This window comes from Sphingopyxis sp. GW821-FHT12C06, assembly GCF_058807415.1.
In genome coordinates this window covers 207,380-316,753 of the sequence record NZ_JBXAQR010000007.1, presented here as the reverse complement: position 1 = coordinate 316,753, position 109,374 = coordinate 207,380, and the positions used below count along the sequence as shown (strand labels likewise).

Here is a 109,374-nt window from a genome sequence, read left to right as displayed (position 1 = left end):
TACCGCCATGAACGCTGCAAGCGCCTCCGCCAGCGCCCCCGTCAGACCACACGCCGGCGATATCACGCAGGAACCGCAATCGACGAGGTCGAAGCCGTCCTCCGTGTGGCGCACCACCTCACCAATGTTGATGTCGGAACAGACCCGCGCCAGACGTATCCCTCCGAAACGGCCTCGCACGCTTTCCACATAGCCCGCCTGCACCAGATCACTCACCACCTTCATCAGATGATTTTGTGAAATATCATAGTCCCGAGCAATCGCCGCAATCGAACTCAGACGATCGATGGGCTGGGCGCCCAGATAGAGCAGTACACGCATCGCATAGTCGGTGTAGCGCGTCAGGCGCATCGTAAATTCCCCAATCCCGTTTGACGGATTAATATGCATTTTTGTTGCATGTATCAACCGCTCGGTATAGATGCATTGCATATGCATGATTGGATCGAAGCGTGAATGGCAGCAGCGAAATCGATGAAGCCGGCCTAGCGCGGCTGATCCCTATCTTTTATGATCGTGTGCGTTCCGACGCCGAACTTGGCCCGCTTTTCAATGCCGCAGTGGACGACTGGCCTGAGCATCTGGATCGCCTCGCCGCTTTCTGGTCATCGGTGATGCTGACGACCGGCCGCTACAAGGGCAGCCCGATGGCCGCTCACCTGAAGCACAAGGCGCATATCAGCCCGGCGCTGTTCGAGCGCTGGCTTACACTTTGGTCGGAGGTAACTGATGAGGCGATGTCCCGCGCCGCAGCGGTAGCGCTTCAGGCGAAGGCAGCGCGTATCGCCGAAAGCCTGCAACTTGCGCTGTTTTTCCGTCTTGATGATCCCGTCGGCGACGCGACCCGCCGGGCGGGTTGAAGCCGTGCGCCGATCGGGTGGAAATGGCCTATTTCCTGTCCAGCCGGGAAGCCGCTTGTCGCAATCGGTTCTCGCGCAGCGCCAATTCCTCGTAACGGCACAGCGGCACCGGCGTCGCTGCGCCGGTTTTATGGCTGCGGGCGTGATCGGTGGCCTTGTCCTTGAGCTTTGTCCCGTCGTTCATGGCGTTTCTCTTAGCCCTATCCAAAGGGGCGTGGGCATTTCATCGTATCGCGATTGGCATCATTGCGCCACAATGCGATGCCAAGCGCGTTGGTTTCGATCATGGATCGCTGCCGGGACAAGTTTACCCCGGCGTGGCGGCCCCATTTTGTAGAGAGCGAGTGTGACCGATTGTTCCTCCTGCGTCGTGCGAAACCGCGCGATTTGTGCCAGCCTTGACGCTGATGAACTCGTTCTGCTCGGTAAGATGGGGCGCCGCCAGCGCGTGAAGGCGGGGCATACTTTGCTTTGGGAGGGGGATGATGCGCCGGTAGTGGCGAACGTTCTCGATGGCGTGTTGAAGCTGGTGGTCGCGACCGCCGACGGGCGCGAGCAGATTGTCGGGGTTGTGTTCCCGTCGGATTTCATCGGCCGCCCGTTCGGCAAGACCAGCCCGTATAGCGTCACCGCGATGACCGACGCCGAAGTATGTATCTTCAACCGCAACAGTTTCGACAGCTTCGCGAGTTCGCACCCCGACCTTCAACAGAAATTGCTCCGCCGCACGCTCGACGAGCTCGACCGCGCGCGGCACTGGATGATGCTGCTCGGGCGCAAGTCGGCGTCGGAGAAGGTGGCGTCCTTCCTGCTCGAAATGTCCGAACGCCTGTCGGGGCAGGGATGCGATGCGGGTGCGCTCGACACGGGGTTCGAGCTGCCTTTCGGGCGTCAGCAGATCGCCGACATATTGGGGCTGACGATCGAGACGACGAGCCGCCAGCTGACCAAAATGCGCGCCGTGGGGGTGCTCGACCTGCCGTCGCGCCGCGAGGTCGTGATCAACGACCGCGCGGCGATGGTGGTTATGGCAGGCTGACTCAGAAGCGGAAGCCTAGGCCTGCGCTGACCACCCACGGATCGAGCTTGTGCCGCGTGCGCAGCACTTCGGTCGACCCCGCAAACCAGCGGGCGGTCGGCCGCAGGAAGTAGCGCTTGGCGTCGAGCGCCACCGAGAGACCCTTGTCATTGACCGGAATATCGATCCCGGTCTGCAGTGCGAGCCCGAGTTTGTCGTTCATCTTTTGCCGCGTCGCACCGAGCGCTGCCGCCCCAGTGCCGGGCTTCTCGTCGATGAAGATGAAGTAGCTCGGGCCGGCGCCGACATAGGGCTGGATTCCGCCCTCTTTGCCGAAATGATATTTGAGGGTCAGCGTCGCAGGGACGATCTTTGCGTCGGACACCAGCCCCGCGCCAGCGAGCGCGCCGCGCCCGACGACATCATGCTGGGTCACCCCGGCGATCGTTTCGATCGAGATATGGTCCGCGACAAAATATTCGACGGCGATCGTCGGGATGACATTGTCGTCGGCCTTGGTCTGGACGCCCGCGGGTAGCCCGATCGCGTCGAGCTTCACATCCTTGAGCTTGCCGTCGGGGGCGACCAGCGTCGCGAGTATCTTGACCTGCACATCGCCGCTCTTTGCGGCGGCTTGTCCGGGCAACGCCAGCGCGGCAGCCAGAGCGGTAAGGGGGAGAGACTTGGGTATCATGATTTGGCTCCTCGGTTGATGGAGCCCTTCTGATCCGGTGCGCCGGGCGCCGCATTGATGCGGCGCAACAAATTCGTTGATCCAGGTCAATGTATCCCCCGAGCCAAACGCCCATGGCGATCCCATCCACGCAGCAGAGGGCTGCGCCAAATGGGGTATTGCGATGATCGACGGTCTGGTTTTCAAGGCGGGGGGCTGGCTGGCACTGGCCTTGCTGGCGCTGGTGGCGGCCGCGCTGGCCGTCGATGCGCCCTTTGCCGTGCACATGGTCATCGTCGCCGTCGCCTGTCTTGCGGCGCTGTGGTTCTCGGTCTCGCGCGCCGACTATGGCGCAGCGGCACGCGGCGTGCTGCAATCAACCGCCGATGAGCGCTCCTATGACGATGATCCGATCCGCTGGGGCGTCATTGCGACCCTGTTTTGGGGTGTCGCGGGCATGGCGGCGGGGCTGTTCATCGCGCTTCAGCTCGCCTTTCCGGCGCTGAACCTCAATTGGGAATATACGACCTTCGGGCGGCTGCGGCCGCTCCACACCTCGGCGGTGATTTTCGCCTTTGGCGGCAATGCGCTGATCGCGACCAGCTATTATGTCGTGCAGCGCACCTGCCGCGCCCGGCTCGCCTTTCCGACGCTCGCGCGCTTCGTCTTCTGGGGATATCAGCTGTTCATCGTGCTGGCCGCGACCGGCTATCTGATGGGCGTCACCGCGGCCAAGGAATATGCCGAACCCGAATGGTATGTCGACCTGTGGCTGACGATCGTCTGGGTCGCCTATCTGGTCGTGTTCGTCGGCACGATCGTCAAGCGCCGTGAACCGCATATCTATGTCGCCAACTGGTTCTACCTGAGCTTCATCATCACCATCGCGATGCTCCACATCGTCAACAATCTGGCGCTGCCCGCCAGCTTGCTCGGATCGAAAAGCTATGCCGCTTTTGCGGGGGTGCAGGATGCGCTGACCCAATGGTGGTACGGCCATAATGCGGTCGGCTTCTTCCTGACCGCCGGCTTCCTCGCGATGATGTATTATTTCGTGCCCAAGCAGGCCGAGCGCCCGGTCTACAGCTATCGCCTGTCGATCCTGCACTTCTGGTCGCTGATCTTCCTCTATATCTGGGCGGGGCCGCACCATCTTCACTATACCGCGTTGCCCGACTGGGCGCAGACGCTGGGCATGGTCTTTTCGATCATCTTGTGGATGCCCAGCTGGGGCGGGATGATCAACGGGCTGATGACGCTGAACGGTGCGTGGGACAAGATCCGCACCGACCCGATCATCCGCATGATGGTGATGGCGCTCGCTTTCTACGGCATGAGCACCTTCGAAGGCCCGATGATGTCGATCAAATGGGTCAACTCGATGTCGCATTATACCGACTGGACGATCGGTCATGTCCATTCGGGCGCGCTCGGCTGGAACGGCATGATCACCTTTGCCTGCGTCTATTATCTGGTGCCGCGGCTGTGGGGTCGCCCGCGCCTTTACAGCCTGCGCATGGTCAACTGGCACTTCTGGCTCGCGACGGTGGGGATCGTTTTCTACGCCGCGTCGATGTGGGTCGCGGGGATCATGCAGGGCCTGATGTGGCGCGAATATGGGGCCGACGGTTATCTCGTCTACAGCTTCGTCGAAAGCGTCGCCGCGATGCACCCGATGTATCTGATCCGCGCCGCGGGCGGGGCGATGTATCTCGCCGGCTTCCTGATCATGGTCTTCAACGTCTGGGCGACGCTCAGCGGCAGGGTCCGTGCCGAAAAGCCGATGACCGAGACCCCGTATAACGCCGCAGCGGACCGTCCGCTCGCGCCCGTTCCCGCTGAATAAGGAGCCAGGCAATGGCCAGTGAAAAAGCCGCAAAGCGCTTCAGCCACAAACGCATCGAACGCAACGTCACCCTCCTCGGCGCGCTCGCGCTGATCACGGTGACGATCGGCGGGATCGTCGAGATCGCACCTTTGTTCTGGATCGACAATACGGTGGAGAAGGTCGACGGGATGCGGCCTTACACCCCGCTCGAGCTTGCCGGGCGCAACATCTATATGCGTGAGGGTTGCTATACCTGTCACAGCCAGATGATCCGCCCGTTCCGCGACGAGGTCGAACGCTATGGCCATTACAGCCTCGCCGCCGAGAGCATGTACGACCATCCCTTCCAATGGGGATCGAAGCGGACCGGGCCCGACCTCGCGCGTGTCGGCGGCCGCTATTCGGACGAATGGCATCGCGCCCACCTGATCGATCCGCGCGCCGTGGTGCCCGAATCGATCATGCCGCCCTATGCCTTTCTGGCCGAACGCGATCTTCAGACCGGCGATATGCGCGGCGACCTGACCGCATTGTCGCGGCTGGGTGTGCCGTACAGCAAGGCGTCGATTGCGGCGGCGAACGACGATGTGATCGCGCAGGCGGATCCCGACGCCGGCCGCGGCGCCGAGCTTCAGAAGCGCTATCCCAAGGCGCAGGTGCGCGATTTCGACGGCGATCCGGCGCGGATCACCGAAATGGATGCGCTGGTCGCCTATCTCCAGATGCTCGGCACGCTGGTCGACGTCGACAAGGCGGCGCCGCAGGAACAGGCGGCTGCGCCCGCGCCCGCCGCGGAGAAGGCGCCATGAACTATAATGATCTGCGACATTTCGCCGACAGCTGGGGGCTGCTCGCCATGGCGATCCTGTTCCTCGGTCTGGTTGCGTGGCCATTCCGCAAGGGCGCGCGGCGCCGCAATGAAGAGGCCGCGCGGATGATCTTCAAGGACGACGAACATGGCTGAATCCGACAATTTTCCGGCCTCCGCCGGAGGGAAACGCATCGACGAAGCCACCGGCACCAGCACGGTCGGGCATGAATGGGACGGGATCGAGGAACTCGATACGCCGATGCCGCGCTGGTGGCTGTGGACCTTCTATGCGACCATCGTCTGGGCGCTCATCTATGTCGTTCTTTATCCGGCGTGGCCGCTGGTCAACAGCGCAACGACGGGTGTGCTCGGCTGGACCAGCCGGGGCGAGCTGGAAAAGGAAATGCGCGCCGACGCCGCGCGCCGCGCGCCGATCGTCAACGCGATTGCCGCGACGCCGATTGCCGATCTGACCGCCAGGCCCGAACTGATGCGCGCGGCGGTGCAGGGCGGCAGCGCCGCGTTCAAGGTCCATTGCGTCCAGTGTCACGGCGCGGGCGGGGCCGGGGTCGCGAAACTTTACCCCAGCCTGACCGACGATGACTGGCTGTGGGGGGGGGATCTGACCAGCATCGCCTATACGGTCGAGCATGGCATAAGGAACCCCGACCATAAGGCAACGCGGACCAGTCTGATGCCCGCATTCGGGCGCGACGGGATTCTCGATGCGAAAGCGATCGCCGATGTCGTCAGCCATATTCGCGTTATCAGCGGACAGGAAAAGCCGGGCGCGTCGGCGACACGGGGGGCGACGGTGTTCGCGGACAATTGCGCCGTTTGTCATGGCGCGAAGGGCGAAGGCGACCGCAAGGTTGGCGCACCGAAGCTGACCGACGCGATCTGGCTGTACGGCGGCGACCGCGCCAGCCTGACCGCGACGATCGAAGCGCCGCGCAATGGCGTGATGCCGCGCTGGGGCGAACGGCTCGACCCGGTGACGATCAAGATGCTGACCGCCTATGTCTATTCGCTCGGTGGCGGCGAGAAGCCGGCACCCGCGCTGACGCCCGCAGCAAGCGAAGCGAAAGATTTGGGAGCCAATGGCCAGCGCTGACCTTCTCGCCGATCCGCCTCCGCCGCTCTATGAAGCGCGGAAGGGCGTTTACCCCAAAAAGGTGGACGGTCCCTTTCGCCGCTTCAAATGGGCGATCATGGGGATTGCGCTGGCGATCTATTATGGCACGCCGTGGATCCGCTGGGACCGCGGACCCTATGCGCCCGATCAGGCGGTGCTCGTCGATCTGGCGAACCGGCGTTTCTACATGTTCCAGATCGAAATCTGGCCGCATGAATTTTACTATGTCGCGGGCCTGCTCATCATGGCGGGGATCGGGCTGTTCGTCGTCACCAGCGCGGTCGGCCGCGCCTGGTGCGGCTATGCGTGCCCGCAGACGGTGTGGACCGACCTGTTTCAGCATGTCGACCGGCTGGTCGACGGCGATCGCAACGCGCAAATCAGGCTCGCGAACGGGCCATGGACGGCGGAGAAGATCGCCCGGCGGACGATCAAATATGCGATCTATCTGACCATCGCCTTTTGGACCGGCGGGGCGTGGATCATGTATTTCGCCGACGCGCCGACGCTGACCCGCGAATTCTGGAGCGGCGACGCGGCGCTGGTCGCTTATGGGACGGTCGCGGTGCTGACCGCGACGACCTTCGTCCTCGGCGGTTTCCTGCGCGAGCAGGTGTGCGTATATATGTGCCCCTGGCCGCGCATCCAGACCGCGATGATGGACGAAAAGTCGTTGCTCGTGACTTATAAGGACTGGCGCGGCGAGCCGCGCGGCAGTGTCAAAAAGGCGCAGACACATCCCGGCGCGTTCGGCGACTGCATCGACTGCAACCAGTGCGTCGCGGTGTGCCCGACCGGGATCGATATTCGCGAAGGGCCGCAGATCGGCTGCATCACCTGTGCGCTATGCATTGATGCGTGCGACGGCGTGATGGCGCAGGTCGGTCGCCCACGCGGGCTGATCGATTATTGCACGCTTGACGATGTGGCGGCCGAGAAGGCCGGAGGAACGGCACAGCCTATCCGAAAGACATTGTTGCGCCCACGTACCCTGATCTATCTGGGGATATGGAGCGCGATCGGCGCCGCGATGCTCTTCTCGCTGGGGCAGCGCACCCGGCTCGACCTCGCCGTCCAGCACGAGCGCAGCCCGCTCTATGTCCAGCTGTCCGACGGGATGATCCGTAACAATTACACGCTGAAGCTGCGCAATATGGAAACGCGGCCCCGGCGCGTCGAAGTGACAGTGAGCGGCCTCGATGGCGCGCAGTTGTGGACCGAGGCAGGATCGCGCGAAGAGGCCGCGCAGCGTGTCGAAATATCGCTGCCGCCCGACAGCGTGACGCCGGTGAAATTGTTCATCGCCGCCCCCGGCAAGGGGCCGGCGCGGCAGGATTTCACCATCGCGACGCGCGGGCTCGACGGCAAGGAGCGCGGCGACAGTGACACCATCCAGTTCGACCGGCCGGAGACAGCAGAATGACCGACAAGCCGACGCCCCGCGCCTTCACCGGCTGGCACATGACCGCGATCCTCGTCGGCTTTTTCGGGGTGGTGATGACGGTCAATTTCGTGATGGCGCATTTCGCGATGTCGACCTTTGGCGGCAAGGTCGTCGAGAACAGCTATGTCGCGAGCCAGCATTATAATGAATGGCTCGCGCGCGCCGACGCGCAGGACCGGCTGGGGTGGGAACGCACCGTCAGGGTTGATCGCGACCGGCACGTTCGGCTGGCATTCCGCAAGGGCGGCATGCTGCTCGAAGGCATGGGCGTTGCGGCGACGATTGCTCATCCGCTCGGCCGCGCGCCGTCGCGACCGATGCGCTTCGAGGTCGGCATGGACGGGACGCTGCGGTCGGCCGAGGCGCTGCCTGCGGGGCGCTGGCGGCTTGATCTGAGCGTCCGCCATGCCGCCGACGAAGCGCGCTACCGGATTGACCTGAGGTGAGCGCCGTCGCGGCCACCTCTTTCATCGGCCGCGATTTCGCGGTGCCCGGTATGCGCTGCGCGGGCTGTATCGCAAAGCTCGAGCAGGGTTTGGTCCGCGACCATCGGATCGTTGCGGCGCGCGTCAATTTCACCGAAAAGCGCGTGCATCTGTCGTGCGCGCCCGATGCCGAAACCCCCGACCTGATCGGCGCTTTCACATCGCTGGGGTATGAGGCGCATCCGATCGGGGGTGGCAATGAAGGCGCCGAAGCCGAGGCCGCTACCAGCCGCGAGCTGCTGCTCGCGGTGGGTGTCTCGGGCTTTGCGATGATGAACATCATGCTGCTCTCGGTCTCGGTCTGGTCGGGCGCCACCGGAGCGACGCGCGACCTGTTCCACTGGCTGTCGGCGCTGATCGCCTTGCCGGCCGTCGCTTATGCCGGGCGGCCTTTCTTCCGTTCGGCGTGGGGGGCGCTGCACCACGGCCGGACCAATATGGACGTGCCGATTGCGATCGGGGTGCTCATCACGACCGCGCTCAGCCTCTACGAGACCGCGACGAGCGGCCCGCACGCCTATTTCGACGGCGTCGTGATGCTCATCTTCTTCCTGCTCTGCGGGCGCTGGCTCGACAGCGTGATGCGCGACCGCGCGCGCGGCGGTGTGACCGCGCTGCTGCGGAATATGGGCTCGGGCGCGATGGTGGTCGAGGACGGTGGCGCGAGCCGTTGGGTCGAAGCTACCGCGCTCGAACCCGGCATGGTGATGCTCGTCGCGGCGGGTGAGCGGCTCGCTGCCGACGGCACCGTCATCGCGGGCGCGAGCCAGATCGACCTGTCGCTGCTTACCGGCGAAAGCGCGCCGCAGCGTGTTGGTGTCGATGACCGGGTCCACGCCGGGACGCTCAATCTCGATGCGCCGGTGCGGGTGAAGATCACCGCAGCGGGTACCGGCACCGCGATCGCCGACATTGCGCGGCTGATGGGCGAGGCGGCGCAGGGCAAGTCGCGCTATGTCCGCATCGCCGACCGTGCGGCGCGCTTCTATGCCCCGGCGGTTCATGCGCTGGCGTTGCTCGCCTTCGTGGGCTGGATGGTCGCGGGAGCGGGCTGGCATCACAGCATGTTGATCGCGGTCGCGGTGTTGATCATCACTTGCCCCTGCGCGCTCGGCCTCGCGGTGCCGGCGGCGCAGATCGTCGCGGCGGGCGAATTGATGCGCGTCGGTGTGCTGATCAAGGACGGTTCGGCGCTCGAACGGCTGGCCGACGTCGACCGTGCGCTGATCGACAAGACGGGGACGCTGACCCTTGGGCGACCGGTTGCGACGAACCTCGATGCAGTCGGGCCGGCAGTGCGTCCGCTGCTGCTCGCACTGTCGCAGGCGAGCCGCCATCCGTTGAGCGCGGCGCTGACGTGCGACCTCATCGCGATGGGTGTCGGCCCGGAACCGGTCGAGGCGGTGAGTGAAACGCCGGGTTTCGGTATGGAGGCGATATGGCAAGGGCATCGGGTCACGCTTGGGCGTCCCGCCACAGCTGTTGGGGACAAGGAACTGGCGACGCAGCTTGCGATCGACGGCGATCCGGTCGCGACGATCCACTTTACCGACCAGCTTCGCCCGGACGCGCGCGCGACGGTCGACGCCTTGCGTGCCGAGGGCATTGCGCCGACGATCCTGTCGGGCGACCGCGCTGAAGCCGTCGCGCCGGTCGCGCGCGCGCTGGAGCTGACGGCGCAGACGGGGATGAGCCCGCAGGACAAGCTGGCAGCGATCGCGCGGCAGAGCGGGGCGGGGCACAAGGTGTTGATGATCGGCGATGGTCTCAACGACGGGCCCGCGCTCGCGGCGGGCTATGCGTCGATGGCGCCGGGATCGGCGAGCGACGTGGGCAAGAATGCCGCTGACTGCATTTTCCTCGGCGACCGGATGATGCCGGTTGTGCAGGCGGTGCGCATGGCGCGGCGGACGCAGGCGATCGTGCGGCAGAATTTCACCCTCGCGATCGGCTATAATGTCATCGCGGTGCCGCTGGCCTTCCTCGGTTATGTCACCCCGCTGGTTGCGGCGATCGCGATGTCGGGTTCGTCGCTGATTGTTGTCGGTAATGCGCTGCGTTTGAAAAGGGCGCTCCGGTGAACGGCTTGCTCTTCCTCATTCCTGTCGCACTGTCGCTCGGTTTGATGGGGCTCGCGGCCTTTTTCTGGTCGCTGCGCCGGGGGCAATATGACGATCTCGACGGCGCCGCGCTGCGCATCTTTGTCGAGGATGAAGAGGAGGAGGCGCCGTGACGATGCTGCGCGCCTGTGCCGGGCTGATTGCGGCTGCCGGCCTTGCGCTCGCTCCACTGGCGAGCGACGCGCGGATGCTGGTCATCCCCGACTGCGGCGCGGGCAGGCATATGCTTTTCGTGCCGATCGAGCCGGGCCGGGGGGACGACCGCGATTGCGCCAAGCCTTGCCATGCCGTCACCGACCGGCGCAGCAAGTCGCCGGGGCAAAGGAAAAATTGCTGCGTCTGATCGCCGCCGCCTTTGACCTGCATCAATGTTGCGGTCGGGCGAACGGCCTAGATCATCGGCATGTGGACCTATTACCCCGAATTGCTCGCACGGCCGGTGCCGCGCTACACCAGCTATCCGACCGCGCTCGAGTTTGGCGATGATGTTGGCGCCAGCGCCTACGCTCGGGCGCTCGAACACGTCGAATCGGCGACGCCGTTGTCGCTCTATGTCCACATTCCCTTTTGCGAACGGATTTGCTGGTATTGCGGCTGCAACACCGGCGCGGCGGGGCGCAAGCAGCGGCTGACCGACTATCTGGCGACGCTGCATGCCGAAATCGGTGCGGTGGCGAAAAGGCTCGGCGGGCGGGGGCGGGTGCAACATATCGCCTTTGGCGGCGGAAGCCCAAATGCGGTCGCTCCCGTTGATTTCGTCCGCTTGCTCGACCGTCTCCTCACGGCCTTCGACGCCAGCAAACCCGATATTTCGATCGAGCTCGACCCGCGCAACTTCACCGCCGAATGGGCGCTGGTGCTCGCCGCGTCGAACGTCGGCCGGGTGAGCATGGGGGTGCAGACTTTCGCGCCGCATATCCAGCAGGCGATCGGGCGCATCCAGCCGCTTGCCGATATCGAGGCTGCGGTCGCGGCGCTGCGGTTGCGCGGGATCGACGCGATCAATTTCGACCTGATGTACGGCCTGCCCGGGCAGAGCCTGGGCGATCTCGATACGACGCTCGACGAAACGATCCGCATCGCGCCCAGCCGGATCGCGCTGTTCGGCTATGCGCATCTCCCGGCGATGATCCCGCGTCAGCAGCGGATCGACGCCAGCAACCTGCCCGATGACCGGCTGCGTTTCGAACAGGCGGCGCATGGTTTCGAGCGGCTGACCGCGGTGGGCTATGTTCCGGTCGGCTTCGACCATTTTGCGCGGCCCGAAGACAGTCTGGCGATCGCCGCCGAAGCGGGGCGGGTGAACCGGAATTTTCAGGGTTTCACCGCGGACGATGCGCCCGTCCTGCTCGGCTTCGGGGCCAGCGCGATCAGCAGGCTGCCCGACCTGATCGTGCAGAATGAGAAAAAGGCCGGGCCGTATCGCGACCTGCTCGCGTCGGGGATGCTACCCGCGACGCGCGGCGTGCGGCTGGGTGCCGAGGACCAATGGCGCGGAAATGTCATCAAGGAGATCCTCTGTCAGGCGCGTGCCCGCTTTGATGGCGACCGCGTCGCCGCGGCGCGGCAGGCGCTATCGGGCTTTGAGGCGCGGAAGCTGATCCGGTGGGACGGTGACGAACTGGTCCTGTGTGCGGGATCGCAGCCCTATGCCCGGCTGATCGCCGCCGCGTTCGACCGGCACCGGAATGTGGCGATTGCGGCGGCCTAAACTGGCGCCGCGACCCGGGCATCAAGGATCGCAAAAACCTCGCACAGTTTCGCCGCGATGACGTTCGCGCGGGCCGGTTCGAGGCCCGGCACCGCGACCTCTATCTCCATCCGCTCGCCCGCGACGCGCATTATCATCTCGGTCGGGATGATCGCGCGCTGCGCGAAGAAACCGGCGATGCGCGGCAGCGATTGCGGGTCGACCAATGCGTCTATTTGGAACCGCGACATCAGGCCGCCGCGCGCTGGGCGCCAGCGATCACATGCTCGGCCATTTCGTCGGCGACGACCGCAGGCGACATTTTCTCGCGGGCAGCGCGTTCGAGGATTGCGGTGACCCTGGGAGCGATTTCGGCGACGCGCGCCGCGACATCGCTTTCGTTCTCGCCCAGATATTCGGCCGAGACGCTGATGATGCCGCCGGCGTTGACCACATAATCGGGGGCATAGGTGATCCCGCGCTGGACCAGCAGCGCGGCGATTTCGGGGCTTGCGAGCTGGTTGTTCGCGGCGCCGCACACCAGCTTCGCCTTCAGTCGGCCGACATTGTCCTGATCGAGCGCGCCGCCGAGTGCGCAGGGTGCGAAGATATCGGCTTCCACCCCTGCGATGTCGTCGACATGGACGACGCGGGCACCCAGAATGTGCGCCAGCCGGTCGCGCCGGGCCGGATTGGGGTCGGAGACGATCAGTTGTGCGCCGGCATCGGCGAGGCGTCGGCAGAGGTCGGCGCCGACATTGCCGGTGCCCTGCACCGCGACGGTCAGCCCCGAAAGGTCGCGGCCGAGCGCGAAGGCGGCGGCGGCCTGCATTGCCTCGAACACCCCGCGCGCAGTCCAGGGCGACGGATCACCGCCGGCGCGGCCTTCGGTGGAGGGCAGTCCGGCGACATGGCGCGTCATGGTCGCGACCTCCTGCATGTCGGCGACCGAGGTGCCGACATCCTCGGCGGTGACATAGCGGCCGCCCAAATCCTCGACCGCGCGCCCGAACGCCTGGAACAGCGCGGCACGGTCGAAATCGCCCGCGGGCCTGCGCAGTACCGCCTTGGCGCCGCCGAGCGGCAACCCGGCGAGCGCATTTTTATAGCTCATGCCCTCGGCCAGCCGGACCGCATCGGCGAGCGCCGCGTCCCTGTCGGCATAGCTCCAGAGGCGGCATCCCCCGGCGCCCGGTCCCAGGGCGGCCGAATGAATGGCGATCACGCCGTCGAGGCCGCATTTCGGATCGTGCAGGCGGACGCACTCCATGGGCGGGTGCAGACGGGCAAGACGGGTGACCATGAAACTCTCCTTTGGGCAATGCCGGGCTTATCGCATTTGCGCTGGGGACAATCTTGCTCGCTTTGTTGGCATATGGGGCAGGTTTGGGATATTCAGGCCCAATTTATGAAGATATGGGAACGAAATGACCGATCTTGATAGTTTTGAGCTGAATATCCTCCGCGAATTGCAGCGCGACGCGAATCAGACGACGGCCGAGATTGCCGAGCGCGTCGGGCTGTCGTCGTCGCCCTGCTGGCGCCGTATCGATCGCCTCGAACGCGATGGCTTTATTCGCAAGCGTGTGGCGATCGTCGACCGGCGCAAGGTCGGGCTTAACGCGCATGTCTTTGCGCAGGTGAAGCTTAATGCGCATGGCCGCGCCAACCTCGACGAGTTCAGCGCGGCGCTCCGCTCCTTTCCCGAGGTGCTTGACGCCTATGTCTTGATGGGGGCGATGGATTTCATGCTGCGCATCGTCGCGAAGGATATCGACGCTTATGAAAGCTTTTTCTTCGAGCGGCTGAGCAAGCTGCCCGGGATTCAGGAGATCAACTCGACCGTCGCATTGTCCGAAATCAAGTCGACGACCGAGTTGCCGCTCTGACCACCTGCCACGCTCGTCAGCTAGCGGGGCTTTGCGGTGCACCGCATGGAATGGGCATGACGCACGACATATCGAAGCATGGCGCAGGGACGCCGACATGACCGGTCTCGATCTGCCGCTTGGCGCGCCGCAGCAGATGCTGCGCGACAGCCTGCAACGCTTTCTGGCCGACAACCCGCGGCCGGATTGGCGGCAATTGACCGACGAGCTGGGACTGGGCGGCATTGCGGTGCCCGAGGCCGCAGGCGGTTTCGGTGGCGGGCCGGGCGACATCGCGCTGGTGATGGCCGAGCTTGGCCCCGCGCTCGCGGGCGCCGACTGGCTTTCGCATGCGGCCGCGACGATGCTGATTGCAGAGGCCGCGCCCGGTCTTGCTGTGCTTGCCGATCTGGCGGCCGGGCGACTGCGGGCGGCGATCATCTGTCCGGCCTCGGCGTCGGCTATGCCACGGGTCGAGCGCGGGGATGGCGGCTGGATCGTCGGCGGCACGGCAACATTGGTCGCGGGAGCGGCGGAGGCCGATCTTTTCGTTCTGGCCGATAGCGCTGCGATCCTGTTGATCGCCGCCGACCATGCGAAAGTCGAACGGCGCGCGCGCGTCATGCACGACGGCAACACGAGCGCCGATCTGGGATTTGCGCTCGCATCGTCTGATGTCGCGCTGCTGGCGGAGGGCGAAGCGGCGGATGTACGCGCGGCCTGGATCAACGATATGGTGCTCGCCGCGCGCTGCGCCGAGGCGGTCGGGTTGATGCAGCGCATGCTGGGTAACAGCGTCGAATATCTGGGGCAGCGGCGACAGTTCGGCACGGCGATTGGTGCGTTTCAGGTGCTGCGCCACCGCGTCGCCGATATGCAATTGGCGTTGATGAAGGCGACCGCTTTGACCGAGATCGCCTTGCTTTCGCTGGACGGCGCCGAGCGCGACGCGGCGGTGAGCGCGGCTTGCGTCGAAATATGCGATGCCGTTCGCGTCGTCGGCGAGGGCGCGGTGCAAATCCACGGGGCGATGGGGCTGACCGAGGAGTTGAGCCTCGGCCGCTATTTCAAGCGTTCGCTCGCGATTGCGGCGGCGCTGGGGTCGGCCGGTCAGTTGGCGCGCTTCGCCGAAGCTGCCGCCTAGCCGAGCAGGATGCGCGCGACGAGATCGCGCTGGATCTCGTTCGATCCTGCATAGATGCTCGCCGCGCGGTCGTTGAGGTAGCGCGGGACCGCGATGGCGAGTTCGGCGGGTGTCTGTCCGTCGGCCTCGGCCCACGCCGCGTGTCCGGCAATATCGCACGCGAGATTGTCGATCCGCTGCGCGCTGTCGGTCCCCATGATCTTGAGCGCCGAGGCGTAAAGCGCCGCGCTGCCACCCAGCCCACGCATTGCCTTGATTTCGAGCGCCTGCAGCGCGCGCAGGTTGATCGCCTCACGGTCGAGCCGCGCGCGCTGGATGGGATCGATGCCGTCGCGTGCGCGCAGCCGTTCAAGGCGCCCGATCAAGCCCGGCGCATATTTGCCGCCACGCTCGAAGGTTAACAGATGCTTCGCGACCGACCAGCCTTCATTCTCGGCGCCGAGCCGGTTCGCCTGCGGGACTCGGACATCGTCGAAGAAGACCTGATTAAGCTCATGGTCGCCGGCGAGGGTGCGGATCGGCTCGACGGTGATGCCGGGGGTCGTCATGTCGAGCAGCAGGAAGCTGATTCCCGCCTGCGGCTTGCCCTCGTTCGAGGTGCGGACGAGGCAGAACATGCGGTTCGCGAAATGGGCGTGGGTGGTCCAGATTTTTGAGCCGTTGAGGACATAGTCACTGCCGTCGGGCGTCGCGCGCAATTGCAGCGCGGCGAGGTCCGATCCCGCGCCGGGCTCCGAAAAGCCCTGACACCAATAATCCTCGCCCGACAGGATGCGCGGCAGATAGTGCGCCTGCTGGTCGGGGCTGCCATAGTGCATGATGACGGGCGCGACCATTTTGAGCCCCATCGGGGCGAGGTTCGGAGCGCCAGCGCGCGCGCATTCGGCGGCGAAGATATAGCGCTGGGCCTCATTCCAACCGGGACCGCCAAAGGCCTCGGGCCAGTCGGGTGCGGCCCAGCCGCACGCGTTCAATATGCGTTGCCAGGGGAGCGATACCGCAGGGTCCATGAACACGCTTGTCGCGCGGCTGGCTGCGTGGTGCAGCTCGTCGGGGAGATGCTCCGACAGAAAGGTGCGTATTTCGTCGCGAAAGGCGGCAAGTTCAGGGTCGTTCAGCATGTCCATGCTGCGATCTTTACGCCGCGCGGCGCGCGGGCCAAGCTGACGAACGCGTCAGGCGGTACGCGCGCCGACAAAGCCCAGCCCGGCGGCGAGCTGGATCGATTGTGCGCGGCCGGTCGCGCCCAGCTTGGCGGCGGCGTTGCGCAGGTGAAAGCGCACCGTCGATACTGACAGCGTCAGGATGGTGCCGATTTCGCCGTCGGTTTTGCCCGCCGCCGCCCAGCGCAGGCATTGGACTTCGCGGCGGGTTAGGATCTGCGGGACCGTCGCGTTGCGCGGCCGGTCTCGCGCCTCATTGTGCGTCGCGACGAGTTGCAGCGCGAGGGTGTGCAGCCGCTCGGCATGGTCGGCGAACAGCGCCGCGACGCCCACAGGTTCGCGCGAGCACCAGACCACCGCGCCGACGAGGCCGCGCGGCAGATGAACGGGGGCGATGATCGCTTCGCCCAGATGCGGGCTTTCGCGGACCTGGCTGCAATCGACCGCGTCGAGCAGGCCGGTCGGGCGCCAACTGCTCAGCGCGCCGTCGCTGTAATAAAAGGGTTCGGCGACCAGCCGGGCGGCGGTCAGGAAGGGGATGTGCAGCGCGAGCTTGCGGTCGCGCCAATATTCATGCGCCGGGTCGATCCACGCGAAACTGGTGACGGCATAGGGGTGGCCTTCCTCATCGGCCATCGGTTCGGGGTCGCCGAGATCGGCCTGCGCCGCGATATAGCGCAGGCCGATCGCATCGCCCGCGGCCTGCACCGCAGCGATCATCGCCGGAAGCCTCGACCAGCACAGCGCCTGATAATCTGTCACGCGGACCATTTCCCCAAAACCATCCTGCCACAGATGACAGCTTGTTGATCGCCGGGCAATAATCTCATCTGTCAGGGTCCGGCTGGAACGACGCTCGCACAAAGACGAGCCGCGCGACAAGCCGATTGAGGGAGGATTGACCATGACGGCATATCGACTTTTCCTGCTTGCGGGCACCGCTGCCAGCCTTGCGTTCGCGACCCCGGCCTTCGCCGCTGACGCTGCGGCGGATGGTGCAGCAAGCTCTGCGCCGGTCGAGGGGGAGATCATCGTCACCGCGCAGCGCCGCGCCGAATCGCTCAATGATGTCGGGATGGCGATCCAGGCAGTCGATGGCCAGACGCTCGAAAATCTGCGCGTCACCGACGTTCGCGACCTGACCGCGGTCGCGCCGAGCTTCACCGTCTCGCAAAGCTATCAGGGGGTGCCGACCTATACGCTGCGCGGCATCGGCTTCAACACGATCAACCTGTCGTCGACCTCGACCGTCGGCACCTATGTCGATGAAGTTTCCTATGCCTATCCGATCATGAACACCGGGCCGGTGATGGACCTTGAGCGCGTCGAAATCCTGAAAGGACCGCAGGGCACGCTCTATGGCCGCAACACGACCGCGGGGCTGATCAACTTCATTACGGCCAAGCCGACCGACAGTTTCGGGGGCAGCATTCGCGCCGACCTTGGCAATTATCAGACCTGGAATATCGGCGGTCATATCTCGGGCCCGCTCGCCGAAGGCCTTTCGGCGCGCGTAGCCTTCCGCAGCGAAAATAGCGACAAGGGCTGGCAGGTCAGCAACTCGCGCGGCGAGCGGCAGGGTGAGGTCGAGAAGCTGGGCGTGCGCGGTTCGCTTGCCTTCGATCCCGGTCCGGGCACCCATTTCGACCTGTCGGTGACGTGGTGGCAGAACAAGTCCGATACCGTGGTCGGGCAGGGGATCGGCTTCACGCCCGCGACAAATCCGGTCGGCGGCACGAGCAATTCGCGCTTCTTCAACACGCCGGGCCTCGCCACCTATCTGGCGAATAATTTCCCGACCAGCGCCCGTCAGGCCGATTGGGCGCCCGAGGCGCAGCGGTCGGCGGATATCGGCACCGGACTGGGGCTCAAGGGGCCGCTTGCCGAGGATAATCGCTTCTGGGGCCTCAAGCTGCGCTGGGATCAGGATCTGGGCGACACGATGAAGCTGGTTTCGCTCACCAGCTATAATGACTTCAAGCGCAACGCGCTGTCCGACTGGAGCGGCGCGCCGTTCGAAATATTGCTCCAGAACACCGTCGGCCGGATCAAGAGCTTTGCCCAGGAACTGCATGTCGAGGGCGAATCGGGACCGGTCACATGGCTCTTCGGCGGCTATTACGCGAAGGACCGCATCCTTGATTCCAACCGCACGATACTGGGGCAGAACGCCAACCCCCGGTTGATTCGCGCTGCCGGGATTCCGCTGCTGGCGTCGCCGTTCAATTCGGGCGGCTACACCGCGCTGCAACTGTCGCAGGCGTTTCGCACCTTTCAGGATATCGGCCGGATCAATACGACGACGTGGAGCGTCTTTGCCAATGGCGACTGGCAGCTCGCCGATCAGCTGAAACTGACCGCGGGGGTTCGCTACACGCAGGACAAACAGCACTATAATGGCTGCTCGCGCGACGTGAACGGCAATATGCTGCCCAACGTCAATGTCGTGAACCGCGCGCTCTATACCCAAACCTATGGCAGGACCCCGCCGGAGATTACGCAAGGCCAGTGTAACACCTTCAACCCCGTGAGCAACACGTTCGGCGAGGTGAAGTCGGTACTCGATGAGGATAATGTCGCCTGGCGCGTGGCGCTCGACTGGTCGCCGAACGACGATACCTTGCTCTATGCCTCTGTGTCGCGCGGCTACAAGGCCGGGACGACGCCGGTCAACACGGCCAGCACCGCGCGGCAGAATGCGTCGGTGAAGCAGGAGCAGCTGACCGCCTATGAAGTCGGGGTGAAGGCGACGCTCGCCGACCGCATGGTGCAAGCGAATCTGTCGGCTTTTTACTACGATTACCGCGACAAGCAGATCAGCACCTATTTTGCCGATCCGATCTACACTGCGCTGTCGCGGCTCGATAATGTCCCCAAGTCCAAGGCCTATGGCGTCGAGGGCGAACTGATCGTCCGGCCGATGCAGGGGGTCAGCATTTCGACTAGCGCCTTGTGGCTGAAGACGCGGGTCATCGACTATGACGGCACCAACGCCGCCGGGCAGCCCGAGAATTTCGACGGGGCCGAGTTCATCTACAGCCCGAAGTTCCAGGGCAGCATCACGCTCGCCTATGATACGCCGGCCACCGACACGATCGATGCCTTCGGCGCGATCAGCGCGCGGTACCAGAGCAAGTCGAACACGATTTTCGAGGATATCGACCTCTACAAGGTCGATGCCTATGGTACGGTCAACGCCAGCGTCGGGCTTCGCGACGAAAGCGGCTGGTCGGTGTCGCTGTGGGCGAAAAACCTGTTCGACAAATATTACTGGTCGGCGGTGTCTAGCAACGCCAATGTCGTCGTGCGTTTCGCCAATCAGCCGCGGACTTATGGCCTGACCGTCGGTCTCGATTTTTAAGAGGAGCGCTTGCAGGTGGAGATGGCGCAGGACAGCTATATGGGGACCGCGGTCGATTTCACCGCGCCTGTTGGCGAGCCTGCGCTGCTCGCCCCCGACAGCGTCCAGTGGCGCGTCTATAAAAACCAGATCGCGCTGGGGATCGGGGGCATCGCTGCGGTGCTGCTGGAGTTTGCCGAGCCGCGTATCCGCAGCGGGGTGTGGGACCATTCGACCTACAAGGCCGACCCGATCGGCCGGTCGAGGCGCACCGGGCTGGTCGCGATGCTGGCCTGCTATGGCCCCGCAAGTACCGCCCGGGCGGCGATCGGCAGCGTCAACCGGCTCCATGGCAAGGTGAAGGGCGAAACCCCGGACGGCGAAAAATATCGCGCTATGGATCCGGTGCTGCTCGACTGGGTCGCGGCGACCGCCTCCTATGGCTTTTTGACGGCCTATGACCGCTTCGTTCACCCGCTAAGCGATGCCGACAAGGATCGTTTCATGCGCGATAGCGCGGCGATCGGCCGTGAATTCGGCGCGCGGTATACGCCGCCGACGATCGATGCTTTCATGGATATGATGGCGGTGCTCGAGCCGCGGTTCGAGCCGCACCCGATCATCTTCGAATTTCTCGACATCATCCAGTCGGGTCGCGCTGCGCCGAATGTGCCGCGCTTCCTGCACCGCGCAATCGCGCGCGCGTCGGTGTCGCTGCTTCCCGATCATATCCGCCAGCGGCTCGACCTTGGCGCGCGCTTCGATCTGACGCGCCTCGATCGCATGGCGCTCAGACTCGCCGGACGACTGGCCGACCGGCGCGCCGATCCCCAATCGCCGCCGTGTCAGGCGAGTGCGCGCATGGGGCTGCCCCATGATTATCTCTATCGCCGACAAGGCTGACGGAGCGGCTCCTCAGCCGTTCGTTTCGGGCCTCCACGCACGATAGAAAGTGTCGATTGCGGCCTCGATCTCGGCGGCGACGCGCTTGCGATTGCGGTCGCGCCCTTCCGGCAGGCTGAGGACCGCCTGATAATAGAGTCCCGACTGACACAGGCCGGACAGATGATAGACCGCCTGCATCGGGTCGCCCATGCGCAGTTCGCCCATCACCATTTTCTCTCCTATCCACGCGGCGATGCGCGCCTTTCCGCGGCGTGGGCCGCGATCGTAGAAGGTTTCTGCGAGATGCGGGAAACGCTCGGCCTCGCCGACGACAAGGCGATACAGCGCGAGCATGGTCGGCGACAGGAGCGTGTTCATCAGCACATTGCCAAAATGGCCGAGTACGTCGACTACGGGCTGGTCGAGCGGCAGTTCGACCAGCAGCGCCGCGCCATAATGGCCGACGATATCGTCGACGACCGCCGCGAACAAATCCTCCTTCGACGGAAAATAGGTCCACAAAGTCGTCTTTGATCCGCCGACCTTGCTCGCGATCGACGACATCGTCGTACCGGCATAGCCATTCGCGAAGAACAGCTCGCGCGCCGCATCGACGAACGCCTTGCGGCGCGCGGCGGCGGCATCATCCAAAGCCACCGTACTGTCTGGTATCATTTCGATTGACAACGCATTCTCCGAAGTTCAGACGCACATGATACCAGATAGTATCGTTGGATTCCATGGCCCGGTTCATTTATCTCACAACCGCTGTTTTTGGCCTGCTCGCGGGCTGCGCCGCCGTTCCCGATCTGGGGCCGGCGCCGGTTCCGGCTGCGCCCGAGTCGCTGGCATCGACCGCCTCCTTTGCCGATGCGCGGGGCGAGTGGCCCGCTGGGGGCTGGTGGCGGAGTTTTGGCGACGCGCAGCTTGATGCGTTGATCGAAGAGGGGCTGAAAGGTTCGCCCGATGTCGCGATTGCCGCGGCGCGGGTGCGTGCCGCCGATGCGATGGCGCGGCAGGCGGGCGCGGCGCTCGCGCCGCGTGTCGGCGTCGAGGGTAGTGCGGGCGGTGTCCAGCAAAGCAAGAATCTGGGCATCCCGCCCGCTTTTGTGCCCGACGGCATTCAGGATACCGGGCATGTCGCGGCGACCTTTTCCTTCGATCTCGACCTGTGGGGCCGCAATCGCGCGGCGCTCGCGGCGGCGACATCGGAGGCAGAGGCCGCGCGGGTCGATGAAGCGCAGGCGCGTTTGATGCTGACCACCGGCATCGCGGCGGCCTATGCCGATCTCGCGGGCTATCATGCCGCGCTCGACGTTGCGAATGAGGCGGTGCGGATACGCGGTGCGACCGCCGGCCTGTCGGCGGCGCGGGTGCGCGCCGAAATCGAGAATCGCGCGGCCGAGCGCCAGGCCGAAAGCCGCGCAGCGTCGGCGCGCGCCGATATCGCCGCGCTCGACGAAGCGATTGCGGGGACGCGCAACCGGCTGGCGGCGCTCGTTGGTGCAGGTCCCGATCGCGGGCTTTCGATCGTGCGGCCAACACTTTCCCGTGCGACGGTGGGATTGCCGCCGGAGGCGGGAATCGGCCTGATCGGCCGGCGCCCCGATATCGTTGCGGCGCGCCTGCGGGCTGAGGCAGCGACGAAGCGCATCGATGTCGCGCGCGCCGATTTCTATCCGAACATCAGCCTGTCGGCGCTCGTCGGCTTGCAGTCGCTGGGGCTCTCCAACCTGTTCAGCGCGGGGTCCGAATATGGCAATGGCGGGGCTGCGATCAGTCTGCCGGTTTTTGACGGCGGGCGCCTGCAGGGCCGCTATCGCGGCGCACGGGCGGACTATGACGTGGCGGTCGCGACCTATGATCGTACGTTGATCGGCGCGTTGCGCGATGTTGCCGATATCGTGGCAAGCCGCACTGCCAACGCGCGTCAGCTTGCCGGCCGGCGCGAGGCGCGGGCCGCGGCGGGTGAGGCCGCGAAGCTCGCAGGTCTCCGCTATCGCGCGGGCCTGTCGAACCAGCTCGAACAACTCACCGCCGAAGACAGCCTCGTCGCTTTGAGTCGCGCGGTCGCCGATCTTGAGGCGCGGCAGCTGTCGCTCGACATCGCACTGATCCGGGCGCTCGGCGGCGGATATCAGGCGCAAAATATCACAGGAGACATATGATGGCCGACAATACGGCTGCGATCGAAACCGAGGCTCTCCCCGCCACCGACGAAGCGCGCGGCGCCAAACGCAACAAGATGCTCCGCATTCTCGCGCTCGTCGTGCTCGCCGCCGCGCTCATTTGGGGCGCATGGTATTTTCTGACCCAGTCCGGACGTGTGCACACCGACAATGCCTATGTCGGCGCCGATTCGGCCGTGGTCACCGCGCTTGTTTCGGGGCCGGTGAAGGAAGTGCGCGTCGCGGGTACGCAGGCGGTCAAGAAGGGCGATATTCTCGTCATTCTCGACGACAGCGATGCGAAGCTCGCGCTTGCTGACGCCGAAGCGACGCTGCGACAGGCGCGCCAGCGCTACGGGCAGGCGGGTGCGAATGCGGATGCGGCGCGGGCACGGGTCTCGGCGCGCGGCGCCGATATCGCCCAGGCACAGGCGCGGCTGCGCGACGCCAATGCGATGGTCGCGAAGGCGCGCGCCGAACTGGCGCGGCGCGAGAGCATTGCCGGTACCGGCGCGGTGTCGGGCGAAGATCTGGCCGCGGCCCGCGCGGCGTTCGTGTCGGCGACCGCGTCGCGCGATCTGGCGGCGGCTGGTATTGCGTCGGCCGAAGCGACGCGCGGGTCGGCGAGCGGCGATCTCGGTGCCGCCGAAGCGCTGGTGCGCGGGACGACGCTCCAGACGGCGCCTGACGTGGCGGCGGCGCAGGCCCGGCTCGAGAAGGCACAACTCGATCTCGTGCGCACGGTGATCCGCGCCCCGGTCGACGGCATTGTGACGAACAAGCAGGTGCAGATCGGACAGCGTATCGCGGCGGGCGCGCCGATCATGACGATCGTCCCGATCGATACCGCCTATGTCGACGCCAATTACAAGGAAAGCCAGTTTGAGGATATTCGTATCGGTCAGCCGGTCGAGCTCACCTCGGACTATTATGGCGGCGATGTCGTTTTTCGCGGCAAGGTCGTCGGCATCGCCGGCGGTACTGGCGCGGCTTTCTCGCTGATCCCCGCACAGAATGCGACGGGCAATTGGGTGAAAGTTGTGCAGCGCCTGCCGGTGCGTATCGCGCTCGATCCCAAGGAGCTGAAGGCGCATCCGCTGCGCGTCGGGCTGTCGATGGAAGCCACGATCGACACGCGCGGGAATTGAGGCGATGGCCAGCGCCGCCCTTACAGCCGGAGCGTCCAGCGAACCCGCACCGCTGACCGGCGTCAAGCTGTTCGCCGCGGCCTTCGCGCTCGCGCTCGCCAATTTCGTCGTCGTGCTCGACATGACGATCGCCAATGTGTCGGTGCCGCATATCGCGGGCGGCCTCGCAGTGTCGCCGACGCAGGGGACATGGGTGATCACCAGCTATGCGGTCGCCGATGCGATCAGCGTGCCGCTGACCGGCTGGCTCGCGATGCGGTTCGGGACGGTGCGCTGGTTCCTCTATTCGATCCTTGGTTTCGGCCTCTTCTCTTTCCTGTGCGGCATTTCGCAGACGCTCGATTCGCTGATCATCTTTCGCATCCTGCAGGGGCTGTCGGGCGGGCCGCTGATGCCGTTATCGCAAATCCTGTTGCTGCGCATTTTTCCGAAGGAAAAGGCGGGCATCGGCCTCGCGATCTGGGCGATGACGACGACCACCGCGCCGATCCTCGGCCCGATCTTGGGCGGCACGATCAGCGACAACTGGAGCTGGCCGTGGATCTTCTTCATCAACCTGCCGGTGGTGGCGATCTGCGCCTTTGGCGTCGGCAGCCTGCTCGGCAAGTTTGAAACCAGGCGTGCGAAGGCGCGGATCGACGTCGTCGGGCTGGTGCTGCTCGTGCTGTCGGTCGGGGCGTTCCAGCTGATGCTCGACACCGGCCGTGAGCATGACTGGTTCGAATCGACCTGGATCGTGATGCTCGCGGTCGTTTCAGTGGTTGGTTTCGCGGCTTTCGTGATCTGGGAACTGACCGACGCCAATCCGGTCGTGGACCTGCGAGTCTTCCGCTTTCGCGGCTTCACCTTTGCCACCGTTGCCATATCGCTCGGCTTCGGAGCCTTTTTCTCGCAGGTCGTGCTGACGCCTTTGTGGCTGCAACAGGTCGCGGGCTATACCGCGACCGAGACGGGCTATGTCGTTGCGTGGATCGGGGTGTTCGCGGTGCTGCTGTCACCGGTTGCGGCGGGATTGATCGGCAAGATCGACATTCGCATCTCGATCTGCGCCGCGCTTTTGTGGATGGGTTTTGTTTCGGTATTGCGCGCGAGCTGGAACGCCGATGTCGATTATTGGACGCTCGCGTTACCGCACCTGCTCCAGGGCTTTGGCATGCCCTTCTTCTTCGTCGGGCTGACTGCGCTCGCGCTGTCGAGCGTTCCCGACAAGGACCAGACGTCGGCGGCTGGGCTGATGAGCTTTTTGCGCACACTGAGCGGTGCGATGGGCACCGCGGTCGCGACGACGGCGTGGGATATGGAGAGCCGCGTTGCACGCTCCGAGCTTGTGTCGGGCATGAACGGTACAGGTGGCACGATGGACCTGCTCCAGCAGGCCGGGATGACGCTCGAGCAGGCTCGCGCCGCGATCGAGCGGCTGGTCGAGGTGCAGGCATCGACGCTGGGCGTGCTGCACCTGTTCCTCGCGTCGGGGGTGGTGTTCGTTTTGGCCGCGACCGCCGTGTGGTTCGCGCCGCTGCCCAAGCATGTGTCGATGGGGGCGTCGCACTAGCGGCTTTTCGCAAGTGCGGCACCGGCCCGCTCCCGCTTCCACGAAGTGGAACAGCCCAGCGGAAATCCAGCCCCTTGGGTTGTGCGTCGCAACATGCTAGGCGCGCGCCCATGCTGACGATCAACGGAATCACTGTACGCCTTGGCGGGCGCGCCATCCTCGAACGCGCCACGGCGAGCCTGCCGGCGAAAAGCCGCGTCGGGCTGATCGGCCGCAACGGCGCGGGCAAATCGACGCTGATGAAGGTCATGATCGGCCAGCTCGAACCCGACGAGGGCAGCATCGACATGCCGCGCCGCACGCGCGTCGGCTATATCGCGCAGGAAGCGCCGAGCGGCACCGCAACGCCCTTCGACACCGTGCTCGCTGCCGACACCGAACGCGCCGAACTGCTGATCGCGTCGGAAACCGAACAGGATCCCGACAAGCTGGGCGATATTCACGAACGGCTGATCGCGATCGACGCCTATACCGCGCCCGCGCGTGCCGCGCGCATCCTGATCGGACTGGGGTTCGACGAGGACATGCAGGCACAGCCGCTCGACAGCTTCTCTGGCGGCTGGAAGATGCGCGTCGCGCTCGCCGCGCTGCTCTTCTCCGAGCCTGACCTGCTGCTGCTCGACGAACCCTCGAACCACCTCGACCTCGAAGCGACGCTGTGGCTCGAGAATTTCCTGCGCGCTTATCCGGGGCAGTTGGTGGTGATCAGCCATGAGCGCGACTTGCTCAACAATGTCGTCGACAATATCCTCCACCTCGAAGGCGGCAAGGTGATGCTCTATGCTGGCGGCTATGACTCCTTCGAGCGGCAGCGCGCTGAACGCGCGGCGCAGCTTGCGGCGGCAAAGGCGTCGCAGGATGCGCAGCGCGCCAAGCTGCAGGATTATGTCGCGCGCAACAGCGCGCGTGCCTCGACCGCGAAGCAGGCGCAGTCGCGCGCCAAAATGCTGGCGAGGATGCAGCCCATCGCCGCGCTTGCCGAGGATCAGACGCTCGCTTTTGATTTCCCGAGCCCCGACGAGCTCAAGCCGCCGCTAATCACGCTCGATCTGGCGAGTGTCGGCTATGCCGACAAGCCGGTGCTCCAGCGGCTCAACCTGCGCATCGATCCCGACGACCGGATCGCGCTGCTCGGCCGCAATGGCAACGGCAAGACCACGCTCGCGCGGCTGCTCGCGGCGCAGCTGTCGCCGATGGCGGGCGCGATGGCGGCGTCGGGCAAGATGCGCGTCGGCTATTTCACCCAGTATCAGGTCGAGGAACTCGACGGCAGCGACACTCCGCTCGCGCATATGACGCGGGTGATGGAGGGCAAGCCGCAGGGCGCGGTGCGCGCGCAGCTCGGACGCTTCGGCTTCTCGGGCAACCGCGCGACGACGCAGGTCGCCAAAATGTCGGGCGGCGAGAAGGCGCGGCTCGCGCTGGCGCTGATCACCCGCGAGGCGCCGCATCTGCTGATCCTCGACGAACCGACCAACCACTTGGACGTCGATGCGCGCGAGGCGCTGGTGCAGGCGCTCAACGGCTTCGAAGGCGCCGTGGTGCTGGTCAGCCACGATCGCCATATGCTCGAACTCACCGCCGACCGGCTGGTGCTCGTCGATGATGGCACTGCGCGCGAATATGACGGCAGCATGGACGATTATGTCGACATGATCCTCGGCAAGGGGCCGGCGAAGGAGAAAATGTCGAAGGCCGACAAGAAGGAAGACCGCAAGGCCGCTGCCGCCGCGCGCGAAGCCGCCGCGAAGGTCAAGAAAGAGGTTTCGGATGCCGAAGCCGATCTCGCCAAATATGAGGTCGTGCTGTCTGCCATCGATCGCGCGATGTTCGACCCGCAGGGCGCGGCGAACGAATATAAGGGCCTGACGATGAGCGAACTGTCGCAGCGGCGCGGCAAGATCGTCGCGGCGCAGGAAGCCGCCGAGGCTCGCTGGGTTGCGGCGAGCGAGGCACTCGAGGCGTTCGGAGCGGCAGCGTAAAGGCTTCGGCGCAGGACAATTTCGGTCATTGCGAGCGCCACGAAGCAATCCAGAGTGCGTAGTCTGCTCTGGATTGCTTCGTGGCGCTCGCAATGACGATCCCATTTGTCATTGGATGCGTGCGCTCCCGCATTGACTCCCCCAACGCATTCCATCATATTAGTTTCAATTGAAACTAGATGGGAAGATGATGATGGCCGACCTTTTCGACAATCCGCTGGGCCTCGACGGCTTTGAATTCGTCGAATTTTCGGCACCCGAAAAGGGAATTCTCGAACCGGTGTTCGAAGCCATGGGCTTCACCCAGATCGCGCATCACCGCTCGAAGGACGTCCAGCTGTGGCGTCAGGGCGGCATCAATCTGATCGCCAATTATCAACCCAAATCGCCCGCCGCCTATTTCTCCGCCGAACATGGCCCGTCGGCGTGCGGCATGGGCTGGCGCGTCCGCGACGCTGCCAAAGCCTATGCAGAGGCTATCGCGCGCGGCGCCGAGCCGGTCGAGGTGATGCCGGGGCCGATGGAGTTGCGCCTGCCCGCGATCCGCGGCATTGGCGGCTCGATCATCTATCTGATCGACCGTTACGGCGATGATCTGAGCATTTATGACATCGACTTCATCTATGAAGAGGGCGTCGACCGCCATCCGGCCGGTGCGGGGATGCAGCTGATCGATCACCTGACCCACAATGTCTACGGCGGCCGGATGGCGCATTGGGCGTCTTTCTACGAACGCATCGCGGGCTTCCGCGAGATCCGCTATTTCGACATCAAAGGCGAATATACTGGGCTGACCTCGAAGGCGATGACCGCCCCCGACGGCAAGATCCGCATTCCGCTGAACGAAGAGGGCGCGGGCGGTGGCGGTCAGATCGAGGAATATCTGCGCGCCTATAACGGTGAGGGCATCCAGCATATCGCGTTCAGCTGCGACGATCTTTATGCCGCGTGGGACAAGCTTAAAGCGCTTGGCAATCCCTTCGCACCTGCACCGCCGGCGACGTATTACGAGATGCTCGAAGAGCGGCTTCCGGGGCATGGCGAGTCGGTCGAGGGCCTCCAGTCGCGCGGTATCCTGCTCGACGGTTCGACGACCGAAGGCGACCCGCGTCTGCTCCTCCAGATTTTCGGTCAGACGGTGATCGGCCCGGTCTTCTTCGAATTCATCCAGCGCAAGAAGGATGAAGGATTCGGCGAAGGCAATTTCACAGCGCTGTTCAAATCGATGGAAATGGACCAGATTCGCCGCGGTGCGCTTGAGGTAAAAGAAGAGGCCTAATCTCTCTTCCGTTCGCCTATCGACAGGGTCGGGGCGAACGGGGCAGATTCAGCACGAACGGAGTTGGGAAAGATGACCAGCCAATCCCCCACCAAGAGCCCGATCAAATTGGGCGGCGTCCACCACGCCGCCTATCGTTGCCGCGATGCGAAGGAGACGGTCGACTGGTACGAGCGCATGCTTGGCATGACCTACACCACCGCCTTTGCCGAGGATCATGTGCCGTCGACCGGCGAATATGATCCTTACATGCACGTCTTCCTCGACGCGGGGAACGGCAACATTCTGGCGTTTTTCGAGCTGCCCAACCAGCCCGACATGGGGCGCGATACGAACACCCCGGCATGGGTCCAGCATCTGGCGTTCAAGGTCGGCAGTTTCGACGAGCTCGTCGCGGCGAAGGCGCATCTGGAAGCGAACGGCATCGACGTGCTTGGGCCGACGCATCATGGCATTTTCAAGTCGATCTATTTCTTCGATCCTAACGGCCACCGCGTCGAGCTGGCGTGCGACATCGGGACCGCCGAACAATATGCCGAACTGCGCCGCGTCGCGCCGTTGATGCTGGACGAATGGAGTCAGACGAAAAAGGCGCCGCGTCACGCGGACTGGTTGCACACCGCAGCGAACGAATAGACATCGTTTCCCGGCGAAAGCCGGGGCTCGTCGCGGCGCCGAAAGCATGGGCCCCGGCTTTCGCCGGGGAACAGCTATCAGTGGCGGAAGTGGCGCATTCCGGTGAACACCATCGCGAGGCCGGCTTCGTTCGCTGCGGCAATCACCTCATCGTCGCGGATCGAGCCGCCCGGCTGAATCACGCAGGTTGCGCCCGCCTCGACCGCCGCGAGCAGGCCGTCGGCGAAGGGGAAGAAGGCGTCGCTCGCGACCGCGCTGCCGACGGTGCGGGGGGCCGCCCAGCCATGCGTCTCGGCGGCTTCGCGTGCCTTGATCGCGGCGATGCGCGCGCTGTCGCGGCGGTTCATCTGGCCTGCGCCGATGCCCGCGGTCGATCCGCCCTTGGCATAGACGATCGCATTCGACTTCACATGCTTGGCGATCGTCCAGGCGAAGAGCGCGTCGGTCAGCTCTTCCTCGGTCGGCGCGCGGTCGGTGACGACTTTCAGGTCGTCGCGGGTGATATGGCCATTGTCGCGGCTCTGCGCGAGCCAGCCGCCCGCGATCGTCTTCATCATCAGGCCGCCGCGCGAGGGATCGGGCAGTTCGCCGGTGAGCAGCAGGCGCAGGTTCTTCTTCTTCGCGAAGACCGCGCGCGCATCGGCGTCGGCGTCGGGGGCGCAGACGACTTCGGTGAAGATACCGCTGATCGCTTCCGCCGTCGGGCCGTCGAGCGGCCGGTTGACCGCGATGATGCCGCCGAACGCCGACACATCGTCACACTTCAGCGCCGCGTCATAGGCTTCGGCGATCGTGGCGCCGCTCGCGACGCCGCACGGATTGGCGTGCTTGACGATGACGCAGGTCGGTCCGGCGTCGCGGAATTCGGCGACCAGCTCGAGCGCCGCGTCGGCGTCGTTGATATTGTTGTAGCTCAGCTCCTTGCCCTGCACCTGTTCGGCCTGCGCGATGCCGCGCGATGCGGGGCCGGCGGGGAGGTAGAGCGCCGCCTTCTGGTGCGGATTCTCGCCGTAGCGCAGCTCGGTTTGCAGCTTTGCGGTCAGCGGCAGTGTGTCGGGGAACAGCTTGCCCTGATCGGCGAAAGCGAACCAGCTGGCGATCATCCCGTCATAGGTCGCGGTGTGGGCAAAGGCAGTGGCGGCGAGGCGCTTGCGCAGCTCCAGCGTCGTCGCGCCGCCATTGGCGTCCATCTCAGCGATCACCGCGGCATAATCCTCGGGCTCGGTGACGATGTTCACGAAAGCGTGGTTCTTCGCTGACGAGCGCACCATCGCGGGACCGCCGATGTCGATATTCTCGATGATCTCGTCGCGCGCCGCGCCCTTCGCGACCGTGGCAGCAAAGGGGTAGAGATTGACGACGACGAGATCGATCGCGCCGATGCCATGTTCTTCCATCGACGCGACATGCGCCGCGTCGTCGCGGACGGCGAGAATGCCGCCGTGGACAGTCGGGTGCAGCGTCTTGACGCGGCCGTCCATCATCTCGGGAAAGCCGGTGAGGTCGGCGACATCGAGGACGGTGTGACCCGCTTCGCGCAGCGCCTTCGCGGTGCCGCCGGTCGAGACCAGTTCGACGCCATGGCGGACGAGCGCTGCGGCGAGGTCGGTGAGACCTGCCTTGTCGCTGACGGACAGAAGCGCGCGGCGGACGGGGACGAGATCGGTCATGGGAAGGGGCTTTGCTTATGGGGTGGAAAGACGCAGTCCCCCTAGGCGCATGGCCGCTTTTGGGCAAGGTGACTCCGCCATCCGTCGCCCCCGCGAAGGCGGGGGTCGCTGGCAACCTTGCGCGAGGCTTCATGCGGCCCCCGCCTTCGCGGGGGCGACGTTTGCCTACAGCCCCAGTGCCGCCGCAATCCGGTCCCAGCCGACCAGCTTGAAATTCTGCGCCTTGGGCGCGTTGTCGCCGTCCTGCGCGATGAACAGCCCGCCGGCATAATCGCCGCCGAAATTGCCCGCCGCCGCGGCAATCCCGTCGGTCTCGCTCGTCGCGCCATAGGCGCCAGCGGCGACCGCGAAGCGCCCGACATAGTCTACGCCGGGCAGGCGGAAGACCGCGAACGCATTGTCGCCCTGGCTCGAGGCGATCAGGTAACGCTGACCCTTGTGGTCGATCGTCGCGAGACCCTCGACATCGGCGACGAGGCGCTGGTTGTCGACCGGCGCGACCAGACGCGCGGTGGCGCCGGCACCGTTGGGCTTCAATTGCCAGATGCCGGCATCTTCCTCGCCGACGTACAGCGTGTCGCCATCGAAGACACAGCCTTCGGACTGGGTCGGAATCTTGTGCTCCCACTGCACCGCAAAGGCGGGCGCCGCGCCGTTGGCGACGGTCAGCGTGCCGACGCGTACCGTGCCGTCCTTGACGATCAGCGCGGCGGTGAGCGGCGCGCCGGGCGCGGTCTGGGCGAGGCAGAGGCCATAGGCTTCGCCCGCACCCGCGGGGGCGCGGCCGATCGCGGTCAGCGCAGGCCTGGCGCCGTCGAGACGGAAGACCGCGAGATGGGCGTTCACGCCATCGTTGCGGTCGCTGGCGACGATGATGTCGCCCATCACATCGACATTGTTGACCAGCCCGGCCTTGATGAACGCCAGATCCTTGCCCGCGAGGTCATAGACATGGAGACCCGCCTTCTTGTCGGTCGCGATGACCAGCGCGCGGCTTGGATCGGCGGGGTCGATCCAGATCGCCGGATCGTCGGCTGCGTCGGCCTGGCCGGTTCCGACAGGAGCTGTTTCGCCGCTCGCTGTGACGGGTGCCGGGGGCAGGCCGTGGATTACCGGCTCGGCCTGTCCGGCGCATCCTGCCAAGGCAGATGCAAAAGCGAATGACGTCAGCAGCTTCCATTTGCGGATGGCGGCCATGATGATTTCCCCTGTTCCGGCGGCGCGAACGCGCAGCTGGCGCGCCCCGTCCCAGCAAAGCGATGCGGCGTCAATACCACAATATTTCCGTAACTTAACTGTCATTCAATTGTCACGCGGCTCGTCGCAAACTGTCACACGCCCCGCCTAGACGCCCGGCAACCACAAAAGGGGGTCTGACCAACATGATTCGAACTTTCAGCCTGCATTCCGCTGCCGCACTCGCGCTTGCCACCGCGCTTGCCGCCGTCCCGGCCGCCGCACAGGAAGCGCCGATCCAGAATGAGGATGGCAGCATCACCACCTCACGCGACATCGTCGTCCTTGGCAGCATCGGCTATCGCAACCGCAGCGAGAATGAGGCCGAACCCGTCGTCAGCTACGACAGCGAATTTTTCCAGCGCTTCGAGCCTTTGACGGCTGGCGACGCGCTGAAGCGCGTGCCGTCGGTGACCTTTCTGTCGGACGTCATCGAAAGCGACGGCGCCCGGCTGCGCGGTCTGCCACCGGGCTATACGCAGATATTGATTAACGGTGAAAAGGTGCCGGGTTCAAATGCCGATCGCAGCTTCTTTCTCGACCGCATTCCCGCCGAACTGATCGAGCGCGTCGAAATCGTCCGCTCCTCCTCCGCGCGGCGCACCGGCGACGCGGTCGCGGGCACGATCAATATCCGTCTGCGCGATGGCTATGCGCTCGACGGTGGCTATCTCCGCGCGGGTGGCCTCTACTATGACGACAAGGAATTCGAGCCGAGCGTCGGCGGCGTGTTCGGCGGCGCACTCGGGCCGGGGCGCTTCCTGATCGGGGGGAATTTCCAGGGACGCCATAATCCGAAGAAAAAATCGTCGTTGCGTTACAGCGATTCGCCGGAAAACAACCCGGATTTTGCGACCGACGATTTCGAGAACCGCGAGGATCAGACTGATACGCGCGACGGCAAGGATTATTCCTTCAACGCGACCTATGACATCAAGGGCGATACGACCGATTTCTCGGTCAATGGATTTTACGTTCATACTGATCGCACCGAAAACGAGCGTAGCTTCGAATATAATCACCCGACCAACATCAACGGGCCGATCCGCGCCACGCCGCCGGGCAATCTGACCGTCGACAACGCCAATGTCGCAAAGATCAATCAGGATAATTACAGCGTCAACGGCAAACTCGCACACCGCTGGTCGCTGGGCGAGACGAGCCTGAAGGTCGGCTACGCTTGGTTCGACGAAGACCGGTTCGAAACCGAATATGAAGTCGAATTCGATCGCGCGCTGCCGCGCTTTACCGGCGACCAGACGCGCACCGGCATCACCGACAAGGAATTTTCGGTGCGGCTGGAGCATGAGTTCGAACTTGGCGAGAACACCAAGCTGCTGTTCGGGGGGCTGTGGCAGGACAAGGATCGCTCGACCTCGATCACCGAGGCGCCGCGCGATCGCTACAATCTGACCGCTGCCAATCGTCAGGGCTATGACCAGTTCGTGCGCAACCCGACCGAGTTCGTGCGCCCCTTCGGTGTTTTTGTTCCGGCTGTCGGCGGCATCAACACGATCGAGGAAAAGCGTCTCGACGGCTTTGTGCTGATCGAGGGTGACATGCCCGGCGTGAAGTGGGAAGCGGGCGTACGCTATGAGACGACCGATCTGACCATCAACGACCTGACGCCGCCCGCGACGCGTATCGACAATGACTACAAGAAGCTGCTTCCCTCGGCATCGGTGAAGATCGACGTCGGCGCGCGCGGTCGCGTCACTGCATCGGCTGCCCGCACCAGCCGCCGGCCGGAGTTTAATTTCCTCTCGCCCGCGACGCTCGATGCCGAGCTTGGCGACAATGATCTGCTCGGCAACCCGCTGCTCGACCCCGAAACATCATGGGGTTTCGATGTCGGTTATGAACAGCGCCTCGGTCGCTCGGGCATTGCCGGCATCAACGTCTTTTACCGCAAGGTGAACGATCTGATCGAGCTCACCAATACGGGCGAGCAAGGATCGGAAGGCGCCGGAACGTTCGTCTACCAGCCGCAGAATATCGGCGACGGCAAGGTGTGGGGTGTCGAATTCGACCTGTCGACCGACCTCGGCTTCGTCGGTCTGCCCGACACTGGCGTCTTCGGCAACGTGTCGTGGCTCGACAGCAAGATCGTCGACGAGTTCGGCAAGCGTCGCTTCAATGGACAGAGCAAGTATGTCTACAATTTTGGCGTGATTCAGGACATCCCGTCGGTCGGCGCAGCCTTCGGTGCGACCTATCGCAAGCAGGGCGGAGCGTTCGACCGGACCGTCGGCGAAGAAGTTTTCACCACCTATGGCGCCGACCTTGAAATCTTCGTTGAAAAGCGTTTCGGCAAGAGTTTCACGATCCGCGCGGTGGGGTCGAACCTGCTGAACGGTGCGAAACGCGAGGTTTTCAACAAGTTCAACACGATCGGCGAACAGAACGCGCGTGATTTCGACGAATATGAACTCGAATCCGAAAAGGCCGGTCCGGTCTTTCAACTGATGGCGCGCTACGCCTTCTGACGCTGTGCGGCGGCGGGCAGTCCCTGGCCCGCCGCCGTCAGCCGATATGCTTGAAAATCCAGCCGACGCTGGCGCCGCCCGCCGGAGCAATGCTGGTGACAACCAATTGCTCAGTCGGATGCGGGCGACCGTTGCCGTCGACCCACAGGCTGTCCTCGACATCCAGCACGCCTTCGGACGTGCGGAATTGCCATAGCGGGCCGCCGTTGATGCGGAGCAGTGCGCCGAGCCGGTCGGCGGTCAGGCTGGCCGACATATTGGGGCCAAGGTGAAAGCGCAGCGCAAAGCCCTTGTCGCCCTTGCGGCGACTGCGCGGGGCGGGGAGCAGCAAATCCTCGCCGCGCAATTCGCGCCCATTGGGTGACAGGATCAGCAGGCGGCGGTGGATCAGACCGTGGCGGCGGGCATAGCCGTCGTGGCTCATCTCGAGCCGGCTGCCCTGCGGCGTTTCGCGGCGGTCGAGCTCGACCTCGGTCACGCCCTTGCCGAGCGAACCATTGGGAAGGATTGCCGTTGAATTGGTGTCGGCGAGGATAAGCGTCGAATGCGCCGCTGTGGTGCGCAGGCCGCGCGCAAGGTCGGTGGGGATCGTCGCGCCGGTCAGCGCGGCGCCCCCGCAATTGACGACGATGCGTTCGTCTCCATCGCTGAGTTCGAAGGCGAGGGTCGAGGCGCAGCCCGCCTCGGTCACGCGGGCGATCGGCGGCGGGGCGGCGTCGGCGAGCAGCACGACCTTGCCCGCGACGAGCCGTTGATAGCCCCAGTCGCGCGCCTGTTTGAGCGGGCGGGTGCGGATGCCGCTGGCGCGGACGATCGCCTGGATGTCGGCCGCGGCGGTCGCGCCGCTGCCCTGCCAGTTGCCCATGCCGCCGTCGCTGTGAACGAGGCCGAGCAGCGCAGGGACCGCGCGTGCGAGCACTTCCTGGACGAAGGGCGGGACTTCCATGCGGCGCATGTCATAGACTTGTGCAAGCATCGACAGCGCCATGATCGCGTCGAGCTGGGCCTGCGGCGAACGCGAGATATTGCCGCCGTCGGCGTAGAAACTGGTCTCGAGCACTTTGCGAAGGCCGGCTTCGCCGAAGATCTGGCGCGGTTCGCCCCCGGGCATCAGCAGCGAAGCGGCGACGATCCCGACCCACGCGACCATCTGGCCGGTGCCGGGGCGAGTCTTGTCGGCGACGCGATCGAGGTGGCGCGCCGCGCGGGCGAGCTGATTGAGCACCGCCGAACGATAGATGAGGTCGCTCGACGACAGGATCAGCGGCGCGTGCGCTGCCCAGAACAGGATGCGCCAAGCGGTGTTGTCGGCCTTCCACGCGGGTTCGCCGACCGTTTCTCCATGCGTCGCCAGCCAGTGGCGAACGACGGCTTCGGCGATCGGCACGCCATCGGTGCGCGTGCCGGTGGCGGCGAGGTCGCGCAGCCAGGCAAAGCTGTGGAGATAATCGGCAAAGGCTGGTGGCACATCGAGCGCGGCGAAATCGAGTTCGCCGAGCGAGAGCTTCAGCCCGCGATGCAGGAAGTGGCCGGCGCGAATCGCGGTGCCCGCGCGCGCGTCGCCCGGAACCGGGTCGACCGGCACGCCGAGCAGCTTGAGCGGGAAACGCCCCTTCAGGCGCAGCGCGTGGAGCGGTGTGCGCCAGGTCAGCCGGGTGATATGGTTGGCGATACGGTCGCCGAGCGTCAGGCCTGTGTCGGCGGGCAGGCGGATCAGGCGCTTGCCGGGCTCGATCGTGTCATCGAGGACGTCGGCAGCGGCGGTACCCGGATCATTATCGGTTGGGGCCGTCACCGGTTTTACCATCCTCAGGCGCCGCGCAGCCGCCGGATATTATCGGCGTAAGCGTCAGGGCCGCCCCTGAAGGTCGCGGTGCCCGCGACCAGCACGTCGGCGCCCGCGGCGATCGCCAGCGGCGCCGTCGCGGCGTCGATACCGCCATCGACCTCCAGCCTGATGTCGCGGCCGGTCTTGTCGATCATCTTGCGGACCGCCTCGATCTTGCGAAGCTGGCTCGAGATGAAGCTCTGGCCGCCGAAACCGGGATTGACGCTCATGATCAGCACCAAGTCGATATCGTCGATCAGATAGTCGAGCATCTTCGCCGGGGTCGCGGGGTTCAGCGACACGCCGGCCTGCTTGCCCAGCGACTTGATGTGCTGGACGGTGCGGTGGATGTGGGGACCCGCCTCGGGATGGACGGTGATGATATCGGCGCCCGCCGCGGCAAAGGCGTCGAGGAAATGATCGACCGGGCTGATCATCAGATGGACGTCGAAGGGCAAGGTCGAGTGCGGGCGCAGCGCCTTCACCACCGCCGGGCCGATCGTCAGATTGGGGACATAATGGCCGTCCATGACGTCGATATGGACCCAGTCGGCGCCCGCTGTTTCGATCGCGCGCACTTCCTCTCCCAGCCGTGCGAAGTCGGCGCTGAGGATGGACGGGGCGATGCGGACAGGGGTGGGATGGGCGGTCATGGAATCGGCCTTAACCATCAAGCCGGTGGGGGGCAAGCGGGGCAGCGCATGCCAGCGATAATTGGCCTGATTTGGGCGCCAGTCGGCGATCTAGCGCCAGCGCCAACCGCCTTCGGTCCTGGCGCGGTAGAGAGGCATTGGGGCCAGTCCTGCGAGCACGACCGCGATCGCCATCGTGATCGGACGGTCTTGCAGCAGCACCGTCAGTCCGGCGATCATCGCGATATGAAGCGCGAGGACCAGCCAGCCTTGCCAGGCGATCGGCAGGCCGGTGCCATAGCCATGGCGCTTGGCGCGGAACCAGGGGCCCTTTTGCGTGAACAGGTGCAGCATGATCAGCCTTCCTTTTTGGATGGGCGCCCGCGTTTGGCGGGGGCTGGCGGTTTGAGGCTTACACCGCGCCGCGTCAGTGCCTCGCGCAGCAACACCTCGATCTCGGCATTGGTGCTGCGCAGTTCGGCCGCCGCCATCCGCTCGATCGCCGCATAGAGCGCGGGATCGAGGCGAAGGGCAAAGGCTTTCCTGGCGGACGCAGACATGGTGGTCGCGTTAATAAAGTGAGCCGGCGTTGACGACGGGTTGGGTGTCGCGTTCGCCGCACAGCACGACCATCAGGTTCGATACCATTGCCGCCTTCCGTTCGTCGTCGAGGTCGACGACGCCTTTTTCGGACAATTGGGTCAGCGCCATTTCGACCATCGTCACCGCACCCTCGACCAGTTTCTTGCGCGCTGCGATCACGGCTTCGGCCTGTTGGCGGCGCAGCATCGCCCCGGCGATTTCCTGCGCATAGGCCAGATGGGTCAGCCCGCATTCGTCGACGGTGATCCCCGCGACGCTCAGCCGTTCGATCAGCGCCTTGCGCAGCTCGACCCCGACCTCGTCATGGTTGCCGCGCAGCGTGACCTCCTGATGCTCGATGTCGTCATAGGGATAGCGCGAGCCGATGGAGCGCACCGCGGCTTCGATCTGCGCCATGACGAATCCCTTATAATCGTCGACGTCGAACAGCGCCTGCGCGGTGTCGGTGACCCGCCAGACGACCTGCGCCGCCATTTCGATGGGGTTGCCGCGCAGGTCGTTGACCTTGATCTTGTCCGAAATCACATTGTTTGCGCGCACCGCGATCTTGTGCCGCGTCAGCCAGGGCAGCACCCAGCGCAGCCCGTTTTCGCGATCGGTGCCCTTATAGGCGCCGAACAACTGGATCGCGGCAGCTTCATTGGGATTGATCAGGTAAAATCCGCACAGGATCAACGTCCCGGCGACGGCACTGGCCGCGAGCATGGCGAGTATCGTCGGCGAGGCATTGTCGTTTGCCAGCTGGATACCGCACCACACGGCAAGGGCCAGCAAGGTCAGCCAGATGAGCAGCATGACATAGCCGCTCGCGGTGGCGGCACGAATTTCGCGCGTCGGGTTCAGGCCAGCCGTTGCATTGGAATCGCTCATCATACCCTCCGATATAATTATGATATCATATTTATATCGGATTTGGCGACGGTCAACCGGATTCGGGCGAACTGGCGCGGATGACGGTTTTGGGGTGGTTAGCAGACGCGTAGATCGGAGTAGTCGCTCGAACAGCTTAGGCGCTTACCTCTCAATTTTCCGCATCCGGAAGTTCGGACGATCATGAACAGATTCTCAACTTCTGCCTTTGGAACTGGGCCAAATTCCATCACTCCGTTGCTGCCATTCCATTGAGGAAACCGCGCAACGCCTATTCGCGCATCGCCCATTTTCTGCGTCAGTTTAGCGAGGCAAGACGGGCTTCCACCGACCGAAACCCGCCAGTGAGCAGCTTTGGATGGCTGGGCTTCGCTGCATGAAAGAAGGAGGGCGCATGATGCCAAGACTATGATCCGAGCGGCTTTCATGAGATGTTGTTACATTGCTCACTGGGTGACGGCAATCGGTCTTTGAGCGCCGTTCCCGTTCCCCGGCGAAAGCCGGGGCCCAGCGCGTAGTACAACAGGCGTCGTTTGGTGGCGCTCTGGACCCCGGCTTTCGCCGGGGAACGGCTTCTGTCGGTAGCATGGCCCTCGGATCAAGCCCGAGGCAACAAGTGGGGCTGACTTCGCATCCCCCCAAACAAAGGGGGCGAAATCGCCCCCTTTGCCTTTGCTGTGTTCGACTTATTCGCCGGTCGGGAAGCCGCGCTTCCGCAGCAGCGCCTTCACGTCGGGGTCGCGGCCGCGGAAGGCGCGGTACGCTTCGGCGCGGTCGGTCTCGTTGCCGGTCATCAACAGGATGGTGCGGAACTTGTCGGCGACGGTGCGATCCCACGGGCCGCCCGCTTCGGTGAAGGCCGCCCAGGTGTCGGCGTCCATCGTTTCGGACCAGAGGTAGCTGTAATAGCCCGCCGAATAGGCGTCGCTCGAGAAGAGGTGGCCGAACTGCGGCAGGCGATGCCGCATGACGATTTCCTTCGGCATCCCGATTTCCGCCAGCGTGTCGCGCTCGAACTTGTCGATGTCGGTCGGCGGCGTCTTGCGGTCGTGCATCTTCATGTCGACGATCGCGCTCGACAGATATTCGACCGTTCCGAAGCCCTGGTTGAACTTGCGCGACGCGAGGATCTTGTCGACCAGCGCCTGCGGCATCGGTGCGCCCGTCTTGTAGTGCGTCGCATATTTCGACAGCACTTCGGGCGTCATCAGCCAGTTTTCGTTCACCTGACTCGGGAATTCGACGAAATCGCGCGGCACCCCGGCGAGCGCCGGATAATAGACCTGCTGCAGCAGATAATGGATGCCGTGGCCGAATTCGTGGAACAGCGTCGTCGCATCGTCGATGCTGATCAGCGTCGGTTCGCCCTTCGCCGCTTCGGTGAAATTATTGTTGTTCGAGGCGAGAACGTTGCGTTCGCCGCCCAGCGTCTGCTGCGCGCGATACGTGGTCATCCATGCGCCCGAGCGCTTTCCGTCGCGGGCGAAATTGTCGAGGTAAAAGACCCCGACATTCTCGTTGGTCTTGAGGTTATAGACCTCGAACGTCCGCACCTTCGGATCGAACACCGGGATGGTGCCGGTGTTTTCCCGGAAGCCCAGATCGTAGAGTTGACCCGCGGCCCAGAACATGCCGTCGACCAGCTTGTCGAGCTGAAGATACGGCTTCACTTCGCTTTCATCGAGGTCGTATTTCGCCTTGCGGACCTTTTCCGAATAATAGCGATAGTCCCAGGGTTCGATCGTGATTTTAGGACCCTTGCCGGCCTTGGCTTCCTGATCGGCGATCGCCTGCATGTCGGCGACCTCTTCCCTGGCGCGCGCGACGGCGCCCGGCCAGACCTTCATCATCAGGTCCATCGCCTTTTCGGGGGTCTTCGCCATCGTGTCGGCCATGCGGTAATGCGCGTGGGTCGCGAAACCGAGCAGTTCGGCGCGCTGCTGGCGCAGCTTCAATATTTCAGCGATCGTCGCATTGGTGTCGTTGGCGTCGCCATTGTCGCCGCGGCCGATGAAAGCGCGCCAGACTTTTTCGCGCAGCGCACGGTTGGTGGCGTTTTGCAGCACCGGCTGCGCCGACGAGCGGGTGTTCTTGATCGCATATTGGCCGGGCTTGCCCGCGGCTTCGGCGGCGGAGGCGAGCGAGGCGATGAAGCCGGCGTCGAGCCCGCCCAGTTCCGCCTTGTCGGTTACCAGCGTGTAGAGCTTTTCATCGCCGAGCAGCTTCGACGAGAAGCTGGAGAACAGGCTTTCGAGTTTGGAGTTGAACTCGACCATTTTTGCCTTGTCGGCGGGGGACAGATTGGCGCCGTCGCGCACCATCTCTTCATAGCTGCGCTCGACGATGCGGATTTGCTGGGCGTTGAGGCCGCTGGTCAGGCGCTTGTCATACACCGCCTTGTAACGGGCGAAGAGCTTGGGCTCGAGGAACAGTTCGGTATAAAATGTCGTGAGCTTGGGGCTCCATTCGGCGTCGATATCCTCGACCCGGTCGTTCGACTTGTTCGACGTCTGGACGCCCCACAGCGCCGAGAGGCGGTCCATCGTGTCGCCTGCGAGCATCATCGGGACATGGGTGTTTTCAAAGGTCGGGGCGGCGGGGTTGTCGATCACTGCCTGCACTTCGGCCTTCACCTCGGCCATCGCCTTGGGGAAGGCGGCGGGGAAGAGTTCGGGGTCGAGCTTGTCCCACGGCGGCACCCCCTCATAGGGGCCGGTCCATGGTGCGAGCATAGGGTTTTCGCCTGCGGGCGCGGTGGCGGTGGCCGGCTTGGCGGCGGCGGATTCGGCAGCGGTGACGGTCATCTGGCTATAACCCATGAGCATCGCAGTGGATGCAAGCAATATCGCCAAAGGGCGGGTGGACGAGCGGCGGACAAGGGGGGGCGCCTGGCGCGGCATCAATGTTTCTCCATGGAAGAACAGGTTTCGATCGAAACCATATCGGCGCGGGCTTTAACCCGACATCGCGCCGAAGTGCAAGGCGGCGGGCCGTTATCCGGCGAATCCGGGGGCGATGAGGCCCGGAACATCGACGCGGAAGGAGAAGACGCCGCCGGCGTGCGGCTGGCGTGCGCGCTCCTCGTCGGTCAGATTCTTGCCCGCGCTGGTGACAAAGGCGGTTTTCAGGTCATCACCGCCGAACGCGATCATCGTCGGGCGCTGAACGGGCAATTCGATCGTCCGGAGCAGTTCGCCGGAGGGCGAAAGGCGTACGACGCGCCAGCCGTCCCACAGCGCCGACCAGTAGCAGCCCTCGGCATCGACCGCGCCGCCGTCGGGGCGGCCATGGCCGATCTCGAACTGGTGCAGCACGCGCGCGGCGCCGAGTGCGCCGGTCACGGGATCGACGTCATAAGCGTCGATGCGGTGCGTCGGGGTGTCGGCGTGATAGAAGGTCCGCCCGTCGGGACTGAACGCCGCGCCATTGCTGGTGGTGAGGCCGCTGAAGATCCAGGTAAGCGATCCATCGGGATCGAGGCGATAGAGGGTCGCGGCGGGGTTCGCCTTGTCGCTCGTCAGGCTGCCGATCCACAGCCGTCCGGTGGCGTCGACGCAGCCGTCGTTGAAACGCTGCTCGGGCTTGTCGGCGAGAATGGCCGGGCCGAAGGGGCGAGGGGCCTCTCCCCACGCGTCGATTAGTGCGCAGCCATCGCGCAGCGCCGCGACCAGTCCGCCGCTCGCGCGGGGAGCGATGCAGCCGACCGGCTGGTCGAGCTGCATCACCTCGTCGATGCCCGTTGCGGGATCGGTGCGGTGGATCTGGTGGGCATCGATATCGACCCAATAGAGGCGTGCGTCGGCGGGGTTCCAGCGCGGCGATTCGCCAAGCTGCGCGCCGGCGTCGAGGAGGAGGTTGACCATGATATGGTCCTAGCGTGGCCCGTCGGTGCTGCCCAGCGTTTGACAATGACCGCAAACCTATTCGTCACGTGACAGGGGCAGGCAAAGAAGTTTCATGCCGTAGCGGCTTTCTACTTGACGTGCACGTAAACGTAAGGTCAGGTGTGGAGTGAAGGCCGTGCCTTGGGCGCGCGGCCATTGGCGCGTTCCGGCTCCCCGATGTCGTCCGGCCGCCTTGGAGAAGAGGAAAGACCATGTCGCTCGATAAGCTGTCGCGAACCGCCTATGGCGAGGACCATGAAGCCTTCCGCGCTACGGTGCGGCAGTTCCTCGAAAAGGAAATCGCCCCCAACGCCGCGAAATGGGCCGAAGACGGCATCGTCCCCAAGGACATCTGGCCCAAGGCCGGCGAGCTGGGCATGCTCTGCCCGACCGTGCCCGAGGCTTATGGCGGACTGGGTCTCGACTTCGGCTATAACGCGATCGTCGACGAAGAGAGCGCCTATTATGGCCGCGCGACGACGGGCTTCTCGCTCCAGTCGGACATCGTCACCAGCTATATCGTGAAATATGGCAGCGAAGAGCAGAAGAAGCATTGGCTGCCCAAGATGGTGTCGGGCGAGGTGATCACCGCGATTGCGATGACCGAACCGGGCACCGGCAGCGATCTTCAGGGCATGCGCACGACCGCGAAGAAGGATGGCAATCATTATGTCATCAACGGGTCGAAAACATACATTACCAACGGCCAGAACGCCGACCTGATCCTCGTCTGCGTCAAGACCGACACCGACGTGCAGCCGGCGTGGAAGGGCGTGTCGATCGTCCTCGTCGAGGCTGATCGCGAAGGTTATGAGCGTGGCCGCAACCTCGACAAGATCGGGCAGGACGAAGCCGATACGTCGGAAATGTTCTTCAACGATGTGCGCGTGCCGATCACCAACTGCCTTGGCGAAGAGGGGCAGGGCTTTATCTATCTGATGAGCGAACTGCCGCAGGAGCGCCTGTCGATCGCGGTGTCGGCGCAGGCGTCGGCGCAGCGCGCGTTCGACGACACCGTCGAATTCACCCGCGACCGCAAGGCATTCGGCAAGCCGATTCTGGACTTCCAGAACACGCGCTTCGTGCTCGCGGACCTCAAGACCAAGCTGCAGGTTGGCTGGGCGCACCTCGACTGGGCGCTGGCGCGTCACCTGAAGAAGGAACTGACCCCTGAAGAGGGCGCCGGGGCGAAGCTGTGGCACACCGAGCTTCAGTGGGAAGTGATGGACAAGTGCCTCCAGCTCCACGGCGGTGCGGGCTATATGAATGAATATCCGATCGCCCGCGCGTGGCGCGCAGCACGCGTGACGCGCATCTTTGGCGGCACGAACGAGATTATGAAGGAACTGATCGGACGGAAGCTCTGACCGAATCTCTCTCCCCTTGCGGGAGAGATAGACTTGGCTGGGCGGCTCGCCGCCTGCCAAGTCTTGTGAGGGGTTCTTACCTTGCGGGCATAACGCAACGCTGCGCCCCTCACCCAGCTTCGACTAGGCGGACAAGCCGCCAAGTCTTCGCAACCCTCTCCCAATGGGAGAGAGGATTTGGATTGAAAGGAATATTCCCATGGCCGAAGCCTATATCGTAGACGCCGTTCGTACCGCTGGCGGCAAGCGCGGCGGCAAGCTTTCCGGCATCCACCCCGTCGACCTCGGCGCCGCGGTGTTCGATGCGATCGCCGACCGCAATGATTTCGACACGTCGGCGATCGAAGACGTCATCACCGGCTGCGTGTCGCAGGGCGGCGAACAGACGATGGACCTCGGCCGCAACGCCGTGCTCGCCTCGAAGCTGCCCGACTCGATCCCCTCGGTAACCATCGACCGCCAGTGCGGATCGTCGCAGCAGGCGATGCAGTTTGCGGCGCAGGGCATTTTGTCGGGAACGCAGGACATGGTCCTCGCCAGCGGAATCGAAAGCATGTCGCGCGTTCCGATGGGCTCGACCGCGATGCTCTATATGAAGGAAGGCATGGGCAATTATAAATCGCCCCGGCTTGAGGAAAAATACCCCGGCATCATGTTCAGCCAGTTTATGGGCGCCGAAATGATCGTCCAGAAGCATGGCTTCACCAAGGACGACCTCGACGCCTATGCGTATGAAAGCCACCGCCGCGCCAAGGCCGCGAGCGAAGCCGGGCGTTTCCAGCGCGAAATCATCGGGGTCGAAATCGAAACCCCCGAGGGTAAGCAAATCCATCTCGTCGACGAAGGCATCCGTTTCGACGCGACGCTCGAAGGCATTGCCGGGGTCAAGCTGCTCCAGGAAGGCGGCTCGATCACCGCGGCTTCGGCGAGCCAGATTTGCGACGGCGCATCGGCGGTGCTGATCTGTTCGGAACAGGCGCTGAAAGACCATGGCCTGACCCCGCGCGCGCGCATCCACCATGTGTCGGTGACCGCGGGTGATCCGGTGATCATGCTCGAAGAACCGTTGTTCGCGACCGAAAAGGCGCTGAAGCGCGCGGGCATGAAGATCGGGGACATCGACGCCTATGAGGTCAACGAGGCGTTCGCCCCGGTGCCGCTTGCATGGCTCAAATATCTGGGCGCCGACCACGCGCGGCTCAACCAGCACGGCGGCGCGATCGCGCTCGGCCACCCGCTCGGCGCCAGCGGCACCAAGCTGATGGCGACCTTGCTCGGCGTGCTCGATGCGACCGGCGGCAAATATGGCCTCCAGACGATGTGCGAAGGCGGCGGTCAGGCCAACGTCACGATCATCGAACGCCTGTAAAACCATCTCCCCTCCCGCACGCGGGAGGGGCCGGGGGAGGGCCTGTTCGTGATCCTCGTCCCATTCACATGCCCCACCCAAAACCTCCCCTGAAGGGGAGGGCTTCAAGGAGAAACCTCAATGAAACTCGATTCCACCGTATCCGCCGTCGTCACCGGCGGCGCCTCGGGCCTTGGTGCCGCTACCGCGCGCGCACTCGCTGCCAAGGGCGTCAAGGTCGCGATCTTTGACCTTCAGGAAGAAAAGGGCCTCGCGCTCGCGGCCGAAATCGGCGGCATTTTCTGCGAAGTGAATGTCACCGACGACGCGAGCGTCGATGCCGGTTTCGCCAAGGCGCGCGAAGCGCATGGTCAGGAACGCATCCTCGTCAATTGCGCCGGCACCGGCAATGCGATCAAGACCGCGAGCCGCAGCAAGGAAGACGGCAGCATCAAGCATTTCCCGCTCGATGCGTTCAACTGGCTGATCCAGATCAACCTCGTCGGCACCTTCCGCTGCATCGCCAAGTCGGCGGCGGGCATGATGACGCTCGACACGATGGAAGACGGCGAGCGCGGCGCGATCGTCAATACCGCATCGGTCGCGGCCGAGGACGGCCAGATCGGTCAGGCGGCCTATTCGGCATCGAAGGGTGGCGTCGTCGGCATGACCCTGCCGATCGCGCGCGATCTCGGCAACGAGAATATCCGCGTCAACACGATCCTGCCGGGCATCTTCGATACCCCGCTGCTCGCCGGCGCGCCGCAGCCGGTGCGCGATGCGCTGGGCGCCTCGGTGCTCAACCCGAAGCGTCTGGGCAACCCCGCCGAATATGCCAATCTTGCGCTGTGCATGATCGAAAACGGCTATTTCAACGGCGAAGACGTCCGTCTCGACGGCGGCATCCGCATGGCGCCGCGCTGATATGGCAAAACCGGAAAGCTGGCGGCTCGATGCCGCCAGCTACCCCGTCTGCGCCGAGTTTCAGACGCGGTTTCAGGACATGGATATCAACGGCCACCTCAACAATGTGGCCTTTGCCGCGCTGTTCGAAAGCGGCCGTGTGCTGCTCAACCGGCAGGTTCGCCCGCTGACCGAACGGCCGGCGGGTGAGCGCACGATGGTTGCGGCGGTCGAGATCAACTATCTCGCCGAAGGCAATTTCCCCGACCCGGTCGAGATCGCGACCGGCATCGGCCGGATCGGCAATTCGAGCTGGACGATCGTCCAGGCGATGTTCCAGAACGGCCACCCGATCGCGAGCTGCGACACGGTGGTCGTGTGCCGGACCGACGGTCAGGCCAAGCCGCTACGCACCGACATGGTCACGGAGCTCGAAGCAAACCTTGTTAAACCGGTTTAGAGTTTCTTGTCGGCGTCGGGGACCGAGCGGATCAGGTCGCGTGCAAAGCCAATAAGCCCGATCTGGCGGCGGCGCTTGAGCCGTTCGGCGCGCAGGATCGCCTGAACTTCGCCGTAGCAGCTTTCGACCTCGTCGTTGATCAGCACATAATCATAGCCGTCCCAGTGGCTGATCTCGTTCGCGGCGCGTTCCATGCGCGCGGTGATCACTTCGTCGCTGTCGGTGTTGCGGCTGCGCAGACGGCGTTCGAGTTCTTCCATCGTCGGCGGCAGGACGAAGACGCGCACCACATCGGGGCCGGCTTCCTGATAGAGCTGCTGTGCGCCCTGCCAGTCGATGTCGAACAAGACGTCCTTGCCCGCGGCTAGCAGTTCTTCGACATGGTGCCGCGGCGTGCCATAGCGATGGCCGAAGACGTGCGCCCATTCGAGGAATTCGCCGTCGGCCGCCATCTTCTTGAAGGTGTCGGTGTCGACGAAATGATAATGAACCCCGTCAATTTCGCCCGGACGCGGCGGGCGCGTGGTCGCGGAGATCGAGAGCGCGATATGATCGTCGGTTTCGAGCATCATTCTCGAAATAGTGGTCTTTCCCGCACCCGAGGGCGAGGAGAGGACGAACAACACGCCGCGGCGGTTCAGGTGGACGCTTTCAGCCATGGGGGCTATTCGCGAAAGCTGCGCCAGCGGTCAAGCGCGAAGGGGATGGGGCATGGCAGGAATTTCGCGGAACGGCTGGCTGGTCACGGCGGCGCTGCTGGCGATTTTTACCGCGATCCTCTTTGGCATGGGGCGCCCGCCCATCTGCCCGTGCGGCACCGTCAGCCTGTGGCACGGCGTCGTTCAGTCGAACCAGAACAGCCAGCAAATCTCGGACTGGTATAGTTTCAGCCACATCATCCACGGCTTCATCTTTTACGGCCTGTCGCGTTGGTTTCTGCCGCGTCAGCCGCTGTGGATCGCGCTGGCGCTGGCCATCGGGATCGAGGCGGCGTGGGAAATCCTGGAAAATTCGCCGATCATCATCAACCGCTATCGCGAAGTGACGATGGCCTATGGTTATGCGGGCGATTCGATCCTCAATTCAGTGAGCGATGCTGTCTTCATGATGCTCGGGTTTCTTGCCGCGAGCCGGATGCGCTGGTGGGCGACGGTCGCGATAGCGATCGCGTTCGAATTGTTCACGCTGTGGGCGATCCGCGACAATCTGACGCTCAATGTGCTGATGCTGGTCTCGCCCGTCGAGGCGATCAAGGAATGGCAGGCGGGCGGATGAAACGTCGATCGCTTTACCGGTGCGACAGGATGTTCAGCAGACGTCCAAAGGGATCGCGGACGAAGAAGCGCTCCACGCCCCAAGACTCTGTCGCAGGGCCGTATTCGATCATGAGGCCGGCATCGACCACGCGTCTGTGGATATGGGAGAGGTCGTCCACTTCGATCGAAAGGTCGGGAACAGGCGTACCCGATCCGCCCTCGCTGGCGAAACTGATCTGGGGACTTTGATTGCCTGTGCCTGCAAAGGTGACGATCCAGCCATGATCCATGACGATGTCCATGCCCAGAATATCGCCGTAAAAATGCTTCGCTGCGCTGACGTCTTTCGCCGCGATATTGGCTACCACCCGTTTTACGACCATGATCGAGGGCTTCCGAGCTTCCGGTTTCCTGTCAATGAATGGCTGCGCTGCGCCCGTTGCCCTCGACCGGAATTGCAGGGGGCAGGGCATCGCCCATCGTCTGGCCATCGGGTGGAACATTGGCGGTTCCGGCATAGGTGTCGACTACGCCTGCATCGATCAATGCGCGGTCTGCCGTATGCGCCTCTTCCGCCGTCCGGCGCGCCTGTGCGCGTTCGGCCCATTTCTTGGTGAGATAGCCCGCCGCCACCGTCGCCGCGAGCACGGCATAGCGTTGCGGGATCAGTCGGCGTGCCGCGAACAGCGTCGCCGCGCCGATCACCGTGCCCGCGATGGGGTGATTGCCCTTTTTCTGTCCGATTGCGCCGCCGAGGACGCCGCCAACGATCCGACCGATCATGCTCATCTCTCCTTACCCCCTCATAATGTGCGAACCGGCCTCAGGGTTCCGGCCCCAGCATCGTGCGCGGATCAACCAGCCGGTCGAAGGTCGCGCTATCGACATAGCCGAGGTCGAGCGCGGCCTCCTTCAGCGTGCTGCCCGACTCATGCGCATGTTTCGCGATCTTCGCCGCCTTGTCATAGCCGATTTCGGGGGCGAGCGCGGTGACGAGCATCAGCGAGCGCTTCATCAGTTCGTCGATGCGGGTGCGATTGGGCTCGAGGCCGAGCACGCAATGTTCGGTGAAGCCCGCCATGCCGATGGCGAGCAATTCGATCGAACGCAGGACATTGGCGCCGATCAGCGGCTTGAACACATTGAGTTCGAGATGGCCTTGCAGCCCGCCGACGGTCACCGCCTGATGATTGCCGATCACCTGGCCTGCGACCATCGTCAGCATCTCGCACTGGGTCGGGTTGACCTTGCCGGGCATGATCGAGCTGCCGGGCTCGTTCGCGGGCAGGTCGAGCTCGCCGAGCCCGGCGCGCGGGCCCGAACCCAAAAGGCGGATATCATTGGCGATCTTGGTCAGCGCGGCGGCGAGGGTGTTGAGCGCGCCCGAGAAGAAGACGAGCCCGTCGTTCGACCCCAGCGCCTCGAACTTGTTCGCCGCGGGTTCAAAGACGATGCCGGTGCTGCGGCTGAGCTCGGCGGCCATAGCGACATCGAAGCCCGCGGGGGCGTTGAGCCCGGTGCCGACCGCGGTGCCGCCCTGCGCGAGCTTGCAAATATCGTGGGCGAGTGCGGCCTCGATCCGCGCGCGGCAGGCGGTGAGCTGCGCGACATAGCCCGAAAATTCCTGCCCCAGCGTCAGCGGGGTCGCGTCCTGCAAATGGGTGCGGCCGATTTTGACGATGTCGCTCCACGCTTCGGCCTTGGCGGCGAGCGCGTCGGTCAGCGTCGCGAGCGCGGGGAGCAGGCGTGCCGTCGTCTCGACGGCAACCGCGACGTGGAGGGCGGTCGGGAAGCTGTCGTTCGACGATTGCGCCATGTTGACATGATCATTGGGATGGACAGGCGACTTGCCGCCGCGCGTCCCGGCCAGCGCTTCGTTGGCGATGCCGGCGATCACCTCATTGGCGTTCATATTCGATTGGGTGCCGCTACCCGTCTGCCAGATCGCGAGCGGGAACTGATCGTCATATTGCCCGGCGACGACGGCGTCAGCCGCAGCGGCGATCGCATCGGCGAGGTCGGCGTCGAGGCCATGGGTGCGGTTGACGCGTGCGGCGGCGCCCTTGATCCGCGCGAGTGCGTGGACGATCGGCAGCGGCATGCGCTCGTGCGCGGGGAAAGCGAAATTGTGGCGGCTGCGTTCGGTCTGGGCGCCCCAATAAGCGTCCGCGGGTACCGCGATCTCGCCGATGCTGTCGCTTTCGATCCGCGTTTCGTTCATCCCGCCAATATCCTTGTCACCAACACCGAGCCTGCCCAGATCATCGCGACCAGTCCCAGCATCTGCCAATAGCCCGTGTCGCCGACGCGGCGTCTGAACCAGGCCGCAGCCAGCCAGACGAGAAGGAGCGCGGGGGTCAGGATCAGCAGGCTGAAACGCAGCAGGCCGTCGGCAATCTGGCTGCGCGTGCCGCCGCTTTCGAACTGGGCATAGCCCGTGACGCCCCACCAGAAGGCAGCGGTCAGCACCAGCATCCCGGCGAGAGCCCAATATTGCCAGAAGCGCGTCGGGGGCCAGGGATTGGCCATGCCGTTAGCGCTTCTTGCCGAAATCCACGGTCACGACGTTCGATCCATCCTCGGTCGTGACGTCGGGGCGGTCGTTGTCGGCCTCGTCATGCGGTTCGGGCTGGACGGCATCATCGTCGCTGACCTGGAACTGCAGCCCGAAATCGACCGACGGATCGACGAAGGCGGTGATCGCAGCATAGGGAATGGTCAGGATCGACGGCGTCTGGTTGAACGACAGGCCGACGCTGAAATAATCGTCATCGACATGGAGATCCCAGAAGCGATTCTGGAGGACGATCGTCATTTCGTCGGGGAATTTGGCGATCAGATGCGCCGGAATATTGACCCCGGTGGCCTGCGTCTTGAAGGTGATATAGAAATGATGTTCGCCGGGAAGGCTGTCATATCCCACGATTTGCCGCAGCACGCGGCCGACCACGGCGCGCAGGGCATCCTGCACGATTTCGTCATAGGGAATCAGGCTATCGCGGACGTCGTTATTCATGGCGGAGGGGGATGAACGGACCGCGTCGACGGGTCAAGAGGGGAGAGTCACCTTGCGCGGTAAAAAGTGGGTGCTATGGGAGCGCTCATGCGAACCGCCACAGTCCAGCGAACGACCAAGGAAACCGACATTGCCATCACCGTCAATCTGGACGGAACGGGCGAATATGCGGTGTCCACCGGTATCGGTTTCCTCGATCATATGGTCGAACAATTGTCGCGGCACTCGCTGATCGACATCAGCATGGCGGTGAAGGGCGATTTGCACATCGACCAGCATCACACGGTCGAGGATAGCGCGCTGGCGCTCGGCGAAGCGGTCGCCCAGGCGCTCGGCGACAAGCGCGGCATCGCGCGGTACGGCGAGGCGCATGCGCCGATGGACGAAACGCTGACGCGCTGCGCGCTCGACATTTCGGGGCGGCCCTACTGCGTCTATAAATCGGGCTTCAGCCAGCCGCGGCTCGGCGAGATGGATACCGAGATGTTCCCGCACTGGTTCGCGAGCTTTGCGCAGACCGCCGGAATCACGCTGCACCTCGAGACGCTGTACGGCGACAACAATCACCATATCGCCGAATCGAGTTACAAGGCGCTCGCGCGTGCGCTGCGTCAGGCGGTCGCGATCGACCCGCGCAAGGGCGACGCGATTCCTTCGACCAAGGGTGTGCTTTAGGCCCCGTCATGAGCGCCATCGCCCTGATTGATTATGGCGCGGGCAATCTTCGCTCGGTGCATAATGCCCTCGTCGCGGCGGGCGCGAGCAATGTCGCCGTCACTGCCGACCCCGATGTCGTCGCACGCGCTGACCGGATCGTCCTGCCCGGCGTCGGGGCTTTCGCTTCGTGCATGAGCGGGCTCAGCGCGATTCCAGGGCTGGTCGAGGCGATGGAGCTCCGGGTGCGCGGGGAAGGCGCGCCTTTCCTTGGTATTTGTGTCGGCATGCAATTGCTCGCCGATGCGGGCGAAGAACATGGTCGCCACGCCGGGCTCGGCTGGATCAGGGGTACGGTACGTGCCTTTGCGCCCCAGCCCGGGCTGCGCATCCCGCACATGGGCTGGAACGACGTCGAGCCGAGCTTTGTGCATCCGGTGATCGCGCGCGGCGAGGCCTATTTTCTTCACAGCTTTCATTTCGCCGATGCCACCGACGTCGCGGCCACGAGCAGCCATGGCGGAACCTTCACCGCCGCGGTCGCGAAGGACAATATCGTCGGCGTCCAGTATCACCCCGAAAAAAGCCAGGCCTATGGTCTCGCGACGCTTGAAAGGTTTCTCAATTGGCGCCCGTAGTTTCCGGCCTGACCATCTTCCCCGCGATTGACCTCAAAGGCGGGCAGGTTGTGCGGCTGGCTGAGGGCGATATGGATCGCGCCACGGTCTATGGCGACGATCCGGCGGCGCAGGCGCGGCTGTTCGCGGCCGCGGGCGCCACGCATCTGCACGTCGTCGATCTCGATGGCGCCTTTGCCGGTGCCAGCGTCAATGGCGCGGCGGTCGAGAGCATCATCGCGGCCTTTCCTGGCAAGGTGCAGGTCGGCGGCGGCATCCGCGACCGCGCCGGGGTCGACCGCTGGCTCGCGCTCGGCGTCGACCGCGTGATCATTGGCACCGCGGCGCTCAAAGACCCCGAATTCGTCAAATCCGCGGCGCGTGACCTGCCCGGACGGATCGTCGTCGGGGTCGATGCGCGCGACGGCATGGTCGCGACCGAGGGCTGGGCCGATGTGTCCGACGTGCGCGTCGAGGATCTCGCGCGGCGTTTCGAGGATGCGGGGGTTTCGGCGCTGCTGTTTACCGACGTCGGCCGCGACGGGTTGCTGAAAGGCTGTAACGTCGAGGCGACGGTCGCGCTGGCGCGGTCGGTCGCGATTCCGGTGATCGCGAGTGGCGGGGTCGCCGACATTCACGATATTCATGCCCTGCGGCCGCATGTCGGCGACGGGATCGAAGGCGTGATCACCGGCCGCGCGCTCTACGACGGCCGGCTCGATCTGGCCGAAGCGATTGCGGCGGGACGGGGATGACCGTCCGCGTTCGCGTCATTCCCTGCCTCGACGTCGCCGATGGGCGCGTGGTGAAGGGCGTGAATTTCGTCGATCTGCGCGATGCCGGCGATCCGGTCGAAGCGGCGCGCGCCTATGATGCGGCGGGCGCCGACGAACTTTGCTTTCTCGATATCAGCGCGAGCCATCAGGGGCGTGGGACCTTGCTCGACATGGTCGGGCGCACCGCCGAGGTGTGTTTCATGCCGCTGACCGTCGGTGGCGGCGTGCGCAGCGCCGAGGATGCGCGCGCACTGCTGCTCGCCGGGGCCGACAAGGTTGCGGTCAACAGCGCCGCGGTGGCGCGACCCGAACTCGTCGCCGACATCGCCGACCGGTTCGGCAGCCAGTGCGCCGTTGGCAGCATCGACGCGCGCCGGGTCGAAGAGGGCCGGTGGGAAATATTCACCCATGGCGGGCGCAAGGCGACCGGGATCGACGCTGTGGAACATGCCGTGCGGCTCGCCGAACTGGGCGCGGGCGAATTGCTCGTCACTAGCATGGACCGCGACGGAACGCGTGATGGTTATGACCTCTCGCTCGTCCGCGCGATCGCCGATGCGGTGACGGTGCCGGTGATTGCCAGCGGCGGGGTTGGTAATCTCGACCATCTGGTCGCCGGGGTGATCGAGGGTGGCGCGAGCGCGGTGCTCGCCGCCAGCATCTTCCATTTCGGCGAAGCGACGATCACCGAGGCGCACGCCCGGCTCGCCGCAGCAGGATTGCCTGTCCGTAAACATTGAGCCCGCGCACATTTGTTGCGCTATGGGGTAGTCATGCGGTTTTGCGGCTGCAATAAAAGCCCATGACAAAAAAGCTCCGCCTGACCGACCGCGCCAACGACATTTTCCCGATCCTGGGTTTTCTTACCGCGATGGCGAGCCTCGCGCTGCCGCTCAACGCCTTCCTCGTCGGTTTCATACTCGCCGGCGCCATCATTGCGGCGGTTCACCATGCCGAGGTGATCGCACACCGCGTTGGCGAACCCTTTGGCACGCTGATTCTCGCGCTCGCGGTGACGGTGATCGAGGTCGGGTTGATCCTGACCCTGATGCAGGCCGAGCCCTCCAAGGCCCAGACCCTCGCGCGCGACACGGTGTTCGCGGCGGTGATGGTGATTTTGAACCTGCTGATGGGGCTCTGCCTGCTCAGCGGGGCGATCCGCCATCATGAACAGCGCTTTCAGCGCACCGGAATCGGCGCTGCGCTCGCGACGCTGACCGTACTCACTGTCGTGACCCTGGTCCTTCCGAATTTCACGTCGAGTGTGCCTGGGCCCTTTTATTCGGCGACGCAGCTGGGTTTCGTCGCGGTGGTCTCGCTGATCCTCTATGCGACCTTTGCGCTGGTGCAGACGGTGCGGCACCGCGATTATTTCCTTCCCGACGGCGATGCCGACGGCGACGGCGAGCCCGACGCACACGCCGCGCCGCCCAGCGTCCAACGCACCATGATGTCAAGCGCGTTGCTGCTCGCCAGCCTGATCGCGGTTGTCCTGCTCGCCAAAAATCTGTCGCCGGTCATGGGGGCGCTGCTCGCCGACTGGGGCGCGCCGCCTGCGGTGCTGGGTGTGTTGATCGCCGCGCTGATCCTCGCGCCCGAAGGGCTTGCCGCAGTGCGCGCGGCCAAGGCCGACCGTTTGCAGACCAGCCTCAATCTCGCATTGGGATCGGCGCTGGCGACGATCGGGTTGACGATTCCGGCGGTTGCGATCCTGTCGATCATGACCGACATGCCGATCAGCCTCGGTCTCGATGCCAAGTCGACTGTGCTGTTGTTCCTGTCGCTGATCGTGTCGGTGCAGACGCTGGCGAACGGGCGGACGACGGTGCTGCAGGGGGTGATCCACCTGATGCTGTTTGCGATTTACCTGTTCACGACTTTTGTGCCGTAGACGCGGCACCGCCCTCACTGTTCCCCGGCTTTCGCCGGGGAACAGTGAGGGCTGCAACGGGCTTTCGCGAAGCTCAGGTCTTTCGGACGAACACTGTGCCTGCGCTATAGCCCGCGCCGAACGAGCAGATCAGCCCGGTGTCGCCCGCCGTCATATCGTCATGGTGGAGGTGAAAGGCGATAATCGACCCTGCGCTCGACGTATTGCCATAGGTGTCGAGCACCGTCGGGCTTTCGGTGTCGCTCGCCTCATGCCCCAGCACCTTGTGTGCAATCAGCCGGTTCATATTGGTGTTTGCCTGGTGCAGCCACAGGCGCCGCATGTCGCCGCCTTCGAGCCCGAGTTTTTCCATCTGCTCGACGATCATGTTCGCGACCATCGGCACGACTTCCTTGAATACCTTGCGTCCTTCCTGGACGAAAAGCTTGTCGCTCTTGGGGCCCGACTGGTCGAAGTCACCGTGCGCGCGGTTGAGGAAGCCGAAATTGTTGCGGATATTGTTCGAGAAGACGGTTTTCAGTTTTGTGCCCAGGATATCCCAATGGCCCGCAGGGGCGATGGCCTTGTCCTCGACCAGAATTGCGGTTGCGACATCGCCAAAGATGAAATGGCTGTCGCGGTCGCGCCAGTTGAGGTGGCCCGAACAAATCTCCGGGTTCACGACGAGTACGCTCTTTGCATGGCCGGCGCGAATATAGTCGGCGGCGGTCTGGATGCCGAAAGTCGCTGACGAGCAGGCGACATTCATGTCGAAGCCGAAACCGTCAATGCCGAGTGCGTCCTGAATTTCGACCGCCATTGCGGGGTAGGCGCGTTGCATGTTCGATGCGGCGCACAGCACGGCATCGACATCCGATGTGTCGCGTCCGGCGCGCGCGAGCGCGTCCCTGGCCGCGGCGACGCCGATTTCGGCGAGGATCGACAATTCGTCATTGCTGCGCTCGGAAAGGCGCGGCGCCATATGCGCTGGGTCGAGAACGCCGGCCTTGTCGACGACGAAGCGCGAGGCGATGCCGCTCGCCTTTTCGATGAATTCGACGCTCGATTCGGTGAGTTCGGGGACGTCGCCCGCCGCGATTGCGTCGGCGTTTTCTGCATTATGCAGCGCGACATAGGCATTGAAGCTGGCGACAAGTTCCTGATTGGAAATGCGTTCGGCGGGGGTGAACAGGCCGGTGGCCGAGATGACCGGCTGCGGTGCGTGCGACATGATGAACCTATATGTGTCGTTGGTCGGACAGGCTGATTAGGCCCGCGAGCGGCGCCGCGCAACGCCCGGGCGACTTGCTGAATATTTCCCGTCGCCATGGTTAACTTGACGCTAACCTCTTTGCTGGCAAACTGGTGGATGCAGGCCTCCGGGGGGATGGCTCCTCGGGCGCCGTGCGGGAGCACGACCATGGCGACGCGTTCGGGACCGGCAGCAGGCGATCTGTCGATTACGGAAATCAAGGAATTCGCGGGCTTTCCAGCGGCGACCCAGCGTTATATCCGCCGCTCGCTCGACATCGGGCTGGAGCGCGACGATGCGATTTCGCGCTGGTCGCGCGACATGGTCGAAGAAACCGCGATCCGCGTACAGGCGCGCGTCTATCAGCGATTGATCGACATTCGCGCGCATGTCCCCGACGACAGCGGGCTCGACTCGCTCGAACATTTCATGGCCCCGCTGATTGCTGTGTCGGCTTTTGACCTGGGGCAGGACCGCCTGCCGGACTTCGCATCCTATCGCTTTCTGTATGAGCGTCTGCTCGGCGGGCACGCGCGGCCGTGGCTGCCGGGGGCGTTCTGCGCCGCAGCGTCGTTGCCGCACCTGCACCCCGACAAGCGCAAGATACTGCTCCAGTCGATCAGCGAAGCCGCCGCGACCGCACCCGGCTGGTCATCGCGCGAGCCGGAATTCTTTCCCGAGTGGGTCGACAAGATCGACGAGACAAGGTCCGCGAACTAGGCGAAGCGGCCATTGGGGCTGGCGCCGGTTGCGGCGCCAGCCGCGAAACCTAGCCTGCCAGGAATTTCCACAGGCCAAAGCTGCTCGTCGCGGTCAGCACCACGCCGACCAGCACCAGCAGCAGCTTGGGCGAGAAGCGCTTCGCCATGAAGGCGCCGAGCGGCGCTGCGGCGACGCCGCCGATGAGCAGGCCCAGGGTCGCGCCGGCGATATCGGCCAGCCCGAGGTGGTAGATGAAGGTCGCCGACACCGCGAGGGTCAGGAAAAATTCGACGCTGTTGACCGTGCCGACGACCTTGCGTGGCTCGGCGCCCTGAACAAGCAGATTCGAGGTGACGACAGGGCCCCAGCCGCCGCCGCCCGCGGCATCGAGGAAGCCGCCGATCAGGCCGAGCGGCGCAATCACCTTGGGCTTGCGGAATTTCGGCGGATAGAAAAGGCCGCGGAACAGCAGCCACAGGCCGACCGCGACCAGATAGCCGAGGATGAAGGGCTTCACGACATTGCCGTCGATCGATGTCAGCAGATAGGCACCGCTGACGCCGCCGATAATGCCCGGAATGAGCAAGCGGAAGAAGAGCGGCCATTCGATATTGCGGTGGAGCAGGTGGCTGATCCCCGACACCGCAGTGGTGAACACCTCGACGACATGGATACGCGCCGATGCTGTTGCCGGCGGCACGCCCATCACCGCGACGAGCAAAGTGTTGCAGATAACGCCGAACGCCATGCCGAGCGCGCCGTCGACCAGCTGCGCGGCGAAGCCGATCAGGATGAAGGGAAGGATCGCCGAAAGATCGAACGCCGCAATTTCGTGCACAATATCATCCCAACCGTTTTAGTTGACAACAAGCTGCCGGTTTTTGTGAGGATTCGCTAGCCCAATTTTCCTGCTGGCGGTGAAGGGATTTGTTTGTGCGCCCAGTGGAATATCTATCCGTCGGTTAGATTGTCGGGAAGATAATCGCGCACATAGTCGATGAAAGCGCGCAATTTGGGCATCACCTGCTTGCGGCTGGGGTAATAGAGGAACAGGCCCGAGGTAGAAGGGGCGTGGTCGGCGAGCACCAGTTCGATCTCGCCCGACGCGACCAGCGCCTCGGCGACGGGTTCGGCGAGCATCCCCATCGCGACTCCGGCGCGCACCGCAACCATCAGCGAAGTGAAGTCGTTGACGATCACCGGGCCGGTGACCCCGACTTCAAATTCGCGATTGCCGCGTTCGAACGTCCACGGCAGCATCGCGCCGCTGGCGAGGCGCATGCGGACGCAGCGATGGCTTCGCAATTCCTCGGGGCTTTGCGGGTGGCCGTGCTTTTTAAGATAGGCGGGAGTGGCGACGACGACGAAGCGGAACGGGCCGGTCAGCCGGACGGCGATCATGTCGGCCTCCAGCGCCTCACCCATCCGCACCCCGGCGTCGAACCCGCCGGCGCTCAGGTCGGTCAGCGCGTCTTCGGCGAAGATTTCCAGCTCGATCTCGGGATAGGTATCGCAAAAGCCCGCGATGATCGGTTCGAACAGCGGCTGCACCGCGCCGCGCATCAGGTTGATACGCAGCCGCCCGGCGGGACGGTTGCCAAGGTTGCGTGCGGCCTCATAGGCGTCGGCGAGCCCGGCATAGGCCGGGGCGGCGCGTTCGAGGAACATTTCTCCCGCCTGGGTCAGCCCGACGCTGCGCGTCGTGCGCATGAACAAAGGCGAGCCGACGCGGGCTTCAAGGCCCTTGATCGTCTGGCTGATCGCCGAAGGGGAAACGCCAAGGTCGGCGGCCGCAGCGGAAAAGCTCCGCCGCTCCGCGACACGCAGGAAAGCCTCGATCCCGTCGAGCACCCCATGGGGGATTGTTAAATCCTGCTTCAAGCCACTTGCAGATTATAGAGGATTATCTAAGTGCGCAAGCGCAGCTAAAAAGGTTGCACAACGAAACGAAAGGAACCTCTCCCATGGCCTATCAGCTCTCCTCTTTCCGCCGCTTTCCCACTGCTTTTGCCATTGTTGCCGCATCGGCGCTCGCTTTCACCGGTTTGATGGCCTCTGCCTCGCCGGCCTATGCCCAGTCGGGCGCTGACTATCGCTGCGCTGGCCTTGCCGATCAGGCACGCACCGCCGCAGACAGTGCCGAAAGTGGCAAGCAGGCCAGCGCCAAGCGCTTTGTTTCGACCGGCAACAAGCTGTGCGAAGCGGGCAATGAACGCGCTGCTGCCAAGCAGTTCCGCGCCGCGCTGAAGCTCGCCGGCGCTACCGAAGCCCAAGCCGACAGCCAGGTTGCTGCCCGCTAAGCCCACGACGCATCCACGACACCCATCTCCGGTCCGTCCTCTCCCTCTCCCGACGGACACACAACTGGGGCGGCACCCGCAAAGGGGCCGCCCCGATTTGTATGCGTGCCGGAAAATCGGGCGTCAGGCTTTCCGCCGATAGCGGAAGTACCAAACCTCGTGCCCCAGCGTCCGTGCCTTGGCCTCATAGCGGGTCTCGGGCCAGCCGCCGGGGCGGACGAGGAAATCCTGCGCATCCTGCGCCAGCCATTCGAACTGGTGGCGATGGCGGCGCATCACCATCAGTGCGTGCGCGACATAGACGGGATGGTCGGTGCCGAAACGGAATTCGCCGCCGGGCTTGAGCTTCGCCGCGATCAGGTCAAGCGGGCCGTCGTTCATCATCCGCCGCTTCGCATGGCGCGCCTTGGGCCAAGGGTCGGGGTGGAGCAGATAGGCGAAGCTGAGCGTGCCGTCGGGGATACGGCGCAGTACCTCCAGCGCATCGCCATGATGGATACGGACATTGCCGAGCGGCAGCCGCTCGCCATGATCGCCAGCGACATGAACGAGCGCCTGCGCGACGCCGTTGATAAAGGGTTCGGCGCCGATGAAACCATGGTCGGGTAGCATGTCGGCGCGCCCGGTCATATGCTCGCCGCCGCCAAAGCCGATTTCGAAATGCAGCGGCCGGTCGTAACCGAAGAGCGCTTCGGCGGTGACGTCGCCTTCATAGGGCACCGCGATCTGCGGCAGCAGATTGTCGATGAGATCCTGTTGCCCTGCGCGCAGGGGTTTGCCCTTTGAGCGGCCATAGAGGCGGTTGATCGTGGACGGGTCGCCGGATTTATACGCAGTCATGCCGCGCGCATTAGCCGCGAGACCGGGCGGCGGCAACCCGCCACCCGGTACGATATGGTATCAAAACAGGCCTCAGTCGGCGAGTGCGGCCTTCAACTGGTCAACCAGGTCGGTGCGCTCCCAGGGGAAGGCGTCGCCGGTCGCGGTGCGGCCGAAATGGCCGTAAGCTGCAGTCTGTTTGTAGATAGGCTTGTTGAGGCCGAGGTGGGTACGGATGCCCTTTGGCGTCAGGCGCACGAGCTGCGGAATCACGGCCTCCAGTTTGCCTTCGTCGACATTGCCGGTGCCGTGCAGATCGACATAAATCGACAGCGGCTCGGCAACGCCGATCGCATAGCTCAGCTGAATGGTGCAGCGGCGCGCGAGGCCCGCGGCGACGATATTCTTCGCCAGATAACGCGTGATGTATGCCGCCGAACGGTCGACCTTGGTCGGGTCCTTGCCGCTGAATGCGCCGCCGCCATGCGGGCTCGCGCCGCCATAGGTATCGACGATGATCTTGCGGCCGGTGAGGCCCGCGTCGCCGTCGGGGCCGCCGATTTCGAAGCGGCCGGTCGGGTTGATATGATAAACGGTGTTGGCGGTCAGCAGCTCGGCGGGCAGAACATCGGCGATCACGCGCAGCACATAATTGCGCAGTTCCAGATATTTCGCTTCGTCGCCTTCGCCATTGTGGAAGAAGTAACCCGGCGCATGCTGGGTCGACACGACGATCGCGGTCGCCTCGACCGGGCGCTCATTGGCGTAACGCAGCGTGACCTGGCTCTTGGTGTCGGGCTCAAGGAAGGGGGCGTTCCCGGCCTTGCGGTCGGCGGCCATGCGCTCGAGGATCTTGTGGCTGTAGTCGAGCGTTGCGGGCATCAGGTCGGGGGTTTCGTCCGACGCATAGCCGAACATGATGCCCTGATCGCCGGCGCCTTCGTCCTTGTCGCCGCTTTCATCGACGCCCTGCGCGATGTGTGCCGACTGGCCGTGGAGGTTGTTTTCGAAGCGGAAGGTTTCCCAGTGGAAGCCGTCCTGTTCATAGCCGATTTCGCGAACCGTGTTGCGCACGGTGGCTTCGATTTCCTCGAGTGCACCCGGGGCCCACTGGTCGTTCTCGAACACGCCCTTGCAGCGGATTTCGCCGGCGAGGACAACGAGCTGGGTCGTGGTCAGCGTTTCGCACGCCACGCGCGCTTCGGAATCCTTGGACAGGAAAAGATCGACGATCGAGTCGCTGATCTGGTCCGACACCTTGTCGGGATGTCCTTCGGACACGCTTTCGGAGGTGAAAAGGAAGCTGTTGCGCATGGGAGACTTTCTTTGAATCGGATATAAAGAAAAGTTTATGTGGCCGCGCTGTTAGCGTCCGCGCCGCCGAAAAGCAATGGCCAGCGCGAGCAGCAGCAACGCAAATCCGACGGGCAGAATGTTGCCGAAGCGGGCGAACAGCGTCGGGGCGTGCGGCGGCGGGAGTGTGGTGTCGATGCGGCCAGCGCGGTGCATCGGAAGTGATTCCAGCACCCGGCCATCGGCGTCGATTACCGCGCTGATCCCGGTCGGGGTCGCACGCACGACGGGCAGCCCTTCCTCGATCGCGCGGAGCCGTGCCTGCGCCAGATGCTGCGGCGGCCCCCACGCGCCGAACCAGGCGTCGTTCGACGGATTGAAGATGAAATCGGGACGGTTCGCGCGGTCGACGACCTGCCCCGAAAAGATGATCTCGTAACAGATTTGCAGGCCAACCCGGCCGAAGGCGCCAAGGTCGAGCGTGCGTGACCCCGGGCCGGGCCAGAAATCAATATCGCCGGGCGCGAGCCGCGACAGGCCAAGCGCCGAGAGCAGGGGCCGCATCGGCAGATATTCGCCGTAAGGGACGAGGTGCGCCTTGTCGTAACGCGGGCCGAGCGTGCCGTCGGCGTGGACGGTCATTGCCGCGTTGCGCGCGCCGACGACCTCGCCCGTCTTGTCGAGTTCGAGCTTGAGCGCGCCGAGCAGCATCAGGTCGTCCGGGTTCATCAAATCGGTGAGCCGTCCGCGCGCCTCGGCGGGCGAGCGGTCATAATAGACCGAGGGATAGCCGGTTTCGAGATAGTCTGGGATTGCCGCCTCGGGCCACAGGATCAGGCGTGGTGTATTGTTCTTGGGCGCTGTCAGCTGCGCGAGCTTGGCGAAATTGGCGTCGGCCTTGCCGCCGACCCATTTGTCCTGCTGCCCGACATTGGGCTGGACGACGGTGATCGCGGTTCGCGCATCCGTGGGACCTTTGCTCCGGACCGCGGCGTCGACACTGTCGCCCAATTGGACCAGCGTTGCGGCACTCCACGTCGCGAATAGCGTGCCGAAAAGGGCGAGGGCAACGGCGCGCCGGTGGTTGCAAGCGAGCAGGAGGATGGCGGCGGCGAGGAAGACAAGGCCGCTGGTGCCATAGGTCCCGATCCAGCGCGATGGCGCTGCAAACCAGGGAACGGCGATCACGCTCAGGGGATTCCAGGCAAAACCGGTGAAGAGCCAGCTCCGCAGCCATTCGGCCAGCGTCCACAGCGCGGCGAAGGCGAGGATGAAGGACAGCGTCGCTCCCGAGAAAGCAGGGGCGGTCGGCGTCGCGCCTCCAGCGGCCCCTGCTTTCGCAGGGGCAACGAATTTGGTCACCGCCCATGTGCCCCACGCCGCGAGCGCCGGATAGACGGCGAGGAAGAGCGACAGCAGCACGACCGCGATCCAGCCGAGCCACGCGGGCATGGCTGCCTGATAGGTGAAGGCGGTGGCGATCCAGCTCAGCCCCGCGACGAAATGGCCGACCCCGAACGCCCAGCCGGTGCCGAAGGCGCGCCAGCCGCGCGGGGCTCGCGCGACGAGCGCCATCCATCCGGCGAGCGCCAGCAAGGTCAGCGGCCATAGGTGGAGCGGCGCAAAACCGGTCGCCGAGACAAGGCCCAGCGTCAGGGCCAACAGCTTTGGCCAGCGGTCGGCGAAAGCGGCGATGCGGGAGGATAACGCGGTCACGCGCGTTGCTTTAGCCGGGCCTTCTCCCGCTCACTAGAGCATATATTTCATCTTGATCGCCTGACGCGTGTCGCCCGTCACGGCGAAGCTCGCCGATTTGAAGCTGGGTGGGCCGACGGTGATGGTCGGGTTGCGCGAAAAGCCGAAGCCTTCCTTTGGCAGGAAGATCGCAACGTCCATCTTGTTGTTGCCATTCTCGTCATGGACGACCGCGATCGCATAGGTCCCGTTTGCTGGCGCGGTGACGGTAAAATCACCGGCGTTCGTGGCCTTCACCGCCATCCGCACCGATCCCTTGTCCTTGCTGCAATCGGGAAAGGCCTTGGGGTTGGTGGTCAGGCACACCAGCAACTGCCCCTTCATGCTGCGCAGTCCGGTGACGCTGACCTCAACCGTCGGCGGCGCTGCGCTTGCGGTCAGCAGCGGCAAAGCGACCAAGGCCCAGATCGGTGCCGCACACCTTGTCCCAGAAACGGAAATAGAGCCCATAATTCCCCCGGTAAGCGGCGTGATGCTGCTGATGGTGCGTCGCGGTTATCAGCCAGCGGCCTGCGGGTCCATGGACCAGCGCGCGCGGAAACATCTCCCACCCCATATGATTGCCGACCCCCATGATCGTCATGATGGTGAGGATAAGCCCGAGTACCGCGACATGGATCGGGATCAGGAATACGAGCGCCGGAATGACGATCGCGCCGGTCACCGCCTCGACGGGATGGAAGCTCATCGCCGCCCACGCCGTCGGCGGGCGGCTGTCGTGATGGACCGCGTGCGCGATGCGGAACAGCGCGGGGCGGTGCATCCAGCGGTGGGTCCAGTAAAACCACGCGTCGTGGATCAGCAGACAGGCAAGCAGGCTGACCGGCAGATACCAGAGCGGAAAGGCGTGAAGGTCGGTATAGATGCGCGTCCAGCCACGCGCCTGCCACCCCCAGGCGACGATACCTGCGGGGATGCCATAGATGGCGGCGCTGGCGAGGCTCCAGCCGATCTCGCGCCGCATCTGGGGTTCGAGCCCGCGATAGAGGCCCGGGTGCTTCAGCTTTGTGGCAAAGGCAAAGGCGCCGCTGCTGATCAGATAGCGCACGCCGACAATGGCGGTCATTGCGAGTGCGGAGAAAAACAGGGCGGCCATGCACGAAGCGATAGCGGTTGCGCGCTCGCGCGGCTAGGGCTGGGGCATGGCCGCGACCGACCTTCTGCCCTGCGATATCGCGATTGTCGGCGGCGGGCTGGCGGGCGGCCTCGCCGCGCTGGCGCTCGCGGCGAAACGCCCCGACCTCGATGTGCGGCTGGTCGAACCCGGCCCGATCGGCGGAAATCATATCTGGTCCTTCTTCGACAGCGACATCGCGAAGGGCGACCGCTGGCTCGTCGCGCCGCTCGTCCGCCATCATTGGGGCGCCTATGACGTCGCCTTTCCTGGGCACCGCCGCACGCTCAAAATGGGTTACAAGAGCATCACCGGTGAGGCGCTGGCGAGTGCGGTCGCGGCGGCGCTGCCCGCTGAGCGGATCATCGCCGACCGCGCGAAGCATGTCGCCCCCGATCATATATTGCTGGCGCGCGGCGGGCGACTGTCGGCGCGGCACGTCATTGACGCGCGCGGGGCGGGCAAATTTCCGACGCTCGACTGCGGCTGGCAGAAATTCGTCGGACAGGCGTTGACGGTCAAGGGTGGGCACGGCGTCGCGCATCCGGTCGTGATGGACGCGACCGTCGAGCAGCTGGACGGCTATCGTTTCGTCTATTTGCTCCCCCTCGATGCCGAGACCTTGTTCGTCGAGGACACTTATTACAGCGACGCCGCCGATCTCGACGAGGCGGCGGTCGGCGATCGGATCGCGGCCTATGCCGCGGCGCGGGGATGGGGCGTGACGGCGGTAACGCGCGAGGAGACGGGGGTGCTGCCGGTGGTGATCGCGGGCGATTTTGACCGGCTGTGGCCCGCCTCTGACCGCACTGCGCGGATCGGCGCGCGCGCGGGGGCGTTCCATGCGACCACCGGCTATTCGCTGCCCGATGCGGTGCGGACTGCGTCGGCGCTGCCCGAACTGGCAAGCCGCGCCGATCTGCCTGCGGCGTTGCGCGATCGCGCGGCGGCGGGGTGGCGGCGCCAGCGCTTCTACCGGATGCTCGGCGCGATGCTGTTCCGCGCTGCCGATCCGGCCGAGCGCTATCGCGTCTTCGCGCGCTTCTATCGCTTGGCCCCGGGATTGATCGCGCGCTTCTATGCCGGGCGCTCGACCCGCGGCGACAAGCTCCGTATCCTGTCGGGCAAGCCGCCGGTGCCGGTCGGCCGTGCGATTGCGGCGCTATCGAAATTCGACTGGAAATGACGCGCAGCGCGATCGTCATCGGCGCCGGTTTTGGCGGGCTAGCGCTCGCGATCCGCTTGCAGTCGGCGGGGGTGGCGACGACCATCGTCGAGGCACGCGACCAGCCCGGCGGGCGCGCCTATCACTGGAAACAGGGCGGCTTCACCTTTGACGCCGGGCCGACGGTGATCACCGATCCGCCCTGCCTTGAAGAGCTTTGGGCGCTGAGTGGGCAGGAGATGGCGGCCGACGTCGATCTGGTCCCGGTGATGCCCTTTTATCGGCTCCACTGGCCCGACGGGACGAACTTCGATTATTCGAACGATGAGGCCGCGCTGCGGGCGGAGATTGCGAAGCTCCATCCCGCCGATGTTGCGGGATATGACCGCTTCCTCGCATATTCGAAGGGCGTGTACGAGCAGGGCTATGTGAAGCTCGGCGCGGTGGCCTTTCTCGACTTCGCGTCGATGATCAAGGCGGCGCCCGCGCTGATGAAATATCAGGCGTGGCGCAGCGTCTATTCGGTCGTCTCTTCCTATGTGCAGGATGAGCGGTTGCGGCAGGCGCTGTCGTTCCACAGCCTGCTCGTCGGCGGCAATCCGATGACGACGAGCGCGATTTACGCGCTGATCCACACGATCGAGAAGCAGGGCGGGGTCTGGTTCGCGCGCGGCGGCACCAATGCGCTGGTTGCGGGCATGGTTCGGCTGTTCGAGCGATTGGGCGGGACGCTGCGCCTCGGCGATCCGGTGGTGAAAATCGAAACCGCGGGCGACCGCGCGACGGGGGTGGCGACGGCGAGCGGCTGGCATGGCGAAGCCGATATGGTCGCGTGTAACGGTGATCTGATGCACAGCTACACGGCGCTGCTGGCGGAACATCCACGCGGGCGGAAGGTCGCAAAGAGCCTCGCGCGCAAGCGCTGGTCGCCGTCGCTGTTCGTCGTCCATTTCGGGGTGAAGGGCGATTATCCCGGCATTGCGCACCACAGCATTCTCTTTGGCCCGCGCTACAAGGGCTTGCTCGACGACATCTACAAAAACGGCGTCGTGCCCGATGATTTCTCGCTCTATCTCCACCATCCGACTGCGACCGACCCCGGCATGGCGCCGCCGGGCCATGCTAGCTTCTATGCGCTCGCGCCGGTCGCGCATCTGGGGAAGGCGCAGGCCGATTGGGACGGCGATTTCGGCGCGCGCTTCGCCGATGCGATACTCGAAGAGGTCGAGCGGCGCGTCCTGCCCGGCCTACGCGCCAGCCTCGTCACCCGCTTCCACTACACCCCCGCTGATTTCGGTCGCGACCTGTCGGCGCATCTCGGCAGCGCGTTCAGCCTTGAGCCGGTGCTGTGGCAAAGCGCGTGGTTCCGCGCGCACAACCGCGACGATGTGATCGGCAATCTCTATTTCGTCGGCGCGGGGACGCATCCGGGCGCAGGGATTCCGGGGGTCGTCGGCAGCGCAAAGGCGACGGCGGCGTTGATGTTGGGAACGCTCGACTGATTGTTTCCATTCGCTTCAGGCGAAGTCGCGAAGCCCATTCTGTCGGGAATTGACGCGGGGTGTCTCGACTTCGCTCGATACGAACGGGTAAGGGAGGGTTTATGAAACGCCTTGCTGTCTATTGCGGGTCCGCGACCCCCTCCGATCCGATCTATATCGAAACTGCGCGCCACGTCGGCCGCACGCTAGCCGAGCGCGGGATTGGCGTCGTCTATGGCGGCGGCCGGCTCGGGCTGATGGGCGCGGTCGCAGACAGCGCCCTTGAAGTCGGTGGCGAGGTGATCGGGGTGATCCCCGAAGCGCTCGTTGGCACCGAGGTTGCGCATCGCGGCTGCACCGAGCTCCACGTCGTGTCGGGCATGCATGAACGCAAGCGTATGTTCACCGACCTGTCGGACGGTTTCCTGACCATCCCCGGCGGCGTCGGGACGATGGACGAATTGTGGGAGGCGATCAGCTGGGCGCAGCTTGGCTATCACGCCAAGCCCGTCGGGCTGCTCAACGCTGCGGGTTTCTATAACGACCTCATCGCCTTCAACCGGAAAATGATCGACGTGGGTTTCATCCGCCCCGCGCACGCAGGGATCATGGTCGTCGATGCCGGGATCGACGAATTGCTCGACAAGATGGCGGCGTATGAGCCGCACGCTCCGATCTTCGCGATGAAGGCCGACGATCTGTAATGATGGTGGAGGGGGTCTATGACGCGCACGCCCTCCATGGTTTCGCCCACGACAGCATCGCGCGCGGGTCCAAAAGTTTTGCACTCGCCAGCCAGTTGTTCGACCGCATCACGCGCGAACGCGTGTGGCTCCTCTATGCCTGGTGCCGCGCCGCCGACGATCTGACCGACGGGCAGGATCATGGCGGCGCGATGCGCGAGGGGCATGATGCGAGTGCCGCGCTGGATCGCATCCGGTCGCTGACCGACGCGGCCTTTGCGGGGCAGCCGACCGGCGAGGCTGCGTTCGATGCGCTCGGGCTGCTGCTCACCGAGGTCGATATTCCGCGCGCGGTGATCGACGATATCATCGCGGGCTTCGCGCTCGACGCGAACGATTGGCGTCCGCGCAGCGAGGCCGATCTGCTGCGTTACAGCTATCATGTCGCGGGCGCGGTCGGGGTTGCGATGGCGCTCGTCATGGGCATCGACCCTGCGGATGAAACGACGCTCGACCGCGCGTCGGACCTCGGCATTGCGTTCCAGCTCGCCAACATCGCGCGCGACGTGGCCGAGGATGCCGCCGTCGATCGCTGCTACCTGCCGGTCGAATGGATGGTCGAACTCGATATTCCGCCGGGGCAGCATATGCACCCCGCATTTCGCGGACGGCTGTCGGTAATGGCGAAATGGCTGTCCGAAATGGCCGAGGAATATGAGGCATCGGCGCGCTGGGGCGCGCGCAAGCTTCCCCCGCGCAGCCGCTGGGCGGTTCTCGCCGCGACGGGCATCTATGGCGACATCGCGCGCGAAGTGCGCGCGCGCGGCGACCATGCGTGGGATCACCGCGCGGGAACGTCGCCGATCGCCAAACTCGGCTGGGTCGCGCGTGCCGGCTGGTCGGTGCTGCGCCGTCCGCCGCAGCGGCGGATCAGCCGTGACGGGCTGTGGACGCGGCCGCGATACGGGGCCGACGCATGAGCGAACTCGAGTGGATGGCGGCCGCGCTGGTGCTGGTCAATGTCGCGCTCGTCGCGCGGCGAAGCGTCTGGAACTATCCTTTCGCGCTCGCTGCGGTCAGCCTTTATGCCATCGTCTTCTATGACGCGCGGCTCTACAGCGACATGTTGCTCCAGGGCTTTTTCTTCGCGCTCAATATCTATGGCTGGACCAATTGGCTGCGCGCGCGCGGCGATAGCGGCGTGCCGGTCGGAGTGATGACGACGCGTGACCGCTGGCTTTGGGGCGGGGCGACGGTTGCGGCGTGGCTGGCGTGGAGTTTCGGCATGCACCGCTTCACCGACGCGGCGGCGCCATGGGCCGATGGGGCGATCGCGATGGCGAGCATCGCCGCGCAAGGACTGCTCGCGCGGCGCCGTGTCGAAAGCTGGTGGCTGTGGATTTTCGTCGACCTGATCGCGGTACCGCTGTTCGCGTGGCGCGGGCTTTATGCGACGAGCGCGGTCTATGTGCTGTTGCTGGGCATTTCGATCGCCGGGCTGATCGAGTGGCGCCGCGCGGCAGCGCGGGGAGAGGCGCCGGGGGAAGGGGTGCCGGCATGACGCACCATATCTGCCTCCACGGTGCCGAAAGCACCGGAAAATCAGCACTCGCGCCGCGGATCGCCGCGCGGTTGGGCGGGCTGGTCGTTCCCGAATATGGCCGCGCTTATTGCGAAGCGCACGGCACCGATCTTGAGGCTGACGATCTGCGGGCGATTTTCCGCGGTCATTTCGCGGCGACGCAGGTGGCGTTGGCGCGGCGGCCGGCGTGGCTGATTTCCGACACAGACCCGCTGATGACGCAGGCGTGGGCGGTGATGCTGCTCGGCGAACGGCTGCCCGAGATCGAGGCGTGGGATGATGTCGCCGACCTGTATCTGGTGCCGGCGATGGACCTACCATGGGAAGAGGATGGGACGCGGCTGTTCGGTAGCGATTCGGCGCGTCGCCAGTTTATGGATGTCGCGATCGGCGAACTGGAGCGGCGCAAGCTCAAGTGGGCGTGGGTCGAGGGCGAGGGTGATGTGCGCCTTGCAAATGCGCTCGCGGCGATAGAGGCGGCGGGGCTTTAGCCCGCATTCGTCATTGCACCCCGGTTTTCGCCGGGGGCGCAATGACGAGAGTTTAGAGTTTATGCGGCATATTGATCGCGCAACTCGCGCTTCAGCACCTTGCCGATCGGGCTGCGCGGCAGTTCGTCGACCTGGGTGATACCGCTCAACCGCTGCGTCTTGCCGACCTTGGCATTGCAATCGGCGCGCACCGCCTCGGCATCGGCGCCATCCTTCAGCACGGCGAAGGCGACGGGGGTTTCTCCCCATTCCTCGCTCGGCATTCCGACGACGGCGGCCTCGATGACGCGGTCGTCGGCGAGCAAAATGCCCTCAAGGTCGCTCGGGTAGATGTTGAAGCCGCCCGAGATGATCATGTCCTTGGCGCGGTCCATCAGCGTCAGGAAGCCATCTGCATCGATGCGGCCGATATCGCCGTGGCGGTAGAAGAGGTTTCCGTCGCTGTCGTGCCAGTGCATCGCCCTGGTCGCGTCGGGGCGGTTGTTATAGCCCGTCATCATCGCGGGCGAGCGGCCGACGATCTCGCCGACCTCGCCCTGCGGCAGTTCGTTGCCCGCTTCGTCGATCACCTTGGCGATATGGCCGGGGGCGGGTTTGCCGACAGTGTGGAGCCGGTCGGGAAATTGATGCGCCTCGAGGATGAAGGTCGCGCCGCCCTCGGTCAGGCCATAGATTTCGACGAGCCCGCCCGGCCAGCGCGCGAGCACGTCGGCCTTGAGCGCCGCGGGGAAGGGCGCCGAAGTACAATATTTCACGACGAAGCTGTTGAGGTCGAAGTCGCCGAAATCCTCCAGCGCCATGATGCGGCGATATTGCACCGGCACCAGCATCGTGTTGGTCGCGCGTTCGCGCTGAGCCAGTTCGAGGAAGCCGCGGGCGTCGAATTTCTTCATCAGCACGACCTGCCCGCCCGACCCGAGCGTCGGCAGGAAGCTGGCCATCGTCGTGTTCGAATAGAGCGGGGTCGAAAGGATCGTCACGGCTTTGGCACCATAGGCGGGCGCGCCGCGGATGATATGCTGCCAGCGCATCGCATGGCTGTGAACGATGCCCTTGGGCGTGCCGGTGGTGCCCGACGAATAGATGATGTTGAACCCGTCGAGCGGGTCGATGGCGACGGGGGTGGGGGTGCTGCCTTCCGGGGCGATCCATTCGGCGAGGGGAGTGCCCGCGTTGCTGCCGTCGATCGCGATGCGGTCGGGTGCGGTGACATTCTGTGCTGCAAGGCTCGTCGCGGCGCTTGCGTCGAGGAACAGGTGGCGTGCGCCGGTGTCGGCGATCATCGCCGCCATTTGCTCACCCGTCGCGCTGTTGGTGATCAGGCCCGCGACGCCGCCAGCGCGCAACGTACCGAGAATGACAGCCATCTGCTCGACACTGTTCAGCCCGGCGACAGCGGTGCGATCGCCTTTCTGAAAGTCATCCTGCTGTAATCTGGTCGTAATCCTGTCGATAAATGCGTCCAGTTCGGACCAGCTCAGCCGCCGTTCAGCGTCGGCGGCGGCTATGTCGGCGGGGCGTTCGCGAGCGTGGGCGCGGACGAGGTCGGACAGGGTGGCGAAGTCGCTTTCGAGCATCTCGATACTGGTCATGGCGCAAGAGGTAGCACAGGCGCGGCGCGGTGCAATGCCGGTCGGGCGAGAGGACGTGTGGTCGGGGTCGACCGCCGGAGTAGGGATATGGGGCCAGCGCAAGGGCATGGCGCGGCAGAGCGGCCAGCGCCCCTGATTGCCGTTTATCATCCCGAGCCAGCACGCGCGGCGTTGCTCGCTGCGGCTGCGATAGCCGACGGCTATCGGGTCCAGCTTTTGCCACCGCCCGGGGCCGGGCTTCAGCCGTGGCATGATTGCTGCTTCGATCTGCTCATGCTTAATCCCTTTCATGCGCGCCCTGATCCGGTCGAGCTCATCAATCTGGCGCGGAGTATCGCGGGACGGCGCCCTCTGCTCATCCTGTCCGATCGCGATGCCTTTGCCGACCGGATGGCGGCGCTGCGTGGCGGTGCCGACGATGCGATCGGCTGGACCTGCAATCTCCCCGAGGTGCTGGTGCGAACGGCGGGACTCGTGCGGCGCAGCCGGATCGCGGCGGGACAGTTGGGTTTCGATGAATTGCACATCGATCTGATCGACCGTCGGGTCGAGCGGGCCGGGCGGTTGATTCGTTTGCCGCTGCGCGAGTTTGACCTGCTGGCGAATCTGGCGCGCGTTCCCGATCAGCCGCTGTCGCGCTCGGCGTTGCTCAAGGCGGTGTGGCGTATCGATTTCGACCCCGGCACCAATCGGGTGGAGGTGCATATGTCGCGGCTGCGCGCGAAGATTGACCGCAATTTCGCCTGGCCGATGCTGACGACGGTGAAGGGGCGGGGCTATGCGCTGCGCTCGCGCCCGGCTTGACCAACAGTTTCAACTCGCTACTCATCGAGGGCACAACGAAAACAATTTCCCCGGAGAAGATGGCCCGATGCACCCTTCCGTTTACGCCCGTAGCACCCCTGAAAAGCCCGCGATCATCGTTGCCGAAACGGGCGAAGCGATCAGCTATGGCGAGCTGGAGGCCGCATCGAATCGCGCCGCACAGCTGTTTCGCAAGCATGGGTTGGGGCATGAGGATGTCGTCGCCTTCATGCTCGAAAACACACCGCATTATTATGCGCTGACGTGGGGCGCGCAGCGCGCCGGGCTGCGTTATGTGTGCATCTCGTCGCGGCTGACGCAGGACGAAACCGACTATATTCTGGAAAACTCTGGGGCGAAAATCCTCGTCGTCTCGGCGACTCTGGCGCCGGCCGCGCTGCAGTTGACGACACAGATCGAACGCTTCTCGATGGGCGGTGATATCCCTGGCTGGCCGAAGATCGAGGACGCACTGGCCGAAATGCCCGCGACGCCGGTCGCCGACGAACGCGCCGGGGTCGATATGCTCTATTCGTCGGGCACCACCGGCCGGCCCAAAGGGGTGCGCGTGCCGCTGCCCGAAGAGCCGGCGATCGACGCGCCGAACACGATGGTGATGCTGGCCTCGGCGGCGTTCGGGATCAACGCCGACAGCGTCTATCTGTCGCCCGCGCCGCTCTATCACGCCGCACCGTTGCGCTGGTCGATGACCGTCCACCGGCTTGGCGGGACGGTCGTCCTGATGAAGAAATTCGATCCCGAAGCCGCGCTCGCCGCGATCGGGCGTTTCGGCTGCAACGCGGCCCAGTTTGTGCCGACCCATTTCGTCCGTATGCTCAAACTGTCCGACGACGTCCGCGCCAAATATGATGTGTCGACGATGAAGGGCGCGATCCACGCAGCCGCGCCGTGCCCGGTGCCGGTGAAGCAGGCGATGATCGACTGGTGGGGGCCGGTGCTGCTCGAATATTATGCCGGGTCCGAAGGCAATGGCATGACCTTCGCCACCAGTCCCGACTGGCTGGCGCACAAGGGCACCGTCGGCCGCGCGATCAGCGGCGTGCTGCACATCGTCGGTGACGATAATGAAACCGAGCTGCCGGCGCGGCAGGAAGGCGCCGTCTTCTTCGAGAGCGAACAGCTTTTCGAATATCACGGCGACCCCGAAAAAACCGCGTCGAGCCGCAATGCCAAGGGCTGGTCGACTTTGGGCGATGTGGGCTGGGTCGATGAGGAAGGCTTTCTGTACCTCACCGACCGCAAGAGCTTCATGATCATTTCGGGCGGGGTGAATATCTATCCGCAGGAGATTGAAAATCATCTCGTCACCCATCCGAAGGTCGCCGACGTCGCGGTGATCGGCGGCCCGCATGAGGAAATGGGCGAGGAAGTGATCGCAGTCGTCCAGCCCGCCGACATGGCGGATGCGACCGATGCGCTGCGTGACGAACTGATCGCCTATGCGCGGGAGAAGCTGTCGGGGGTGAAAATACCGCGGCGGATCGACTTCCTCGAAGCCCTGCCGCGCCACGACACGGGCAAGCTATACAAGCGCTTGCTGCGCGACCAATATTGGAAGCCGGCGAATTGACCGCGCGAGTCGGCGGCGGATCGACAGCCCGTCGCCCTGACGTTGGAGAGATGCTCATGAACAAGGCAATGATGACGGCGGCGATCATGCTCGCCGTGGGGTTGGCGGGCTGCGGCAAGAAGGACGCACCGCCAGCCGACGACAAGGCGGCCGTCGATTCGATGGCCGCGCCGGCCACGCCGGCCGCTGCGCCTATGGCGGCGATCCCGATCGATCCTGCAAAACCCAATGCCTGCGACAGGCTGGGCGACGTCAAGCTGGCGGCGGCGATCGACAAGGCGACGAACACGCTGAAGATCAGCGGAACCGCCAATGCTCCGCAGCTTGGCTATGCCGTCGCGCTTCAGGCGGGTCCGCTCGACAAGATGAACCCGCCGAATCAGGTCGTCCTGCTGCGTGCAAATGCGCCGGCGGCGGGTGGTGCTGCGATTACGGCAACGACGCTGAGCCTCGACATTCCGAGTGCCCAACCCGCCTATAATTCGGTTCGTGTCGTCTGCCCGGGCGTCAAGGATATCGAACTCAAGGTCGGCTGAGCCGAAACAGCGAAAGGGTCTGGGGTGACGGACGAACGTATCGAATTCTTCTTTGATTTGTCGTCACCCTGGACCTGCCTCGCCTTCCACAATCTGCCGGCGATACTGGAACGGACGGGCGTAACGGCGCGCTATCGCCCGATTCTGGTAGGCGGCGTGTTCAATGCGGTGAACCCGGCGGTTTATGCCGCGCGCGAACAGGCCGATAACCGGCGCATGGCGCACAGCTGGAAAGTGCTCAAGGATTGGGCGCGGCTGGCGGGCGTGCCGATGCATTTTCCGTCAGAGTGGCATCCGGCGAAGAGCGTCCAGGCGATGCGCTTTGCTGCAGCGCTTGAGGATGATCAGGCGGCGCTGGTTCGCTTTGCAGGCGCGGCCTTCGCGAGCTATTTCGACCGGCAGGAAAATCTCGACGATCCTGATGTGCTCGAAGCCGTTGCGATTGCCGAGGGACTGGACGGCGCCGCGATCCGCGCGGCGGCGGGCAGCGACGCGGTCAAGGCGCGGCTGCGTGCCAACACCGAAGAGGTCGTCGCGCGCGGCGGCTATGGTTCGCCGACGGTCTTCGTCGATGGCACCGACATGTATTTCGGAAACGATCAACTGCCGCTCGTCGAAGCGGCGCTGACACGCGAAAGCTAGAAGGACTCTCCCATGAAGGACCGTATTTCGATCACCATGCTCGATGGTGGCATCGCCGACGTGCGGCTGATCCGCGCCGACAAGATGAACGCGCTCGATACCCGGATGTGGGCGGCGCTGATCGAGGCGATCGACACGCTGAAAGCCACGGCGGGTCTGCGCGTCATCGTCCTGTCGGGCGAAGGCCGCGCCTTTTGCGCCGGGCTGGACCTGTCGAGCCTGAGCGATGACCGCACCCCCGGCGGCAGCAGTGCCGGCGGCAGCCTGTCCGACCGGACAAAGGGCATCTCGAACAACGCGCAATATGCGGCGTGGGGCTGGCGCGAGCTTCCCGTGCCGGTAATCGCGGCGGTCCACGGTGTCGCCTTTGGCGCGGGCAGCCAGATCATGGCCGCCGCGGATATTCGCATCGTCCACCCCGACACGCGCATTGCGATCATGGAAATGCGCTGGGGCCTCGTCCCCGACGTCGCCGGCATGGCGCTGTGGCGCACGCAGGTCGCCGACGATGTGCTGCGCGAGCTGATCTATACCAACCGCGAATTCAACGGGTCGGAGGCGAAGCTGCTGGGCTTTGCTACCCATGTGTCCGACGACCCGCTCGCGCGGGCGATGGAGCTGGCGGCGGTGATCGCCGACAAGAACCCCCACGCGATCCGCGGTGCCAAGCGACTGTGCAACATGCTCGCCGATGCAAGCGATGCCGAGATACTGCAGGCCGAAAGCGACGAGCAGGTGAAGGTGATCCGTACCCCGAACCAGATGGAGGCGGTGATGGCCGGGATGCAGAAACGGAAGCCGAATTTCGCGGATTGATCCGCAGGGTGAGGGCGTCGATCCGCGATTGTCGGACGGCGACCTCATAGCTTCGATCGACGGAGAGTATCCGTGCTCAGCGAGCGCGGCCGGTTTCGGCTATCGCATCGGCCGTTGCTTTCAGCATGGCGGAATCGACACCCAGAGCGCGGAGCGCCCGCGCCGCCACACCGTTCGACATGCCAGCCACAATTCCGACGACATGAGCACCGAGCAGCGGGCGATGATCCTTCCGGGTCGTCGCCAGCTGTTGCAGGATTTCCTGACCCGAAGAAGCCGCCTGATAAACGCCGGAATTGGCGGACATCGGCGTATCAGCCGGCATGTCCGCTTTCAGACCGATCGAGCGAAGGGCATCGGCATATTGCCGTTCGATCGCGGCTTTCAGGGCGTCGGGCTCAACACCGGCCTGCTCGAAAGCGAGACGCGCGGTGCCGTCCGGCAGATCGAGTGCGGCCAGCAGGAAATGTTCGGCCCCGGGTTCCCGCTGCTGATCCTGCAAGGCATAGGTTTCCGCCCGCTCGCAGAGAAGCTTTAGCGTACTCATATTATTGATTTTACGTTTTATTTTCTGGAACATCACAATTTCCTTATGCAGAATTTTTGTCTGTCGCCACGTCTGAAAGTCGCTTGTGAGCTGCCTGTTTGCTGATCCCGAGGGCTTGGGCGATCCTCGACCACGGCCAACCCTGGCGCAGGGCTGAGCGGACAGCTTCGCGCTCGATGCCGTCCGCCAGTCGGCGCAGGGCGACGACTGCGGCGAGCGCTTCATCAGGGTCGGTCGGAACTTGAATGTCGTGCAGGTTCATGATGCGTCAACTTTAGTTGACGTCATTTGTCGTGTCAACAAAAGTTGACGGCATTTTGAGAGGCATTTTCACGCGGGCGCGTAGATGATGCTCTTCCACAATGTCCGAAATATATCGCCGGGCTGGCAGCTTCTATTCGACAGCCTCATGTCAGGAACAGAGCAGCTCCAGAAACCGCACCGCATTGTCCCAGTCGCGCTTGTGGGCGGCGCGTTGTGCTTGCGCTTGCGCATCGGCGCCCCAGCGGCGTTCCTGATACAGTTCGTCGAGGCTGACCGCCTGCCACAGCGCCTCGGCATCGACCGCTTCGTCGACATGCGCGAGCCCTGCGACGAGAGAGCCGCCGATGGTGACCAGCGGGGTCAGCGCGGCCATCCGCCACGCATCCTGCGCGAACACCGCGTCGCGCAGCGCCGCGACCGTCGCGGGCGGTTGATCGACCGGCAAAATACCCTGGGTGATCGTGAATTCGACGCCATAGCGTGTCTCGGCCCAGGCGAGGTGCGGGTTCCACGCTGCGACCTGCTCGGCCTGCAACGCCGCATCGCGGTCGTCGCGGTAACAGAAAAGGTCGGTCGCGGCATAGGCGGCGACGGGTTCGCCAAAGGCGGCGGGGTCGGGCGCGGCGAGGTCGATCGCGGCGTTGGCGAGCCCGGTGAGCGGCATGCTCGCGGGGGAGAGATCCTCGCCCTGCGCTTCCCATTCGGCGGCGATCGCGCGGCCGAGCGCTTCGCTCGGGACGACCAGCGGCGCGCGTTTCGGGGTGCGCACCGGCCGCCCGTCGAGCGCGACGCCCCAGCCGCCGTTTTCGGGCACGGCGACGGCCTCTTTCCAGAAACGTTTCATCGGTCGATCACAGGTCGCGCGGCGAGCGCCAGCGCCGCGCGAGCAGCTTGGGCATCACGGCGAAATCGAACGCGCCCACGAGTACGAAGACGACCCCGATCCAGCGGTCGGTCGGCTGCCCCGCGAGCTCCCACCCGCCGCGGATCAGCACGAAACCGATCATCACGAACAGCGCGCCCATGATGCGGATCATGGTGATCGCGAAAAAGCGCTTCCTGGCGAGACTGTCTTCAGCGGATGTCATGCGCTCTCCCTATCGCCGCCAAGGTGGCGCATCAACTGCGCGAGTGCGCCATGGCCGGTCGCCTCCAGCCCCGTCGCGACGCGTTCGCGCTCGCCCGCCGGCTTGTTCTGCGACAGCTTGAGCGTCGGGCGCCACGCGGTGATGCGGATTTCGAAACCGGTGATCGCGCCGGTCATCCTGCTGAACAGCGCGGGGTTCATCTTGTCGCGTGTCCATGGCGGGGTCGCACCGATGCGCGCCTCATGGCTGGCCGACAGCGTGTCGAGCTGCGCGATCAGCGCCTCGTCGCCCAGTTTCTGCGCCACGCCTTCCATCTCGACCGCGACATAATTCCACGTCGGCACCTGGTCGGCGGCGCTGTACCAGCCGGGGCTGACATAGGCATCGGGGCCCTGCACCACGACGAGCGCGCTCGCACCATCAAGGTGCCGCGTCAGCGCATTGCCGCGCGCGAGGTGGAATTGCAGCGTCGCGGAGTCATCGCTCAGCACCACCGGGGCGTGCGCGACGCGCGGGCCGTCGGGGGTGGCCGCGAAGATCGCTGCAAAACCGATCTCGCGCACGAACAGCGCCGCGAGGTCGTCTTGCCCCGGACGGAAGGCCGAATTGGGATGCATCAGGCCGGTTTGGCGGGCCGCGCCGGATGCTTCTTGGCGCTCGGCTTCTTGCCTGCCGGTTTCGCGGGTTTCGTCGGCTTGCCGGGCTTTACGGGCTTGCCCGGTTTCGCCTTCGCCTTGTCCTTCGCCGGCTTGCCGACAAAGTCGGTTGGCTTGCTGTCGGCGGTACGCCCGCGCCGCTCGCCGCGCCGCGCCTTGCGAATCTGCTTGCTGTGCGCCTTGGCCTGCGCCTTCAGCGCCGACTTGGGCGGTGCGGCCTTGTTGGTCGGCTCGATCCCGACATCGCCGAGCAGCATGTCGAAGCCGATCGAATCGAGGCTCATCTTGAAATGTTCGGGCAGCTCCGCGCTCACGTCGATTGCGCCGCCATCGGGATGGTCGATGCGCAACCGGCGGCTGTGCAGATGCAATTTGCGGCTGATCGCGCCGGTCAGGAACGCGCCCTTGCCACCATATTTGCCGTCGCCGACGATTGGATGGCCGATTGCTGCCATATGGACGCGCAACTGGTGGGTGCGCCCGGTCAGCGGTTGCAGTTCGACCCATGCGGCGCTGTTCCCGGCGCGTTCGATGACGCGATAGCGCGTCTTCGACGGCAGGCCGTCGTCATGGACGTGCATCTTTTCGCCGCCCGAACCGGGCTGTTTGGCCAGCGGCAGGTCAATCTCGCCCTGCTGGATTTCGGGGACGCCGACGACCAGCGCCCAATAGGTTTTGCGCGCGCTGCGGTTCGAAAAGGCCTTGGCGAAAAAGGCTGCGGCGCGCGGGGTGCGCGCGATCAGCAGCGCGCCCGACGTATCCTTGTCGAGCCGGTGAACGAGCTTGGGCCGCGTCGGGCCGTCGAATTTCAGTGCGTCGAGCAGTCCGTCGACATGCGCGTCTGTCTTGGTTCCGCCTTGTGTTGCCAGCCCCGGCGGCTTGTTGAGCACCATCGCCGCGGCGTCGCGGTGGATCATCATGCCGGTCGCCAACTCGACATCGGCGTCGGTCAGCGCGCGCCCCTTGCGCGCGGGGCGCGCAACGGTTTCGACGGGCGGGGTCGGCATGACGAGCTTCTGCCCCGTCGCGATGCGGTCCGACACATCGGCCTTCTTGCCGTCGAGCCTCAGCTCGCCCGAACGCGCCCAGCGCGCGAGCAGTGCGTGCGGGGTTCCGACGCGATGCCGTTTGAACCAGCGGTCGAGGCGGATGCCGTCGTCTTCCTCGGCGATGATCGCCTCGTCCTGATTGGGGATGTTCTTGCTCATACCGATACCTGTCGCGTGATAAGGAGGCCCAGCCCGCAGGCGATGATCGCACCGACGACCGAGGCGAGCACATAGGCGAATGCCTGTCCCGCATGACCGCGTTCGAACAAAGCCCAGAAATCGAGGCTGAAAGCCGAAAAAGTGGTGAAGCCGCCGAGGATTCCAACCCCGACGAACAGCCGTGTCGTCTCGCCTGCGTCGCCGCGCGCCAGCCAGCCGATCAGCAGGCCCATCGCGAGGCTGCCGGCGATATTGATCGACAGCGTCCCCCAGGGAAAGCCGGGACCGACGCGCGCGAGTACCCATTGCCCGACAAGATGCCGGGCGCCGGCGCCGATAGCGCCGCCGATCATGACGGGAAACAGGCTGTTCATATGGCCCGCCCTAGCCGCAAACGGCGTCGAGGCATAGCGACCTGATTGCGGGCCCCTCGACGCTAGGCGTCGGGCGGTGGCTGGATTGCGGTCGCCGGGCGCTCATGGGTGGCGCGCCATTCGGCGGGAGAGATGAAGCTGCCCTGCCAGATGCCGCGCCGCTTTGCCTGCGCCTCGGCCTCCTCGATCATATAGGCGTCGCTCGTCGCGACGGCCCAACCCTGGCGTGTCATTTCGGCGCCGAGGTCGATGCCGTCGGGGAAGGGCAATGTGCGGCATTCGGCGAGGGTGCGATGATAAGCATCCCTGGCGGCGAGCTCGCAATGGAGCGGGCCGCGCCCGGCGAGCTTTTCCAGCGCCGTCCGCGCCTCGCGTCCGCACGCCCAGCGCGCTCCGTCGGCGCGCGCGCAATCCTGGCGATATTCGACCGCGTCCAGCCCGGTGAGGCGGATCGTCGTTTCGCCGCCCTCTTCGTGCCGGACGCTCAGGCTGTCGCCGTCGATGACATGCACCAAGGGCACGGTCGCAACCGGGGCCGGCAACCAGGCCCAGGCGACGAATGCCAGCCCTGCCAGCAACAGCATCGCGAGCAGCGACCGGAAGCGCCGCCGCCAGCGCAGGCGGGTGAGCGGGGAAGGGCTCGGCATCATGGGCTTGGCCTGACCGCGGCGCGTGAATTTGGCAAGCAACAATAAGGGATTGACGATGAGAACAAATCATGTCCAAAATGGATCAAATCCTGTCCGGCCGATCGACGCCGACTCATGTTTCGTAGAGCCTTGGGTCCGGATTGGCGGCAAATGCGAACGAACAAAAGGTGAATAGTGCCGGATTGGCGGCATAAGGGCGCCGGGACGGATCGAGGACAAGCGGGAGGGTGGCATAATGGAGTATTCGGCATTCATGCGAACGGGAACGCGGACGGTGCCGTTCGTCGGCTTCGGGGCCGCGCTGGACGCGCCGAATGCCGCCGAGCGCCTGCTGTTCGTCGGGCCGCAAGCCGATGCGCCCGATTGCGATCCGGTCGATGGCGTGTGCCTGGTCGCGGCGGTCCCGATGCCGCGCGCCGCGAGGCATATACGCGACATGGCGCTGGTCGACATCGTCTGGCTGGCGGCGGCGGAAACGATCGGGCCCGAAATGTTCGCCGATCTTTGCGCGGCGACAATGGAAAAAGACTGCCACCTGATCTGCGAAACATCGCTCGCCGCGCTCGACCGCGTGGCGGCGGCGATTCCCGATGATATGCGCGTCGAATGGCTCGTCGATGCCGACGCCGCCGACCGGCTCCTTGCGCTGGCTGCGGCGCGGCATGCTCATCGACAGATGGTCCGCGAAGACGTGGGCGATCCCGCGATGGAGCGAATCGATCGTTTGCAGGAAGAGGTCGCGCGAATCGCGCGCCTGCTCGGCGACCTTGCGGGGCAGCGCGGCGGGCTGACCGGAACGCCGCCGTCCGGCTTTGCGCTCCGCGCCGAGGATTATGCCAATTATCCGGCGCAGGTCCGCGCGCCGTCGCGCGACTATACTGCGGCGCCGCGCAGCTTCGTCCCCGAAGAACGCACCATTGACCGGCAGCGTGCCAAGATGGTGCGACGGATTTTGCGCCAGCGGCGGATGCGCGAGCAATATTTCCCCGCCGATCTGTTCGCCGACCCGGCGTGGGACATGCTGCTCGACCTTTATGCTGCGCGACTGGAGCGCCAGCCGGTGTCGGTGTCGAGCCTGTGCATCGCCGCCGCGGTTCCCGCGACGACCGCGCTGCGCTGGATCAAGACGATGACCGATACCGGATTGTTCGTGCGCGAAGCCGACCCGCTCGATGGACGCCGCATCTTCATCGGTCTTGCCGATGCTGCCTTCGAAGCGCTCGCGCGCTATTTCGAGGCGCTGGAGGAATAGGGCGACGGCTATAATTGGCCGAAAGCGGACTCTGCTCTATGCTCTATTCTTCGGTCCGGATCAGGATCATCTCGCCGATCAACGCGAACAGGATGAAGGGCCCCCATGCCGCGAGGAAGGGCGAATAGGCCCCCAGATCGCCCATCGCGAGCGCGAAATTGTCGGCGACGAAATAGGCGAAGCCAAGCCCCATCCCAAGGATCGCGCGCACGAACAGCTTGCCCGACCGCGCAAGGCCAAAGGCTGCGACCGCTCCGAGCAACGGCATCAATATCGCCGACAGTGGCCCCGAAATCTTGTGCCAGAGCACGCCCTTCAGCGCGTCGACCGGGCGCCCCGCAGCCTCCAGGTCGGCGATCGCCGCTTTGAGCTGGAGGAAGGGCAGTTCGTCGCCATCAACCTGTGCCAGCGTGAACTGGTCGGGGCGCACGCCCTTCGCAGCGATAATCGTGCCGAGCGGCTCAAGCGTGCCCGAGCGGCGGTGGAAGCGCTTGGCGTCGGTCATTTCCCAGCCGCCGTTGACGGCGCGCGCGCTGTCCGCCGACAGCACCGACGACAAGACGCCGCCGGTGCGTTCATAGATGGTGACCTTGTTCAGTCGCACAGTGTCGCCGCCGGTTTCGACGGTGCCGGCATTGATCAGATCATCGCCGGCGCGCACCCAGATATTCGCGCGCACGCCATTATCCTTGGGGACCTGCGCATATTCGACCTTTTGCCACGCGCCGAGCGCGGCGGTCGATCGCGTGACGATACGCTCGTTGAAGACGAAGCTGATCCCGGCGACGAGCAATGCGGCGAGGAACAGCGGCGCGAGTACCTGATGAGCCGACATGCCCGACGCCTTCATCGCGATCACTTCGCTGTTCTGGTTCAATGTGATCAGGGTCAGGATCGTCCCGAGCAGCACCGAAAAGGGCAGGAAGGTCTCGACGATTTGCGGCAGCCGTAGTCCGACATAGCGCCACACATCGCTGTCGCTATTGCCTGCGACGGCGAGAATTTTTCCGCTTTCGCCGAGCAGGTCGAGCGTCTGGAGGATCAGCACCAGCGCGAACAGGATCGCAAAGCTGCGGACGAGGAACAGTCGCCCGACATAGAGCGCCATCGTGCGCGACGGGAAAAAATGAAGTTGATGCATCAGGCGATCCGCTGCTTGCGCTGGAAAATCCTGGCGAGACCGCGGATTTTCTCGCCAGCCTTGGTCGCGACGCGTTCAAGCGCGCCGATCGGCTGGCCGCCGGGCACATGCGCGACGGTATAATACATCCAGATTGCAAGCGCGGCGAACAGCAGGAAGGGCACCCACAGCGCGATCAACGGGTCGATCGTCCCGCGCGCGCCCAGATCTTCGGCATATTGGTTGATCTTGTGCTGGGTCACCAGCAGCACGATCGACAGAAACACGCCCAGCGATGATGTCGATCGCTTGGGCGGGATGGCGAGCGCGATCGCGATCAGCGGGATCAGGAACATCGACATCACTTCGACGATGCGGAAGTGGAAATTCGCGCGCAATGCCAGTCTGGTGTCGAGCGATTCGCTCTTGTCCTTGCCCGCGACGAACAGCTCGGGAATCGTCATTTCGCGATCGGCGCCGCCGCGGGTGCGGAACGCCTCGATCTTGGGCAGCGGGATCGGCAGGTCATGATTGTCGAAGGTCAGTACGCGGGGCACCGCAAATTTCGGCGATTCGTGGATCAGCACGCCCTGCGACAGCCGCAGGATGATCGTGTTGGGGTCGTCGGTCGCCAGAAATTGTCCGCGCGCCGCGGTGGCGGAAACGCGCTGGCCGTCCTTGTTGTCGCCGCGCACGAAAATGCCGCGCAGGCTGCGCCCGTCGTTGTAGCTTTCCTCGATCCGCAGCGTCATGCGGTCGCCCAATTTGGTGAATTCGCCGACCTTGATCGACGCACCAAGCGCGCCCGACCGCAACTCGAACTGCAATCCCTCATAGGCATAGCGCGCATAGGGCTGGATGAAGCCGACGATCGCAAGGTTCAGCGCCGCGAGCGCGATCGCATAGGCGAAGGGCACACGCAGCAGCCGGCCAAAGCTCATGCCCACGCCCTTGAGCACGTCGAGTTCGCTCGACGTCGCGAGCTTGCGAAAGGCGAGGAGGATGCCCAGCATCAGCCCGATCGGGATGCCCAGCGACAGATATTCGGGGATCAGATTGGCGAGCATCCGCCATACGACGCTGACGGGCCCGCCTTCGGTCGCGACGAAATCGAACAGGCGCAGCATTTTTTCGAGCACGAGCAGCATCGCCGACAGGACGAGCGTACCGACCATGGGGAAAAAGATGAGCCGCGCGATGTAGCGGTCGATGGCAGGAAGCTTAATCAATCTTTGGTCGCCCCATCACCATGATTTGGCCGCAAATGGTTCCGATATGCCGTTTCAGGGCGACAGGGATCCATATCAGCGTGGCTGGGATGGCTATAACCACTGGGAGCTAGTGCGTCATGTCGAAATTTGTATCGACGTCACTTTGTGTTCTTCTGCTGGCGGTCGCGGGACCGGCCAGTGCCGAGGGGCAGGTCTTGTCGAATGATCTGTCGAAGTGCCAAAAGGGACCGTCGACTTTGGTTCAGATCAGCGGCCTCAAGGCCGGGACGGGCAAGGTGCGCGTGCAAAGCTATCGCGCAACTCCGTCGGACTGGCTGGCCAAGGGTCGCTGGATCAGCCGGATCGAAGCCCCTGTGCGCGGCGGTTCGATGACCGTTTGCATGCCGCTGCCCGCAGCCGGGACCTATGGCATTGCTGTGCGCCATGACGTCAATGGCAATGGCAAGACTGATTTGTCGTCGGATGGCGGCGGGATGTCGAACAATCCCAGCATCAATATCTTCAATCTCGGCAAGCCGAGTTACAAGAAGACCGCTTTTGAGGTCGGCAACGCGCCGAAGACGATCTCCATCACCATGAAATACATGTAAGGCAGGGATGGCCAGCGTCGCTCTTCTTTCCAATCCCCATTCCACGGGGAACCGCGCCTTGCTGCCGCAGGTGCGCGAATATTGCGCGGCGCATCCTGACATTTTTCATTATGAGGTCGAGGATGTTGACCAGATCGGTGAGGCTATCCGCACCATCGCCATGGTCAGCCCGCGCATCATCGCGATCAACGGCGGTGACGGTACGGTCCAGGCGGCTTTGACCGAGCTTTATTCGGGCGGCCATTTCGGTGGTTCGCCGCCGCCGGTTGCGGTGCTTCCCAACGGAAAGACCAATTTGATTGCGCTCGATCTCGGCGCGGTTGGCGACCCGATCAAGGCATTGAAGCGCGTCGTCGAACTCGTCGATTCCGGCGAGCTGGAGGATCATGTCATCCAGCGCCAGCTGATCGCGCTCGACAGCGGCGGGACGCGGCCGGTGCTCGGCATGTTCCTTGGCGGAGCCTATCTTGCCGACGTCATGCTCTATTGCCGCAACCGCATCTATCCGCTTGGCCTGCCCAACGGACTGTCGCATTTTCTGGCCGCGGTGCTGGGGCTGTTCGCGATCATCTTTGGCGTCGGCGGCGGGCGCCTGCCTCCCAAGCCCGAACCGATGACCGTCTCGTTGATCCGTCAGGGCGTGCTCAAGGGCAAATTTTCGCTGCTGATCGTCACGACGCTGGAAAAATTGCTGCTCAGCATCCGGACCAGCGATGGTGGCGGCACGAACGGCCATATGAAATTGCTCGCGACCGACAGCAGCGTCGGTGCGGTCTTTCGCATGCTCAGCGCGACGTGGCGCGGAACGCTGGGGCAGCGTCAGCTTGAAGGCGTTCATTTCCAGCAGGGCGACGAAATCCGTATCGAGGGCGAACGGTCGAACGTGATTCTCGACGGCGAGATTTTTCAGGCGAAGCACGGCATGCCGATCATCCTTACCTCGACGCAGCCGGTTCCCTTCCTGCGCCTCGCTGCTTGAGGCTCCGCGCCATGTCCGAACTCACCGACCTGGTCCGTGCCGAATTGTCGACTCCGGTTGATCCGCGCGTCGCCGCGATGGCGCAGGCGATCGCAGCCGAATATCCCGGCAGCGCTCGCGCCGTGCTTTTCTATGGCAGTTGCCTGCGCGAAACCCGGCTGGACGGGTTGATGCTCGATTTCTACCTGATCGTCTCTGACTATAGCGATGCCTATCCCAGGCATTGGATGGCGGTGGCCAACCGGTTGATCCCGCCGAATGTCTTTCCCTTTCAGCATCAAGGCCTGATCGCCAAATATGCGGTGCTCAGCGAGAGCGATTTTCACCGGCTGAGTGGCCCCGGGACGCGCAATGTATCGGTGTGGGCGCGTTTCGCTCAGCCCTCGCGGCTCGTGTGGGCGGTCGATGATACTGCGCGCGATCGCGCGGTCGCCGCGGTCGCGCGGGCCGCGCCGACCTTGCTGGCGGCGGCGGGCCAGGTCGACGGCGAGGCGCCGCTCGACTGGTGGCGGCGCGCCTTTTCCCTCACCTATTCGGTCGAACTGCGCGCCGAGCGGACCGGCCGTGCGCAATCGGTCGTCGATTCCGATGCCGATCGTTATCGGCGCTTCAGCGGGCCTGCGATGGCCGTTATCCCGGCCGACGCGCCGAGTGGCAGCTGGTGGCGCCGGCGGATCGAGGGCAAGGCGCTCAGCATCGCCCGGCTCGCCAAGGCCAGCCTGACCTATGCCGGCGGCATCGATTATCTGGCGTGGAAGATCAATCGCCACGCGGGCACGAAGATCGAGATCAAGCCGTGGCAGCGTCGCTGGCCGCTGGTCGCAGCGCTGACCCTGGTCCCGCGCCTGATGCGCAGCGGCGCAATCCGCTAACCCGGTATCTTTGCAGTTTCGGCTGCGCGCGGCTCGCCATTGCGCCGAATGGCCTGGTCGAGTGCGGCGAGGGTGAAGGGTTTGCGCAGCACGTCATGGTCGCCGAAACTGGCGATCTCGCTCGCGTCGCCGGCATAGCCGGTCACGAACAGCACCGACAGGTCGGGCCATTGCTCTTTCAGCTGCGCGACCATTTCGGGACCGGTCAGCTCGGGCATCAGCACGTCGCTCAATATCAGGTCAAAGCCGCCATGCTCCTTGACCAACCCCTCAGCCTCGAGCGGATTGCCGCAGGCGATCGCATGATGACCGAGTTCGTTTACGGCGTCGACCGTCGCCGCGAGAACGCGCTGGTCGTCCTCGACGACCAGGATATTCAACCGGTGGACAGGATGGCCGTGATGCACGGTTTTCTCGTCCTGTGCGTCCTGGCCCGCGCTCGCCGGCTCGGGCTGCGCGACGGGAAGCAGCATCGCGACGCTGGTGCCTTCGCCTTCGGTCGATTGAATCTGGACCTCGCCGTCTGACTGGCGGCAAAAGGCGAACACTTGGCTCATGCCGAGACCCGTTCCCTGGCCCGCGGGCTTGGTGGTGTAAAAGGGGTCGAAAACGCGATCAAGCACCTCGGCGGACATGCCGCAGCCCGTATCGATCACCTGTACCGCCAGCGCAGCCGTGTCTTCGGTTTCATCGATCAAAGTGCGGATGGTCAGCGCCCCGTGGCCCTCCATCGCATCGCGCGCATTAACGGCGAGGTTCAGCAGCGCATTTTCAAACTGCCGCCGGTCGAGCCAGCAGGCAAGGCCGGGCGCGCCGAGGTCGAGGGTCAGCGCGATGCGATCGCCGATTGTGCGTTCGATCAGTTCGGCGAAGCTCGTGATGCATTCGTCGACGACGGTCATTTCGGGCCGCGCCGGTTCGGACCGTGCAAAGGTCAGGAGGCGCCGGGTCAGATCAGCGGCGCGATTGGCGCCGTCGAGCGCATTGCTCAAATGCCGTTCGGCCTTTTCGGGCGTACCGGGCAGAAAGCGCTGCGCCAGCTCGATACCGCCGACGACGACTGCGAGCATATTGTTGAAATCATGCGCGATGCCGCCGGTCAATTGGCCGACCGCTTCCATCTTCTGCGCCTGACGCAGCTGTGCCTGGGCAGCCTCGCGTTCGCCCATTTCGCTGCGCAGCGCGCTATTCGCTTCGGCAAGCTCGACCGTGCGGGCGTCGACCGCTGCTTCGAGCTGCATCGCGCGGTCGCTTTCGGCGATCTGCTCGCGACGCGCGAGCCGGCGATCGGCCTCGGACCGGACGAAGGAGAAGGTCGCGCCGATCGCAAATATCGCGGCGGCCGCGCCAAGCAGGGAAAAGAGCAGGAGATACTGATTGAGGTTCGCCCGGTCGGCGGTCGCGACGCGGTTGCGTTCGCGCAGCAATGCGCGCTCATTGTTGCTGATCCGGGTCAACAGCTTGTCGATGCGGGTAAGGCCTTCGTCATGCCCGGCGGCATGATATTTGGAGATGGCAGCGACGGTTTGATGGTAGTTGGCGCTGAGCGCGGCGTCGCCCAGCTGCGCGCCGCGCCGATCCATCTCGCGGGTGAGTTCGGTGACCAGCGCCGACTGCTTTGGGTTATCGCGAACATTGCGTTGCAACAGGGCCAGATATTGCCGCGACCGGCCCCATTGCTGTTCGAAGACGCGCCCGTCCTCCTTTTGCAGCCCGACCGCAAAGCGCCCAAGCGCGGCTTCGGCGCGCGCCAGCGCGGCGTCGAGCGAGCGCGTCTGCGAGATGACCTCGAGGCTCTGTCGCTGCCAGCCGAGCGAACGGTCGTAATTGTCGTTGGCGCGGGAGAGCAGCAGGACGAGCGCCACGACGACCCCCGTCAAAATGGTGGCGACGCCGATCGTCAGCCAGAAGCGCAACCGCTCCCGCCGATCTTCGTTTTCGCTATCGCCATCCCTCTCGAACACGCGCCCTTCTTACCGGACAAGCGCCGCGCCGCAAAGCGGCGAAGGCTGCGGCGATCGCGGCGCGATGCAATTCGGCGCGAAAAAGAATCCGTTGACCGGCCGGACGCTTCGGTTCAGCCGATAATCCCGATGCGCTTGCCCGCGCGTTCGAAGCGGCCAAGGATCTCGCCGACCTGTTCGCTGCTATGCTCGGCGCACAGCGAACAGCGTAGCAAGGTCATGCCCGCGGGAGTTGCGGGCGGGCGGGCGAGATTGACGTAGAGCCCCTCTTCGAGGAGCGCTTCCCACATCATCGCGCCCTGCTCGAGGTCGGGCATGATCACCGCGATGATCGCCGACTGCGGCTCATCGGTGCCGAGCGTGAAGCCGAGGTCGCGAAGCCCTTTGTGCAATATCTTTGAATTTTCCCACAGATGCGCGCGCTTGTTCGACCCGTGCATCAGTTTGCGGATGCTCGTTGCCGCGGTCGCGACGACACTGGGGGGCAGCGAGGCGGTGAATACATAGGGACGGCAGACGAGCCGCAAAATTTCGAACTTCGGGTGGTTCGACACGCAGAAGCCGCCGACGGTGCCGACGCTCTTGCTGAACGTACCGATCACGAAATCGACGTCGTCGAGGACGCCCTGTGCTTCGGCGACGCCGCGGCCATGTTCGCCGATGAAGCCCATCGAATGCGCCTCGTCGACCAGCACCATCGCGCCGGCTTCCTTCGACACGCGGATCATTTCTTTCAGCGGCGCGACATCGCCGAGCATCGAATAGACGCCTTCGAGCACCACCAGCTTGCCGGCTTCGGGGGGCAGGCGCTTCAGCCTTTTTTCGAGCGCCTCGACGTCATTGTGGCGGAAGGCGACGATTTCGGCATTGCCCATCGCGCAGCCGTCATAGATCGACGCATGGCTGTCGATGTCGAGGATGACATAATCGCCCTTGCCGGCGATTGTGCTGATGATGCCGAGGTTCGCCTGGTAACCGGTCGAAAACACCATGGCATGATCCATGGCGTAAAATTCCTTCAGCGCCTCTTCGCATTCCTTGTGGCCCTGATAGGTGCCATTGAGGACGCGGCTGCCGGTCGTGCCGCTGCCGAACTTGTCGAGCGCATCCTTGCCCGCCGCGATGACATCCTCGTCGAAGGTCATCCCCATATAATTATAGGTGCCGAGCAGGATCGTCTCGCGCCCGTTGCAGATTGCGACGGTCGGCGAGACGACCTTTTCCATCACCAGATTATAGGGATCGGTCACCCCGGTCGCGAGCAGGGTTTCACGCTGCTGGATCAGCGGGTCGAATTTGGAAAAAAGGTCGGTCATCGTGGTTCTTCCATGTTCCCTGGCGCAAGCCGGGGCCCAAATGGGGTGTGCAAGGCTGCAATGGACCCCGGCTTTCGCCGGGGAGCAATTTTCCTAGCTCTGCAGTTTCTCGACAGCGGCGATCAGCTGGCCGACGGTTTCGATCTCGGCCTGCATGTTCATGCTGATGATGATGTCGAACGTGTCTTCAACCTCGGCGACGAAATCCATCACCGTCAGGCTGTCCCATTCGAGGTCGCCGGCAAAGGTCGTTGCATCGGTCAGTTCGACGCCTTTTTTGTTAAAGGGGCCGATCAGGCCGTGAATCTGGTCGGTGAGGGCGGTGCTCATAGGATGCGTCCCATATAGGAATAAAGTTGCGCGCGGGAATGCCGCGCTATCTCCCGATTGGCAAGCGAATGCGGCGGGAACAGGGCAGCATCTTGCCGCAATCGGCCGGACGTGTCATCGCTGGGGACGAAGCAGGGGGATGAGCTTATGGACGCGGGACGCGACGACACGCAGGCGGCGACACGGCCGGCGATTTCCTTCCCGCCCAACGCGGTCCATCTGGTGCGGACCAATCAGCAATTGACCATGCAGCTGTCGCAAATGGCCGACCAGAAAGCGTCGATCCTGATGGGCGCGACCTTCGTCGTCTTTACGCTTGCGGTGGGGCAGGCGCGGGCAGGAGCTGGCGCGCTCGCAATGCCGCTGACGATCCTCGCGACCTTTTCCTTTCTGTCGGCGCTGCTCGCAGTGTCCGCCGTGCTGCCGCGCGTCGGGAAGGCGCCGCCGGTGGTTTACAAGGATGGCAAGGACCACAGCAACATCCTCTTCTTCGGCCGCTTTTCGCAGATGGACGAGGATGAGTTCATCGACGCGGTGAAGGCACGGCTGCGCAATGAAGAAGATCTCTACGAGACGATGCTGCGCGATACCTATCAGAATGGCATTGTGCTCGCACGGCGCAAATATCGCTACCTGGCCTATGCCTATCGTCTGTTCGTCGTCGGGTTGACGCTGACCTTCGTGGGCTTTGCGTTCGAGATGGTCCAACTCTGGACATGAGGAAATGATCCTTCCTGTGCCGCAGGCATGGGGAGGTGGTAGCGGCGCAGCCGCTGACGGAGGGGCTTGAGGGGCAGCGCAACCTAGCGGCCCCTCCACCACCGCTTCGCGGCGGTCCCCCTCCCCATCGCTTCGCGACAGGGAGGATCTGTGTTGCCATAATATCACCCGGCTGCCGCCAAAAGACACGAAAGCCCCTGTAACGGGATTGAAGCATCGCCCCCGCGCGCCTATTCGGGCCGGCTATGCTGAATCAGTCCGCCCCTTTGACCGAACATCGCCCGCAGGGTCTGCGCGGGGAATTTCGCGCGACGCTGGCGCTCGCGCTGCCGCTGGCGGCGGCGAATCTGCTGCAGATGCTCGTCCATGCGATCGATGTCATCTTCGTCGCGCGGCTCGGCGACGCGTCGCTCGCCGCGGCGTCGCTTGGCGTTGCCATCTTTGGCTTGCTGGTATGGACCGGTGCGGGGCTCGTCGGCGCGTCGGCGCCGCTGATCGCGGCCGAGCTCGGGCGGCGCAAACATGCGGTGCGCGAAGTGCGGCGCACGGTGCGGATGGCGCTGTGGCTCAGCGCGCTGGTCGCGCTCGTCTTCATGGGGGTCTGCGCGGCGGGCGGGACGATCATGCGCGCGACCGGGCAGGCGCCCGAAACCACCGAGCACGCGGCCAGCTTCCTGCTGATCCTCATGTGGGGCATGTTCCCGATGATCGCAGCCAGCGTACTGCGCGTCTTCGTGTCGGCGCTCGGGCGCCCGACGATCGCGACCGCGATCACCTTCATGGCGCTGGGCGTCAACGCGCTCGGCAACTGGACTTTGGTGTTCGGCAACCTCGGCATGCCCGCGCTCGGCCTGCACGGGTCTGCGCTGTCGAGCGTGATTACCAGTTGCATGATGCTGATCGCCTATGTTGCCATCATCCAGTCCGACCGGCGGCTGCGGCGCTATCATCTGTTCGGCAATTGGTGGCGCACCGAATGGTCGCGCTTTTTCGAAATGCTGCGCATCGGGGCGCCGATCAGCCTGACGATTCTGGCGGAGGCCGGGCTGTTCACCGGCGCGGCTTTCCTGATGGGCCGGATTGGCGAAACCCAACTTGCCGGGCACACGATCGCGCTTCAGGTCGCGGCGCTCGCTTTCCAGATTCCGTTCGGCGTCGCGCAGGCGGCGACGATCCGCGTCGGCCTTGCTTATGGTGCGCGCGATCATCACGGCATCGCGCTCGCAGGCCATGCGTCGCTGGCGCTCGGCATCGGCTTCATGGGGGTGACCGCCCTCATCATGTGGCTGTTCCCTTCGCTGGTGCTGTCGATTTATGTCGATGTCGATGCGGCACGCAACGCAGCGCTGGTCGGCTTTGCCATGCAGTTCCTCGTCGTCGCCGCCGCTTTCCAGCTGTTCGACGGCGCGCAGGCGGTGGCGGCGGGCGTGCTGCGCGGGTTGCAGGACACGCGCACCCCCATGATCATCGCGATCTGCGGCTACTGGATCGCGGGCTATGGCACCGCCATCTATCTCGGCTTCTGGACCCCGCTCGCGGGTGTCGGCGTGTGGATCGGCCTTGCCGTCGGGCTGATTGTCGTTGCGGCTTTACTGCTGCTCAGGTGGCGGATGCGGGCGCGGTTGGGGCTGCTGCCTTCATTGGCTGATCGTTGAGCTGTTTGGCTGCAGCTTTCACGCGGCCGATCAGGACTTTAAACTCTTCGGGTGTCAGCGCCCGCATTTGTCGCCCGGCGCAATCGGGCATCGTTGCGACATTTCGAAAGACGAAGTAGCTGTTCGTCTCGCCTCCGCTCAGCTCTGCTATCGCCAAGGCCGAGTGAACGATGTCGTTTCGGCATTCGATCAACGGCCGGATTTCTGCAATCCGTTGTTTGATTTTCGCTGGATACCGAAAGGGCGCTTTTTCCAGAGCGTTTAGTTTTTGGGTCAGGGACGGACAAGTTGTCGCCTTGGTATCCTGACCCAGCTTCTGGCCGATCACCTCTTCGAGTCGCGCAAAAGCGTCGAGGAGGTCACTACGCATGCGTGCGCCGCGCTCCAGCATGTCGTGCCGGCTTGCCGGTTCGGCTCCCTTGATGATCGGAATCTCGCACCCCATCTTGCCGCCGTACCGCGCTATCGAAAATTTTCCCTTAATCGGGTTGACGCTCCCGGGACCCCCACCCATATCCCCGACTGTTAGCACTCGCACCCTGTGAGTGCTAAATGACATCCATTGCATCTTTGGAGGGATATCCATGCAATTTCGTCCGCTGCACGACCGAGTGCTCGTCCGCCGTATCGAAGCCGAAGAAAAGACGGCTGGCGGCATCATCATCCCCGACACCGCCAAGGAAAAGCCGCAGGAAGGCGAAGTCGTCGCCGTCGGTACCGGCACCCGCGCCGATGACGGCAAGGTGACCCCGCTCGACGTCAAGGCCGGCGATCGCATCCTGTTCGGCAAATGGTCGGGCACCGAAGTCAAGGTCGACGGCGAAGAGCTGTTGATCATGAAGGAATCGGACATTCTGGGCATCCTCGCCTGAACCGTCCCAGCGTCCTTTCCGGACGCGAATTCTTGAATGAAGTTGCGCAGTTTTCTGCGCATTCGAAAGGAAACAGCACATGGCTGCTAAAGACGTAAAATTCGGCCGCGACGCGCGTGAGCGCATTCTGCGCGGCGTCGACATCCTCGCCGACGCGGTGAAGGTCACCCTCGGTCCCAAGGGCCGCAACGTCGTCATCGACAAGAGCTTCGGCGCCCCCCGCATCACCAAGGACGGCGTCACCGTCGCCAAGGAAATCGAACTCAAGGACAAGTTCGAAAATATGGGCGCGCAGATGCTCCGCGAAGTCGCCAGCAAGGCGAATGACGCGGCCGGCGACGGCACGACCACCGCGACCGTTCTCGCCCAGGCGATCGTTCGCGAAGGCATGAAGTCGGTTGCTGCCGGCATGAACCCGATGGACCTGAAGCGCGGCATCGACCTCGCGGTCACCAAGGTTGTCGAAACGATCAAGGCACAGTCGAAGCCGGTTTCGGGCACCGCTGAAATCGCACAGGTCGGCATCATCTCGGCCAATGGCGACAAGGAAGTCGGCGACAAGATCGCTGAAGCCATGGAAAAGGTCGGCAAGGAAGGCGTGATCACCGTCGAGGAAGCCAAGGGCCTCGATTTCGAACTCGACGTTGTCGAAGGCATGCAGTTCGACCGCGGTTACCTGAGCCCCTATTTCATCACCAACCCGGAAAAGATGCTCGTCGAGCTGGCTGATCCGTACATCCTGATCTTCGAAAAGAAGCTCTCGAACCTCCAGGCGATGCTGCCGATCCTCGAAGCGGTTGTTCAGTCGGGCCGTCCGCTCCTGATCATCGCCGAAGACATCGAAGGCGAAGCGCTCGCAACGCTCGTCGTCAACCGTCTGCGTGGTGGCCTGAAGGTCGCTGCCGTCAAGGCACCGGGCTTCGGCGATCGTCGCAAGGCGATGCTGCAGGATATCGCTATCCTGACGGCGGGTGAAATGATCAGCGAAGACCTGGGCATCAAGCTTGAAACCGTCACGCTCGCCATGCTCGGCCAGGCCAAGCGCGTCACGATCGACAAGGACAACACGACGATCGTCGATGGTGCCGGCAATGCCGACACGATCAAGGGCCGCGTCGAACAGATCCGTGCGCAGATCGAAACGACGACCAGCGATTACGACAAGGAAAAGCTGCAAGAACGTCTGGCGAAGCTCGCCGGCGGTGTTGCCGTGATCAAGGTCGGTGGCGCTTCGGAAGTCGAAGTGAAGGAACGCAAGGATCGCGTTGACGACGCTCTCCACGCAACCCGCGCTGCGGTCGAAGAAGGCATCGTCCCCGGCGGCGGTACTGCGCTTCTCTATGCTACCAAGGCTTTGGAAGGCATGGCCGGCGTCAACGAAGACCAGACCCGCGGCATCGACATCATCCGTCGCGCGCTGCAGGCTCCGGTTCGCCAGATCGCTGAAAACGCGGGCTTCGACGGCGCTGTGGTTGCCGGCAAGCTGTTTGACCAGAATGACGCCAACTTCGGCTTCAACGCCTCGACCGACGTCTATGAAGACCTCGTCAAGGCGGGCGTGATCGACCCGACCAAGGTTGTTCGCACCGCGTTGCAGGATGCCGCATCGGTTGCTGGTCTGCTGATCACCACCGAAGCCGGCATTGCCGACAGCCCCGATGACAAGCCCGCAATGGGCGGCGGTATGGGCGGCGGCGGCATGGGCGGCATGGGCGGCATGGACTTCTAAGTCCAGCCACCAAGCTACCCGGCTTCGGCCGACAAAGAAGGGGCCGGGGGAGCAATCCTCCGGCCCTTTTCTTGTGCCATTGCCAGTTCATCTTCGGGCGCTTAGCAATCGTGCATGACCTTGTTTCTCGCCTTGGCCTTTGCCCTCGCTGCCCCGCTCGTTGCTGCCGACCCGCCCGCACCGGCAGCGGTCCAGCGCTGCGGCTATCGCATCGTCGAAACCTATCCGCACGATGCAACCAGCTTCACTCAGGGGCTCTTCTGGGACGACGGGCATCTTTATGAAGGCACCGGCCAATATGGCCACTCGCGGGTCGCGCGGCTTGATCTCAAAACCGGCAAGGTGCTCGCCGAGGCGCCGCTACCCGCCGACCAGTTCGGCGAGGGCATTGTCCGCTGGCGCGATCAGATTATCGGTGTCACCTGGCAGGGCGGCGTTGGCCATCGTTGGCGGATCAAGGATCTGAAGCCTGCCGGGAATTTTCGCTATGACGGCGAGGGCTGGGGGGTCACGCTGCACGGCGACAGCCTCGTCCTCAGCGATGGAACGCCCGAATTGCGCTTCTTCGACCCCGCGACGATGAAAGAACAAAGGCGCGTGACGGTCAGCATCGGTGGTCGCCCGCTATCGATGCTCAACGAGCTCGAGGCGATCGACGGCGAAATCTGGGCCAATGTCTGGATGACCGACTTCATCGTGCGGATCGATCCCGACAGCGGCGCGGTTCGCGGTGCCGTCGACCTGTCAGGGCTGAAACAGGCGGCGGGGGCGACCGGTCAGGACAGCGTGCTCAACGGCATCGCCTGGGACGCCAAAAAGAAGCGCCTGTTCGTTACCGGAAAATACTGGCCAAATCTCTACGAGATCGCGCTGGCCGACTGCCGCTAGGTCGCCGCACCCAGCGCGGCCGCCATCCGCGCCGCCGCGGCATCATAGACATGGGTGCGTAGTCCCAGCGTGACTTCGGCGGGTGCGCGGTCGGGATGGCCGCTGGTGAAAGGTGGGGCGGGATTATATTCGATCGCGAGCTGGATCGCCTGCGCGACCGTGTCGCCCTTGAGTCGTGCGATCAGCGTCAGTGCGAAATCGAGGCCGGACGTCACTCCGCCGCAGGTGACGATGTTGCCATCCTCGACGACGCGCGCCTTCGTCGGCTCCGCGCCGACCAGCGGCAGCAAATGGGTATAGCCCCAATGCGTTGTCGCGCGCTTGCCGTCCAGCAGTCCCGCGCGCCCCAGCAAAAAGGCGCCGGTACACACGCTCGTCACCCACTGCGCGCCTGCGGCCTGCCGCATGATGAAATCGATCGTCGCGGGATCGCTCAACGCGCCGGGGACGCCATGCCCACCGGGGATGCACAATATGTCGGCGGGCGGGCAGGAGGCGAAGTCATGCGTCGGCAGGATCGAAAAGCCGCTGTCGGTCGCAATGGGATCGAGGCTCGCCGCCGCGCCCGCAAGTTCGGCGCCGGGCATCCGGCTCAGCGCCTGGGCAGGCGCGGTGAAATCGAGCTGGGTGATGCCGGGGAAGAGCAGGAATGTGATCCGCGTCGAATTTGCATCCCGCATGAAATTACTGTCCCGTCTTCTTGTTGTCGGCCGTGCCGCTTTCGGATGCGGGCGCGCTGTCGCGGCTTTCCAGCATCGCGGCGGCATCGTCGAGTGCTTTGGCTTCGCTGACGGTCACGCCGCCGGGGCCGGGTTCATTGTCGGTCCGGCTGCATCCGGTGACCAGAGCGAGCGTCGCGACCGCGGCGAACGCGGCGGCAAACCTGGGGGTGAACATCGTCCTGTCTCCCACGAAAAAGGGCCCCATTCATGCCGAATGGAGCCCCTTTCAAACTATGCCAAGGGCATGCTCGCGACTTACTTCTTGTCGTTCGCTTCGGCCTTCTTGGTTTCTTCGGCGATCTTGTCGCCGGCGGTCGCGGCGGCGGCACCGGCGGCTTTCACCGTGCCTTCGACAGCATTGCCGGCGTCTTTGGCGGCGCCTTCGACCACGGCGCCTGCATCCTTGGCGGCGTCGGCGGTTGCATCGGCGGCTTCGGCTGCACCTGCGGCAGCGGCATCGCCTGCAGCGGCGGCATCGTCAGCAACGGCGGCACCGGCCTCTGCGGTTTCGTCCTTGGCCTTTTCCGAGCAGGCGGTGAGGCTGAAGGCCGCGGCAGCCATCGATGCGATAATGAATTTGCGCATGAAAATTCCTTTCGAGAACCCCGGTGACCGACACCGGCCACGCTGTGCAAAGGACTAGCCCCGGACGGTGAGCTTGGCAACCGGGAGCCGCGGGCGGGCTGCCCGCGCTTGGCGCACAAGGAAAAGGGGCCGCCGACGAACGTCGACGACCCCCTTTGTCTTTCAGCCGAAGTGGCTGGAAAGAAGCTTACTTCTTGGCTTCTTCCAGCGCGCCCTTGGCGGCGTCGGCAGCTTCCTTGGCAGCGCCAGCAGCTTCGGTTGCCTTGTCGGCAGCCTTGGTAGCGGCATCCGCGCCGCCGGCAGCAGCAGCAGCGCCGGCATCGGCAGCGGCAGTGCCAGCGGTCGCGGCAGCGTCGGCAGCGCCTTCAGCAGCCTGCATCGCGCCGTCAGCAGCGCCTTCGACCGACGCAGCAGCGTCTTCGGTGGTCGCAGCGGCGTCTTCGGCCTTCTTTTCTGCGCAAGCAGCGAGGCCCATCGAAGCGGCCAGGACGAGCGACAGAGTGATCGATTTCTTCATTTGGGTATACCCCTCTCGGATTGAACTGATCGACCGGCATTTCGGATACGAACTTCGATCCGGCGAGGTGCCAATCGCCCTCAGAGCTACAATTTCGCCAGAATCTGCGCAACGTCCTTTTTGCGCGTGGCCGGCACGGTTCGTCGCAATATGGGGGTGATGGTGCCGCAAGCGGCGGAATAGCTGGCTCAGCGTTGGTTGACCGGATATAAAGAAACCTTTATATGTGCCTCCATGACCGAGCTGCTCGACATTTTTCGCGCCCTGGCGGACCCGACGCGATTGCGGATCGTCGCCTTGCTGCGCGAGATGGAACTGGCGATCGGCGAGCTCGCGGTCGTTCTGGGCCAAAGCCAGCCGCGCGTGTCGCGCCATGTCCGTATTCTGGTCGATGCCGCCATCGTCGAACGCCGCCGCGAGGGAAGCTGGGTCTTTTTGCGCGTCGCGCAGGGCGGCCCGGTCGGTGATATTGTCGCGCGGGCAGAAGGCTGGGCCTTTTCCTCGCGCGAGGAACGGGTGATCGCGCATGACGCACGACGCCTCGCCGCCGTTCGTATCGAGCGCGCGGCGTCGGCCGAACGCTATTTTGCCGAACATGCCCCCGAATGGGATGCGATCCGGTCGCGCCATGTCGCCGAAAGCGAAGTCGAGGCGGCGATGCTGGCAATGATGCACAACCGCCGGCTCGGGCACTTGCTCGACATCGGAACCGGAACCGGGCGAATGGCGGAGATTTTCGCGCCGACCGCGCGCTGCATCACGGCGCTCGACCGCAGCCCCGAAATGCTGCGTATCGCGCGCTCGAAGCTCGCCGGCCAACCGGTTCCGATCGACCTGATCCAGGGTGATTTCCTGAACCTGCCGATGGACGACGCCAGCATCGACAGCATCATCATTCATCAGGCGCTGCATTTCGCGCACGAACCCGACCGGGTGATCGCGGAAGCGAGCCGGGTGCTGCGCGGCGGCGGCCATTTGCTCGTCGTCGATTTCGCACCGCATGAGGATGAGGATTTGCGCGCGCTCGCGGCGCATGCCCGCCTCGGCTTTTCGGACGCGCAGATCCGCGGCTGGTTCGCGTCGGCGGGGCTGCTGCTTGAAACCACCCAGGCGCTGGAAGGCGGGAAGCTGGCCGTAAAACTGTGGCTCGGCCGCCGCCGTAGCGACGATGATCAACCCCCGGTCGCCCGCGAAGGCGACGGACAACGCAAAAGGCTTGCGGCATGACCATGAATTTGAACTCGCTTGCCGAGGCGCGCCGCGCCGCGGCCTCGCCGCTCTTCGCCGATCTGGCTGGCGATATCGGCGCCAGCTTCGAATTTTTCCCGCCCAAGACGGAAAAGATGGAAGCGCAGCTGTGGGACACGTTCCGCACGCTCGAACCGCTGGCGCCGCGCTTCGTCTCGGTCACCTATGGCGCGGGCGGATCAACGCGCGAGCGCACCCATGCGACCGTCGCGCGCATCGCCGCCGAAAGCAACGTACCGCCCGCCGCGCACCTGACCTGCGTCGAGGCATCACGCGGTGAAATCGATGAGGTTGCACGCGCCTATTGGGACGCCGGGGTCCGCCATATCGTGGCGTTGCGCGGCGACATGCCCGGGGGCGCGCCCTATCAGCCGCATCCGGACGGCTATGCCAATGCGATCGAACTCGTTGCGGGACTGAAGAAAATCGCGGCTTTCGACATTTCGGTCGCCGCCTATCCGGAAGTGCACCCCGATTCCGATTGCGTGCAATCCGACCTCGAGAATCTGAAGCGCAAGATGGACGCCGGCGCGAACCGCGCGATCACCCAATTCTTCTTCGCGCCCGAAAGTTTCCTGCGCTTTCGTGACGCCGCAGCCGCGGCGGGCATCGACGCGCCGATCATTCCGGGCATCCTGCCGGTCTCGAACGTATCGCAGACGCGTCGCATGGCCGATATGTGCGGGACGGTGATCCCGGCGTGGATGGTGTCGCTGTTTGACGGGCTCGACGATCATCCCGCCGCGCGCCAGCTTGTTTCGGCGACGATCGCCGCAGAAATGTGCCGCCGCCTCTATGCGGGCGGGGTCCGCGATTTCCATTTCTACACCCTCAACCGGGCCGAACTCAGCTATGCCATCTGCCATTTGCTGGGGATGCGGCCGGTTCAGCCCGCAGCGGAGAAAGCAGCATGACCTCCAATTTGACCACGGGGGCACGCGAAGCCCTGTTGGAGGCGGCAAAAAGCCGCATCCTGCTTACCGACGGCGGCTGGGGCACGCAGATCCAGGACCGCAAGCTGGTCGAGGCTGACTATGCCGGAAACCTCGGCCTGTCGCACGATCAGAAGGGCAATAACGACATTCTGGCGCTGACCCGTCCCGACGTCGTCAGCGCGATCGGCGAGGCCTATCTGGCGGCGGGGTCGGACATCGTCTCGACCAACACCTTCAGCGCCAACCGCATCAGCCAGGCCGATTATGGCGCCGAGCATCTCGTCGCCGACATCAACCATGAAAGCGCACGGCTCGGCCGCGAAGCCGCCGACAAATATGAGGCGATCGACGGGCGCCGCCGCTTCATCGCGGGCGCGGTGGGGCCGACGAACAAGACGTTGTCGCTGTCGCCCGATGTCAACAATCCGGGCTACCGCGAGATCGACTTTGACGAATTGAAAGCCGTCTATCTCGATCAGGTCGTCGCATTGGCCGAGGGCGGCGCCGACTTTATCCTGATCGAGACGATCTTCGACACGCTGAACGCCAAGGCCGGGATCGCTGCGGTGCTCGAGGCCGAGGCGAAGGTCGGGCGCGAGCTGCCGCTGATGATCTCGATGACGCTCACCGACCTGTCGGGCCGTAATCTGTCGGGGCACACGGTCGAGGCCTTCTGGTATGCGGTGCGCCATGCGCGCCCGCTCACCATCGGGCTCAACTGCTCATTCGGCGCGGCGCAGCTGCGCCCGCATGTCCGCGTCCTCTCCGACCTCGCCGACACGCTGGTGATGGTCTATCCCAACGCCGGCCTGCCCAACGAACTCGGCGAATATGACGAGATGCCCGACACCACCGCCGGTCTCGTTCGCGAATGGGCCGACCATGGCCAGGTCAATATCCTCGGCGGCTGCTGCGGCTCGACGCCCGCGCATATCGCTGCGATGGCCAAGGCCGTTCAGGGTCTCGCGCCGCGCAACATCCCCGATGTGCCGGTGCGGACGCGGTTGGCGGGCCTCGAGCCCTTCACCATGGCGGCGTGATGCGATGACCGCGAGCATATCCTATCGAATCCGGGAAGCCGGGGAGGGCGATGCGTCCGCGCTCGCGCTGGTGGGTGCGGCGACCTTCCTCGAAACCTTCGCCGCCATTCTCGACGGCGAGGCGATCGTTGCGCATTGCGCCGCCCAGCACAATGACGCGGCCTATCGCGCCTATTTTGCGGCGGGCGCACGGGCGTGGATCGCCGAAGCGCAGCCGGGCGGCGCGCCGGTGGGGTTTGCGCTGCTCGGCGCACCCAACCTTGCGGTGGCGCGCGATGGCGACATCGAACTCAAGCGCATTTATTCGCTTTCGCGTTTTCACGGCAGCGGGATGGGTGCGGCCCTGATGGAGCGGGCGGTTGCCGCCGCGAGCGATCATCGCCGGCTTCTGCTCGGCGTCTATGCTCATAATGTCCGCGCGATCGCCTTTTACCGAAAACAGGGTTTTTCCGACATCGGAACCCGCCAGTTCAACGTCGGCGGCAAGCTCTACGACGATCTCGTTCTCGCCCGTCCGCTCGCCGCCTAATATTTCGTTTCAGGATTTTTTGATGACCGCCTCGAATAGCTCTGCCACTTTCGTCAATATCGGCGAGCGCACCAACGTCACCGGATCGGCCGCGTTCAAAAAGCTGATCATGGCCGATGACTATGCCGCGGCGGTCGAGGTCGCGCGCCAGCAGGTCGAAAATGGTGCGCAGGTTATCGACGTCAACATGGACGAAGGGCTGCTCGACGCCGAATATGCGATGACGACTTTCCTGAAGCTCATCGCCGCCGAGCCCGATATCGCGCGTGTGCCGGTGATGATCGACAGCTCGAAATGGAGTGTGATCGAGGCAGGGCTGAAATGCGTTCCCGGCAAGCCGATCGTCAACTCGATCAGCATGAAGGAAGGCGAGGAGCCCTTCCTCGCACATGCGCGCAAATGCATGGCCTATGGTGCTGCGGTCGTCGTGATGGCGTTTGACGAGGTCGGGCAGGCCGACACGATGGAACGCAAGATCGAGATTTGCGAGCGCGCCTATAAGCTGCTCACCGGCATCGGTTTCCCGCCGGAAGACATCATCTTCGACCCCAATGTGTTCGCGATTGCGACGGGGCTCGAGGAACATGACAATTATGCCATCGATTTCATCGAGGCGGTCAAAATCATCCGCGTCCGCTGCCCGCACGTCCATTTTTCGGGCGGGCTGTCGAACCTGTCCTTCGGTTTTCGCGGCAATGAAACCGTGCGCCGCGCGATGCACAGCGTATTCCTCTATTATGCGATCCCCGCCGGGCTCGACATGGCGATCGTCAATGCGGGGCAGCTCGATGTTTACGACACGATCGACCCCGAACTCAGGCAGGCGGTCGAAGATGTCGTGCTCAACCGTAAGGTCGAGGGCGAGGCCGAAAGCCCGACAGAACGGCTGATCGCGCTCGCCGAACGCTACAAGGGCAGCAACCCTGCGCAGGAAAAGGCCGCCGAGGAATGGCGCAGCTGGCCGGTCGAAAAGCGGCTCGAACATGCGCTGGTCAAGGGCATCGACGCGCATGTCGTTGCCGATACCGAAGAAATGCGCCTGTTGATGCCGCGCCCGATCGAGGTGATCGAAGGGCCGCTGATGGACGGGATGAATGTCGTCGGCGACCTGTTCGGGTCGGGCAAGATGTTCCTGCCGCAGGTCGTCAAATCGGCGCGTGTGATGAAGAAGGCGGTCGCCCATCTTCTGCCCTTTATCGAAGCGGCGAAGGAGCCGGGCGCGAAAGGCAAGGGCAAGGTCGTGATGGCGACCGTCAAGGGTGACGTCCACGATATCGGCAAGAATATCGTCGGCGTCGTGCTCCAGTGCAACGGCTTCGAAATCGTCGATCTGGGTGTGATGGTCCCCTGGACGAAAATCCTCGAGGCGGCGAACGAAAATGACGCCGATATGATCGGCCTGTCGGGTCTGATCACTCCTTCGCTCGACGAGATGGTGACGGTGGCAGAGGAAATGCAGCGCGCAGGGATGACCATGCCGCTGCTGATCGGCGGCGCGACGACGTCGAAGGTTCACACCGCGCTGCGCATCGATCCGGCTTATCAGGGGCCGGTGCTCCACGTCCTCGACGCCAGCCGCGCCGTCGGTGTTGCGACCGCGCTGGTCAGCGATACCGGACGCGACGCCTATGTGAAGGGTTTCAAGGATGATTATGCCCATGTCCGCGATGTGCGCGCGAACAAGGGGCAGAGCGCGCTGATCCCCATTGCCGACGCGCGCGCAAACGGCTTTGCGATCGACGAGCATATCCGGCCTTTCCCGCCCGAAAAGCCGGGCATTCACGCCTTCGGCAATTGGGATCTCGCCGAACTCGTCGAATGGTTTGACTGGACGCCCTTCTTTCGCGCGTGGGAGTTGGCGGGCAACTATCCGGCGATCCTCACCGACCCGGTCGTCGGCGAAAGCGCGTCGAGCCTCTATGCCGATGCGCGCGCGATGCTCGACACGATTATCAGCGAAGGCTGGCTGACCGCGCGCAGCGTCGCCGCGCTATGGCCGTGCCGCCGCGACGGCGACGATGTGATCATCCATCTCGAAGAGACCGAGGAGCATATCCGCATCCCTTTCCTGCGCCAGCAGATCGCCAAGCGCGAAGGCCGCCCTAATATGTGCCTCGCCGATTTCATAAGCCCCGACGGCGACTGGATCGGCGGCTTTTCGGTCGCGATCCACGGCATCGAGCCGCACCTCGCGCGCTTCAAGGCGGTCCATGACGATTACAACGATATTTTGCTCAAGGCGCTCGCCGACCGTTTTGCCGAAGCGATGGCCGAGCGGCTCCACGCGCATGTCCGCACCGACCTGTGGGGCTATGCCCCGGGCGAGCAGCTGACCCCCGAGGCGATCGTCAAGGAGGAGTATCGCGGTATCCGTCCGGCGCCAGGCTATCCCGCCTGTCCCGACCACAGCCTCAAGCCGATCCTGTTCGATCTGCTCGACGCGGGGACCAATTCGGGCGCGATCCTGACCGAAAGCTTCGCAATGCTGCCGACGGCTGCGGTGTCGGGATTCTATTTCGGCCACCCCGACGCGAGCTATTTCGGTGTTGCCCGTGTCGGCCCCGATCAGCTGGCCGACTATGCCGAGCGGCGTGGGGTCGATATGGACACCGCAACGCGCTGGCTGCGTCCGAATCTCGATTGAACCTCGTCGCCCCCGCTTTCGCGGAGGCGGCGGGTTAACTGCCATACATGCGCCTGTCCGATAAAGGGACGGCCGCGCGGTTAGCCCGCTTCGCCCGCGACGAACGCGCCATGGGCGGCTATAAGTCGTTCATGGCAAAGTCTCCTTTCTGTCGGCCGCTGCTGCCGCTGCTCGCCCTTCCTCTACTGCTCGTGCCGGCGTCCGCGCCCGCGCAATCCGGTGCCGCGCCTTATGTCGTCACCGAATCGGGACGCGGTTTCGGCCGGTTGCAGGGTGCGGTCGATGCAATCGGCGACGGCGAAGGCACGATCCGTGTCGCACCCGGCTATCACCGTGACTGCGCGGTGCAGACTGCGGGGCGCATTGCCTTTGTCGCTGCGGAGCCTGGCCGGGCGATCTTCGACGGGGTGACGTGCGAGGGCAAGGCGGCGCTGGTGCTGCGCGGCGCGGGCGCGCGCGTCGACGGGTTGGTGTTCCAGAATATGCGCGTGCCGGACGGCAATGGCGCGGGCATCCGGCTTGAAAAAAGCAATCTCGATGTCGCGAACAGCCTCTTCCGCAACAGTGAGGAGGGCATATTGACCGCCGACGATCCGGCCGCGACGCTGACGATCGACCGTTCGACCTTCTCGCGCCTCGGCCGCTGCGACCGCGGATTGAGCTGCGCGCACAGCGTTTACACCGGCGTCTATGGCCGCGTCGTCGTCAGCCGCACCCGTTTCGAAAAGGGCAGCGGCGGCCATTATCTGAAAACCCGCGCCAGGCAGGTCGACGTCAGCGATAACAGCTTCGACGACAGCCAGGGAAGCGCGACCAACTACATGATCGACCTGTCGTCGGGGGCGACGGGGCGGATTGCGAACAATTTGTTCGTTCAGGGCCGCGACAAGGAAAATTACTCGGCGTTCATCACCGTCGCGCCCGAAGGCCGGGATAACCCCTCGCGCGGCCTGTCGATCGAGGGCAATCGCGCTCGGCTGCCCGGCGGCATCGGACGCACGTCGGTGTTCGTCGCCGACTGGAGCGGCGAGCCGCTGGCGATCGGGACGAATGAATTGGGGCCGGGGCTGACGCGCTTCGAAAAGCGCTAGGCGGTCAAGCCTCGCCGCGCGTGTCGATCAGCGATGCGGCGAGCGCCTCTGTGGGCGATTTTCCGCCCCACAGCACGAACTGGAACACGGGGTAGAAGCGCTCGCATTCGTCGATCGCGCTTTCGATCAGCGTTTCGGTGAGGTCGAGCGAGAGCGATCCGTCGCCGCCGAGCAGCATGCCGTGGCGGAACAGGATCGTCCCGCTGTTCGACCAAAGCTCGAAATGGCCGAGCCATAATTGTTCGTTGATCAGCGCGAGCGCCTCGTGCGCGACGGTGCGCTTGTCCTCGACAACGCGAATATCGGGAAAGGCGAGCAACTGAATGACGCCATCCTCGGCGCGCCAGACCGCGCGGAGCTCATAGGTCGTCCAGCTGCCCTGCGCGGTTGCGACAATCTCATCCTCGCCGACCATCTCGTGCGGCCAGTCGTGCGCGGCGAAATAGGACGCCAGCATTTCCATCGGTGCTGCGTCCTGGCCGTCGTCGTCATCGTACATATCGTCGCTCATGCGCGCGCCTTTAGCGGGGTTTGGCGGGAGTGGCGAGTCGTAAGCCCCACCAGCAATCGGCCCCCGGCGCAGGGCGGGGTCTCCATGGTGCGTAAGGGCGCGAGGGTGAGACCCCGGCTTTCGCCGGGGCGACGGTCATTTTTTCGGTGCGGCTTTGGGCTTCGCGGCTGCCTTCGGAGCCGCGGCAGGCTTCGCCACGCCTTCCAGCTTGTCGAGCCGCGCTTTCAGCGCTTCGGCCTCCGCGCGCGCGGTCGCGGCCATTTTCTTCACAGCCTCAAATTCCTCGCGGCTGACGAAGTCCATGCGGCCGATCCATTCCTTGGCGCGCTCGCGCATCGCGGATTCGGCTTCGCGGCCGGCGCCCGCCACGGTTCCGGCGACGCCGTTCACCATTTTGGCCAGATCGTCGAAAAAGCGGTTTTCGCTCTGCATTTTAAACTTCCTTCGTCGGGCGTATGCCCCTTGCCGTCACCCTATTTGGGTGCTGGCAGCGGGGACGACAACCCCTTTGTTTTCGGCGTCGGGATTGCGTTGGTCGATCTGGAAATTCAAGACCGCCGCAAAGGCCAGCCACGCGATATAGGGGACGAGCAGCCACGCCGCCGCCCTGCGGATCGATGCAAAGGCGAAGGCGGCGGCAACTGTCAGCATCAGGATGAAGATGATCAGATACAGCGCCGTCGTCACCTGATGCGCGCCAAAGAACAGCGGGGACCAGGCGAAATTGGCGATCAGCTGGACGAAGAAGAGCAGCAGCGCAAAGCCGCGCCCCTGCGCGCCGCGCGCATGGAGGATTATCGCCAGCGAGAGTCCCAGGCACACATAGAGGATCGGCCAGACGGTGCCGAACACCCAGCCCGGCGGTGTGATCGGGGGCAGGTCGAGCGCCGCGAACCAGCGATTGCTATAGCCGCTGTTCGACAACAGCCCCGACAGGCTGCCGATCAGCACGGTCGCGGGCACCGTGACCAGCGCCCAGCGCAAATAGGACATGCGCAACTGACCCGGCGTAGCGATTTCACTCATAGATACGACCCCCCACTGTCGATACTGAGGGCGACACGTGTTGCGGCTGGCGCGCCCAGCGTCAAGCGGCTCGCTTCGCCGCAGCGATCAGAAATTCGACATTGCCCTCGGGACCGGTGATCGGGCTTTCGACCAGATCGAGCACCGACCAGCCCGCACCCTCCAGCCAGCCGCGCGTTTCGGCGCACACCCGGGCGTGGACTTCGGCGTCGCGCACGACGCCTTTCTTGCCGACTTCGTGCCGTTCGGCCTCGAACTGCGGCTTGATCAGCGCGACGATGCGCGCGCCATCGCGGGCAAAGCCCATCGGCACCGGCAGCACCTTTGACAGCGCGATAAAGCTCGCGTCACAGACGATCAGGTCGATGGGCTCGGGGATATGCGACGGCGTCAAAATCCGCGCGCTCGTTTGTTCATGGACGATGACGCGCTCGTCCTGCCGCAATTTCCACGCGAGCTGATTGGTTCCCGAATCGACGGCATAGACGCGCACCACTCCGCGACTGAGGAGCACATCGGTAAAGCCGCCGGTTGACGATCCGACATCGATCGCGACCGCACCCGCGACATCCCAGCCGAGATGCGTCAGTGCATGATCGAGCTTGATGCCGCCGCGCGACACCCACGGATGGTCGCGGCCCTTGACGCTGATCTCGGCATTATCGGCCACCTGCTGCCCTGCCTTGTCGATCTTGCGGTCGCCGATGAAGGCGAGCCCGGCAAGGATCAGCGCCTGCGCGCGCGTCCGGCTTTCGGCGAGCCCGCGGTCGACGAGCAACTGGTCGGCGCGCTGCTTGGCCATCAGCGTTTCTCCGCCTTGTCGGTCAACATCCCCGGCGTCAGAATTTGCGGCAGGATTTCGGGCTGCGCCGCACCCGGCGCGTACCAGAGATAGAGCGGCACGCTGTTGCGCCCCAGTTGGGCGAGGGTACGGGTAATCGCCGGGTCGCCGTTGGTCCAGTCGCCGACGAGCGTGATCACACCCGCCTTGTCGAACGCCTTTTGCACCGCCTCGCGGTTGATCGCGCCCGCCTCGTTCGCCTTGCACGACAGGCACCAGTCGGCGGTGAAATAGACGAAGACGGGCTTGCCGGTGGAGCGGGCCTTGGCGAGGGCTTCAGGAGAGAAGGCCGAACCTGACGTCGTCGATGCAACCTCGGTTTGAGGGCGGTTGGCCAGCTTTTGCACGTCGGCGATCGTCGATATGAGCAGGACGAGCAGGAGAAGCAGGACAAACCATCCGGATCCTTTTCCTCGTTGGCGCTGGCCGATCGATTGGAGCAGTGCCGTCGTCCATACCAGTGCGCCGAATGCAGCCCATGCGCCGACACTTTCGGCTTGCCTCCATAGAAGCCACCCGAGCGCCAGCGCCGTCAGTCCCATCGGCAGCGCCATCCATTGGCGGAACTTTGCCATCCATGGCCCCGGTCTGGGCAGTCGGTTGCGCAGGGCGGAGACGAAGCCGACGGCAAGGAAGGGCAGGGCAAGGCCTAGCCCCAAACCACCGAAGATCGGTAAAGCCGCCCATGCTGGCAGCACCAGCGTCGCGCCCAATGCCGCACCGAGCAGTGGCCCGCTGCACGGCGTCGCCACAAAAGCCGCGAGCGCACCGGTCCAGAAGCCGCCTGCCGCACCGCTCTTCGCGGTCAGCGCTTGCCCTTTGCCAAAGCTCGGCAGCTCATAGGTGCCGAGCAGGTTGAGCGTGATCGCGATGGCGAGAATCAACAGCACCAGCACGCTCACCGGATGCTGCAACTGAAACGCCCAGCCCACTTGCTCACCCACCGCGCGCAGCGCTAGCAACACCCCGCCGAGCAACAGCGCGGTGACGATCGCGCCCGCGGTATAGGCTAGTGCCTCGACCTTCGCGCCGCGCGCATCGCCGCCCGACCGCGCAAGGCTCAGCGCCTTCAGGCTCAGGATCGGAAAGACGCACGGCATCAGGTTCAGGATCAGCCCGCCGAGGATCGCGCCGCCGAGCGCGGTCCAGAACAGCCCCATGTCGATCCCGCTCGCGCGCGTCGCGATTGCCTCACCCGCCGCCGGAACCGCACCCGGTTCGAAGCGCACCGTCAGCCCGCGTCCGTCGTCCAGCTTCAGCAGCGCCGCGACCGCGCCCGACGCATCGCCTTTGGCTTTGGTTTCGATGATGATCTGGTCGCCGTTACGACTGAACGCCTGCGGCGCCGCATAATCGGCGACCTCGCGCGTCTCGAGGAAAAGATGCGGTGCGTCGAGCGTGGTCGCGGCGGGCAGGGGGATGGCGAAGCGCAGCGTCTCGCCGCGCCGTTCCCATCTTCCCGCACGGTCGAGTGGCTGTGGCAGCAGCGCGCGCCAACCGTCGAACTGCGTACGCGACGCCGCTGAAATCATACCATCGCCCGCCTTCAGCGCGACCGAGATCACCGCCTTTTCGGGGACGCACACCTTGTCGGTGCAGGCCAGCCAGTTGGCGACCCCCGACAGCGTCAAATCGGTGCCCGGCGCGACGCTTTTGTCAATGCGGACGTCGGCGAGCAGCGCATAGGGATGCTCATAGACATGGTTCATCATGCCAAACAGGATCAGCGCGTCCGGCACGGGATAGCGAAAGGCGCCGACGGTCACGCCTTCGGGCGCATTCCATTCGACCGCCATTCCAAATCCCGCATCGCCGCCATTGGCCCAATAGCCATGCCATGGCTTTTCGGGGGCCATGGTGAGCGCGATTGTCGTGGCGCCGCCGGGTGCAGGGGTCGCGGATTCGGCGACAAGCTTCGCCTGGATATGCGTGGAGGCCGCTGCCGCCGGGCTTGGCGCGAACAGGATGAGCGCCAGCATCGCCAGCATCGCGCGCCACGTACCTGTCACAAAAGCTTCGTTCACGCGCGCCATGCCGTCCCGCCATATCCATCGTT

Annotated in this window: 117 protein-coding genes; 62 read left to right on the top strand and 55 right to left on the bottom strand. The window is 64.4% G+C overall.

From position 1 onward, the window contains the following. On the bottom strand, positions 1-351 hold a 351-nt coding region (locus tag AC1RRJ_RS20795), incomplete at its 3' end, for an RrF2 family transcriptional regulator (RefSeq protein ID WP_493126289.1). Positions 352-452: 101 nt separating this feature from the next. Between AC1RRJ_RS20795 and AC1RRJ_RS20790 the strand changes: the two genes are divergently transcribed. After that, complete coding sequence (locus AC1RRJ_RS20790; protein WP_493126263.1) at positions 453-860, top strand: group III truncated hemoglobin; 408 nt, start codon at positions 453-455, stop codon at positions 858-860. A gap of 28 nt (positions 861-888) precedes the next feature. Here AC1RRJ_RS20790 and AC1RRJ_RS20785 read toward each other — a convergent pair whose 3' ends face one another. Next, entirely contained in the window at positions 889-1,044 is a 156-nt protein-coding gene (locus AC1RRJ_RS20785) for a hypothetical protein (protein WP_493126261.1), read from the bottom strand. 162 nt (positions 1,045-1,206) lie between these two features. Here AC1RRJ_RS20785 and AC1RRJ_RS20780 point away from each other — a divergent pair, with 162 nt between their 5' ends. Then, positions 1,207-1,899, top strand: coding sequence for a Crp/Fnr family transcriptional regulator (locus AC1RRJ_RS20780; RefSeq protein WP_493126259.1), 693 nt, complete (start codon positions 1,207-1,209; stop codon positions 1,897-1,899). 1 nt (position 1,900) lies between these two features. Here AC1RRJ_RS20780 and AC1RRJ_RS20775 read toward each other — a convergent pair whose 3' ends face one another. Continuing rightward, positions 1,901-2,572: an OmpW/AlkL family protein gene (locus tag AC1RRJ_RS20775; protein ID WP_493126257.1), complete on the bottom strand. Its 672-nt coding sequence runs from the start codon at positions 2,570-2,572 to the stop codon at positions 1,901-1,903. Between the two features lie 166 nt (positions 2,573-2,738). Here AC1RRJ_RS20775 and ccoN point away from each other — a divergent pair, with 166 nt between their 5' ends. Genes ccoN through hemN form a run of 10 tightly spaced genes read left to right on the top strand, consistent with a single transcriptional unit; the run spans position 2,739 to position 12,085 of the window. Further along, entirely contained in the window at positions 2,739-4,397 is a 1,659-nt protein-coding gene (gene ccoN, locus AC1RRJ_RS20770; RefSeq protein WP_493126287.1) for a cytochrome-c oxidase, cbb3-type subunit I, read from the top strand. Positions 4,398-4,408: 11 nt separating this feature from the next. Further along, positions 4,409-5,188 carry a cytochrome-c oxidase, cbb3-type subunit II gene (gene ccoO, locus AC1RRJ_RS20765; protein ID WP_493126255.1) on the top strand — a complete coding sequence of 260 codons (780 nt, stop codon included), beginning with the start codon at positions 4,409-4,411 and terminating at the stop codon, positions 5,186-5,188. Further along, complete coding sequence (locus AC1RRJ_RS20760; RefSeq protein WP_493126253.1) at positions 5,185-5,343, top strand: cbb3-type cytochrome oxidase subunit 3; 159 nt, start codon at positions 5,185-5,187, stop codon at positions 5,341-5,343. The genes ccoO and AC1RRJ_RS20760 overlap by 4 nt, the downstream gene beginning before the upstream one ends. Next, positions 5,336-6,304, top strand: a complete 969-nt coding sequence (gene ccoP / locus AC1RRJ_RS20755) for a cytochrome-c oxidase, cbb3-type subunit III (RefSeq protein ID WP_493126251.1) — start codon at positions 5,336-5,338, stop codon at positions 6,302-6,304. The genes AC1RRJ_RS20760 and ccoP overlap by 8 nt, the downstream gene beginning before the upstream one ends. Next, positions 6,291-7,748: a cytochrome c oxidase accessory protein CcoG gene (gene ccoG / locus AC1RRJ_RS20750; RefSeq protein WP_493126249.1), complete on the top strand. Its 1,458-nt coding sequence runs from the start codon at positions 6,291-6,293 to the stop codon at positions 7,746-7,748. Before ccoP ends, ccoG begins: the two co-directional genes overlap by 14 nt. Beyond that, on the top strand, positions 7,745-8,215 hold the full coding sequence (locus AC1RRJ_RS20745; protein WP_493126247.1) for a FixH family protein: 471 nt from the start codon (positions 7,745-7,747) through the stop codon (positions 8,213-8,215). Before ccoG ends, AC1RRJ_RS20745 begins: the two co-directional genes overlap by 4 nt. 50 nt (positions 8,216-8,265) lie before the next feature. After that, on the top strand, positions 8,266-10,335 hold the full coding sequence (locus AC1RRJ_RS20740) for a copper-translocating P-type ATPase (protein ID WP_493126285.1): 2,070 nt from the start codon (positions 8,266-8,268) through the stop codon (positions 10,333-10,335). Then, positions 10,332-10,487 carry a cbb3-type cytochrome oxidase assembly protein CcoS gene (gene ccoS / locus AC1RRJ_RS20735; protein ID WP_493126245.1) on the top strand — a complete coding sequence of 52 codons (156 nt, stop codon included), beginning with the start codon at positions 10,332-10,334 and terminating at the stop codon, positions 10,485-10,487. Before AC1RRJ_RS20740 ends, ccoS begins: the two co-directional genes overlap by 4 nt. Further along, on the top strand, positions 10,484-10,717 hold the full coding sequence (locus AC1RRJ_RS20730; protein ID WP_493126243.1) for a hypothetical protein: 234 nt from the start codon (positions 10,484-10,486) through the stop codon (positions 10,715-10,717). The genes ccoS and AC1RRJ_RS20730 overlap by 4 nt, the downstream gene beginning before the upstream one ends. A gap of 60 nt (positions 10,718-10,777) precedes the next feature. Beyond that, positions 10,778-12,085, top strand: a complete 1,308-nt coding sequence (gene hemN / locus AC1RRJ_RS20725; RefSeq protein WP_493126241.1) for an oxygen-independent coproporphyrinogen III oxidase — start codon at positions 10,778-10,780, stop codon at positions 12,083-12,085. On the opposite strand, the gene AC1RRJ_RS20720 is transcribed toward hemN, so the two are convergent. After that, entirely contained in the window at positions 12,082-12,315 is a 234-nt protein-coding gene (locus tag AC1RRJ_RS20720; protein ID WP_493126239.1) for an ACT-like domain-containing protein, read from the bottom strand. The genes hemN and AC1RRJ_RS20720 overlap by 4 nt on opposite strands. Beyond that, positions 12,315-13,367 carry a Glu/Leu/Phe/Val dehydrogenase family protein gene (locus AC1RRJ_RS20715; RefSeq protein ID WP_493126237.1) on the bottom strand — a complete coding sequence of 351 codons (1,053 nt, stop codon included), beginning with the start codon at positions 13,365-13,367 and terminating at the stop codon, positions 12,315-12,317. Before AC1RRJ_RS20715 ends, AC1RRJ_RS20720 begins: the two co-directional genes overlap by 1 nt. A 124-nt stretch (positions 13,368-13,491) precedes the next feature. Between AC1RRJ_RS20715 and AC1RRJ_RS20710 the strand changes: the two genes are divergently transcribed. Both AC1RRJ_RS20710 and AC1RRJ_RS20705 read left to right on the top strand, forming a co-directional pair. Then, positions 13,492-13,953 (top strand): Lrp/AsnC family transcriptional regulator, encoded by a 462-nt coding sequence (locus AC1RRJ_RS20710; protein WP_493126235.1) that lies wholly within the window; start codon positions 13,492-13,494, stop codon positions 13,951-13,953. A 97-nt stretch (positions 13,954-14,050) separates the two neighbouring features. Next, the gene (locus AC1RRJ_RS20705; protein WP_493126233.1) at positions 14,051-15,076 is read left to right on the top strand and encodes an acyl-CoA dehydrogenase family protein; all 1,026 of its coding nucleotides are present in this window, start codon (positions 14,051-14,053) and stop codon (positions 15,074-15,076) included. Here AC1RRJ_RS20705 and AC1RRJ_RS20700 read toward each other — a convergent pair. Together AC1RRJ_RS20700 and AC1RRJ_RS20695 are read right to left on the bottom strand one after the other, a co-directional pair. After that, on the bottom strand, positions 15,073-16,203 hold the full coding sequence (locus AC1RRJ_RS20700) for an acyl-CoA dehydrogenase family protein (RefSeq protein WP_493126231.1): 1,131 nt from the start codon (positions 16,201-16,203) through the stop codon (positions 15,073-15,075). The two genes, AC1RRJ_RS20705 and AC1RRJ_RS20700, sit on opposite strands and share 4 nt — an antisense overlap. Positions 16,204-16,251: 48 nt before the next feature. Then, positions 16,252-17,010, bottom strand: coding sequence for a helix-turn-helix transcriptional regulator (locus AC1RRJ_RS20695; protein WP_493126229.1), 759 nt, complete (start codon positions 17,008-17,010; stop codon positions 16,252-16,254). A 133-nt stretch (positions 17,011-17,143) separates the two neighbouring features. On the opposite strand from AC1RRJ_RS20695, the gene AC1RRJ_RS20690 reads away from it, so the two are divergent. Beyond that, entirely contained in the window at positions 17,144-19,600 is a 2,457-nt protein-coding gene (locus tag AC1RRJ_RS20690) for a TonB-dependent receptor (RefSeq protein WP_493126227.1), read from the top strand. Between the two features lie 21 nt (positions 19,601-19,621). Continuing rightward, positions 19,622-20,482 carry an oxygenase MpaB family protein gene (locus AC1RRJ_RS20685; RefSeq protein ID WP_493126283.1) on the top strand — a complete coding sequence of 287 codons (861 nt, stop codon included), beginning with the start codon at positions 19,622-19,624 and terminating at the stop codon, positions 20,480-20,482. Between the two features lie 12 nt (positions 20,483-20,494). On the opposite strand, the gene AC1RRJ_RS20680 is transcribed toward AC1RRJ_RS20685, so the two are convergent. Next, complete coding sequence (locus tag AC1RRJ_RS20680; RefSeq protein WP_493126225.1) at positions 20,495-21,121, bottom strand: TetR/AcrR family transcriptional regulator; 627 nt, start codon at positions 21,119-21,121, stop codon at positions 20,495-20,497. A gap of 83 nt (positions 21,122-21,204) precedes the next feature. Here AC1RRJ_RS20680 and AC1RRJ_RS20675 point away from each other — a divergent pair, with 83 nt between their 5' ends. From AC1RRJ_RS20675 to AC1RRJ_RS20650, 6 genes are all read left to right on the top strand, one after another. Next, entirely contained in the window at positions 21,205-22,632 is a 1,428-nt protein-coding gene (locus AC1RRJ_RS20675) for an efflux transporter outer membrane subunit (RefSeq protein ID WP_493126224.1), read from the top strand. Then, positions 22,632-23,780 (top strand): HlyD family secretion protein, encoded by a 1,149-nt coding sequence (locus AC1RRJ_RS20670; protein ID WP_493126281.1) that lies wholly within the window; start codon positions 22,632-22,634, stop codon positions 23,778-23,780. Before AC1RRJ_RS20675 ends, AC1RRJ_RS20670 begins: the two co-directional genes overlap by 1 nt. 4 nt (positions 23,781-23,784) lie before the next feature. Further along, positions 23,785-25,332: a DHA2 family efflux MFS transporter permease subunit gene (locus tag AC1RRJ_RS20665; protein ID WP_493126222.1), complete on the top strand. Its 1,548-nt coding sequence runs from the start codon at positions 23,785-23,787 to the stop codon at positions 25,330-25,332. A 110-nt stretch (positions 25,333-25,442) separates the two neighbouring features. Further along, positions 25,443-27,314 carry an ABC-F family ATP-binding cassette domain-containing protein gene (locus AC1RRJ_RS20660; protein WP_493126220.1) on the top strand — a complete coding sequence of 624 codons (1,872 nt, stop codon included), beginning with the start codon at positions 25,443-25,445 and terminating at the stop codon, positions 27,312-27,314. A gap of 193 nt (positions 27,315-27,507) precedes the next feature. Further along, positions 27,508-28,593 carry a 4-hydroxyphenylpyruvate dioxygenase gene (gene hppD / locus AC1RRJ_RS20655; protein ID WP_493126279.1) on the top strand — a complete coding sequence of 362 codons (1,086 nt, stop codon included), beginning with the start codon at positions 27,508-27,510 and terminating at the stop codon, positions 28,591-28,593. A 72-nt stretch (positions 28,594-28,665) separates the two neighbouring features. Continuing rightward, entirely contained in the window at positions 28,666-29,229 is a 564-nt protein-coding gene (locus AC1RRJ_RS20650) for a VOC family protein (RefSeq protein WP_493126218.1), read from the top strand. Positions 29,230-29,306: 77 nt separating this feature from the next. On the opposite strand, the gene purH is transcribed toward AC1RRJ_RS20650, so the two are convergent. Next, a complete protein-coding gene (gene purH, locus AC1RRJ_RS20645) occupies positions 29,307-30,899 on the bottom strand; it encodes a bifunctional phosphoribosylaminoimidazolecarboxamide formyltransferase/IMP cyclohydrolase (RefSeq protein WP_493126216.1) in 1,593 nt (530 codons plus the stop codon). Between the two features lie 165 nt (positions 30,900-31,064). After that, the gene (locus AC1RRJ_RS20640) at positions 31,065-32,096 is read right to left on the bottom strand and encodes a phytase (protein WP_493126214.1); all 1,032 of its coding nucleotides are present in this window, start codon (positions 32,094-32,096) and stop codon (positions 31,065-31,067) included. A 185-nt stretch (positions 32,097-32,281) separates the two neighbouring features. On the opposite strand from AC1RRJ_RS20640, the gene AC1RRJ_RS20635 reads away from it, so the two are divergent. Next, positions 32,282-34,621: a TonB-dependent receptor plug domain-containing protein gene (locus tag AC1RRJ_RS20635; protein WP_493126212.1), complete on the top strand. Its 2,340-nt coding sequence runs from the start codon at positions 32,282-32,284 to the stop codon at positions 34,619-34,621. Between the two features lie 37 nt (positions 34,622-34,658). Here the strand turns inward: AC1RRJ_RS20635 and AC1RRJ_RS20630 are convergent, their stop codons facing one another. From AC1RRJ_RS20630 to AC1RRJ_RS20600, 7 genes are all read right to left on the bottom strand, one after another. Beyond that, positions 34,659-36,428, bottom strand: a complete 1,770-nt coding sequence (locus tag AC1RRJ_RS20630; RefSeq protein WP_493126209.1) for a heparinase II/III family protein — start codon at positions 36,426-36,428, stop codon at positions 34,659-34,661. A 2-nt stretch (positions 36,429-36,430) separates the two neighbouring features. Further along, positions 36,431-37,102 carry a ribulose-phosphate 3-epimerase gene (gene rpe / locus AC1RRJ_RS20625; protein WP_493126207.1) on the bottom strand — a complete coding sequence of 224 codons (672 nt, stop codon included), beginning with the start codon at positions 37,100-37,102 and terminating at the stop codon, positions 36,431-36,433. 90 nt (positions 37,103-37,192) lie between these two features. Further along, on the bottom strand, positions 37,193-37,435 hold the full coding sequence (locus AC1RRJ_RS20620; RefSeq protein ID WP_493126205.1) for a hypothetical protein: 243 nt from the start codon (positions 37,433-37,435) through the stop codon (positions 37,193-37,195). A 2-nt stretch (positions 37,436-37,437) separates the two neighbouring features. Continuing rightward, positions 37,438-37,641, bottom strand: coding sequence for a type II toxin-antitoxin system antitoxin (locus AC1RRJ_RS20615; RefSeq protein WP_493126203.1), 204 nt, complete (start codon positions 37,639-37,641; stop codon positions 37,438-37,440). A 10-nt stretch (positions 37,642-37,651) separates the two neighbouring features. Further along, positions 37,652-38,554, bottom strand: a complete 903-nt coding sequence (locus tag AC1RRJ_RS20610) for an SPFH domain-containing protein (protein ID WP_493126277.1) — start codon at positions 38,552-38,554, stop codon at positions 37,652-37,654. A gap of 686 nt (positions 38,555-39,240) precedes the next feature. Further along, positions 39,241-41,379: a M3 family metallopeptidase gene (locus AC1RRJ_RS20605; RefSeq protein WP_493126201.1), complete on the bottom strand. Its 2,139-nt coding sequence runs from the start codon at positions 41,377-41,379 to the stop codon at positions 39,241-39,243. A gap of 168 nt (positions 41,380-41,547) precedes the next feature. Then, entirely contained in the window at positions 41,548-42,417 is an 870-nt protein-coding gene (locus AC1RRJ_RS20600; RefSeq protein ID WP_493126199.1) for an SMP-30/gluconolactonase/LRE family protein, read from the bottom strand. A gap of 233 nt (positions 42,418-42,650) precedes the next feature. Between AC1RRJ_RS20600 and AC1RRJ_RS20595 the strand changes: the two genes are divergently transcribed. From AC1RRJ_RS20595 to AC1RRJ_RS20580, 4 genes are all read left to right on the top strand, one after another. Beyond that, a complete protein-coding gene (locus tag AC1RRJ_RS20595) occupies positions 42,651-43,805 on the top strand; it encodes an acyl-CoA dehydrogenase family protein (protein WP_493126198.1) in 1,155 nt (384 codons plus the stop codon). Between the two features lie 199 nt (positions 43,806-44,004). Beyond that, positions 44,005-45,174: an acetyl-CoA C-acetyltransferase gene (locus AC1RRJ_RS20590; protein WP_493126197.1), complete on the top strand. Its 1,170-nt coding sequence runs from the start codon at positions 44,005-44,007 to the stop codon at positions 45,172-45,174. 120 nt (positions 45,175-45,294) lie between these two features. Further along, positions 45,295-46,077 (top strand): SDR family NAD(P)-dependent oxidoreductase, encoded by a 783-nt coding sequence (locus AC1RRJ_RS20585; protein ID WP_493126195.1) that lies wholly within the window; start codon positions 45,295-45,297, stop codon positions 46,075-46,077. Between the two features lies 1 nt (position 46,078). After that, positions 46,079-46,516, top strand: a complete 438-nt coding sequence (locus tag AC1RRJ_RS20580) for an acyl-CoA thioesterase (protein ID WP_493126193.1) — start codon at positions 46,079-46,081, stop codon at positions 46,514-46,516. Here AC1RRJ_RS20580 and gmk read toward each other — a convergent pair. After that, complete coding sequence (gene gmk, locus AC1RRJ_RS20575; RefSeq protein ID WP_493126191.1) at positions 46,513-47,175, bottom strand: guanylate kinase; 663 nt, start codon at positions 47,173-47,175, stop codon at positions 46,513-46,515. The two genes, AC1RRJ_RS20580 and gmk, sit on opposite strands and share 4 nt — an antisense overlap. Positions 47,176-47,227: 52 nt before the next feature. Here gmk and AC1RRJ_RS20570 point away from each other — a divergent pair, with 52 nt between their 5' ends. Continuing rightward, positions 47,228-47,791, top strand: coding sequence for a DUF2585 domain-containing protein (locus tag AC1RRJ_RS20570; protein WP_493126189.1), 564 nt, complete (start codon positions 47,228-47,230; stop codon positions 47,789-47,791). A gap of 13 nt (positions 47,792-47,804) precedes the next feature. Here the strand turns inward: AC1RRJ_RS20570 and AC1RRJ_RS20565 are convergent, their stop codons facing one another. Genes AC1RRJ_RS20565 through AC1RRJ_RS20545 form a run of 5 tightly spaced genes read right to left on the bottom strand, consistent with a single transcriptional unit; the run spans position 47,805 to position 50,788 of the window. Next, a complete protein-coding gene (locus AC1RRJ_RS20565) occupies positions 47,805-48,155 on the bottom strand; it encodes a VOC family protein (RefSeq protein WP_493126187.1) in 351 nt (116 codons plus the stop codon). Positions 48,156-48,186: 31 nt separating this feature from the next. Then, entirely contained in the window at positions 48,187-48,555 is a 369-nt protein-coding gene (locus tag AC1RRJ_RS20560; RefSeq protein WP_493126185.1) for a hypothetical protein, read from the bottom strand. A 40-nt stretch (positions 48,556-48,595) separates the two neighbouring features. Further along, positions 48,596-49,993 (bottom strand): class II fumarate hydratase, encoded by a 1,398-nt coding sequence (fumC, locus tag AC1RRJ_RS20555; RefSeq protein WP_493126183.1) that lies wholly within the window; start codon positions 49,991-49,993, stop codon positions 48,596-48,598. After that, positions 49,990-50,301, bottom strand: coding sequence for a hypothetical protein (locus tag AC1RRJ_RS20550; protein WP_493126181.1), 312 nt, complete (start codon positions 50,299-50,301; stop codon positions 49,990-49,992). Before AC1RRJ_RS20550 ends, fumC begins: the two co-directional genes overlap by 4 nt. 4 nt (positions 50,302-50,305) lie before the next feature. After that, positions 50,306-50,788 (bottom strand): SspB family protein, encoded by a 483-nt coding sequence (locus tag AC1RRJ_RS20545; RefSeq protein ID WP_493126179.1) that lies wholly within the window; start codon positions 50,786-50,788, stop codon positions 50,306-50,308. Positions 50,789-50,875: 87 nt separating this feature from the next. On the opposite strand from AC1RRJ_RS20545, the gene hisB reads away from it, so the two are divergent. The 5 genes from hisB (at position 50,876) to AC1RRJ_RS20520 (ending at position 54,726) form a co-directional block, all read left to right on the top strand. Beyond that, positions 50,876-51,463, top strand: a complete 588-nt coding sequence (hisB, locus tag AC1RRJ_RS20540) for an imidazoleglycerol-phosphate dehydratase HisB (RefSeq protein ID WP_493126177.1) — start codon at positions 50,876-50,878, stop codon at positions 51,461-51,463. 8 nt (positions 51,464-51,471) lie between these two features. After that, positions 51,472-52,080 carry an imidazole glycerol phosphate synthase subunit HisH gene (gene hisH, locus AC1RRJ_RS20535; RefSeq protein WP_493126175.1) on the top strand — a complete coding sequence of 203 codons (609 nt, stop codon included), beginning with the start codon at positions 51,472-51,474 and terminating at the stop codon, positions 52,078-52,080. Continuing rightward, positions 52,068-52,814, top strand: a complete 747-nt coding sequence (gene hisA, locus AC1RRJ_RS20530; protein WP_493126173.1) for a 1-(5-phosphoribosyl)-5-[(5-phosphoribosylamino)methylideneamino]imidazole-4-carboxamide isomerase — start codon at positions 52,068-52,070, stop codon at positions 52,812-52,814. Before hisH ends, hisA begins: the two co-directional genes overlap by 13 nt. After that, entirely contained in the window at positions 52,811-53,575 is a 765-nt protein-coding gene (gene hisF, locus AC1RRJ_RS20525; RefSeq protein WP_493126171.1) for an imidazole glycerol phosphate synthase subunit HisF, read from the top strand. The genes hisA and hisF overlap by 4 nt, the downstream gene beginning before the upstream one ends. 62 nt (positions 53,576-53,637) lie before the next feature. After that, positions 53,638-54,726, top strand: a complete 1,089-nt coding sequence (locus AC1RRJ_RS20520) for a calcium:cation antiporter (RefSeq protein ID WP_493126169.1) — start codon at positions 53,638-53,640, stop codon at positions 54,724-54,726. 73 nt (positions 54,727-54,799) lie between these two features. Here the strand turns inward: AC1RRJ_RS20520 and AC1RRJ_RS20515 are convergent, their stop codons facing one another. After that, positions 54,800-55,936 carry a beta-ketoacyl-ACP synthase III gene (locus AC1RRJ_RS20515; protein WP_493126167.1) on the bottom strand — a complete coding sequence of 379 codons (1,137 nt, stop codon included), beginning with the start codon at positions 55,934-55,936 and terminating at the stop codon, positions 54,800-54,802. Between the two features lie 189 nt (positions 55,937-56,125). On the opposite strand from AC1RRJ_RS20515, the gene AC1RRJ_RS20510 reads away from it, so the two are divergent. Then, positions 56,126-56,677, top strand: coding sequence for a hypothetical protein (locus AC1RRJ_RS20510; protein ID WP_493126165.1), 552 nt, complete (start codon positions 56,126-56,128; stop codon positions 56,675-56,677). A 49-nt stretch (positions 56,678-56,726) separates the two neighbouring features. Here AC1RRJ_RS20510 and AC1RRJ_RS20505 read toward each other — a convergent pair whose 3' ends face one another. Both AC1RRJ_RS20505 and AC1RRJ_RS20500 read right to left on the bottom strand, forming a co-directional pair. Next, positions 56,727-57,497, bottom strand: coding sequence for a sulfite exporter TauE/SafE family protein (locus AC1RRJ_RS20505; RefSeq protein ID WP_493126163.1), 771 nt, complete (start codon positions 57,495-57,497; stop codon positions 56,727-56,729). Positions 57,498-57,610: 113 nt separating this feature from the next. Next, a complete protein-coding gene (locus tag AC1RRJ_RS20500; RefSeq protein WP_493126161.1) occupies positions 57,611-58,540 on the bottom strand; it encodes a LysR family transcriptional regulator in 930 nt (309 codons plus the stop codon). Positions 58,541-58,623: 83 nt separating this feature from the next. Between AC1RRJ_RS20500 and AC1RRJ_RS20495 the strand changes: the two genes are divergently transcribed. Then, positions 58,624-58,959, top strand: a complete 336-nt coding sequence (locus AC1RRJ_RS20495; RefSeq protein ID WP_493126160.1) for a hypothetical protein — start codon at positions 58,624-58,626, stop codon at positions 58,957-58,959. A gap of 123 nt (positions 58,960-59,082) precedes the next feature. On the opposite strand, the gene trmB is transcribed toward AC1RRJ_RS20495, so the two are convergent. The 5 genes from trmB to AC1RRJ_RS20470 form a co-directional block, all read right to left on the bottom strand. After that, on the bottom strand, positions 59,083-59,799 hold the full coding sequence (gene trmB / locus AC1RRJ_RS20490; protein WP_493126159.1) for a tRNA (guanine(46)-N(7))-methyltransferase TrmB: 717 nt from the start codon (positions 59,797-59,799) through the stop codon (positions 59,083-59,085). Positions 59,800-59,871: 72 nt separating this feature from the next. Beyond that, complete coding sequence (gene metK, locus AC1RRJ_RS20485; RefSeq protein ID WP_493126158.1) at positions 59,872-61,092, bottom strand: methionine adenosyltransferase; 1,221 nt, start codon at positions 61,090-61,092, stop codon at positions 59,872-59,874. A 51-nt stretch (positions 61,093-61,143) separates the two neighbouring features. After that, the gene (gene lnt, locus AC1RRJ_RS20480) at positions 61,144-62,787 is read right to left on the bottom strand and encodes an apolipoprotein N-acyltransferase (RefSeq protein WP_493126157.1); all 1,644 of its coding nucleotides are present in this window, start codon (positions 62,785-62,787) and stop codon (positions 61,144-61,146) included. 33 nt (positions 62,788-62,820) lie between these two features. Then, positions 62,821-63,225: a DUF2141 domain-containing protein gene (locus tag AC1RRJ_RS20475; protein ID WP_493126156.1), complete on the bottom strand. Its 405-nt coding sequence runs from the start codon at positions 63,223-63,225 to the stop codon at positions 62,821-62,823. Continuing rightward, positions 63,176-63,922, bottom strand: a complete 747-nt coding sequence (locus AC1RRJ_RS20470; RefSeq protein WP_493126154.1) for a sterol desaturase family protein — start codon at positions 63,920-63,922, stop codon at positions 63,176-63,178. Before AC1RRJ_RS20470 ends, AC1RRJ_RS20475 begins: the two co-directional genes overlap by 50 nt. Positions 63,923-63,968: 46 nt before the next feature. Between AC1RRJ_RS20470 and crtY the strand changes: the two genes are divergently transcribed. From crtY to AC1RRJ_RS20440, 6 genes are all read left to right on the top strand, one after another. Then, entirely contained in the window at positions 63,969-65,126 is a 1,158-nt protein-coding gene (gene crtY / locus AC1RRJ_RS20465) for a lycopene beta-cyclase CrtY (RefSeq protein ID WP_493126152.1), read from the top strand. Next, positions 65,123-66,607 (top strand): phytoene desaturase, encoded by a 1,485-nt coding sequence (locus AC1RRJ_RS20460; protein ID WP_493126150.1) that lies wholly within the window; start codon positions 65,123-65,125, stop codon positions 66,605-66,607. Before crtY ends, AC1RRJ_RS20460 begins: the two co-directional genes overlap by 4 nt. Positions 66,608-66,708: 101 nt before the next feature. Then, complete coding sequence (locus AC1RRJ_RS20455; RefSeq protein WP_493126148.1) at positions 66,709-67,290, top strand: LOG family protein; 582 nt, start codon at positions 66,709-66,711, stop codon at positions 67,288-67,290. Then, positions 67,290-68,249 carry a phytoene/squalene synthase family protein gene (locus tag AC1RRJ_RS20450; RefSeq protein WP_493126146.1) on the top strand — a complete coding sequence of 320 codons (960 nt, stop codon included), beginning with the start codon at positions 67,290-67,292 and terminating at the stop codon, positions 68,247-68,249. Before AC1RRJ_RS20455 ends, AC1RRJ_RS20450 begins: the two co-directional genes overlap by 1 nt. Then, positions 68,246-68,830: a nicotinamide riboside transporter PnuC gene (gene pnuC / locus AC1RRJ_RS20445; protein ID WP_493126144.1), complete on the top strand. Its 585-nt coding sequence runs from the start codon at positions 68,246-68,248 to the stop codon at positions 68,828-68,830. Before AC1RRJ_RS20450 ends, pnuC begins: the two co-directional genes overlap by 4 nt. Then, positions 68,827-69,342, top strand: coding sequence for an AAA family ATPase (locus AC1RRJ_RS20440; RefSeq protein WP_493126142.1), 516 nt, complete (start codon positions 68,827-68,829; stop codon positions 69,340-69,342). Before pnuC ends, AC1RRJ_RS20440 begins: the two co-directional genes overlap by 4 nt. 59 nt (positions 69,343-69,401) lie before the next feature. Here the strand turns inward: AC1RRJ_RS20440 and AC1RRJ_RS20435 are convergent, their stop codons facing one another. After that, a complete protein-coding gene (locus tag AC1RRJ_RS20435) occupies positions 69,402-70,934 on the bottom strand; it encodes a class I adenylate-forming enzyme family protein (RefSeq protein ID WP_493126140.1) in 1,533 nt (510 codons plus the stop codon). Here AC1RRJ_RS20435 and AC1RRJ_RS20430 point away from each other — a divergent pair. From AC1RRJ_RS20430 to AC1RRJ_RS20405, 6 genes are all read left to right on the top strand, one after another. After that, entirely contained in the window at positions 70,933-71,070 is a 138-nt protein-coding gene (locus AC1RRJ_RS20430) for a hypothetical protein (protein WP_493126138.1), read from the top strand. The genes AC1RRJ_RS20435 and AC1RRJ_RS20430 overlap by 2 nt on opposite strands. Before the next feature lie 137 nt (positions 71,071-71,207). After that, the gene (locus AC1RRJ_RS20425; RefSeq protein ID WP_493126136.1) at positions 71,208-71,738 is read left to right on the top strand and encodes a response regulator transcription factor; all 531 of its coding nucleotides are present in this window, start codon (positions 71,208-71,210) and stop codon (positions 71,736-71,738) included. A 67-nt stretch (positions 71,739-71,805) separates the two neighbouring features. After that, entirely contained in the window at positions 71,806-73,329 is a 1,524-nt protein-coding gene (locus tag AC1RRJ_RS20420; RefSeq protein WP_493126134.1) for an acyl-CoA synthetase, read from the top strand. Between the two features lie 56 nt (positions 73,330-73,385). Then, positions 73,386-73,865: a hypothetical protein gene (locus AC1RRJ_RS20415; protein ID WP_493126132.1), complete on the top strand. Its 480-nt coding sequence runs from the start codon at positions 73,386-73,388 to the stop codon at positions 73,863-73,865. A 24-nt stretch (positions 73,866-73,889) separates the two neighbouring features. Further along, positions 73,890-74,507 (top strand): 2-hydroxychromene-2-carboxylate isomerase, encoded by a 618-nt coding sequence (locus tag AC1RRJ_RS20410; protein ID WP_493126130.1) that lies wholly within the window; start codon positions 73,890-73,892, stop codon positions 74,505-74,507. A gap of 12 nt (positions 74,508-74,519) precedes the next feature. After that, on the top strand, positions 74,520-75,323 hold the full coding sequence (locus tag AC1RRJ_RS20405) for a crotonase/enoyl-CoA hydratase family protein (RefSeq protein ID WP_493126128.1): 804 nt from the start codon (positions 74,520-74,522) through the stop codon (positions 75,321-75,323). A 76-nt stretch (positions 75,324-75,399) separates the two neighbouring features. On the opposite strand, the gene AC1RRJ_RS20400 is transcribed toward AC1RRJ_RS20405, so the two are convergent. The 8 genes from AC1RRJ_RS20400 to AC1RRJ_RS20365 all read right to left on the bottom strand — a co-directional run bounded on the left by AC1RRJ_RS20400 (position 75,400) and on the right by AC1RRJ_RS20365 (position 80,110). Beyond that, positions 75,400-75,903 carry a Clp protease N-terminal domain-containing protein gene (locus AC1RRJ_RS20400; protein ID WP_493126275.1) on the bottom strand — a complete coding sequence of 168 codons (504 nt, stop codon included), beginning with the start codon at positions 75,901-75,903 and terminating at the stop codon, positions 75,400-75,402. A 10-nt stretch (positions 75,904-75,913) separates the two neighbouring features. Continuing rightward, positions 75,914-76,132, bottom strand: coding sequence for a hypothetical protein (locus AC1RRJ_RS20395; RefSeq protein ID WP_493126126.1), 219 nt, complete (start codon positions 76,130-76,132; stop codon positions 75,914-75,916). 150 nt (positions 76,133-76,282) lie between these two features. Then, entirely contained in the window at positions 76,283-76,978 is a 696-nt protein-coding gene (locus AC1RRJ_RS20390; protein ID WP_493126124.1) for an ATP12 family chaperone protein, read from the bottom strand. 7 nt (positions 76,979-76,985) lie between these two features. After that, on the bottom strand, positions 76,986-77,222 hold the full coding sequence (locus AC1RRJ_RS20385) for a hypothetical protein (protein WP_493126122.1): 237 nt from the start codon (positions 77,220-77,222) through the stop codon (positions 76,986-76,988). Then, entirely contained in the window at positions 77,219-77,839 is a 621-nt protein-coding gene (locus AC1RRJ_RS20380) for an FMN-binding negative transcriptional regulator (RefSeq protein WP_493126120.1), read from the bottom strand. Before AC1RRJ_RS20380 ends, AC1RRJ_RS20385 begins: the two co-directional genes overlap by 4 nt. Continuing rightward, positions 77,839-79,086: an RluA family pseudouridine synthase gene (locus tag AC1RRJ_RS20375; RefSeq protein WP_493126118.1), complete on the bottom strand. Its 1,248-nt coding sequence runs from the start codon at positions 79,084-79,086 to the stop codon at positions 77,839-77,841. Before AC1RRJ_RS20375 ends, AC1RRJ_RS20380 begins: the two co-directional genes overlap by 1 nt. Beyond that, the gene (gene crcB, locus AC1RRJ_RS20370; protein WP_493126116.1) at positions 79,083-79,460 is read right to left on the bottom strand and encodes a fluoride efflux transporter CrcB; all 378 of its coding nucleotides are present in this window, start codon (positions 79,458-79,460) and stop codon (positions 79,083-79,085) included. Before crcB ends, AC1RRJ_RS20375 begins: the two co-directional genes overlap by 4 nt. Positions 79,461-79,522: 62 nt before the next feature. Then, on the bottom strand, positions 79,523-80,110 hold the full coding sequence (locus AC1RRJ_RS20365; protein ID WP_493126114.1) for a thermonuclease family protein: 588 nt from the start codon (positions 80,108-80,110) through the stop codon (positions 79,523-79,525). Between the two features lie 253 nt (positions 80,111-80,363). Here AC1RRJ_RS20365 and AC1RRJ_RS20360 point away from each other — a divergent pair, with 253 nt between their 5' ends. Then, positions 80,364-81,362 carry a MarR family transcriptional regulator gene (locus AC1RRJ_RS20360; RefSeq protein ID WP_493126112.1) on the top strand — a complete coding sequence of 333 codons (999 nt, stop codon included), beginning with the start codon at positions 80,364-80,366 and terminating at the stop codon, positions 81,360-81,362. A gap of 43 nt (positions 81,363-81,405) precedes the next feature. On the opposite strand, the gene lptG is transcribed toward AC1RRJ_RS20360, so the two are convergent. Both lptG and lptF read right to left on the bottom strand, forming a co-directional pair. Then, positions 81,406-82,503 carry an LPS export ABC transporter permease LptG gene (gene lptG, locus AC1RRJ_RS20355; protein ID WP_493126110.1) on the bottom strand — a complete coding sequence of 366 codons (1,098 nt, stop codon included), beginning with the start codon at positions 82,501-82,503 and terminating at the stop codon, positions 81,406-81,408. Then, positions 82,503-83,711: an LPS export ABC transporter permease LptF gene (gene lptF, locus AC1RRJ_RS20350; protein ID WP_493126108.1), complete on the bottom strand. Its 1,209-nt coding sequence runs from the start codon at positions 83,709-83,711 to the stop codon at positions 82,503-82,505. The genes lptG and lptF overlap by 1 nt, the downstream gene beginning before the upstream one ends. A gap of 119 nt (positions 83,712-83,830) precedes the next feature. On the opposite strand from lptF, the gene AC1RRJ_RS20345 reads away from it, so the two are divergent. The 3 genes from AC1RRJ_RS20345 to AC1RRJ_RS20335 are packed head-to-tail and all read left to right on the top strand — an operon-like array spanning position 83,831 to position 86,155. Next, positions 83,831-84,304 (top strand): DUF2141 domain-containing protein, encoded by a 474-nt coding sequence (locus AC1RRJ_RS20345; RefSeq protein WP_493126106.1) that lies wholly within the window; start codon positions 83,831-83,833, stop codon positions 84,302-84,304. A gap of 7 nt (positions 84,305-84,311) precedes the next feature. Further along, on the top strand, positions 84,312-85,283 hold the full coding sequence (locus AC1RRJ_RS20340) for a diacylglycerol/lipid kinase family protein (protein WP_493126104.1): 972 nt from the start codon (positions 84,312-84,314) through the stop codon (positions 85,281-85,283). 11 nt (positions 85,284-85,294) lie between these two features. Continuing rightward, the gene (locus tag AC1RRJ_RS20335; protein WP_493126102.1) at positions 85,295-86,155 is read left to right on the top strand and encodes a hypothetical protein; all 861 of its coding nucleotides are present in this window, start codon (positions 85,295-85,297) and stop codon (positions 86,153-86,155) included. On the opposite strand, the gene AC1RRJ_RS20330 is transcribed toward AC1RRJ_RS20335, so the two are convergent. The 3 genes from AC1RRJ_RS20330 to AC1RRJ_RS20320 all read right to left on the bottom strand — a co-directional run bounded on the left by AC1RRJ_RS20330 (position 86,152) and on the right by AC1RRJ_RS20320 (position 89,765). Continuing rightward, on the bottom strand, positions 86,152-88,119 hold the full coding sequence (locus AC1RRJ_RS20330; protein WP_493126100.1) for an ATP-binding protein: 1,968 nt from the start codon (positions 88,117-88,119) through the stop codon (positions 86,152-86,154). The genes AC1RRJ_RS20335 and AC1RRJ_RS20330 overlap by 4 nt on opposite strands. A gap of 113 nt (positions 88,120-88,232) precedes the next feature. Next, on the bottom strand, positions 88,233-89,435 hold the full coding sequence (gene spt / locus AC1RRJ_RS20325) for a serine palmitoyltransferase (RefSeq protein ID WP_493126098.1): 1,203 nt from the start codon (positions 89,433-89,435) through the stop codon (positions 88,233-88,235). Between the two features lie 93 nt (positions 89,436-89,528). Next, the gene (locus AC1RRJ_RS20320) at positions 89,529-89,765 is read right to left on the bottom strand and encodes an acyl carrier protein (protein WP_493126096.1); all 237 of its coding nucleotides are present in this window, start codon (positions 89,763-89,765) and stop codon (positions 89,529-89,531) included. A gap of 147 nt (positions 89,766-89,912) precedes the next feature. Between AC1RRJ_RS20320 and AC1RRJ_RS20315 the strand changes: the two genes are divergently transcribed. Together AC1RRJ_RS20315 and AC1RRJ_RS20310 are read left to right on the top strand one after the other, a co-directional pair. After that, positions 89,913-90,485 (top strand): Pycsar system effector family protein, encoded by a 573-nt coding sequence (locus tag AC1RRJ_RS20315; protein ID WP_493126094.1) that lies wholly within the window; start codon positions 89,913-89,915, stop codon positions 90,483-90,485. Between the two features lie 245 nt (positions 90,486-90,730). Next, positions 90,731-92,140, top strand: coding sequence for an MATE family efflux transporter (locus AC1RRJ_RS20310; RefSeq protein WP_493126092.1), 1,410 nt, complete (start codon positions 90,731-90,733; stop codon positions 92,138-92,140). Here the strand turns inward: AC1RRJ_RS20310 and AC1RRJ_RS20305 are convergent. Further along, on the bottom strand, positions 92,085-92,654 hold the full coding sequence (locus AC1RRJ_RS20305; protein ID WP_493126090.1) for a hypothetical protein: 570 nt from the start codon (positions 92,652-92,654) through the stop codon (positions 92,085-92,087). The genes AC1RRJ_RS20310 and AC1RRJ_RS20305 overlap by 56 nt on opposite strands. Positions 92,655-92,724: 70 nt before the next feature. Here AC1RRJ_RS20305 and groES point away from each other — a divergent pair, with 70 nt between their 5' ends. The 3 genes from groES to AC1RRJ_RS20290 all read left to right on the top strand — a co-directional run bounded on the left by groES (position 92,725) and on the right by AC1RRJ_RS20290 (position 95,629). Beyond that, positions 92,725-93,012 (top strand): co-chaperone GroES, encoded by a 288-nt coding sequence (gene groES / locus AC1RRJ_RS20300; protein WP_493126088.1) that lies wholly within the window; start codon positions 92,725-92,727, stop codon positions 93,010-93,012. A 79-nt stretch (positions 93,013-93,091) separates the two neighbouring features. Beyond that, positions 93,092-94,741: a chaperonin GroEL gene (gene groL, locus AC1RRJ_RS20295; RefSeq protein WP_493126086.1), complete on the top strand. Its 1,650-nt coding sequence runs from the start codon at positions 93,092-93,094 to the stop codon at positions 94,739-94,741. A 114-nt stretch (positions 94,742-94,855) separates the two neighbouring features. Then, positions 94,856-95,629 (top strand): glutaminyl-peptide cyclotransferase, encoded by a 774-nt coding sequence (locus AC1RRJ_RS20290; protein WP_493126084.1) that lies wholly within the window; start codon positions 94,856-94,858, stop codon positions 95,627-95,629. Here the strand turns inward: AC1RRJ_RS20290 and AC1RRJ_RS20285 are convergent. From AC1RRJ_RS20285 to AC1RRJ_RS20270, 4 genes are all read right to left on the bottom strand, one after another. Next, positions 95,626-96,309, bottom strand: coding sequence for a DJ-1/PfpI family protein (locus AC1RRJ_RS20285; RefSeq protein WP_493126082.1), 684 nt, complete (start codon positions 96,307-96,309; stop codon positions 95,626-95,628). The two genes, AC1RRJ_RS20290 and AC1RRJ_RS20285, sit on opposite strands and share 4 nt — an antisense overlap. Positions 96,310-96,313: 4 nt before the next feature. After that, on the bottom strand, positions 96,314-96,526 hold the full coding sequence (locus tag AC1RRJ_RS20280) for a hypothetical protein (protein WP_493126080.1): 213 nt from the start codon (positions 96,524-96,526) through the stop codon (positions 96,314-96,316). An 80-nt stretch (positions 96,527-96,606) separates the two neighbouring features. After that, a complete protein-coding gene (locus tag AC1RRJ_RS20275) occupies positions 96,607-96,936 on the bottom strand; it encodes an entericidin EcnAB (protein WP_493126078.1) in 330 nt (109 codons plus the stop codon). Positions 96,937-97,123: 187 nt separating this feature from the next. Then, entirely contained in the window at positions 97,124-97,453 is a 330-nt protein-coding gene (locus AC1RRJ_RS20270) for a hypothetical protein (RefSeq protein ID WP_493126076.1), read from the bottom strand. A gap of 234 nt (positions 97,454-97,687) precedes the next feature. Here AC1RRJ_RS20270 and AC1RRJ_RS20265 point away from each other — a divergent pair, with 234 nt between their 5' ends. The 6 genes from AC1RRJ_RS20265 (at position 97,688) to AC1RRJ_RS20240 (ending at position 104,940) form a co-directional block, all read left to right on the top strand. Then, complete coding sequence (locus AC1RRJ_RS20265; RefSeq protein ID WP_493126074.1) at positions 97,688-98,680, top strand: ArsR/SmtB family transcription factor; 993 nt, start codon at positions 97,688-97,690, stop codon at positions 98,678-98,680. After that, positions 98,677-99,615, top strand: coding sequence for a methylenetetrahydrofolate reductase (gene metF / locus AC1RRJ_RS20260; RefSeq protein WP_493126072.1), 939 nt, complete (start codon positions 98,677-98,679; stop codon positions 99,613-99,615). The genes AC1RRJ_RS20265 and metF overlap by 4 nt, the downstream gene beginning before the upstream one ends. Next, positions 99,612-100,676, top strand: coding sequence for a homocysteine S-methyltransferase family protein (locus AC1RRJ_RS20255; protein ID WP_493126071.1), 1,065 nt, complete (start codon positions 99,612-99,614; stop codon positions 100,674-100,676). Before metF ends, AC1RRJ_RS20255 begins: the two co-directional genes overlap by 4 nt. Before the next feature lie 4 nt (positions 100,677-100,680). After that, complete coding sequence (locus AC1RRJ_RS20250) at positions 100,681-101,205, top strand: GNAT family N-acetyltransferase (RefSeq protein ID WP_493126070.1); 525 nt, start codon at positions 100,681-100,683, stop codon at positions 101,203-101,205. 22 nt (positions 101,206-101,227) lie between these two features. Further along, complete coding sequence (metH, locus tag AC1RRJ_RS20245) at positions 101,228-103,849, top strand: methionine synthase (protein WP_493126068.1); 2,622 nt, start codon at positions 101,228-101,230, stop codon at positions 103,847-103,849. 131 nt (positions 103,850-103,980) lie between these two features. Further along, a complete protein-coding gene (locus AC1RRJ_RS20240; RefSeq protein ID WP_493126273.1) occupies positions 103,981-104,940 on the top strand; it encodes a right-handed parallel beta-helix repeat-containing protein in 960 nt (319 codons plus the stop codon). Between the two features lie 4 nt (positions 104,941-104,944). Here AC1RRJ_RS20240 and AC1RRJ_RS20235 read toward each other — a convergent pair whose 3' ends face one another. From AC1RRJ_RS20235 to AC1RRJ_RS20215, 5 genes are all read right to left on the bottom strand, one after another. Beyond that, on the bottom strand, positions 104,945-105,451 hold the full coding sequence (locus AC1RRJ_RS20235; protein WP_493126066.1) for a type III secretion system chaperone family protein: 507 nt from the start codon (positions 105,449-105,451) through the stop codon (positions 104,945-104,947). Between the two features lie 135 nt (positions 105,452-105,586). Further along, positions 105,587-105,883, bottom strand: a complete 297-nt coding sequence (locus AC1RRJ_RS20230) for an accessory factor UbiK family protein (protein WP_493126064.1) — start codon at positions 105,881-105,883, stop codon at positions 105,587-105,589. A gap of 36 nt (positions 105,884-105,919) precedes the next feature. After that, a complete protein-coding gene (locus AC1RRJ_RS20225) occupies positions 105,920-106,477 on the bottom strand; it encodes a TspO/MBR family protein (protein WP_493126062.1) in 558 nt (185 codons plus the stop codon). 61 nt (positions 106,478-106,538) lie between these two features. Further along, complete coding sequence (locus AC1RRJ_RS20220; RefSeq protein ID WP_493126060.1) at positions 106,539-107,279, bottom strand: TlyA family RNA methyltransferase; 741 nt, start codon at positions 107,277-107,279, stop codon at positions 106,539-106,541. Next, on the bottom strand, positions 107,279-109,351 hold the full coding sequence (locus AC1RRJ_RS20215; RefSeq protein WP_493126058.1) for a protein-disulfide reductase DsbD family protein: 2,073 nt from the start codon (positions 109,349-109,351) through the stop codon (positions 107,279-107,281). The genes AC1RRJ_RS20220 and AC1RRJ_RS20215 overlap by 1 nt, the downstream gene beginning before the upstream one ends. Positions 109,352-109,374: the final 23 nt, after the last annotated feature.

What these genes read in the sequence shown, in the direction of transcription:
- AC1RRJ_RS20785 (WP_493126261.1), bottom strand. Translation starts at nt 1,044, where the DNA reads ATGAACGACGGGACAAAGCTCAAGGACAAGGCCACCGATCACGCCCGC.
- AC1RRJ_RS20775 (WP_493126257.1), bottom strand. Translation starts at nt 2,572, where the DNA reads ATGATACCCAAGTCTCTCCCCCTTACCGCTCTGGCTGCCGCGCTGGCG.
- ccoO (WP_493126255.1), top strand. Translation starts at nt 4,409, where the DNA reads ATGGCCAGTGAAAAAGCCGCAAAGCGCTTCAGCCACAAACGCATCGAA.
- AC1RRJ_RS20760 (WP_493126253.1), top strand. Translation starts at nt 5,185, where the DNA reads ATGAACTATAATGATCTGCGACATTTCGCCGACAGCTGGGGGCTGCTC.
- ccoP (WP_493126251.1), top strand. Translation starts at nt 5,336, where the DNA reads ATGGCTGAATCCGACAATTTTCCGGCCTCCGCCGGAGGGAAACGCATC.
- ccoG (WP_493126249.1), top strand. Translation starts at nt 6,291, where the DNA reads ATGGCCAGCGCTGACCTTCTCGCCGATCCGCCTCCGCCGCTCTATGAA.
- AC1RRJ_RS20745 (WP_493126247.1), top strand. Translation starts at nt 7,745, where the DNA reads ATGACCGACAAGCCGACGCCCCGCGCCTTCACCGGCTGGCACATGACC.
- AC1RRJ_RS20740 (WP_493126285.1), top strand. Translation starts at nt 8,266, where the DNA reads ATGCGCTGCGCGGGCTGTATCGCAAAGCTCGAGCAGGGTTTGGTCCGC.
- hemN (WP_493126241.1), top strand. Translation starts at nt 10,778, where the DNA reads ATGTGGACCTATTACCCCGAATTGCTCGCACGGCCGGTGCCGCGCTAC.
- AC1RRJ_RS20720 (WP_493126239.1), bottom strand. Translation starts at nt 12,315, where the DNA reads ATGTCGCGGTTCCAAATAGACGCATTGGTCGACCCGCAATCGCTGCCG.
- AC1RRJ_RS20715 (WP_493126237.1), bottom strand. Translation starts at nt 13,367, where the DNA reads ATGGTCACCCGTCTTGCCCGTCTGCACCCGCCCATGGAGTGCGTCCGC.
- AC1RRJ_RS20710 (WP_493126235.1), top strand. Translation starts at nt 13,492, where the DNA reads ATGACCGATCTTGATAGTTTTGAGCTGAATATCCTCCGCGAATTGCAG.
- AC1RRJ_RS20705 (WP_493126233.1), top strand. Translation starts at nt 14,051, where the DNA reads ATGACCGGTCTCGATCTGCCGCTTGGCGCGCCGCAGCAGATGCTGCGC.
- AC1RRJ_RS20700 (WP_493126231.1), bottom strand. Translation starts at nt 16,203, where the DNA reads ATGGACATGCTGAACGACCCTGAACTTGCCGCCTTTCGCGACGAAATA.
- AC1RRJ_RS20695 (WP_493126229.1), bottom strand. Translation starts at nt 17,010, where the DNA reads ATGGTCCGCGTGACAGATTATCAGGCGCTGTGCTGGTCGAGGCTTCCG.
- AC1RRJ_RS20690 (WP_493126227.1), top strand. Translation starts at nt 17,144, where the DNA reads ATGACGGCATATCGACTTTTCCTGCTTGCGGGCACCGCTGCCAGCCTT.
- AC1RRJ_RS20685 (WP_493126283.1), top strand. Translation starts at nt 19,622, where the DNA reads ATGGCGCAGGACAGCTATATGGGGACCGCGGTCGATTTCACCGCGCCT.
- AC1RRJ_RS20675 (WP_493126224.1), top strand. Translation starts at nt 21,205, where the DNA reads ATGGCCCGGTTCATTTATCTCACAACCGCTGTTTTTGGCCTGCTCGCG.
- AC1RRJ_RS20670 (WP_493126281.1), top strand. Translation starts at nt 22,632, where the DNA reads ATGGCCGACAATACGGCTGCGATCGAAACCGAGGCTCTCCCCGCCACC.
- AC1RRJ_RS20665 (WP_493126222.1), top strand. Translation starts at nt 23,785, where the DNA reads ATGGCCAGCGCCGCCCTTACAGCCGGAGCGTCCAGCGAACCCGCACCG.
- AC1RRJ_RS20660 (WP_493126220.1), top strand. Translation starts at nt 25,443, where the DNA reads ATGCTGACGATCAACGGAATCACTGTACGCCTTGGCGGGCGCGCCATC.
- hppD (WP_493126279.1), top strand. Translation starts at nt 27,508, where the DNA reads ATGGCCGACCTTTTCGACAATCCGCTGGGCCTCGACGGCTTTGAATTC.
- AC1RRJ_RS20650 (WP_493126218.1), top strand. Translation starts at nt 28,666, where the DNA reads ATGACCAGCCAATCCCCCACCAAGAGCCCGATCAAATTGGGCGGCGTC.
- purH (WP_493126216.1), bottom strand. Translation starts at nt 30,899, where the DNA reads ATGACCGATCTCGTCCCCGTCCGCCGCGCGCTTCTGTCCGTCAGCGAC.
- AC1RRJ_RS20640 (WP_493126214.1), bottom strand. Translation starts at nt 32,096, where the DNA reads ATGGCCGCCATCCGCAAATGGAAGCTGCTGACGTCATTCGCTTTTGCA.
- AC1RRJ_RS20635 (WP_493126212.1), top strand. Translation starts at nt 32,282, where the DNA reads ATGATTCGAACTTTCAGCCTGCATTCCGCTGCCGCACTCGCGCTTGCC.
- AC1RRJ_RS20630 (WP_493126209.1), bottom strand. Translation starts at nt 36,428, where the DNA reads ATGGTAAAACCGGTGACGGCCCCAACCGATAATGATCCGGGTACCGCC.
- rpe (WP_493126207.1), bottom strand. Translation starts at nt 37,102, where the DNA reads ATGACCGCCCATCCCACCCCTGTCCGCATCGCCCCGTCCATCCTCAGC.
- AC1RRJ_RS20620 (WP_493126205.1), bottom strand. Translation starts at nt 37,435, where the DNA reads ATGCTGCACCTGTTCACGCAAAAGGGCCCCTGGTTCCGCGCCAAGCGC.
- AC1RRJ_RS20615 (WP_493126203.1), bottom strand. Translation starts at nt 37,641, where the DNA reads ATGTCTGCGTCCGCCAGGAAAGCCTTTGCCCTTCGCCTCGATCCCGCG.
- AC1RRJ_RS20610 (WP_493126277.1), bottom strand. Translation starts at nt 38,554, where the DNA reads ATGAGCGATTCCAATGCAACGGCTGGCCTGAACCCGACGCGCGAAATT.
- AC1RRJ_RS20605 (WP_493126201.1), bottom strand. Translation starts at nt 41,379, where the DNA reads ATGCTCATGGGTTATAGCCAGATGACCGTCACCGCTGCCGAATCCGCC.
- AC1RRJ_RS20600 (WP_493126199.1), bottom strand. Translation starts at nt 42,417, where the DNA reads ATGGTCAACCTCCTCCTCGACGCCGGCGCGCAGCTTGGCGAATCGCCG.
- AC1RRJ_RS20595 (WP_493126198.1), top strand. Translation starts at nt 42,651, where the DNA reads ATGTCGCTCGATAAGCTGTCGCGAACCGCCTATGGCGAGGACCATGAA.
- AC1RRJ_RS20590 (WP_493126197.1), top strand. Translation starts at nt 44,005, where the DNA reads ATGGCCGAAGCCTATATCGTAGACGCCGTTCGTACCGCTGGCGGCAAG.
- AC1RRJ_RS20585 (WP_493126195.1), top strand. Translation starts at nt 45,295, where the DNA reads ATGAAACTCGATTCCACCGTATCCGCCGTCGTCACCGGCGGCGCCTCG.
- AC1RRJ_RS20580 (WP_493126193.1), top strand. Translation starts at nt 46,079, where the DNA reads ATGGCAAAACCGGAAAGCTGGCGGCTCGATGCCGCCAGCTACCCCGTC.
- gmk (WP_493126191.1), bottom strand. Translation starts at nt 47,175, where the DNA reads ATGGCTGAAAGCGTCCACCTGAACCGCCGCGGCGTGTTGTTCGTCCTC.
- AC1RRJ_RS20570 (WP_493126189.1), top strand. Translation starts at nt 47,228, where the DNA reads ATGGCAGGAATTTCGCGGAACGGCTGGCTGGTCACGGCGGCGCTGCTG.
- AC1RRJ_RS20565 (WP_493126187.1), bottom strand. Translation starts at nt 48,155, where the DNA reads ATGGTCGTAAAACGGGTGGTAGCCAATATCGCGGCGAAAGACGTCAGC.
- AC1RRJ_RS20560 (WP_493126185.1), bottom strand. Translation starts at nt 48,555, where the DNA reads ATGATCGGTCGGATCGTTGGCGGCGTCCTCGGCGGCGCAATCGGACAG.
- fumC (WP_493126183.1), bottom strand. Translation starts at nt 49,993, where the DNA reads ATGAACGAAACGCGGATCGAAAGCGACAGCATCGGCGAGATCGCGGTA.
- AC1RRJ_RS20550 (WP_493126181.1), bottom strand. Translation starts at nt 50,301, where the DNA reads ATGGCCAATCCCTGGCCCCCGACGCGCTTCTGGCAATATTGGGCTCTC.
- AC1RRJ_RS20545 (WP_493126179.1), bottom strand. Translation starts at nt 50,788, where the DNA reads ATGAATAACGACGTCCGCGATAGCCTGATTCCCTATGACGAAATCGTG.
- hisB (WP_493126177.1), top strand. Translation starts at nt 50,876, where the DNA reads ATGCGAACCGCCACAGTCCAGCGAACGACCAAGGAAACCGACATTGCC.
- hisH (WP_493126175.1), top strand. Translation starts at nt 51,472, where the DNA reads ATGAGCGCCATCGCCCTGATTGATTATGGCGCGGGCAATCTTCGCTCG.
- hisF (WP_493126171.1), top strand. Translation starts at nt 52,811, where the DNA reads ATGACCGTCCGCGTTCGCGTCATTCCCTGCCTCGACGTCGCCGATGGG.
- AC1RRJ_RS20520 (WP_493126169.1), top strand. Translation starts at nt 53,638, where the DNA reads ATGACAAAAAAGCTCCGCCTGACCGACCGCGCCAACGACATTTTCCCG.
- AC1RRJ_RS20515 (WP_493126167.1), bottom strand. Translation starts at nt 55,936, where the DNA reads ATGTCGCACGCACCGCAGCCGGTCATCTCGGCCACCGGCCTGTTCACC.
- AC1RRJ_RS20510 (WP_493126165.1), top strand. Translation starts at nt 56,126, where the DNA reads ATGGCGACGCGTTCGGGACCGGCAGCAGGCGATCTGTCGATTACGGAA.
- AC1RRJ_RS20495 (WP_493126160.1), top strand. Translation starts at nt 58,624, where the DNA reads ATGGCCTATCAGCTCTCCTCTTTCCGCCGCTTTCCCACTGCTTTTGCC.
- trmB (WP_493126159.1), bottom strand. Translation starts at nt 59,799, where the DNA reads ATGACTGCGTATAAATCCGGCGACCCGTCCACGATCAACCGCCTCTAT.
- metK (WP_493126158.1), bottom strand. Translation starts at nt 61,092, where the DNA reads ATGCGCAACAGCTTCCTTTTCACCTCCGAAAGCGTGTCCGAAGGACAT.
- AC1RRJ_RS20470 (WP_493126154.1), bottom strand. Translation starts at nt 63,922, where the DNA reads ATGGCCGCCCTGTTTTTCTCCGCACTCGCAATGACCGCCATTGTCGGC.
- crtY (WP_493126152.1), top strand. Translation starts at nt 63,969, where the DNA reads ATGGCCGCGACCGACCTTCTGCCCTGCGATATCGCGATTGTCGGCGGC.
- AC1RRJ_RS20460 (WP_493126150.1), top strand. Translation starts at nt 65,123, where the DNA reads ATGACGCGCAGCGCGATCGTCATCGGCGCCGGTTTTGGCGGGCTAGCG.
- AC1RRJ_RS20455 (WP_493126148.1), top strand. Translation starts at nt 66,709, where the DNA reads ATGAAACGCCTTGCTGTCTATTGCGGGTCCGCGACCCCCTCCGATCCG.
- AC1RRJ_RS20450 (WP_493126146.1), top strand. Translation starts at nt 67,290, where the DNA reads ATGATGGTGGAGGGGGTCTATGACGCGCACGCCCTCCATGGTTTCGCC.
- pnuC (WP_493126144.1), top strand. Translation starts at nt 68,246, where the DNA reads ATGAGCGAACTCGAGTGGATGGCGGCCGCGCTGGTGCTGGTCAATGTC.
- AC1RRJ_RS20440 (WP_493126142.1), top strand. Translation starts at nt 68,827, where the DNA reads ATGACGCACCATATCTGCCTCCACGGTGCCGAAAGCACCGGAAAATCA.
- AC1RRJ_RS20430 (WP_493126138.1), top strand. Translation starts at nt 70,933, where the DNA reads ATGGCGCAAGAGGTAGCACAGGCGCGGCGCGGTGCAATGCCGGTCGGG.
- AC1RRJ_RS20435 (WP_493126140.1), bottom strand. Translation starts at nt 70,934, where the DNA reads ATGACCAGTATCGAGATGCTCGAAAGCGACTTCGCCACCCTGTCCGAC.
- AC1RRJ_RS20425 (WP_493126136.1), top strand. Translation starts at nt 71,208, where the DNA reads ATGCTTAATCCCTTTCATGCGCGCCCTGATCCGGTCGAGCTCATCAAT.
- AC1RRJ_RS20420 (WP_493126134.1), top strand. Translation starts at nt 71,806, where the DNA reads ATGCACCCTTCCGTTTACGCCCGTAGCACCCCTGAAAAGCCCGCGATC.
- AC1RRJ_RS20415 (WP_493126132.1), top strand. Translation starts at nt 73,386, where the DNA reads ATGAACAAGGCAATGATGACGGCGGCGATCATGCTCGCCGTGGGGTTG.
- AC1RRJ_RS20405 (WP_493126128.1), top strand. Translation starts at nt 74,520, where the DNA reads ATGAAGGACCGTATTTCGATCACCATGCTCGATGGTGGCATCGCCGAC.
- AC1RRJ_RS20400 (WP_493126275.1), bottom strand. Translation starts at nt 75,903, where the DNA reads ATGTTCCAGAAAATAAAACGTAAAATCAATAATATGAGTACGCTAAAG.
- AC1RRJ_RS20395 (WP_493126126.1), bottom strand. Translation starts at nt 76,132, where the DNA reads ATGAACCTGCACGACATTCAAGTTCCGACCGACCCTGATGAAGCGCTC.
- AC1RRJ_RS20390 (WP_493126124.1), bottom strand. Translation starts at nt 76,978, where the DNA reads ATGAAACGTTTCTGGAAAGAGGCCGTCGCCGTGCCCGAAAACGGCGGC.
- AC1RRJ_RS20385 (WP_493126122.1), bottom strand. Translation starts at nt 77,222, where the DNA reads ATGACATCCGCTGAAGACAGTCTCGCCAGGAAGCGCTTTTTCGCGATC.
- AC1RRJ_RS20380 (WP_493126120.1), bottom strand. Translation starts at nt 77,839, where the DNA reads ATGCATCCCAATTCGGCCTTCCGTCCGGGGCAAGACGACCTCGCGGCG.
- AC1RRJ_RS20375 (WP_493126118.1), bottom strand. Translation starts at nt 79,086, where the DNA reads ATGAGCAAGAACATCCCCAATCAGGACGAGGCGATCATCGCCGAGGAA.
- crcB (WP_493126116.1), bottom strand. Translation starts at nt 79,460, where the DNA reads ATGAACAGCCTGTTTCCCGTCATGATCGGCGGCGCTATCGGCGCCGGC.
- AC1RRJ_RS20365 (WP_493126114.1), bottom strand. Translation starts at nt 80,110, where the DNA reads ATGATGCCGAGCCCTTCCCCGCTCACCCGCCTGCGCTGGCGGCGGCGC.
- AC1RRJ_RS20360 (WP_493126112.1), top strand. Translation starts at nt 80,364, where the DNA reads ATGCGAACGGGAACGCGGACGGTGCCGTTCGTCGGCTTCGGGGCCGCG.
- lptG (WP_493126110.1), bottom strand. Translation starts at nt 82,503, where the DNA reads ATGCATCAACTTCATTTTTTCCCGTCGCGCACGATGGCGCTCTATGTC.
- AC1RRJ_RS20345 (WP_493126106.1), top strand. Translation starts at nt 83,831, where the DNA reads ATGTCGAAATTTGTATCGACGTCACTTTGTGTTCTTCTGCTGGCGGTC.
- AC1RRJ_RS20340 (WP_493126104.1), top strand. Translation starts at nt 84,312, where the DNA reads ATGGCCAGCGTCGCTCTTCTTTCCAATCCCCATTCCACGGGGAACCGC.
- AC1RRJ_RS20335 (WP_493126102.1), top strand. Translation starts at nt 85,295, where the DNA reads ATGTCCGAACTCACCGACCTGGTCCGTGCCGAATTGTCGACTCCGGTT.
- spt (WP_493126098.1), bottom strand. Translation starts at nt 89,435, where the DNA reads ATGACCGACCTTTTTTCCAAATTCGACCCGCTGATCCAGCAGCGTGAA.
- AC1RRJ_RS20320 (WP_493126096.1), bottom strand. Translation starts at nt 89,765, where the DNA reads ATGAGCACCGCCCTCACCGACCAGATTCACGGCCTGATCGGCCCCTTT.
- AC1RRJ_RS20315 (WP_493126094.1), top strand. Translation starts at nt 89,913, where the DNA reads ATGGACGCGGGACGCGACGACACGCAGGCGGCGACACGGCCGGCGATT.
- AC1RRJ_RS20310 (WP_493126092.1), top strand. Translation starts at nt 90,731, where the DNA reads ATGCTGAATCAGTCCGCCCCTTTGACCGAACATCGCCCGCAGGGTCTG.
- AC1RRJ_RS20305 (WP_493126090.1), bottom strand. Translation starts at nt 92,654, where the DNA reads ATGGGTGGGGGTCCCGGGAGCGTCAACCCGATTAAGGGAAAATTTTCG.
- groES (WP_493126088.1), top strand. Translation starts at nt 92,725, where the DNA reads ATGCAATTTCGTCCGCTGCACGACCGAGTGCTCGTCCGCCGTATCGAA.
- groL (WP_493126086.1), top strand. Translation starts at nt 93,092, where the DNA reads ATGGCTGCTAAAGACGTAAAATTCGGCCGCGACGCGCGTGAGCGCATT.
- AC1RRJ_RS20290 (WP_493126084.1), top strand. Translation starts at nt 94,856, where the DNA reads ATGACCTTGTTTCTCGCCTTGGCCTTTGCCCTCGCTGCCCCGCTCGTT.
- AC1RRJ_RS20285 (WP_493126082.1), bottom strand. Translation starts at nt 96,309, where the DNA reads ATGCGGGATGCAAATTCGACGCGGATCACATTCCTGCTCTTCCCCGGC.
- AC1RRJ_RS20280 (WP_493126080.1), bottom strand. Translation starts at nt 96,526, where the DNA reads ATGTTCACCCCCAGGTTTGCCGCCGCGTTCGCCGCGGTCGCGACGCTC.
- AC1RRJ_RS20275 (WP_493126078.1), bottom strand. Translation starts at nt 96,936, where the DNA reads ATGCGCAAATTCATTATCGCATCGATGGCTGCCGCGGCCTTCAGCCTC.
- AC1RRJ_RS20270 (WP_493126076.1), bottom strand. Translation starts at nt 97,453, where the DNA reads ATGAAGAAATCGATCACTCTGTCGCTCGTCCTGGCCGCTTCGATGGGC.
- AC1RRJ_RS20265 (WP_493126074.1), top strand. Translation starts at nt 97,688, where the DNA reads ATGACCGAGCTGCTCGACATTTTTCGCGCCCTGGCGGACCCGACGCGA.
- metF (WP_493126072.1), top strand. Translation starts at nt 98,677, where the DNA reads ATGACCATGAATTTGAACTCGCTTGCCGAGGCGCGCCGCGCCGCGGCC.
- AC1RRJ_RS20255 (WP_493126071.1), top strand. Translation starts at nt 99,612, where the DNA reads ATGACCTCCAATTTGACCACGGGGGCACGCGAAGCCCTGTTGGAGGCG.
- AC1RRJ_RS20250 (WP_493126070.1), top strand. Translation starts at nt 100,681, where the DNA reads ATGACCGCGAGCATATCCTATCGAATCCGGGAAGCCGGGGAGGGCGAT.
- metH (WP_493126068.1), top strand. Translation starts at nt 101,228, where the DNA reads ATGACCGCCTCGAATAGCTCTGCCACTTTCGTCAATATCGGCGAGCGC.
- AC1RRJ_RS20240 (WP_493126273.1), top strand. Translation starts at nt 103,981, where the DNA reads ATGGCAAAGTCTCCTTTCTGTCGGCCGCTGCTGCCGCTGCTCGCCCTT.
- AC1RRJ_RS20235 (WP_493126066.1), bottom strand. Translation starts at nt 105,451, where the DNA reads ATGAGCGACGATATGTACGATGACGACGACGGCCAGGACGCAGCACCG.
- AC1RRJ_RS20230 (WP_493126064.1), bottom strand. Translation starts at nt 105,883, where the DNA reads ATGCAGAGCGAAAACCGCTTTTTCGACGATCTGGCCAAAATGGTGAAC.
- AC1RRJ_RS20225 (WP_493126062.1), bottom strand. Translation starts at nt 106,477, where the DNA reads ATGAGTGAAATCGCTACGCCGGGTCAGTTGCGCATGTCCTATTTGCGC.
- AC1RRJ_RS20220 (WP_493126060.1), bottom strand. Translation starts at nt 107,279, where the DNA reads ATGGCCAAGCAGCGCGCCGACCAGTTGCTCGTCGACCGCGGGCTCGCC.
- AC1RRJ_RS20215 (WP_493126058.1), bottom strand. Translation starts at nt 109,351, where the DNA reads ATGGCGCGCGTGAACGAAGCTTTTGTGACAGGTACGTGGCGCGCGATG.